The organism is Bradyrhizobium sp. UFLA06-24 (assembly GCF_054967145.1).
In genome coordinates, this window is record NZ_JADFUE010000021.1 from 1 (window position 1) to 113,385 (window position 113,385).

Consider the following 113,385-nt stretch of genomic DNA (forward strand, 5'->3'; position numbering starts at 1 on the left):
ATGTGTATAAGAGACAGCCTCAGCGGGGTCCGGGGGCCCAATCCGGGCAATGGGTTATCAGAGGTTATGGCGCGCTATATTGACGAAATCCTGCAGCCCGGCGAGCGGGTGCTGTATTCGACCAATGCGCACTGGATTTTCTATTTTCCGGCCATTCTGGCCTGGATCGTGGCCATCGTTCTGTTCGCCGTTTCCCGCCAGAGCGACACTTACAGCATCATGATCCTGTGCCTGTTCGGCTCCGGCCTTGTGGCGTTGGCTGCCCTGTACTGGACCCTGAAGGGCTGGTTCCATCGCTTCACCACCGAGACCGACGTCACCAATCTCAGGGTTGTGCATAAGACCGGCTTCATCAAGCGCCGCACCTTTGAAATGGCGCTGGACAAGGTCGAGAGTGTCGACGTCGATCAAACGATTCTTGGACGAATTCTCAACTACGGCGATGTGACCATTCGCGGCGTCGGCGAGGGGATCGAGACGATCAAAACCATCGCCTCGCCACTGGCCTTCCGTAGTTCGATCACCACGCGGTAGGACCGCGCGCAATCATGAGCATGCAGCAAGATACTTCCGCTACCGCCAGCCTCTCGCCGGGCTCGACCGTCGATGCCGCCGAGATCGCGAAATTCTCGAAACTCTCGGCCGAGTGGTGGGACCCCAAGGGCAAGATGGCGCCGCTGCACCGGATCAACCCGCTGCGGCTCGGCTATATCCGTGACGCCGCCTGCCGCAAGTTCGAGCGCAATGTGCGCAGCCTCAACTGCCTGGCCGGCTTGCGCGTGCTCGACATCGGCTGCGGCGCCGGCCTGCTGTGCGAGCCGCTGTCGCGGCTCGGCGCGCAGGTCATCGGCGTCGACCCGTCCGCCAGCAACATCGCGGCGGCGAAGCTGCATGCCGACAAGAGCCATCTTGCGATCGATTATCGCTGCACCACCGTGGAGGAGATCGACCCGCGCGAGCGTTTCGATATCGTGCTGGCGATGGAGGTGGTCGAGCACGTCGTCGATGTCGGCGTCTTCCTGAAGCGCTGTGCCTCGATGCTGAAGCCGAACGGCCTGATGGTGGTCTCGACGCTGAACCGCAACTGGAAGAGCTTCGCACTCGCCATCGTCGGCGCCGAATACGTCCTGCGCTGGCTGCCGCGCGGTACCCATGAATGGAACAAGTTTGTCACTCCGGACGAGCTGACCAAGCATCTCCTCGACAACCGTCTCGTCATCACCGAGCAAACCGGCGTCGTCTACTCGCCCTTCGCCGACAAATGGACGCTCTCGTCCGACATGGACGTGAACTACATGGTGGTGGCGGAGGGGATGGTGTGAGGCCCGAGTTTTAGCAAGAGCATCGCTCCTATGACGTGAGCGTGATTGACCTGCTGCCGTGGCGTCGGCAGGTTGCACCATCACTTCCGTTACAGCCCCATCCCCATGCTCACCGTCACCAGCCTCTGGATTCCCTTCACTATCATTGCCGCGCTCGGCCAGGTCGCGCGCAATGCGATGCAGCGGTCGCTCACGAAGCCGCTGGGGACCTGGGGTGCGACCAATATCCGCTTCCTGTTCGGCTTCCCGTTCTCACTGCTGTTCCTGGGTGCCGTGCTGGTCGCAACGGGCGACCATATCGGCATGCCGCCCTCGGTGTTCTGGCCGTGGCTGCTGCTGGGCGCGCTCAGCCAGATCGTCGGGACGGGCCTGATGCTGCTCGCGATGAACGACCACTCCTTCGTGGTGACGACGGCCTATCTCAAGACCGAGGCGATCCAGACCGCGATCTTCGGCTTTGTCTTCCTCGGCGATCACCTGACGTGGCTGAAGGTGCTGGCGATCGTGATCGCCACCGTCGGCGTCGTCATCACCGCGCTGCGGCCCGGCGGCGAGAAGAGCTTCGCGGAGCTGAAGCCGACCATCCTGGGGCTTGTTGCGGCCGCAGCGTTCGCGCTGTCCGCGGTCGGATTCCGCGGCGCCATCATCAACGTGCCGAACGTGTCCTTCGTAACGGCAGCCTCGTTCACACTGGTGCTGGGCCTGTTCGTGCAGACGGCTATCTTGTCGATCTATCTGCTCTGGCGGGCCCCGAAAGTGCTCCAGGCGATCCTTGGCCTGTGGAAGCCGTCGCTGTTCGCCGGCTTCATGGGCGCCTTCTCCTCACAGTTCTGGTTTCTGGCGTTTGCGCTGACCGCGGCGGCCAATGTTCGTACGCTCGCGCTGATCGAGGTGCTGTTCGCGCAAGGCGTGGCGTATTACTCGTTCAAGCAGCCGATCGCGCCGCGCGAGATATTTGGCATCGTGCTGATCGTGGTCGGCGTGGCGCTGCTGGTGGGTTTCTGACGCGCTCTACGCGTCAGTTCCTGTCTTCCGGCAACGTCGGAAGCGGCGAAACCTCGATACCCTCTTCGATCAGCGACTTGGCCTCGTCAGGCGAGGCCTCGCCGTAGATCGGGCGGTGCTCCTTGTCGCCGTAATGCATGGCACGGGCTTCGTTCGCGAAGCGTTCGCCGACATTGTCGGCGTTCTTGACGATATGGTCGCGCAGCTCTTTCAGCTTGGCGCGCAGCTCGCGCTCCTGCGCCATCATCAGCGACGTTGCTCCTGACGGTGCAGCCTCCGGCGCGGCGGTTGTCACCGGCTCCGGCGGCGGTGTTGCGCGACCGCGGCCCTTTTTGGCGACGATGCGCGGCGCCATGATCGCCTTCTCGACCTTGGCCGAGCCGCAGATCGGGCAGGTCACGAGCTTGCGCTTGACCTGCGACTCATAGGCCGACGAGCTCTGGAACCAGCTCTCGAACTGATGGTCGCGGTCGCAATGGAGCGCGTAGCGGATCATGCCGATCCCCGCACCAGGTGCAGATGATCCGGCCACGCCTTGGGATCGGAGACACCGAAGCGGCGGCCGTGCTGGAGCGAGGGGATTGCGCGGCGCGCGGTCTCGACCTTCGCCGGGTCGATCTTGGCCATGATGATACCGGGCTCGACATCGCCCTCGGCGAGAATCTCGCCCCAGGGATCGATGATCAGCGAGTGGCCATAGGTCTCGCGCTTGTTCTCGTGGGTGCCTGCCTGGGCAGCTGCGAAGATGAAGCATCCCGTTTCGATCGCACGCGCGCGCAGCAGGATATGCCAGTGCGCCTCGCCGGTCTTGCGGGTGAAGGCGGACGGCACAGTGATGAAGGATGCGCCGCTCTCGGCCAGCGCGCGGTAGAGCGCAGGGAAGCGCACGTCGTAGCAGATCGTCAGGCCAACGCGACCCCAGGGCAGGTCGGAGATCACTGCGGTCTCGCCCGGCTGGTAATTGGCGGATTCGCGATAGCTCTCGCCGTCCGGCAGCTCGATGTCGAACATGTGGATCTTGTCGTAGCTCGCGAGCACTTGGCCCTCGGGCCCGATCAGGAAGGAGCGGTTGACCGCCTTCTCCGGCGAGAAGCGCAGCGCCAGCGAGCCGACATGGATGTGGATCTTCAGCTCCGCTGCGAGCGCGCGATACGCTTTCAGGGACGCGTCGTCCTCTTCGCTCTGCAGATGCTCGAACAGCGCCTTGCGGTTCAGCTGCATCATGTTGCTGACCTCGGGGGTCTGCACGTAGTCGGCGCCCTTGGCTGCTGCCTCCCGGATCAGCCGGGTTGCCTGCGCGAGGCTCGGCTCGGGCAATAGGCCGGTGCGCATCTGCACCATGGCGGCGGTAAAGGTCCTGTCTTGAGCTTGATCCTGGCTCATGACACCGCCTTGACGCTTTCGAGCATGCCGTCGAGCTTGCCTTCGCGGTCGAGCGCATAGAGGTCGTCACAGCCGCCGATATGGGTTCCGCCGATCCAGATCTGCGGGAAGGTCGAGCCCTGGCCGGCGCGGTCGTACATCTCCTCGCGCCAGGACGGGTTCTTGGCGACGTCGAATTCCGTGAAGGTCGCCTTCTTGCGGGTCAGAAGCGACCTGGCAGCGGAACAATAGCCGCATCCGGGCCTGGTATAGATTTCGACAGCAGCGGTCATGGCGTCCAGCGCTCTCATGTATGAATTCGTTGAATTATATGGGAGTTTACCTGGTCTCGACAACCCGGGCAAAGACCAGCACGTCGACCTGGGCTGCCTTGGCGCGCAGCAGAGCGCGCGCGCAGGCGTCCAGGGTCGCACCTGATGTCAGGACGTCGTCGACCAGGATGATGCGCCGGCCCTGGACCTCGGCCTGACGGTCGGGGGATACCTGGAATGCGCCCTGTACGTTGGTGGCGCGCTGCGCCCGCGACAGGCCGATCTGCTGCTCCGTGGCGCGCACCCGGCGCAGCACCTCTGCTTGCACCTTGACCCCGCTCTGCCGCGCGATGATCTGCGCCAGCGCACCTGATTGGTTGTAACGGCGGCGCCAGGCCCGGCGCCAATGCAGGGGCACCGGTACCAGCATGTCGGCGTCCGCGAGCAGCTCGCCGCCCGCGCGCGCCATCCAGCGGCCCATGGGGGGCGCGAGATCGGTGCGGTCCTGGTATTTCAGCGCATGCACCAGCGTGCGCGCGACGTCGTCATAGCGCACCGCCGCGCGGGCCCGCTGGTAAGCCGGCGGGCTGGCGATCGCCTCCATCGACAGCATGTCGGGGCCGGGATCATAGACGAAGGGGATGCCGAGCCGCGGGCAATAGGGGCGCTCGATGAACGACAATTTTGCCCAGCACGCCGCGCACACGCCTTCGCCATCGACCGGCTCACGGCAGGACACGCACAAGGTGGGCAGGGCGATGTCGAGTGCAAGCCGCGCCGCACGCCCGAGCACGTAACGGCCAGCCATCCAGGCGGCACGCAACGGTGCCGCGATGGAACGGGTGGGAGTTGCTTCGACTTCCATGGGGAGAGGCTAGCGCCGCACACGGCGGATTGCCAGAACCGTCATGATCGGCGTAACCAGCGGCATGGCTCAGACCCCGAAGACCCCGCCCGCCTTGTTCGATCGTGCCTTGCTGCATGCACGGCAGCAGCGCGCGCGGGCACTGGGCGAGGTGACATTCCTGCTCGACCGGGTCGCCGAGGACATGTCCGACCGGTTGGCCGCGGTGATGCGGGAGTTTCACACGCCGGCCGATCTCTGGACGCCAGGCGAGGGGCTCGCAGCTCTGCGCACACGGCTGCCGTCCATTCAGCGGATCCCGCTCGACGCTGCAGGCTCGGAGAAATTGCCGTTCGCGCCTGAGAGCGTCGATCTCGTCGTCTCGGCGCTGGCGCTGCAATTCGTCAACGATCTCCCCGGTGTGCTCGCGCAGGTTCGCCGTGCGCTGAAACCGGACGGACTGCTGCTGGCCGCGATGATCGGCGGCGACAGCCTGACCGAGCTGCGCCAGGCTTTTGCGGCGGCGGAATCCGAATGCGAGGGTGGCGTGTCGCCTCGCGTCGCGCCGTTCGCCGATTTGCGCGACATCGGCGCCTTGTTGCAGCGGGCGGGCTTCGCGCTTCCGGTCACCGACGTCGATCGCGTCGTGGTGCGTTACGACAATGCGTTCGCCCTGATGCAGGATCTCCGCCGCATGGGCGCGGCCAATGTGCTGATCGAGCGTCGCCGCAGCCTAAGCCGTCGCGCGACGCTGCTGCGCATGGCCGAAATCTATGCCGAGCGTTTTGCCGATGCCGACGGCCGTATCCGCGCCACCTTCGACATCATCTGGCTGTCCGGCTGGGCGCCGCACGCAAGCCAGCAGCAGCCGCTGAAACCGGGTTCGGCGAAAGCGAGCCTTGCGGAGGCAGTGAAGAAGGTGGGGGAGAAGTAAGCCCGGCTCGTCAAATCAGCAAATCGATCAAGTGCGGGATCAGCGGAATGTCCGCGGGCGGCATCGGATAGTCGCGCAGCTTGTTGGCCCGGACCCAGGCGAGGCTCTGGCCTTCGCGGGCCGTGACCAGCCCTTCCCAGCGCCGGCAGATGTAAAGCGGCATCAGCAGATGAAAGGTTTCGTAGCCGTAGCTTGCGAAGGTCAGCGGCGCGAGGCAGGGCTCGGCGACGGTGATGCCGAGTTCTTCGTGCAGCTCGCGGATCAGGCTCTGCTCCGGCCGCTCGCCGGGCTCACACTTGCCGCCGGGAAACTCCCAGAGGCCGGCGAGCGTCTTGCCCTCCGGGCGCTGCGCGATCAGGACGCGCTTGTCGGCGTCGACGAGCGCACAGGCCACCACCAGTGTGAGCTTGAGATCCGCCATGATCCCTTAAGACCGGTAATCACCGTTGATCGCGACATATTCCTTGGTGAGGTCGCAGGTCAGCACGCGGTCGCGGCCCTTGCCGAGGCCGAGCGAGACCTTAATCGCGATCTCCGGCGCCTTCATCGCTTCCGACACCTGGGCTTCGTCATAGGATGGATCGCGCGCGCCGCTCTTGGCGACGCGGATGCCGTTGAAGGAGATCGACAGCTTGTCGCGATCGGCCGGCTCGCCGGCCTTGCCAACCGCCATCACCACGCGGCCCCAATTGGCGTCCTCGCCGGCGATTGCGGTCTTCACCAGCGGTGAGTTGGCGATCGACATGGCGATTTTGCGGGCGGAGGCCTTGGTCTTGGCGCCCTCGACGGTGATCTCGACCAGCTTGCGTGCGCCTTCGCCGTCGCGGGCGACCTGCTCGGAGAGATTGGCGAGGATCTGGTTGAAAGCTTTCACGAAGGCCTTCAGGCGCGGATCGCTGGCACGGCTGATCTTGGGCGCACCGTGCGCGGCGGCCGCACCCGTCGCGAAGGCCAGCAGCGTGTCCGAGGTCGAGGTGTCGCCGTCGATCGTGACCGCGTTGAAGGTGTCCTCGACGCCGGCCTTGAGCAACGCCTGGAGCGCAGCGGGCGCGATCGGCGCGTCCGTGAAGATGAAGGACAGCATCGTCGCCATGTCGGGCGCGATCATGCCGGCGCCCTTGGCCATGCCGTTGATGGTGACCTTGGCCTTGCCGAGCTTCACGGTCGCGGTCGCGACCTTCGGGAATGTGTCGGTGGTCATGATCGCCTTGGCGGCCGCAAGGTAATCGCCTGCTTCCGCTGATACGGCGAGTCTTTCCAGCACACCGTCGAACTTGGTCGCGTCCAGCGGCTCGCCGATCACCCCGGTCGAAGCCAAGAAAATCTCGCTTTCGCTGCAGCCGACCGCCTTGGCCGCGATCTTCGCGGTCAGCGCGGTCGAGGCACGGCCGGTCTTGCCTGTGAAGGCATTGGCATTGCCGGAATTGACGACCAGCGCGCGGGCCTTGCCGCCCTTCAGCTTGGCGCGGCACCATTCGACCGGCGCGGACGGACACTTCGACTTGGTGAAGACGCCGGCGACGGCGGTGCCCTTGTCCATGATCGCCAGCAGCACGTCGGTGCGGTTCTTGTAGCGGATGCCGGCTTCGGCCGTCGCGAGACGGACGCCCGCGATCACGGGCATATCAGGAACGTTCTTCGGAGCGAGCGGGGAGACGGCTGAGGACATCGCGGGGTGCCTTGGTGAGGTCTGGATATGCAGATGGCCGGGCGATGCCCGGCCATTGCGATGCTTAGATACTCTTGGCGTCAGCGAAGTGACAGCAAATTCTTACTTCTTGGCGGGAGGCGCCATCTTGCTGTCGGCCGGCTTGGCATCGGCAGGCTTGGTCGCGTCGGCCGGCTTGGCGTCCTTGGACGCGTCGGCCTGGTCCATCCGCTCGACCTTGGCATCCGCGCGGAGCTTGGCGACGTAGTCGGCCTGGGCCTTGCGGGTGACGTACTGCTCGATCTGGGGCTTGACCTGCTCGAAGTCGGGCGCCTTGCGATTGCGCTTTTCCTCGACCTTGATGACGTGCCAGCCGAACTGCGACTTCACGGGGTCGGAGATCTTGCCCGGCTCCAGCGCGAACGCGACCGCCGAGAATTCCGGCACCATCTGTTCCTTGGTGAAGAAGCCGAGGTCGCCGCCATCGGCGGAGCCCGGATCCTTGGACTTCTTCTTGGCGAGTTCGGCGAAATCGGCGCCCTTGTCGAGCTCGGCCTTCACCGCCTTGGCCTCGTCCTCGGTCTCGACCAGGATGTGGCGGGCGCGCACTTCCTGCTCGCCGGTGATCTGCTTGGAGGCCTCCTCATAGACCTTCTTCATCGCATCGGGGGTCGTGGCGGCCTTGCCCTCGTTGGCGAGCAGGCTGTCCATCAGCAGGCGGTTGCGGGCGAACGCCATCCGCTTCTTGAACTCGTCGCTGTCGGCGACCTTCTTGTCCTCGGCGGCCTTGGCCACGATCTTCATGTCGATCAGGAACGACAGGACGTTCTCGTCCTTGGTCGCCGGATCCATCTGGGCGAGGCTCGGTCCGAGCTCCTCCTCGGCCATGGTGACGTCGCTCTTCTTGATTTCAGCGCCATTGACCTTGGCCAGAACGGGATCGTCGGCCGCCCGGAGCGGGCCCGCGAACGCCAGGCACAGCGCCAGGGCCAGGGAGCCAGCCAGGGCGGACGCATGGCGAAAACGCTGGCCGGTGGTTACCGGGAACGAGGTGGTCATGGAAAATCCTTATGTTGAAGCGGGGGGCTGCTTGAGCGGGGCGGACACTCGCCCAATTCAGGGGGCCTTGGCAACGCGAAAAGTCTGTCAAAATGATGAATTAGCTGCAATATGCCCGCCGTTGACAAGGCCCTGACCGGGCCATATCTCTGCGCGGTCGCGACCATGGCGATGGCGTTTATTTTGCTGCGTTTTTGGCCGTTGAACCCAGACTAGCCCACTTCCCACCCATATGGCGGATGAGCCCCGAAAGTCCGGGCTCTGGCGCCGGAAGGCGTCACGGTGAGTTGATAGGCCCGAGGGTGACAACTTTCTTAGGCCAACGCGGTTAAATCGCGAACACAGGAACTAGGCATGATCGGCGCGCTCGCCCGCAAGTTTTTCGGCTCCGCCAACGACCGGCGGGTGAAGGGATACCAGTCCCGCATCAACGCGATCAACGCGCTGGAGCCCGAGCTCGCCAAACTCTCCGACGAGGCGCTCAAGGCCCGCACCGCCGAGTTCAAGAAGCAGCTTGCCGAAGGCAAGACGCTGGATGACCTGCTCGTGCCCGCCTTCGCCACCGTGCGCGAGGCGGCCAAGCGCACGCTCGGCCAGCGCCATTTCGACGTCCAGCTGATCGGCGGCATGGTGCTTCATGAGGGCGACATCGCCGAGATGAAGACCGGCGAGGGCAAGACGCTGGTCGCAACGCTCGCGGTCTACCTCAATGCGCTCGCCGGCAAGGGCGTCCACGTCGTCACGGTCAACGACTATCTCGCCCGCCGCGACTCCGGCTGGATGGGCCAGATCTACGGCTTCCTCGGCATGACCACGGGCGTGATCGTCCACGGCCTCGACGACGCCGAGCGCAAGGCGGCCTATGCCTGCGACATCACCTACGGCACCAACAACGAATACGGCTTCGATTATCTGCGCGACAACATGAAGTACCGGCTCGAGGACATGGTCCAGCGGCCGCACTTCTTCGCCATCGTCGACGAGGTCGACTCCATCCTGATCGACGAAGCGCGCACGCCGCTGATCATCTCCGGCCCGCTCGACGATCGCTCGGACTTCTACAACACCATCGACAGCTTCCTGCCCAAGCTCGACAAGACCGATTACGAGGTCGACGAGAAGCAGCGCACCGTGACGCTGACCGAAGGCGGCATGGAGAAGATCGAGACCTTGCTGCGCGACGCCGGCCAGCTCAAGGGAGAGTCGCTCTACGACGTCGAGAACGTCTCCGTCGTGCACCACATCAACCAGGCGCTGCGCGCCCACACGCTGTTCACCCGCGACAAGGACTACATCGTCCGCGACAACGAGGTCGTCATCATCGACGAGTTCACCGGACGCATGATGCCGGGCCGCCGCTATTCGGAAGGTCTGCATCAGGCACTGGAAGCCAAGGAGCACGTCCAGGTCCAGCCCGAGAACCAGACGCTGGCCTCGATCACCTTCCAGAACTATTTCCGCATGTACGAGAAGCTGGCGGGCATGACCGGCACGGCCGCGACCGAAGCGGACGAACTGTTCGATATCTACAAGCTCGAGGTCGTGGAGATCCCGACCAATCTGTCGATCGCGCGCCTCGACGAGGACGACGAGGTCTACCGGACGCAAAAGGAAAAATACCAGGCGATCCTCGCCGAGATCGAGCGCGCGAACGCGCGGCTCCAGCCGGTGCTGGTCGGTACCGCCTCGATCGAGAAGTCGGAAGTGCTGGCCGAATTCCTGAAGCAGAACGGCTACAAGCAGATCGATTTCGGCAAGGAGAACGCGCTCGACAAGCTCTATGCCGCGGCCCGCGCCGGCAAGCCGGCAAAGCTGTTCGCAGTGCTGAATGCGCGCTTCCACGAGCAGGAAGCCTATATCGTGGCGGAGGCCGGCGTGCCCGGCGCGATCACGATCGCGACCAACATGGCCGGCCGTGGTACCGACATCAAGCTCGGCGGCTCGCTGGAAATGCGCCTCCAGCAGGAGACCGCAGGCATCGAGGACGAGGCCGAGAAGGCGAAAAAGGTCGAGCAGATCAAGGCCGACATCGCGCACTTCCGCGATCTCGTGCTGAAGGCGGAAGAGACCGTCGAGGTCGAGCCGGCGAAGGGTTCGAAGCCGGCCAAGACCGTGAAGAAGCCCGGCGGCCTCTACATCATCGGCTCCGAGCGGCATGAATCCCGCCGCATCGACAACCAGCTGCGCGGCCGGTCCGGCCGTCAGGGCGACCCCGGCCGCTCGAAATTCTTCCTTTCGCTGGAAGACGATCTGATGCGCATCTTCGGCTCGGATCGCCTCGACAGCATGCTGCAGCGTCTCGGCCTGCAAGAGGGCGAGGCGATCATCCATCCCTGGATCAACAAGGCACTGGAGAAGGCGCAGCAGAAGGTCGAGGCCCGCAACTTCGACATCCGCAAGAACCTCTTGAAGTTCGACAACGTCCAGAACGACCAGCGCAAGGTGATCTTCGACCAGCGCGTCGACCTGATGAAGGACGACAGCGTGGCGGAGACCGTCACCGACATGCGCCACGCCTTCATCGACGATCTCGTCGCCAAGCACGTGCCCGAGCATGCCTATGCCGAGCAGTGGGACACAGCCGGCCTGAAGGACGAACTGAGGCGCGTGCTCGATCTGGACCTGCCGGTCGACGACTGGGCCAAGGAAGAGGGCATCGCCGACGAGGAGCTCCTCAAGCGCATCGAGACCAAGGCCGACGAGCACATGGCGGCCAAGGTCGCGCAATGGGGCCCCGACGTGATGCGCTACGTCGAGAAGACCATCCTGCTCCAGACGCTCGACCATCTCTGGCGCGAGCACCTGATCATGCTCGATCATCTGCGCCAGGTCATCGGCCTGCGCGGCTACGGCCAGCGCGATCCCTTGCAGGAGTACAAGACCGAGGCCTTCAACCTCTTCCAGGAGATGAGCGCGCACTTGCGCGAAGCGGTCACTGCGCAGCTGATGCGGGTCGAGATCGTCCCGCCGGAGCAGGAAGCTCCCGTCCTGCCGCAGATGGAAGCGCACAAGTTCGATCCGAACACCGGCGAAGACGAAATGGCCCTCGCCAGCGTCACGCTGGCTCCGCAGCACACCGACGCCGCGCTGCGCGACCCGAAGAACCCGGCAAGCTGGGGCAAGGTCGGCCGCAACGAGGACTGCCCGTGCGGCTCAGGCAAGAAGTTCAAGCACTGCCACGGGCGGTACGCTTAAGGCGTGAAAGGTGAGGCGTGACGTTGGCGCCTTCACTCTCCACCGTCGTCGCCCGACCAGTGCGCAATTGCGCCCCAGGACCGGGCGACCAAATACGCCGCGGCTTCTCGGCTCAATCACCTCAGCCTCTGGAATACTGGATCGCCCGATTAAATCGGGCGATGACAGCTGAGCGTGGGGTGCGCGATTTTCGCAACCGCTGCGCGCCCGCGCCTCAATTCGAGCTGTCGATCAAGCTCTCCAGCAGCCGCTTCAATTCGCTTGTCGACTTGTCGCCGTAGCTCTCCAGGATGTGCTCTTCCTGGTCCACTGCGAGCGAGTTGAGCTTCTTGGACAGCACCTTGCCGCGGTCGGAGATGAACATCAGCACCTTGCGGCGGTCGTTGGGGTCTTGCACGCGATAGACCAGCGCGTCGGAGACCATGCGATCGATCATCTTGGTCAGCGTCGGATGGTTGAGCAGCACTGCGTCCGCAAGCTCGCCCATCGAATGGCCGTCGCCGTCCGACAGCACTTTCAGGATGCGCCATTGCTCGACTGGAACGCCCTCCTTGCTCAGGCGCAGCTCCAACTGCCGGTTGATCTCCCGGTTGGCTTGCGCGAGCAGGTAGGCGAGGTGTTCGGTGATGGGAGCGTTCGATTTTGCCACGGCTAAGACTTCGTCTTGACCCGAATGAGTGAATGTCTTGCAATCAATGCTGCATCTATATGCACTTCAATTGTTGAATATTCAATATTTTCAAAATAGGATCATTGCCCAACAAAAGGGCGGATGCCGGGGCCGCCTGCTCAACGTGCTTTCAGGTCTGGTGCCAGACAGGAGTTGGCGTGCGCACGACGGTAAATTTCCCGGCTCACGGCGGTCCGGTGTTGCCGCCGTCCCTGCTGTTCAGGAATCTGTCGTCATTGGCGGCTGACGGCGCGCTATTGCCGAGCGATCATGCCCTGTTCAAACGGCGAGGCGCCAACAAGCTGCGCGTCGGCGGCTTCATCTGCTGCACCGGCTCGCCTGGCGTTTGGGGGCCCTGCGCTACCAACAGCGCGCAGCTCGCGGTCGCCGAGATCAACAAGCGCGGCGGCATTCTCGGCCGCGAGCTCGAACTGTCGATCTACGATGCCGGCGGGCCGCTCGACGAGGTGCTGAATCGCGCCGAGCAGGCCATCGCGTTCGACGAGGTCGATGTGATCCTGGGCCTGCACACCAGCGCGGTCCGTGTCGGCTTGCGCGACGTCACCACGCGGCATCGCATCCCCTATATCTACACGCCGGTCTATGAAGGCGGCGAGCGCACGCCGGGCGTGATGGCGATCGGCGAGACGCCGCGCTGGCAGAGCCGGCCGTCGATCCATTGGCTTGCCGACGTCAAGAAGGCGCAGCGCTGGTACCTGATCGGCAGCGACTACGTCTGGCCCTGGCAATCGCATCGCGCCGTGAAGGACTACATCAGGGAGACCGGCGGTTACGTCGTCGGCGAGGAGTTCGTTCCTCTCGGCGAGGACAATCACGAGCCGCATCTGGCGCGCATCCGCGCCGCGCGGCCCGACGTGGTGCTGATCTCGTTGATCGGCACCGACAGCAGCACCTTCAACCGCGCCTTCGGCGAATGCGGCCTCGGCGCCACCACGCTGCGGCTGGCGGGGGCCATGGACGACACCGTGCTGCTCGGCATCGGCGCCGACAACAGCGAGAACCTGTTCTGCGCCTCCGGCTATTTCACCGGCACAGGCGCGCGCGCCAATGACGACTTCCAGAGCCGCTACCGCGCGATGTTCGGCCCGAATGCGCCGCCGATCGGCTCGGTCGGCCAATCCGCATACGAAGGCCTGCGCTTTCTCGAAGCGGTGGCCAACAAGGCTCGCACATTGGCGATGGCGCCGATGCTCGCAGCCGGCCGCAATATCGTCTACAGCGGCGCGCGCGGACCGGTCACCGTCCGCAATGGGCACGCGCGGATGCCGATGCATCTCGCTGAAGCCGACGGTCTCGATTTCAAACTGATCAAGCCGATCTGATCCGCGAAGCCGCCTGCGGACGCGCCTTTGCAAAATAATACTTGAAAAGGAAAATATTTCCGTTTTGAATGTATGTGCGAGGCCGGTGGTGCGCGCGTCGTGCCGGGGCGGCCCCGCCCAAACTTTCCAAGGACTCGCTTCAAGAAACTTCAGGAGAGCGCCGTGACAGTTGCCCTTCCCACGCCAGCCCAGCTTCGCAGCGTCGCCGCGCAGTGCGGCCTTTCGCTGACCGACGACGATGTCGCCTCGTTCCGCGGCCTGATGCAGGGCTCGATCGAGGCCTACAATCTGGTGGCCGCGATGCCGGACGAGGTGCCGGAGGTGAAATATCCGCGCACGCCGGGCCATCGGCCGTCGCCGGAAGAGAATCCGCGCAACGCCTGGTACCGCAAATCCACGGTGAAGGGCGCGGCGAGCGGCAAGCTCAAGGGCAAGACCGTCGCGCTGAAGGACAACATCATGCTGGCCGGCGTGCCCATGACGAACGGTTCGTCGACGCTGGAAGGCTACGTGCCCGATTTCGACGCGACCATCGTCACGCGCATGCTGGATGCCGGCGCCGAGATCGTCGGCAAAACCCATTGCGAGCACTTCTGCCTCTCCGGAGGCAGCCACACCGGCTCCTATGGTCCGGTGCACAATCCACACAAGATGGGCTACTCGGCCGGCGGCTCGTCTTCGGGCTCCGGGGTCGTCGTCGCGCTCGGCGAGGTCGATATGGCGATCGGCGGCGACCAGGGCGGCTCGATTCGCATGCCGTCCTCGTTCTGCGGCATCTACGGCATGAAGCCGACCTGGGGCCTCGTGCCCTATACCGGGATCATGCCGATCGAGATCTATGTCGATCATACCGGCCCGATGACGGCGACGGTTGCCGACAACGCGCTGCTGCTCGAAGTGCTCGCGGGCGACGATGGCTACGATCCCCGCATCAAGGCACCCAAGGTCGAGGAATATACCAAGGCGCTCGGCCAGGGCGTCAAAGGCATGAAGATCGGCATCCTCAAGGAAGGTTTCGAGCAGCCGGGCGCAGAGGCTGCGGTGAACGAGAGCGTCCGCGAAGCGGCGAAGCGATTCAAGGATCTCGGCGCCAGCGTCGAGACGGTATCGGTCCCGATGCATCTGCTGGGCGGTGCGATCTGGACTCCGATCGGCACAGAAGGTCTGACCCAGACCATGATGTTCGGCGACGGCTACGGCCTTTCCCGCGGCGATCTCTATTCGACGTCGCTGATGGATTTCCATCGTGGCTGGCGCCGCCAGGCCGATTCGCTGTCCGAGACCACCAAATTGTTCATGATGCTCGGCACCTACATCAACAACAACTTTGGTCCGCGCTTCTACGGCAAGGCGTTGAACATCTCGCGGCGGCTCACGGCCGCCTACGACAAGGCGCTCGGCGATTACGACCTCCTCCTGCTGCCGACGACGCCCATGAAGGCGACGAGGCTGCCGGAGCCGACCGCCAGCCGCGAGGAGTATGTCGCACGCGCGCTGGAGATGATCTCCAACACGGCGCCGTTCGACATCACCCATCATCCCGCGATGTCGCTGCCCTGCGGCATGATCGACGGCCTGCCGGCCGGCTTGATGCTGGTCGGTCGCATGTTCGAGGAATCCACCATCTACCGCGCCGCGCATGCCTTCGAGCAGATCGGCGACTGGAAGAAGATGTGAGGGGGAGACGCAATGCAGGCGGACGGGACAGCATCGTATGGCTAACGCGTTCGTCGCGGCCTTCGAAATCCTGAGCTTCGGCGCGATCATCGTCCTGATCGTGCTGGGGCTCGGGATCATCGCCAGCATGATGGGCATCTTCAACTTCGCGCAGGGCGAGTTCGTCCTGCTCGGGGCCTACATCACCTATCTCGCCTACGCCAAGGGCCTGCCGATTTGGGCCGGCATGGTCGCCGCGCCCTTCCTGGTCGGCGGGCTCGGCTTCGTGCTGGAGGCGCTGATCATCCGCCGCTTCTACACCGCGCCGATCGTGGCCATGCTCGGCACTTACGCGCTCGGCCTGATCATCCGCGAATCCGTGCGCGGGCTGATCGGCGGCTTCTATCTCACCGTGCCCGAGCCGATCGGCGGCTCGATCGACATCGGCACCATGCACATCTCGGCGTGGCGCTTCACCATCATCGTCATCACGCTCCTGGTCATGGCGGGCTGCTATCTCTTGCTGTCGCGCACCAGCTTCGGCTTGCGGATGCGCGCCACGCTGGAAAATCCGTCGCTGGCGCGGGCCTCGGGCATTTCCACGCCTCTGATGTACGGCGCCACTTTCGCGTTCGGCTCGGCGCTCGCCGGCCTTGCCGGCGCGCTGATCGTGCCCGTGTTCAGCCTCTATGCCGATCTCGGCATCCGCTTCCTGATCCAGGGTTTCGTCGCCGTCATGGTCGGTGGCGTCGGCTCCTTCATCGGCCCTGTCGCCGGCGCCGGAGTGATCGGCACGCTCAGCGCCGCGCTGCCCTGGATCATGGCGCCTGTGGTCGCCGATGTCCTCGTCTTCGTCCTTGCCATTGCCTTCATCAAGTTCCGGCCGCAGGGCCTCATCGCTGGAAAAGGGGTTTAGTCATATGTTTGATGGTCAGCTCTCGCGCCGCCGCTTCCTGTCCAATTTCGCCTTCGCGTCCGGCGCGGTCGCAACCGGGGTAGGCAGCTGGGTGATTCCCGCGCCCTGGGCCAACGCTGCCGAAGCTCCGATCAAGGTCGGCGTCGCGACCGACCTCACCGGCCCGATCGCCTATGCAGGCAATGCCGACGCCAATGTCGCCAAGATGGTGATCAAGGAGGTCAATGCCTCGGGCGGCCTGCTCGGCCGTCCGCTTGAGCTCTACATCGAGGACACCGCGTCGAACGAATCGGTGGCGGTCGGCAACGTGCGCAAGCTGATCCAGCGCGACAAGGTCGACATGGTGCTGGGCGGCATCAACTCTTCGATGCGCAATGCGATCAAGGACCCGATCGTGGCGCGCGGCAAGACGCTCTACATCTATCCGCAGCTCTACGAAGGCAAGGAGTGCACGCCTTACCTGTTCTGCACCGGGCCGACGCCGGCGCAGCAATGCGACGAGTTCATCCCCTGGCTGATCAAGAACGGTGGCAAGAAGTTCGCGCTGCCGAGCGCGAATTATGTCTGGCCGCACACGCTCAACGTCTATGCCCGCAAGGTGATCGAGGCCAACGGCGGCGAGGTCGTGTTCGAAGAGTACTATCCGCTCGACCAGATCGACTTCTCCGCGACAGTCAACCGCATCATCTCCAACAAGGTCGACGTCGTCTTCAACACCGTCATCCCGCCCGGCGTCGGTCCGTTCTTCAAGCAGCTCTATGAAGCGGGCTTCCTCAAGAATGGCGGGCGGCTGGCCTGCGTCTACTATGACGAGAACACGCTCAACATCAATCAGGCGAATGAGATCGAAGGGCTCGCCAGTTGCCTCGATTATTTCAAGGTGCTGACCAAGGAGAACCCGTTCGACGCGAAGATCCAGGCGGCTTACGAGAAGGATTTTCCGGGCAACTTCCTGTTTGCCGCCGGTAGTGCCGCGACCGGCACTTATCGCGGCCTCAGGTTGTGGGAAGCCGCCGTCAAGGAAGCCGGCAAGATCGATCGTGAATCGGTCGCCGCTGCGCTCGATCATGCCAAGATCGCCGAAGGCCCGGGCGGGCCGGCCGAGATGGTGCCCGGCAAGCGCCACTGCAAGATGAAGATGTACACCGCGGTCGCCAAGGGCGGGAATTACGAGATCGTCGCCCGCAGCGAGGGTCTGGTCGACCCCAAGGAATGCTGAGGCGGAATGCCGAAGTCGATGAGTGTGCTAAGAGAGGCCATCGCTGGCGACGAAGCGGACGACGCGATGGCTGAACGCGTGGCAGCGGGACAGGCCAGACAACAGGTCAAGGCAAGACGAAAAGTCCTGCCCATCGTGGAGGGCGTGGTGCTCGTCGCGGCGCTGCTCGCCCCGCTGGTGCTGCAGGACTATCTCACGGTGTTCGCAACGCGCGTGATCATCCTTGCGCTGTTCGCGCTGTCGTTCGACCTGGTCTGGGGCTATGCCGGCATCATGAGCTTTGGCCAGGCGCTGTTTTTCGGCTCGGCCGGTTATGGCGTCGCGCTGCTCGCCCGCGACTTGGACATCACCAACATCTTCCTGGTACTGCCTGCGGGCACGCTGATCGGCCTGACCTTCGCACTGCTGCTCGGCGGCTTCCTGCTGCTGGGCCGGCATCCCTCCAGCGTGATCTTCGTCTCGCTGGGCACGCTCACCGGCTCCTACGCCGCCGACCGCCTGGCGCGCGGCTGGTATTATCTCGGCGGCCAGAACGGCATTCCCTCGATCGCGCCGATGACATCAGGTGGTTATGAATTCTCGGAGGGGCCGGCGTTCTATTATCTCGTGCTCGGCATCCTCGTCGTGGTCTATCTGCTCTGCCGTTTCCTGGTGCGCTCGCAGTTCGGCCTTGCGCTCGCAGGCCTGCGCGAGAACGAGCAGCGCATCGCCTTCTTCGGCTACAAGGCGCAGCATTTGAAGGCGATTATCTTCGCGATCGGCGGCGCCATCGCCGGCCTTGCCGGCAGCCTCTATGCCTTCCACGAAGGCTTTGTCTGGCCCAACATGGTCGGCGTCGTGGTCTCGACGCAGGTCGTGCTCTACGTGCTGTTCGGCGGCTCCGGCACGCTGATCGGCGCCGTCATCGGCACCGTCATCGTCGAGGGCGTCAGCTTCTGGCTGTCGGACAATTACCGCGACATCTGGCCAATTATTTTGGGCGTGTTGCTGCTGCTGGTGATCCTGTTCCGGCCGCTCGGTCTGATCAGCTTCGTGCTCGGCGAGCGCGAGCGGGTCGGCAGCTTCGGTGCCAAGATCAAGGGGAAGCAAAATGCCGCTCCTTGAGGCCGCGGGCGTCTCGAAGATTTTCGGCAAGCTCACCGCGCTCGATGGCGCAGCGCTCACCGTCGGGGAGAACGAGTTTCACGGACTGATCGGCCCGAACGGCTCGGGCAAGAGCACGCTGATGAAATGCATCGCCGGCGCCGAGGTGCCGACGCAGGGCAAGGTGAGCTTCGTCAACGCCGACATCACCGCGTTCACGCCGACCGAGCGGGCGCGAGCCGGCATGAGCCTGAAATTCCAGATCACATCGGTGCTGCCCTCGCTGACGCTCTACGACAACATCCTGCTGGCGCTGCAGGCGCAGTCCTCGCTGCTCGATCTCGTGTTCTCGCGCACGCGCGGCGCGCTGCACGACCAGGTCATGACCATGTTGACGCAATTCCGGCTCGCCGACCGCGCTTTCGAAGCGGCGGCCGCGCTCTCGCACGGCCAGCAGCAATGGCTGGAGATCGCGATGGCGCTCGCGGGCAAGCCGAAGCTCCTGCTGCTCGACGAGCCCACCGGCGGGATGAGCCTGGAGGAGCGCCGTGTCACCGGCGAACTGCTCCAGCCGATCAAGAAACATTGCTCGCTGGTCATCGTCGAGCACGACCTCGATTTCATCCGTGACATCTGCGACCGATTGACCGTGCTCGACCAGGGCAGGGTGCTGGCCTCAGGCACCGTGTCGGAGATCCAGGCCAACCCGTCCGTCCAGGAGATCTATCTGCGCCGTGCCTGAATTTTTGGACATCAAGCATCTCGACGCCGGCTATGGCCGCAGCCAGGTTCTGTTCGACGTCAGCCTCGGCATCCCCTGGCGCGGCGGCGTCGCCGTGCTCGGGCGCAACGGCGCCGGCAAGACCACCCTGATGAAGACCATCGTCGGCGAACTGCCGGCGTGGAAAGGCGAGGTCGGCTTCGACGGTCGCGACATCAGCCGCCGCCGGCCCGAGGAACGGGTGCGTGCCGGGATCGGCTATGTGCCGCAGGAGCATTCGGTGTTCGCGCGCCTGTCGGTGCGCGACAATCTCGCGGTCGGCTCGCTCTTCAACAAGGATGCGACCGCGGTCGACCGCGTGCTGGCGATCTTCCCAAAACTCGGCCAGCGCCTCGACCAGCCCGCCGGCACGCTGTCCGGCGGCGAGCGCAAGATGCTCGCCATCGGCCGCGCCATGCTCGGCGATCCGAAGCTGCTATTGCTCGACGAGCCGACCGAAGGCGTCTGGATCGGCGTGATCGAGGAGATCACCGAGCGCCTGATCGAGCTCGCCAGGAGCATCGCCGTCATCATCGTCGAGCAGCACCTCGACCTCGCACTCCGCGTTGCCGACTATGCCTATGTGCTGGACCGCGGCCGCGTCGCGCTGCAGGGCGAAGCGGGCGAGGTGAGGGGCAATCCGGAATTGATGCGGTACCTGGCGCCGTAGGATTTGGCGAAGCCGCCGCTCTTGCCCAGAACTCAACTGTCATGTCCCGGCTTCGCGGGCGGGGACCGCGGAGCGCCTTTCGAGGGCGAACCCGCGCCTACTTCACAGCGCTAAAGCGGTTGTCGAACGAGTTCGACGACACGACAGGTGCGGCGCCAGCGAGCTGGCCAACGCCGCTACCCGTTACATTACCCGCACTCTCGTTCACCGACGGCTTCAGCGCGGGCCGCGTTGCGGCGACCTTGGTCTCGGCGGGCTTGGCCGGCTCGGCGGATTTGGCGGCAACGGCCGGCTTGTCCTTGGCGGCCTCGTGGTGGCCCGGCACGAACCTCGTCACGGCGGCCTTCAGCCGCGATGCTGCGGTCGCCGGCGTCGTGGCCGGAGCAACCGAAGCGGTTGCTTGCGGCGGCGACGTGGTCGCCGTCGCGTCGGCGGTGCCAAAGCCCATCTTGTGGCCGAGGTTGGAAAAGAAGCCGCCGGACTTCTCGGCCGGCTGCGCCGAAGCGACGCGGGTGTTGCTCGGGGACGTGCTGACGGCGACGACCGGCTCTTCCTGCGGCGCGGCTGCGACCGCGTCGATATTCGGCTTCGGCGGATTGACGGTGCCGGGGATGGTGCCGGGTGCCTTCGACATTGCCAGCATCTGCAGCGTATTGCCTTCGGCGCCTTCCGACAGGCCGGTCGAGCCTTCCGGAATCTTGGAGGCGAAGATCTTGTTCATGCCGCCGTCGATGCCGGTGTTCAGGCGTGCCACCGGCGTGCCCTTGGCGACGAGCTTGTTGTACTCGGCCTCGTCGCGCTGCTCCTTCTCGCGCACGGCGCTGGCGATCTCCTCAGGGATCACATAGGCCGGGCACTTGGCGGAGGCGTCGAATACCGGATCGCGCTTCGCGTCGGGCGCCTTGGCCGCGTCGAACACGTACTTCTTCTCGCAGAAATCGACCTTCGGCTCCTGCCGCGTCACCTCGAAATGATCATAGCCTTCCTTGATCATCCGCCAGAACGGCATGTTCGGATTGTTGCGGTGCTTGGCCATGTTCACCGGCGTCATCCGGAACGGATAGGCCTGGAACTGGAACGCCTTCTGGCCGCCGAAGAAGGACTCGCGGCCGAGCGAATAGATCTCCGCGATCTGCTCGTCCGTCATCGCGTAGCAGCCGCGCGAGGAGCAATCGCCGTGCACCATCAGCTGCGAGCCGGTGCGGCCCAGCGCCTTGTCGAAGGCGTTCGGGAAGCCGGTGTTGAACGAGAGGTAATAGGCCGATTGCGGATTCATCTGGCTCGGATTGATCGAGTAGAATCCTTCCGGCGCCTGGCGGTCGCCTTCGCGCACCTTCGGGCCGAGGTCGCCCGACCAGCGGCAGATCGGATAGGTCTTGAGCAGCGCGAACTGGCCGTTGCGGGTCTGCTTCCAGACCTCGAGCTCGGCCTCCTGCTTGAACAGGCGGATCAGGATCGGCGATTGCAGGTCCATGTCCTTCTCGGCCATCGCGGCGACGAGCTTGGGCGAGACCGGCTGGTTGGCCTTGGCGTTGGTCGCCAGCGACACCTGATCGGTGTCGCAGCCGGCCAGCACAACGCTGGCGGCAAGCGCAACCGAAGCCAAGAGCGCGCGAGCAAGCGAACGAGAATTCAAGATGGACCCCACGACGTGCCGGGCGGAAGCGCGAACCCCGATTTCTTGGAGCATGGCCTGACCGGAAAGCCCGGCACTGTCAGTCCACGCCCCAGCGCTTATGCCCTGAAGCCATTGATTAAAATTCTAACCTCCGCACCTTGGGGTCGCAACCCGAGCTGACATCACGAGCCCGTTGGCCCAGAGGCGTGGTCAACAGAGACTTAAAACTGGCCGGAACTTGGACTTTGCAGCGAAACCGGTAATGAGATCGCCGATTTGGGCAAAAAAAGGGTTAACGGGGGGTTACCGGGCGCCTCGGCGAGGTGCCGCAGGGTGGGCAAAGGCGCGCTTGCGCCGTGCCCACCACTTGTCTCCGTACGCGAATTTGGTGGGCACGCTTCGCTTTGCCCACCCTACACACCGGAATCCGTTCGAATCAGCCCAGTTTCCGGCCGATCTCGAGGAATTTCTGCCGGCGCTGCTTGCGGATGGCATCGCCGTCCATGCCGCGGAGCTCGTCGAACGCCTTGGCGATGGCGTCCCCTGTCGTGGCGATCATGGCAGCGGGGTCGCGGTGGGCGCCGCCGACCGGCTCCTTCAGGATCGCGTCGATCACCCCGAACCGGAGCATGTCCTGGGCGGTGATCTTCATGTTATTGGCGGCTTCCTGCGCCTTGCTGCCGTCGCGCCAGAGGATGGAGGAGGCGGCTTCCGGCGAGATCACGCTGTAGATCGCGTGCTCCAGCATCAAGACCTTGTTGGCGGTGGTGATCGCGATCGCGCCGCCCGACATGCCCTCGCCGGTGATGATGGCGACGTTCGGCACGGTCAACGCCATGCAGGCATCGGTCGAGCGCGCGATGGCTTCGGCCTGTCCCCGCTCCTCGGCGCCGATGCCGGGATAGGCGCCGGCGGAATCGGCGAGCGACAGCACGGGCAGGCCGAACCGCTCGGCCATCTCCATCAGCCGCACGCATTTGCGATAGCCTTCCGGCCGCGCCATGCCGAAATTGTGCTTGATGCGGCTCTCGGTGGAATCACCCTTTTCCTGGCCCATCACGCAGATCGGCTCGCCCCGGAAACGGCCGAAGCCCGCGACCAGCGCCTCGTCCTCGCCGAACTTGCGGTCGCCGGCGAGCGGAGTGAATTCGGTGATCAGGCCCTTGATGAAGTCGTTGAAATGCGGTCGCTGCGGATGCCGCGCCACCAGCGTCTTCTGCCACGGCGTCAGGTTTTGATAGAGGTCGGCCAGCGCCTGCGCCGCCTTGTCCTCGATCCGGCCGATCTCCTCGGCGATGTCGGTGCCGGAGGCAGCCAACGTCCTGAGCTCGTCGACCTTGGAGTCGAGCTCGGCGACGGGCTTTTCGAAGTCGAGATAGCTGCGCATCTGGTCTGGCATCGTTTCAATATAGGGGGACGGGGCGAGAGAGCGAAGCGAGGTTGGGGTCGCGGAAAGAAGTGTAGCGTCTTCAATGAGTTGGCTTGTGTGCTGTGAACAGCATGCCAAATCAATCGTGAGGCCTCGGCTCTTTCTGCGGAGATGTGGCCGAAGTCAAGGCGGTTGGTTCACCTCTCCCGCTTGCGGGAGAGGTCGGCGCGAAGCGCCGGGTGAGGGTTCTTTCCTCTTGGGGAGTGTCCCGGTGCGGAAACACCCTCTCCCCAGCCCTCCCCAGCAAGCGGGCGAGGGAGCGCACCCGCGCGCAGGGCACGGACACCTACTTCTCCGCCAGCGGGTGCAGATCGCGCACCAGGCTCTTCAGCCGCTCCTCGACCACGTGGGTGTAGATCTGGGTGGTCGAGATGTCGGTATGGCCGAGCAGGGTCTGCACGATGCGCAAATCGGCGCCGTTGTGGAGCAAGTGGCTGGCAAAGGCGTGCCGCAGCACGTGCGGGGAAACCAGCCGGGCCTGCAGGCCCGAGGCGACCGCGAGCTCCTTCAAGTCGCGGGCGAAATGTTGCCGCGTCAGGTGACCGCTCTCGCCGAAGGAGGGAAACAGCCATTTCGAGGCGGCGAGGCTGCCCTGCTTCTCGCCCTTTGCGGCCTCCGTCGCGGCGAGATAATCCGCCATGGCCTGGCGCGCGGCCTCGTTCAGCGGCACCAGGCGCTCCTTGTCGCCCTTGCCGCGCACCACGATCATGCGCGCGTCGCGCTTGGCCGCCGAGCGCGGCAGCGATACCAGCTCGGAGACGCGCAGGCCCGTGGCGTAGAGCACCTCGAGCAGACAATAGAGCCGCAAGGCCCGCAACCGCTGCGACGGCGAGGCGTCCGCCGCCTCGCTCATTTCCTTGGCGCGCCGGAGCATGCGGTCGACATCTGATATCGACAGCACCTTCGGCAGGCCGCGGCCGCGCTTGGGGCCTGACAGGATTGCGGCGGGATCTTCGGTCCGGATGCGCTCGTTCAGCAGAAAGCGGAACAGATGCCGCATCGCCGACAGCCGCCGCGCGACGCTGGAGGATTTGAAGCCGCGCGCATCGAGATCGCCGAGATAGTCGCGCAGGATTTGCGTCTCCGCGTCCACAAAGCTGTGGCCGACGCGGCCGAGAAACTCGGAGAAATCGGTGAGGTCGCGCCTGTAGGCATCGAGCGTGTTGGGCCCGGCGCCCTGTTCCGCCGCGAGCATGTCGAGGAACAGGCCGGTGAGCTTGGCGTCCGAGGGCTTGCTGGCGGAGGATTTGCGCATGCCCTTCAGGCTAGGTCCTATTTCTTGAGAAATTTATCCGGCGGGATCGTCACCGTCATTTCCCGCGGCTTCGGATTGACGAAGTTGGCCAGCGCGAACACCACGCCATAGACGATGCCGGCGATCACGGCGACGACCGTCAGGAAGCGGAACAGGCTGGGCATCGGGCAAGGTCTCGAGGAGGGTCTTGAACGGGCAAATTAACCAATGAAATCATCCAACATGTTCGCCGGGTCATAGCAAGAGTCCTCTGGCGAGGGCCCCGAGGGGGTCGTATAGGTGGCCCGGATGCCGCCTTTGGCGGCAGATCGAGCGGGATCCAATCGAGCCAAATCATGTCCGACGCCGTGTTGCCAGCACAAGCGAGCCCCGAGGCCGACATCCTGTCGGCGCTCGGAACACGCTCGATCGTGCTGGTCGGCATGATGGGCGTCGGCAAATCGACCATCGGCCGCCGCATGGCGGCACGCCTCAAGCTGCCCTTCGTCGACGCCGACACCGAGATCGAGGCGGCGGCTGGCATGACCATACCGGAGATCTTCGAGCGCCATGGCGAGCCGCATTTCCGCGACGGTGAGGCGCGGGTGATCGCGCGCCTGCTCGATGGCGGACCGGTGGTGCTGGCGACCGGCGGTGGCGCCTTCATGCGCGAGGAGACGCGGGGGCGCATCGCGGCCAAGGCGATCTCGATCTGGCTCAAGGCCGACCATGACGTCATCATGCGCCGCGTGCGCCGCCGCGCCGACCGTCCGCTGCTGCAGACCGCCGACCCGGAGGGAACCGTGACGCGCCTGCTCACCGAGCGCGAGCCGGTCTACAGCCATGCCGACCTCACCATCGCCTCGCGCGATGTGCCGCATGACCGGATCGTCGATGAGACCATCGCAACGCTGCACGCTTATCTCTGCGGCGAGCCGGCCGCCCAACCTCCTGCCGACCTTGCGAGTGCCGTTCGATGACCGCGCCCCTGAAGCATTCCGACCCCATCAACGTCGATGTCGCGCTCGGTGATCGCGCCTATGACATCGTCATCGGCCGCGGCGTGCTGTCCTCGCTCGGCGAACGCGTTGCCGCATTGCGTCCCGGTGTGCGCACCGCCATCGTCACCGATCGCACCGTCGCAAAATACTGGTTGGAGCCGACCGAGGCTTCGCTTGCCGCGGCCGGCATTCCAACGTCACGTGTCGTGGTTGAGGAAGGCGAGATCTCCAAAACCTATGCGGGGCTGGAAAGAGTCAGCGAAGCCCTGATCGCTGCCAGGATCGAGCGCAACGATCTGGTCATCGCGGTCGGCGGCGGCGTCGTCGGCGATCTCGCCGGCTTTGCTGCGGCGATCCTGCGCCGCGGCGTCGATTTCGTGCAGGTGCCGACCTCGCTGCTGGCGCAGGTCGATTCCAGCGTCGGCGGCAAGACCGGCATCAACTCGCCGCAGGGCAAGAATCTGCTAGGGGCCTTCCACCAGCCGGTGCTGGTGATTGCCGATACCGCCGTGCTCGACACGCTGTCACCGCGGCAATTCCGCGCCGGCTATGCCGAGGTCGCCAAATACGGCGTGCTCGGCGACGAGGCCTTCTTCACCTGGTTGGAGAAGAACCATGCCGACATCTTCAAGGGCGGCTCGGCGCGCGAGCACGCGATCGCGACCTCCTGCCGCGCCAAAGCAGGCGTCGTCTCGCGCGACGAGCGCGAGACCGGGGAGCGCGCGCTGCTCAATCTGGGCCACACGTTCGGCCACGCGTTGGAAGCCGCGACCGGTTTCTCCGATCGCCTGTTCCACGGCGAGGGCGTTGCGATCGGCATGACGCTGGCCGCACAGTTCTCGGCGAGGCTCGGCATGATCGGCGAGGCTGACGCCATCCGTGTCGAGCGTCACCTCATCGAGGCCGGCCTTCCGACACGCCTGCAGGACATCGCCGGCTTCGCGCAGGAGGGCCTTGCCGATGCCGACGCGCTGATGGCACTGATGGCGCAGGACAAGAAGGTCAAGCGCGGCAAGCTCACTTTCATCCTGCTGGAGGCGGTGGGGCGTGCCGTCATCGCCAGGGACGTCGAGCCGGCGCCGGTGCGTGACTTCCTGAAGGACAAGCTCGCTATCAAGGCGTGATTGCGTGGCTGCATGGCTGTTGAGTGATTCATGGACTGGCTCGGCTTCACTATCGTCATCATCTGCCTGCTGGTGTCCGGCTTCTTCGCCGCGAGCGAGACCGCGCTGACCGGCGCTTCGCGCGCCAGCATGCTGCGGCTGTCCAAGCAGGGCAATCGCGATGCCGACGTCGTCTCGCAGCTGCTCGACATGCGCGAGCGCCTGATCGGCGCGCTGCTGCTGGGCAACAACATCGCCAATATCACGGCCTCCGCGCTCGCGACCTCGATCTTCACCGCCTGGTTCGGCGATGTCGGCGTGCTCTACGCCACCGGCGTGATGACGGCGCTGGTCGTGATCTTCGCGGAAGTGCTGCCCAAGACCATCGCCATCAACGCGCCTGACCGCATGGCGCTCGCCGTTGCGCGTCCGATGCGGCTGACGATGTACGTGCTGGGGCCGCTGCTGCGGGTGGTGGAAGTCATCGTGCGCCTGTTGATGCGCGGTTTCGGCCTCGCCGGCGAGCACCAGGCGATCCTGTCGCCGACCGAACGCCTGCGCGGCGCCGTCGACCTCTTGCATCACGAGGGCAAGGTCGAGAAGCAGGACCGCGACATGCTCGGCGGCCTGCTCGACCTGCGCGAACTCCAGGTTTCCGACGTCATGATCCATCGCACCGAGATGATGATGATCAACGCCGATCTGCCTCCGGAGGAGCTGGTGCGCGAAGTGCTGGCGACCGAATACACCCGCATTCCGCTCTGGCGCGAGAAGCCGGAAAACATCATCGGCGTGCTCCACGCCAAGGACCTCCTGCGCGCGATACGCGCGTCCGACGGCGACACCTCGCGCATCGACGTCTCCACCATCGCGCTGCCGCCGTGGTTCGTGCCGGAGATGCGCCCGGTGTCGGAGCAGCTCAAGGCATTCCGCCGGCGAAAAACCCATTTCGCACTGGTTGTCGACGAGTACGGCGAGGTCGAAGGTCTGGTGACGCTGGAAGACATTCTGGAAGAGATCGTCGGCGACATCTCCGATGAGCACGACGTCGTCGTCGCTGGCGTGCGCGCCCAGCCTGATGGTTCCGTCGTGGTCGACGGCTCGGTGCCGATCCGCGACCTCAACCGCGCCATGGACTGGCGCCTGCCCGATGAGGAAGCAACCACGGTTGCCGGTCTCGTGATTCACGAGGCGCGCTCGATTCCCGACCGCGGCCAGAGCTTCACCTTCCACGGCTTCCGCTTCCGCGTCCTCCGCCGCGAACGCAACCGCATCACCGCGCTCCGTATTTCACCGGTCCCGCGCGAAGCCGAGATGGAAGAGGCGAAGCCAAGACGGGCGGGGACGTCGTTCTGACGCAGCAGCTTTGGGCCGCTCAATATCGACGTCGTCGTGGCCGGGCTTGACCCGGCCATCCACATCTTACTTGCCGCATAAAGAACGTGGATGCCCGGGACAAGCCCGGGCATGACGGCTGTTTTTGACGAGCCGCGAAGCTCCTCAGGCGAGCGCGAAGGCCTCAGCCTTCCCCCGGCGCCTGCGCCTGGATCGCCAGCGCATGCACGCTGCCGGAGAGTTCCGCAGCCAGCGCCGAATTAATCATGCGATGGCGATCGACGCGGCTCTTCCCTTTGAAGGCTTCAGATACAATATAGACGCGGAAGTGCGTCTCGCCGCCCGGCCGATGACCGGCATGGCCCTCATGCAAATGTGACTCGTCGACGACTTGCAGGCTTTCCGGCGTGAAAGCTTCCTGCAACTTGTTGCTGATAGTGTCTCGCATAGCCATGTTGTGCCATTCGGGTGCAGAATTCGTTCTCCCGTTATTTGCCGGGTTTGCCGCTAATTGCAATGTCAAGACTTGAAGGTTTTTGCATTGCGTAGTCAAAGTCAGCCATGCCGATCGATTCATCAAAGTTCTTCGACTCCATCCGCGTGAAGCCGCGGGGCAAGCAGCCCGAAGCGAAGCCGCGCGAGACCGTGGTCGCCTGCGAGTGGGCCGGGTGTCAGAACAAGGGCGCGCACCGTGCGCCGAAGGGACGCGAGAACCAGCGCGAGTACTGGCACTTCTGCCTGGATCACGTGCGCGAATACAACCAGAACTACAATTTTTTCTCCGGCATGAATGCCGACGCCGTCGCGCGCTACCAGAAGGATGCGCTGACCGGCCATCGTCCGACCTGGAAGATGGGCGCCAATGGCGGCAAGAAGGGTGCGGAAGCCGAGATCGACATGGCGTCCGATCCGTTCAGCATGTTCAGCGAGATCAACGGGCGCGCGAGCTGGCGCAAGGGCCCCGAAGCGGAGCCCAAGCCGGAAACGCGCAAGGTGATGAATGCCGAGCGCAAGGCGCTTCAGGTCATGGGCCTGGGCCCCAGTGCCACGCTCGCCGACGTCAAGACCAAGTACAAGGCGCTGGTCAAGCAGCACCATCCCGACGCCAATGGCGGCGACCGCTCCACTGAGGATCGCCTGATCGAGATCATCAAGGCGTATAATTATCTGAAGACGGTGGTGCGGGAGGCCTAGGGCATGATCCGGAAAAGCATGAAACGGCTTTCCGGAAAGATCATGCTCACACAATGAGCGAAAGCTCGACCGCGGTTCGCCTCGGTCTCATCCCGGCTTGGTCTACGTTTGCGGCAAGGACAGTTCGCATAGCAGTCCTTCCGGGCGCCACTGCCGCGTCACCTTTCCCCGTAATGTCCGGACGATGCCGTCGACGGCGCCGATTCCAAAGCCCTTGCGCTTCGGCGGCTCGTTGACCCGGGGACCGCGGCTTTCCGACCAGCGCAGCACGAGAGGCTCCGCGCCATCGGTCTCCCAGCGAATCTCCAGCCGGCCCGAAGGCATCGACAGCGCACCATATTTGGCGGCGTTGGTCGCCAGTTCGTGCAGCGCGACCGCGATCGACTGCGCCAGAGTAGGCGGCAGATGCACGTCCTCTCCCGCCATTTTGATCCGCTCGCCGTCCGGGCTCGCGTACGGCCGCAGTTCTTCTTCCACGATGGTCTTCAGGTTCGCACCTGTCCAGCGCGAGGCAGAGAACAGTCGCTGCACGTTGGCAAGTGCGCTGAGCCGGCCCGCAAATGCGGCCTGAAACTCTTCAGCGGTATCCGCCTTCGTCAACCGCAGCATGGCCTGAGACACTGCAAGCAGATTGTTCGCGCGGTGGTCGACCTCGGATGTGAGCAGCATCATCCGCTGCTCGGCCTGCTTGCGAGAGGTGATGTCGACCAGCATGTTCACTGCGCCAACCAGTCGGCCACGCTCGTCCCGCAGCGGTGTCGGATATGGCACGAACCAGATCCGGGAGCCGTCCGGCCGTTCCGCCACAGCCTCGACGTCGCGCACCGGCCGGTTCTCCTTGAGCGCGACGGCCATCGGGCATTCGTCGTGGGGAAGTGGCGTGCCGTCAGGAAGATAGAGCTTCCATGTCACGCACCACATCGCGCCGATTTCCGGCGTACGTCCGGCAAAGTGGATGCAGGCTTGATTGAAGAACGTGATGCGGCCGGTTGCATCGGTCGTGTAGATCGCGGCGGGCAGCGCCTGGAGCAGGTCCCGGAACCGCTTCTCGGACTCGGATCCAACCTCGAGCCGGCTCGCCGTATAGCCGGCGGCGATCTCGCCGATTCTGGCCTCGTCCGCATGTCCAAACAAGTCCAGCATTGCGTTCCTCTGCGGGGCCAGATCTGGCAATGCGCCGGACGCGCGTATGTTCCAGGGTGCTCGTTGACGATGTACCGGCTCCTTCAGCGATCCGATCAGGACGTCGCGTCCGACGGCGGAGCGCAGCTCCGCCGTCGCCCTTACTCATGTTCGCCAAATCGTCTCACGCCTCCGGCATCGCCCCGACATAGGACGAGCTTGGCCGGATCAGCCGCCCGGTGCGCTGCTGCTCGCGCGCATGCGCGGTCCAACCTGCGGCGCGCGCCACCGCGAAGATCGGCGTGAAGGCCTGGCGCGGGATCGCAAGCGCATCGAGCAGAATCGCGGTGAAGAACTCGACATTGGTCTCCAGCGGCCGCTCCGGATTCTTCTTGCGCAAGGCTGCGCGGATATAGGCCTCGACCTCGCCGGCAAACGGCAAATCGGTGCCGTTCGACGCAAGCGCCTCCACCGCGGTCTTGAGCACGTCGGCGCGTGGATCGCGGACGCGATAGACCCGGTGACCAAAGCCCATCATCCGCTCGCCGCGCGCCAGTGCTGCATCGACCCAGGGCTGGATGCGTTCGCGCGTGCCGATGGCGTCCAGCATTTCCAGCACCGGCTCCGGTGCGCCGCCATGCAGCGGACCGGTCAGCGCGCAATAGCCGGCGGTGACGGCGGCGAACAGATCGGCCTGCGTCGAGGCCACCACGCGCGCGGTAAAGGTCGAAGCGTTCATGCCATGGTCGCTCGCGGTGACGAGATAGGCATCGAGCGCGGTGACTTCGCGCGCGGCCGGTGCGCGCCCGTGCAGCATGCGCAGCGTATCTGCGGCATGGCTCACGGTCGGATCGGGGGCGACCGGGTCGAGCCCTTTCGCGCGCCGGACCAGCGCGCCCGCAATGACCGGGAACGCGCCGACGATGGTCGCCTCGTGCTCGAGCCCGGGCTCGGCGCGAAGTCCCGCGACGGCGGCACGAAAGCCGTCGATGATGCCCATGCCTTGCGTCGCTGCCAGCAACTGCGGCAGGCGGGCAAAGGCGCGTTCGCGCGCCGCGCCCAGGCTCGCCCGTACATTGGCTTCGGTGAGGGCAGTCTTCCTGGCGCCGTTCCAGAGCCGGGCGGTGACGCCCTCGAAACTGGAGGCGGCCGCGAGGCGGCCGACATGCTCGCCGGCGATGATCAGTTCGCCGCGTTCGCCGTCGACATGGCTCAGCACCGTCTCGGCCGCGGGAACGCCGTCCAGCCCGATCTGGCTTTTGGTGAGGTGGATGTTCATGGCCCAATCTCCCTTTTTGCACTGCACGAAGAGAAATTCGGGCCTCTCGACAGATTGATCAATCTTGATTACATCAATCAATATGAAAAATTCGGAAGGCCTCTACCTGTCCGCCCGTGAAGCGGCGGCCGAGCTCGCGATCTCGCCGGCCACGCTCTACGCCTATGTCAGCCGCGGACTGATCCGCTCCGAGCCGACCCCGGACTCGCGCAAGAACCGCTACCGCGCCGAGGACGTGCGCGCGCTGAAAGAGCGGCGCGTGCCGTCGCCGGAGCCGCGCGGCCTGCGCAGCTTCGACGCCGATTTGCCCGTCATGGACACGGAGATCTCGACCATCACTGAGGAGGGCGCGATCTATCGCGGCGTCAACTGCGTCGATCTTTCGGAACGTGACACGCTGGAGCACACCGCGACGCTGCTCTGGGACGTCGCCGACGTCGATCCCTTCGCGCCCGACAACCAGCCGAAGTTCTCCGACGAGATGCGCGCGATTGCGGACGCTGCGCGCCGCGCCGCGCCGATCGACCGCGCCATCGCCGTGCTCGCGCTGGCGACCAGCGCCGATTCCCGCGCGTTCACCCGCGCACCCGATGGCCGCGCCATGGTCGGCGCACGCATCGTCCGGCTGCTTGTTGCCACGATGCTGAATGCCGAACCGTCATCCGAGCCGCTGCATCAGCAGATCGCGCGCGCCTGGGCTCCTGACAACAAGCACGCGCCCGACCTGATCCGCCGCGCGCTGGTACTGCTGGCCGATCACGAGCTGAACGCCTCGACATTCACGGCGCGCTGCGCGGCCTCGACCGGGCTCAGTCTCTACGATGCCGTCATCGCCGGTCTTGCCGCGCTGAAAGGTCCGAAGCACGGCGGCGCCGGCGTGCTGGCCTCGCAGCTCGTCAAGACGCTGATCGATCGCGACGTCGAGCCGATGGTGCGCGAGCGCGTGGCGCTCGGCGAGCGCTTTCCCGGCTTTGGCCATGGGGTCTACAAGCGCGGCGATCCCCGCGCGCAATCGCTCTTGAATGCCCTGGCGCGCGCCGGCGCGCCGCGCAAATTCACCAAGGAAGTGCCGGAGCGGATCGCGGAAGCGACCGGCGAGTTCGTCAATATCGATTACGTGCTCGCCGTGCTCGTGCACGCGCTGCGCCTGCCCGTCGGCAGCGAGCTCGCGCTGTTCGCGATGGCCCGCAGCGTCGGCTGGATCGCGCATGCGAGCGAGCAATTACAGTTCGGCAAGCTGATCCGGCCAAGGGCAAGGTATGTGGGACCGGCGCCGGGACGGCGGGCGGGGGCTGCGGGTTAGAAAAACCGGGAACGCGCCATGCCTGCCGCTGTCGTCAACTAAGCCCGCGGCTTGGCCGTCGCGGCGATGCCATTTTGTCGGCGGTGGTACAGCCAAACGCCGAAGCCGCCGACCACCGCCGTCGCCACCACGGTCAAGATCCAGATATGCTTGCCGACGTGATCATGGTGGTGGAGCCCGGCATATTCGTGCAGCGCAGAGACCGCGAGCACGCCCGGCAGCACATGGGCCGGCGCCCAGACCAGGATTGCGGGAATGTTGACCGCGTAGAATTTCGCCGGCGCCATATCGAGCGCACCGGCGGTCACGGGCACGAAGGCGCGGATCGGCGGCACGAAGCGGGCGAAGAACACGGCCCAGGTGCCGAAGCGGTGGAAGAAGCTCTCGCTCTCCTGCACCACGCGCGGATAGTTGCTCAGCGGCCAGGTGTTGAGAATCTCGCGCTGCTGCCGGTGTCCCAGCCAGTAGGCCGAGCCATCGCCGAGCACGGCGCCGATGGCGGCCGCCAGCAGCACCCATTGCAGCTTCAGCTCGCCGCCGGGAACCAGGGCGCTCAGCGCCAGGATGATGGTCGAGCCGGGGATCACTGATCCCACCACCGGCACCGCCTCGAGCAGCGCCGCCAGGAACAGGGTCAGGTAGGCCAGCCACGCGTGGACTGAAACGAAGGAGATCAGGGGATCAAGAAAGGACGTCACGAGGTCTCTGTAGCGGGCTGGGGCATTCGGGTTCAGACCCTACATAAGTAAGGTTGAGCGATGAAAGTGCCATCCGCTTGGGCAGGGCGTCACTCCGGGGCGAAATTTGGGCGAGATTTGCAGGGCAGCCTTCCCAAAATCGCGTTCCTTGCCTATCTAAATGAAAAGACAACGGAACTTTGATTGGGGCGCAGGCTTCTGCCGGCACGTTGTCTCTGATAGGTTCGCAGCCGCACCCAGCCGCAGCCAACGTGCAAATAACTGGTCTCGGGATCGCCCGGGACCTCGGAGGATTGATGACGACCGCCGCCATGTCCAAAGTTGAGGAAGTTTCCGGTTTGCCCGACATGAAGGTGTCGGTGCGCCAGGTGTTCGGGATCGACAGCGATCTCGAAGTGCCGGCCTATTCCGAAGTCGATCCTCACGTCCCTGAAGTCGATTCCGACTACCGCTTCGACCGCGCCACCACGCTTGCCATTCTCGCCGGCTTTGCCCGCAACCGCCGCGTGATGGTCACCGGCTATCACGGCACCGGCAAATCCACCCATATCGAGCAGGTCGCCGCCCGCCTGAACTGGCCCTGCGTGCGCGTCAACCTCGACAGCCACATCAGCCGTATCGACCTCGTCGGCAAGGATTCCATCGTGGTCCGCGACGGCAAGCAGGTCACCGAATTCCGTGACGGCATCCTGCCCTGGGCGCTGCAGCACAACGTCGCGCTGGTGTTCGACGAATACGACGCCGGCCGCCCGGACGTGATGTTCGTGATCCAGCGCGTGCTGGAAGTCTCGGGCCGCCTGACGCTGCTCGACCAGAACAAGGTGATCAAGCCGCACCCGGCGTTCCGCCTGTTCGCGACCGCCAACACGGTCGGCCTCGGCGATACCTCGGGCCTCTATCACGGCACCCAGCAGATCAACCAGGGCCAGATGGACCGCTGGTCGATCGTCACCACGCTGAACTATCTCAGCCACGACGAGGAAGTGGAGATCGTGCTGGCCAAGGCCAAGCACTATCGCACCCAGGAAGGCCGCGACATCGTCAACAAGATGGTGCGCCTTGCCGATCTCACCCGCAACGCTTTCGCCAATGGCGATCTGTCGACGGTGATGAGCCCGCGCACGGTGATCACCTGGGCGGAGAACTCCGACATCTTCGGCGATATCGGCTTCGCCTTCCGCGTCACCTTCCTCAACAAGTGCGACGAGCTCGAGCGTCCCCTGGTCGCCGAGTTCTACCAGCGCTGCTTCAACGCGGAGCTGCCGGAATCGGCAGTCAACGTGGCGCTCAGCTAAAGTTCGAGATCGTCCCGGCCCGTGCGCAATCGCGCACCGGCTGGGACGACGGTGAGATCAGATGAGCACCACCTCCAACTCCAAATTCCGCAACACCAAGGAAGCGCCGACCGAGCCGTTCAAGCGCTCGGTGGCCTCCTGCCTGAAGGCGATCGCGAAGACGCCCGAGCTCGACGTGTCGTTCGCGGCGGAGCGCCCGGGCCTCGCGCCGGGCAAGGCTCGCCTGCCCGAGCCCGCGCGCAAGATGACCAAGCGCGATGCCGCGATCGTGCGTGGCCACGCGGACTCGATCGCGCTCAAGATCGCCTGTCACGATCCCAAGGTGCATCGCAAGCTGATGCCCGGCAATCCGCAGGCGCGCGGCGTGTTCGAGGCGGTGGAGCAGGCGAGGGTCGAGGCGATCGGCGCGCGCCGCATGGCGGGCGTTGCGAAGAACCTCACCGCGATGCTCGACGACCATTTTCATCGCGGCAAGTTCGACGAGATCACCGACCGCGCCGATGCGCCGCTCGCTGATGCGCTGGCCATGCTGGTGCGCGAGCGCCTGACGGGTCTGGCGCCGCCGGCGGCTGCAAGGAAGATGGTCGATCTCTGGCGCCCGATCCTCGAAGACAAGATCGGCAAGCGGCTCGACCGGCTCGACGGCGTGGTCGAGGACCAGACCAAGTTCGGCGATGCCGTGCACGACCTCCTCACCGCGCTGGAGCTCGGCGACGAGCGCAATGCCGACAGCGAGGACAACGACGACAACGACGAGAACCAGGACGGCGACAACGATCAGTCCGGCGCGGAGGGCTCGCCCGATTCCGACGCCGCGCAGGAGATGAGCGCCGATCAGGCGCAGGCCTCCAGCGAGGAGATGAGCGAGAGCGCGATGGAAAGCGCGCAGGCCTCGACCTCGGACACCTTCGACGACGGCGAGCTCGGCGACGACGAGACGCCGGGCGAGGCGACGCGTCCGAACCAGCACGGCAAGAACGAGCCGCGCGGGCCGGAATATCACGCCTTCGCGCCCAAGTTCGACGAGATCATCGCCGCCGAGGATCTCTGCGACCATGACGAGCTGGAGCGGCTGCGCGCCTATCTCGACAAGCAGCTGGCGCATCTGCAAGGCATCGTCGCCCGCCTCGCCAACCGCCTGCAGCGCAAGCTGATGGCCCAGCAGAACCGCGCCTGGGAGTTCGACCTCGAAGAGGGCATCCTCGACCCCGCGCGCCTGTCGCGCGTCGTCACCGATCCCTATCATCCGCTGTCCTTCATGCACGAGAAGGAGGCGACCTTCCGCGATACCGTGGTGACGCTGCTGCTCGACAATTCCGGCTCGATGCGCGGACGGCCCATTACGGTCGCCGCCACCTGCGCCGACATCCTCGCCCGCACGCTGGAGCGTTGCGGCGTCAAGGTCGAGATCCTGGGCTTCACCACGCGCGCCTGGAAGGGCGGGCAATCGCGCGAGGCGTGGCTGGCCGCCGGCAAGCCGGCCAATCCCGGCCGCCTCAACGATCTCCGCCACATCATCTACAAGTCGGCGGATGCTCCGTGGCGCCGTGCGCGGAAAAATCTCGGGCTGATGATGCGCGAGGGGCTGCTGAAGGAGAACATCGACGGCGAGGCGCTCGACTGGGCGCACAAGCGCCTGCTCGGCCGGCCCGAGCAGCGCAAGATCCTGATGATGATCTCGGACGGCGCGCCGGTCGACGATTCCACCCTGTCGGTCAATCCCGGCAATTATCTCGAGCGGCACCTGCGCCACATCATCGAGGAGATCGAGACCCGCTCGCCGGTCGAGCTGATCGCGATCGGCATCGGCCATGACGTGACGCGCTACTACCGCCGCGCGGTGACGATCGTGGACGCCGAAGAGCTCGGCGGCGCCATCACCGAAAAGCTCGCCGAACTCTTCAGCGAGACCAACACGGCGCCCACGCAAGCCCCCAGTCGCCCGCGACGCAAATTGCATTCGTGAGCACACATCAATCCCGCCGCTTCTTTCTTGGCCACGCGGCGGCGGGATTTTCCACTCTCGCTCTGTCTCGTTCCGCGCTGGCGCAGGCCGCGCCGAAACCGGCGCAGGCCGAGCACACCGTCACCGCGCCTGTCGGCATCGAGGTCAACGCCCGGCCGATTCCCAATTTCGAGCCGCGCGACCGCGCGCGCGTGCGCTTCGGCGCCCTGCAATATCGCAGCGGCCTCGTCCTGACCTCGCCGCATCGCGGCTTCGGCGGCCTCTCGGGTTTCCGCTTTCTCGATGATAAGGGCGAGCGCTTCCTTGCGCTGTCCGACCAGGGCACCTGGTTCACCGGCGCGATCCGCTACGCCAACGGCAAGATGGTCGGGCTCGACGACGTCGAGGCCGCGCCGATCCTCAACAGCGAGGGACGGCCGATCACCGAGAAGCGGCTCTGGTACGACACCGAGTCGCTCGCGCGCGACGGCTCGGCGGTTTATGTCGGGCTCGAGCGCGTCAACCAGATCATGCGCTTCGATTTCGCGCGCGGCGGCACCAGCGCCCGCGGCGAGGTGGTGCCGACGCCTTCAGCCATCCGCAAGCTGCCCTACAACAAGGGGCTGGAGGCACTGGTGTTCGTGCCCCGGGACATGAAAAGCCAGCCGCTCGCGGGCACGCTGATCGCGCTATCGGAAGGCGGCTTCGACGCCGACGGCAATCTGATCGGCTTCCTCATCGGCGGCGCCTCGCCGGGCCAGTTCAGCGTCAAGCGTACAGACAAGCAGTTCATCAGCGACGCCGTGCTGCTGCCCTCGGGCGAGCTCCTGATCCTCGAACGCAAATTCTCCTGGTTCACCGGCATCAACATCCGCATCCGCTCGATCCCCCTGAGATCGATCGCGCCGGGCGCGGTGGTCGACGGCCCCGTCTTGTTCGAGGCCGATCTCGGCCACGAGGTCGACAACATGGAAGGCATCGACGCCCACGTCACCGCCGAGGGCGAGACCGTGCTGACGCTCGTGTCGGACGATAATTTCTCGATGCTCCAGCGCACGCTGCTGCTGCAGTTCACGCTGGTGGATTAGGGCGGTCTCTCCCTCCCGTCATTGCGAGGAGCGCAGCGACGAAGCAATCCAGAATCTTTCCGCGGAGGCAGCCTGGATTGCTTCGCTGCGCTCGCAATGACGAGTGGAGACGGCCAAAACCCTCACCCGCAATGCATGGCCCCGCCATCCGCCATGCTGCGCGCGCATCTCGCAATTCGCGGCTCGCCTACTAAACTTCATGCAATCGCTTCCATCCCTCCCAGCCGGATTTCCCCGCATGAGCGCCCTGTTTTCCCCGATCAAGCTGCGCGGCCTCACCCTGAAGAACCGAATCGTGGTGTCGCCGATGTGCCAATATTCGGCCGAAGACGGCGTGCCCACCGACTGGCATTTCACCCACATCAACAATCTGGCGCTGTCGGGCGCGGCGATGTTCTGCATCGAGGCGACCCATGTCGAGGCGATCGGCCGCATCACGCCGGGCTGCCTCGGGCTCTACAGCGATGCCTCGGAAGCCGCGCTGAAGCAGATCCTCACCTCGGTGCGCAAGCATTCCTCCACCGCCATCGCGATGCAGCTCGCCCATGCCGGCCGCAAGGCCTCCAGCGCGCGGCCCTGGGACGGCGGCCAGCTCATTCCAACAAGCGAAGGCGGCTGGCAGACCGTGGCGCCGTCCGCGATCCCGCACAAGGACGGCGAGGCCGCGCCGGTCGCGCTCGATGCGAGCGGCCTGAAGCGCATCCGCGAGGCCTTCGTCGACGCGGCGCAGCGCGCGGAGCGCATCGGCATCGATGCGATCGAGCTGCACGGCGCGCACGGTTATCTCCTGCATCAATTCCTCTCGCCGCTCTCCAACAAGCGCACTGACGAGTATGGCGGCTCGCTTGAAAATCGCATGCGCTTCCCGCTCGAGATCTACGACGCGGTCCGCGCCGTCTTCCCGCACCACAAGCCCGTCGGCATGCGCGTGTCGTCGACCGATTGGGTCGAGGGCGGCTGGGACCTCGCGCAGACCATCGAATTCGCGAAAGCGCTGAAGGCGCGCGGCGTCGACTGGATCGATGCCTCCTCCGGCGGCGTCTCGCCGCTGCAGAAGATCGCGCTCGGCCCCGGCTACCAGGTGCAGTTTGCGGAGGCCATCAAGCGCGAGACCGGCTTGCCTGTCATGGCGGTTGGCCTGATCACGGAGCCCAGGCAGGCGGAGGAGATCGTGGCCTCAGGCAAGGCCGACATGGTCGCGCTCGCCCGCGGCATGCTCTACGACCCCCGCTGGGCTTGGCACGCCGCCGCCGAGCTCGGCGGCGAAGTCGAGGCGCCCCCGCAATACTGGCGCTCGCAGCCGTCCACGCAGAAGGCGCTGTTCGGCAAGACCACGTTCGGCGCGCGATGATGTCTTCTTCACCTCTCCCCGCAAGCGGGGAGAGGGGGACATAGCCGCCTCACGCATCCGTAACATCCCTCAGCTTCCGCTCCGGCCGAAACCGGCCTAACCTCATGGCAAGCTCAACGCCAGCCGAGGTGCGTCATGCGTTATCCTGTCCGCAAAGCTGCCCACATCTTCGAGCGTGTCGGCCTCGCGGTGGCGGGCGCGGCGTGCGGATTGTTCGTCGGCGCCGACGTCGGCTCGGCGATTCCCCAGCTCACCACGCAGGGCTTCCTGCTGCTGATGATGCTGCTCGGCGGCATCGGCTTCTATCTCGGCATCGACACGCCGCAGATGCCGTTCGACGATGCGCACAGCCATATCGACGCCGCGGAATTCCTCAGCGCCGCCGGCACCCTGTTCGCCACCGTCACCGCGTTCGTCTCCGTCGCCGTGATCGTGCTGCGGCTCGAGCCGCATATGAGCTTGAGCTGGCTAACCCTGTTCGCATGGATCGCCGGCGTCGCCATGCAGATCATCGCCGGCGCCAAGGCCAGGATGCGGAAGGTGTAACTTCGGTTGTTGTTGAGGACGGTCGTGCCGCATGCACACTGCGTTCCCTCCCCCCTTGTGGGGGAGGGCTAGGGAGAGGGGTACCCCACGACGTGCTCTATCGAGTTAAGCCTCGACCCGTTATCGCCTCTCGCTCGCAACCAGCACCATTTGCTGAGCCACCCCTCTCCCCAACCCTCCCCCACAAGGGGGGAGGGAGCCGAGCGGAGTGCTGGGCTACGTCCCTCGGTTCACGATGGTGAAAGTCAGTCCCGCCGCTGCCCCCCTAAAACACCACGCCCACCCGCGTGCCGCGCTTCCACGCGATGCGGCAGCGCTTCTTGGTGTTGACGTGCAAGAGCTCGAAGCGGTCGGGGATCTTCACCTGTCCGCCGAGATCGACGCAGGCCCCGCCGGGCGAATAGTCGATCAGCGTGCAGGGGATCACCGGCGCGCGCGGGTCGGTGATGATCTTGGCCTGGCGGGACACCAGGCCTGCGGGTTTCACGCGGGCAAATCTGCGGGGAAATTGCGGCACGTCTCCTCCACTCCGCTGCTCTTTCTCGCGGTCGGATTCCCAGCATGCACGAAAGGTGATGCGATCACGCTAAAGCGGGCCGGAGAATTTTAATGAAAAGTAGCGGCGGGTAGAGAAAGCGGCGGTAGCGGGGTGGGGGGAAGCGCGCAATTGCATACCGGCCAGGACGACGCTGGTGGTGTGGCGCGAGCCTGCCGCCTCACTCCGCACATCCTCCCGTCACACCCCCTCCATCACCCCGTCCCGCTCCCCGCCGGCCGCCAGGTCCACCCCCGGCGGCACCGGCATCGGCACGGTCACGTACTCCTTCGGCATGTTCACCGGCCGATAGGCCGCATCCACCGCCATCCGCTTCAGCACGCTCTCGTGCACATGCGCGCCTTCGGGAATGACGCGCGGCTCGCAGTCGGGGATGTAGAAACCCGCCACCACCTTCCGCTCAGGCCATTCCTTGTAGGTCGCGCTCTTCGGCAGAAATTCCAGCACGCGCCAGGCCGCGCTCATGGAATCGTGCAGGCGCGCCGCTTCGCCGGTGTAGGCGGGCCCGACGTATTTGAACGGCGAGTTCTTGCGCTGGATGCCCCAGGCGAGCTGGTTCACGGTCGCCGGGTTGAAGTTCAGCCCCGCCTTCGTCGCCTCCTCGATCATCCAGATCAGCGGCCATTTCGACTCTGCGCTCTCGACCTCCGGATAGCCGCCGCCGACGTCGCAATGCACGCCGGCGAACCACACCTGCATGATGTCCTGCGCCACCTTCTTCTCGTCAGGCACGTAGCGGTGGCTCCAGTATTCCTGCGGCTCCTCATACGCCTTCAGGCGGAACATGCGGCGCCGCTCGTCGATCGCGATCGCCTGGCGGAAGATGGCGACGCTCGGGTTGCGCAGCGTGAAGGCGAGCTCCTCCAGGCTGAACACCAGGAAGAAAACGTCGCGCCGCGGCACGATCACGCTCGCCACCGTGTCCCAGACGCCGATGAAGTGGATGGTCGGCCAGCGCGTCGAGGTGATGCGCGCGAACTGCGCGGCGAGGTCGAAGGCGTCCTTCGGCAGCGGCCCCTGCTCGTCGACGGTGATGTCCTTGAGATCCTCGATGTCGTTGCCGTGCCCGGTGCCGGAATATTGCTTGTAGGCGACGAGGCCCGAGCCTGCGAGGTTCGCCTGCTCCGGCGAGATCAGCCCGACCTTGTGGATCAGCCCCGCCAGCACGCGCACCGTGTAGGCCCCGCGCGAGAAGCCGAACAGATAGATCCTGTCGCCGGGCGCATAATGCTCGACGAGGAAGCAATAGGCCGAGAGCACGTTGTCATCGAGCCCGTAGCCGGTGGCGAGCCCCAGCACCAGCTTGATGTTGGCCTTCCACCTGTTCCAGGTCGACGGCTCCGTCACCGTGCCGACCCCGGGATCGTAAAACACCATCTGCCGCGGCGATGTCTTCTCCGTCTTGCGCAGGCAGCGATAGAGCTTCAGGACGTTGGAGATGTTCTCCGAAATCTCGTTGCCGGTGCCGTCACAGCAAATGACGAGGTTCTTGGGCGAGGGGTTGGCCGAGTGCTCCATGGGCTGCGCCTCCGGGTGATGCTACCGGGGCGAGTATAGCGGAAATAAAATACGGGGACTATCGACGCGAAATTCCGTGGTCCAATAAATTCCTAGAATTCGAGCCGATTAGCGAGACGTCAAATTGGGATAGCGGACTACTCCCGTCCTTCGATAACTCGCCAAGCCTTTCTGTATGTTTTTCCCTTGGGGCCCAATGCCGCTTCCCATCCCTCGGGAGTGAGTGCGTTGAGTCGTACCCGAATATTTGCGATCCCGTTCGCGGCCTGCCCCCCGGCCATCGCATCTGCCAAAGGCTGTGCTGCCTTTCGCGGAACGCCAAGGAGGCGCAGGTCGATCGCGGCGTCAGAGTTTACGCCATAATAGATTCTTGAAGGCAAATTGCGAACCGTACGTTGCTGTTCGGCGCTGAGTTCCTCAAGCGTCGATCCAATTGTCAAACTCTGGAGTGCGGACAACCCCCAAGAGGCTGTTTGAATCAGGTTACCGTAAACACTCCTGCAGGCATTGGTGATCGACTCGGTCTTGTCCTCTTCGCTTGGGAAATAGCTATTCGCTATCTCGGGTATGGAAGCCCCTTGAACCCAATCTTTTACAATTCTAGCCAGAAGATCACTATCGGCTCCTTTGCCGGAGATTGCTTCGCTGAGTTCAGATCGAATCTCCGGTACCTTGAACAAGACACCAAAAGCCCGTGCTAGATCTGAGTTTCCATCACGAAAGAGTTGATCATTGGTCCACATCTCGGGGCGAAAGTTCTGCTCGCGTACACCGGCTAAGGCCCGGCTAACACTCTCCCACGAAAATCCGGTGCTATCCACTAGCGAGAGCGGTTTCCCGCGCAGGATAACTGCGTATCTCTGCACCGCGTTGACGAGCGCATTTGCGGTGGCGGTACTCTGTTGACGGATTTTCTGGAAGCCAAAACTGCCCCTCAATATCTGTTCGATTTGAGAAGCAAACGTGCTGTGGTCTCCAATTTGGCGATACGAATGCGCAAGGTATTGAAGGAATGCCGACCACTCCTTCATGTGGAACAAGGTCCGTAACTCCAAATTCCCGTTTGACCTCGTGAGAGCGTTGGTCACCATTGTTACGAGAAGAGAGTTTAGGTTTGAGACGTTTCTCCCGACGTAACCTCTTAGGTTCTCTGCTCTCTCTTCGTCAGTAGCAGCAAGGGCCACCACGCCAAGACCAGCTTGATCGGCTCGTCCTGCTCGACCTGCCAAGTTCCAGAAATCTTCCGGCGGCATATCCACGCCATAGGGATACTGATGCCCAGCGAGCACCACGCCAGAAACCGGAAAATTGACGCCCTGTGCAATTGTGGTTGTGGCAACGAGAGAAGATAATTGGCCGCGTTCAACGAGCCATTCCATCAGTACGCGGATCTCGTCCGACAACCCGGAATGATGCAGCCCGATTCCGTTTTTTAAGAAGTCGAGCAATTCAAAGTCGGAGCCAAACTCGTCGCCGACGAAGTTTCGAACAAATTCGATGTCTTCAGAGGTTGCCTTGATTGTCCCGGTCGATTCTTTAGCTAAGCCTTTAGATAGGGTTCGCGCTATCGTCCAGGTGTGGGGAATCTTGCTGGCGACAACTATCGTTGTGCCCCTTCGATTCAAGCAATGAGCCGTAACGGCAGATGTCTTCAGTAGGGAGCTTCGAACTTCTGACCATGTCAGTCCCAATGGGCGACCTGCGCACAGTTCTAACTCATCCGCTATGTCGATAGTTTCCTTGCTCGTATGGACGGTTGACAGACCTAGGGTAAAGTCGCCGGCCTTGTCACCTTTCCTTGGCTGAGCAATTGCAATTGCGCGATCGTTTGGCTTCCACTCGAACTGCACGCCAATGTCGGCGTTGCTATCGGGAGAAAGCCATCTGGCAACTTCCGCGCTGTTGCTGATAAAGGGCGTAAGCAGCAAGAACTGAGAGTATCTACACTCGCGGTTTATTGTTGCCAAAAGGAGTTCAAGGCGAATTCCTCGCTGGCCTTGCGATAGGTTGTGCGCTTCATCGACAACCACCAAAGTGAGTGGGCGCCCGATCTTTGCTTCCCATCCCCCGCGCAAGAGGAGATCGATTTTCTCTGGCGTCCCTACAAGAATGCGAAATTCTTGTTCCACACTACGAGTTGCCAAGATTTCTGCTTCGACGCCGTCAATTTCTAGCGCTGGGCTAACTCGCTCGACTACGACCCCTAGCGGCTCGAAGTCTCTTCGCAGTCGGGCGCAGATTTGATTGACGAGGGCTCGGGTCGGAGCCAAATACACAACCCATCCCCTTTCGCCATCAAATTGGTTCAGGGCCTGCAAGATCCTGAATTGAGCGATGAGCGTCTTGCCGCTCGAAGTTGGAAGGCTAACAACGACAGCCCGATGACCAGAGCCCAGAAGTCCTTGCTCGCGAAGCGTTATGCGTTGAGGTGGAAGCATCTCGAAGAGAGGCTTCTGGTTCGCCCGGTCAACAAGACGAGCAACGAAACGCGAAACTCGACTATTCACAGCCCGAGTAACCGTCCAAATGCTGTTAGCGACCATCTGCTCTGCAGTTCGAGCTAAGAGCTTTGTTAGTCCAAAAAGCTCAAAGAGCTCCGCGCGTTCACAGGCAACAGTGCTCCTATCGAATTGGCCCTCGAGTTGTTCGCGGATGTTATACACGCCCGCAACTGAACCTTGCGTCGAATACGTCGCCAATATCTCTGCTGCTTTTGCAAGATGATATATTGCGATCAGCTCCCACGCGGCGCTTCTGGACTGACTGCCTCTCGCCTCGAGGTAGCTACTTTCGTGATCCGTCTGCGCTTGGCGGAGCGATACCACTGCTTCCAACACAGAGTCCAAGTCTTCCCAGCCCTTCTTACGAAGGAGCTTTAGCCAGATGACCGCAACATTGTTTCTGACTGCCTCTCCCCAATTGGAGAAATCGGTTGCCAACTCGGGAAGCGATGTATCCTTCAGAAATCGAGAAACATCAGGAGTTCGATCCGCAAGAACTCCATAGCAGGCTGTGCGCAGGAGAAGGGTGGCCTTCTCGGACAAGCTTGCACTATCGGACCGAATGGTTCGCAGAATTTCGAACGTTCTTTCTGCCGTTGAACGCAACTCAGATCGTTTGTCGGGTTCGTCGAGGAGCCCAAATACTGCGAGTTCTAGACTTTCGGCCACAAAGCCAGCTGAGTCGTCCAATGTGGGGCGGGCGACGCCAGCTACATCTGCAAGCAAAGCTCTGCTCACGAGAGTGGTAGCATTGGCTAGTGACGCGTCACCCAATGCGTCTGTTATCCACTGGGTCATTGCGCATCACCTGTAACGATCGCAACCCATTCGGCAATCGGCCGAGGCGTATACCAAGCGTCTAGTCTTACGCTTGGGGGCTGCTCCAGGGACGATAGAGCTCGACCTCGGCTTCGCAGATCGTTTTCGTGAGGGCTGGTGTCTCGAAGGAGGATACCCACCAGCGCTATTTCCTTTCCACCCGACTGTAGGTAACGCGTACACGCGTCTTGAAATCGGGGCCAATGGGCTGTCCCCTTACAGCGTGAATGAAGCCATCTTATTAAGGACGCCTGCGTACCGATCGACTTTGCGAGCGTATCAATTTGATGAGCCAAACCCGATCGACCTGACACAACGCCGGGAGGCTGGTTCTGATCAGAGGACGTCTTCACCTCACCAAACAGTAGGCTAGCACCAACCGCGTTCCCGACCAACCCAACAAGGTCTGCTCCTGGCAACGAGGCCTTTGGCGTCTTTCGGTCTCGGTTTTCGTTCCAAGGCCAACTTACGTTGAACTCCTCCTCCAAGAGACATTCGGCTATAGCTTCGCCAATTTCCCAATCCAAGGGGGCCGCAGCAGTCGAGAGCACTTTTGACAATGTGTCGGACGCCATTTGCGTGCTCGCTAAGGCCGCCAAATCACCTGCCAGCTCTTGTTCAAATGCTGCGTCGGTAACACGGGCTCTGACCGGGCCCCTGAGAAATACGTCAAACTCACCCACTTCCAGCAGTTGTAGACCGCGCCAAGTCGGTTCGTCGGGGGTGGGGTAGCATTTCGCAAACTTCATAGAAATCGGCATATCGATACCCGGCCGGAGCGGCGCGAGCCTTCTCACATTATTCATAGTTGAAATGTTTCGCGCAAAGGGAGACTGTATTGGATATTTCTCTAATAAGCTGTGTAGACATTTGGACGAGAGGATACTGTGTCGAAAGGCCAGCCAATTAAGCTTGGGACTAGACAGTTTTCGAAGAAGGGCGATGCGGTAGCTTTTTTTAGAGCGATGTTGAACCGCTACAAGCCGGGTGAGAGAGTGAGCGATGAGGACGGCAAGGACTTAGCCGCCTTGCTCAGGCGGCACCCAGACTCAGAGGATAAGATCGGTCCGGGTATCGATCACTTCGAAGTCATGTCAGCTGACTACAACACCCAATGCTTTTGGGTAGTTAGATCAGACGAAACAATCGAACGCTTTTCATTTGTGGCCTGTATCGGCGCGGAAAGTAGGGACGGCTGAAACAAAAACGGCCGGATCTTCCGATCCGGCCGCAACGCAAAAACTCTACTCGGCTAAGCCTACACCACGCGACGCAACCTAGCCCTCGCCCAACTTACGAAATCTCAGCTTGCCTTCTTGACCGGCGCGTCGCCGACCTTCTTCTCGATGGCGCGCTTCAGCTCGACGGCGCGCGGCGACAAATTGTCGGTCTTGGCCTTGAGCAGGTAGGCATCGAGGCCGCCATTATGGTCTACGCTCTTTACCGCGTTGGTGGAGACCCGCAGGCGCACGTTGCGGCCGAGCGCTTCCGAGATGAAGGTCACGTTGACCAGGTTCGGCAGGAAGCGGCGCTTGGTCTTGATGTTGGAGTGGCTGACCTTGTGGCCGACGAGGGGGCCCTTGGCCGTCAGTTCGCAGCGGCGAGACATGGTAGAAATCCTTATCCTGTCCCCCAACTATTGCGGCCGCCATTCGGGGCGCCACGGGGGCTAATTCTTTCGTCCTTGCAGGGAGCGGGCGGACGTATAGGGGGTGAGGGGCGGGTAGTCAAGGATTTGGGGCGAGATCCCGCCCAGCAATAGGTGTCATCGCCCGGCTTGACCGGGCGATCCAGTACTCTGAGCCAGCGCGGCTAGAGTCGTGAAGCTGCGGCGTACCGGATGCCCCGGTCAAGCCGGGGCATGACAGTGGAGTTGGTGGGGTATGACAGCGGAGTGGGTGGGGAGAGGTGTTCGAGCCCGCCGCCCGGACACCGCCCGATCACCAAAACGGCAATGTTTGAAACGCCTTACCATCACATAAAGGGCGCAATCGCCGCCGAAGAGTCCGGTGGAGTTCCCGCGGTTCGCGCCCCTTTTGCATTGCCTGGCGCCGGAACAGGCTTAAGTAACACCCACTCCTTTTCCTGATGGATCGTCTCGTGCCCACCTCCCCCCTCATTCCGCTCCGGCTGCGGTCGGCCGGCAGGCTGGCGCTGGCCGCGTTTGGCGGGCTGGTGCTGGTGTGGGGGGCTGATCCGGCCGCGGCGCAGGGCAAGCTCGAGGCGCAATATGAGGCGACGCTGTCAGGGATTCCGGTCGGCCGCGGCGCCTGGAACATCGATATCCAGGACGAGGTGTTCTCGGCGGCGGCCTCGGGCGGCACCACCGGCATTTTAAAGTCCTTCGCGGGCGGGTCCGGCACCGGCGCCTCGCAGGGCCGCATCGTCAACGGCGCGCTGGTTGCGACCGCCTACCAGGCCTCCACCACCACCTCGAAGAAGACCGAAGAGATCCACATCACCCTCGACAAGGGCAATGTGAAGGAGTTCGGCATCATCCCGGAGCCGCCGGTCGATCCTGACCGCATCGTCGTCACCGACGCGCATCGCCGCGGCGTGTTCGATCCGATGACGGCCTCGCTGGTGCGCGTGCCCGGCAACGGCGATCCGCTGTCGCCGGAGGCCTGCCATGGCGGCGCGCCGATCTTCGACGGCCGCATGCGCTACGAGCTCAAGCTCGATTTCAAGCGCATGGAGACGGTGAAGGCCGAGAAGGGCTATCACGGCCCGGTCGTGGTCTGCGCGCTCTATTTCGTGCCCATCGCCGGCTACATCCCCGACCGCCCCGTGATCAAATACCTCGCCGCCCAGCGCAACATCGAGATCGCGCTCGCCCCGGTCGCCGGCACGCGCATCCTGGTTCCATTCTGGCTGAAAGTGCCGACGCCCCTGGGGCCGGCGATGCTGGAAGCCACCAGCTTCATCACCACAGCCCAGCCACCGCGCGTGGCGAAGACGCAGTAGGGTTTGGCCCGCGCCCGTCCCACCCAGACCGTCATTCCGGGCTCGTCGCTTGCGCGCCGCCCCGGAATGACGAGGGGAGATGGCGTCGCAAGCAATATCAACGACTTACCTACTGTGCATGGGGTTGTTTCGCGAAATCGAGTCGGGCTGCCCGCTTTCCCGGGAATCCATTTGACTCCTCCCCGATTCTGATTCGACTCCGCGCCATCCCCAACTTAACGAAATCCGCCCAGGAAACGCCGCTTGTGCGACGGCCCAAAACTCCATCTAGTGCACACGCAAAACGAGTCCCGCGACATGTTGCGTGAACGGAACGGGACTTCGAGGCGAGTCAGCGATTCGGCCGCGATTCGTTCTAGAGTCGTTCCGAAGCTTAAGGGGATGAGGAAAAGCGTCGCAAAGTGAGACAGTTGCGCGGGTGTCGAGCGGCTCGGCACCCCATCGCCCCAGATAGCACTGACATTCGCCCCATTAGCCATTACCTAATCACCAGACATGGCCTTTCCTCCCTCCCCCTTCGCTTCCGAGCGGGTGCCCGGCGCCGGCGTCACCGCGGTGCTCGGGCCGACCAACACCGGCAAGACCCATCTCGCCATCGAACGGATGCTCGCGCATTCCTCGGGCATGATCGGCCTGCCGCTCCGCCTGCTCGCGCGCGAGGTCTACAACAAGATCGTCGCCCGCGTCGGACCAGAGGCCGTTGCGCTGGTGACGGGCGAGGAGAAGATCAAGCCGAAGCACCCGCGCTATTGGGTCTCGACCGTCGAGGCGATGCCGCGCGACCTCGATGTCTCCTTCCTCGCCGTCGACGAGATCCAGATCGCTTCCGACCTCGAACGCGGCCACGTCTTCACCGACCGCATCCTCAACCGCCGCGGCCGCGACGAGACGCTGCTCTTGGGCGCCGCCACCATGCGCCCGATCATCGAGCGGCTGCTGCCGGGCGTGTCGATGATCACGCGTCCCCGGCTGTCGCAGCTCGAATTCGCCGGCGACCGCAAGATCACGCGCCAGCCGCGACGGACCGCGATCGTCGCGTTCTCGGCCGACGAGGTCTACGCCATCGCCGAGCTGATCAAGCGCCAGCATGGCGGCGCCGCCGTGGTGCTGGGCTCGCTTAGCCCGCGCACGCGCAATGCGCAGGTCGAGATGTTCCAGAGCGGCGACGTCGATTATCTCGTCGCCACCGATGCCGTCGGCATGGGCCTCAATCTCGACGTCGACCACGTCGCCTTCGCCTCCGACCGCAAGTTCGACGGCTATCAGTTCCGCAGGCTCACGCCGGCCGAGTTCGCGCAAGTCGCCGGCCGCGCCGGCCGCGCCACGCGCAACGGCACCTTCGGCACCACGGGCCGCTGCGCCCCGTTCGAGCCCGAGTTGGTGAATGCGCTCCAGAACCACATCTTCGATCCCGTGAAGATGCTGCAATGGCGCAACTCGAAGCTGGATTTCTCCTCGCTTGGCGCGCTGCAGGTCTCGCTCAACCTCGCCCCCGGCCACGAGACGCTGACGCGGGCGCCGATCGCCGAAGACATGCGCGTGCTCGACCACGCCGCCCGCGACGCCGAGGTGCGCGATATCGCGCACGGCAAGGCCGCCGTGGAGCGGCTCTGGGAGGCCTGCCAGGTCCCCGATTACCGGAAGCTGTCGCCGGCCGCCCATGCCGAGCTGGTGACGACGCTCTACGGCTTTCTGATGCAGAAGGGCTGCGTCCCCGATTCCTGGTTCGCCGCCCAGGTCGACCAGGCCGACCGCATCGACGGCGATATCGACACGCTGTCGGCCCGGATCGCGCAGATCCGCACCTGGACCTTCGTCGCCAACCGCCCGGACTGGCTGAGAGACCCCGATCGCTGGCAGGGGATCACGCGGGAGGTCGAAAATAAATTATCGGATGCGCTCCATGAACGCTTGACTGAGCGTTTCGTTGATCGCCGGACCAGTGTATTGATGCGCCGCCTGCGGGAGAACACGAGCTTGAATACGGAAATCGGCAAGACCGGCGAAGTTATCGTCGAAGGCCATGTCATCGGCCGCCTCGATGGCTTCACCTTTGCACCGGATGCGGCGGAAGCCGGCTCGGATGCGAAAGCCTTGCAGGCTGCCGCGCAAGCGGTGCTCGCCGGCGAGATCAATGCGCGCGCCGAAAAACTGGGCAACGCGCCGGACGATCAGTTCGTGTTGACCTCGGAAGGCATCATCCGCTGGACCGGCGATGCCGTGGCGCGGCTGTCGGCGGCGGAGGACGCGCTGCATCCGCGCATCCGCATCATCTCGGACGAGCGCTTGACGGGCGCGCCGCGCGAAAAAGTGCAGGCGCGGCTCGAGCTCTGGCTCAAGACCCATATCGAGAAGCTGCTCGGGCCGATGTTCGAGCTCAGCAAGGCCGAGGACGTCACCGGCATTGCCCGCGGCATCGCCTATCAGCTGGTCGAGGCGCTCGGCGTGCTCGAGCGGCCCAGAATCGCGAACGAGCTGAAGGATCTCGATCAGCCCTCGCGCGCGACGCTGCGTAAGTACGGCGTTCGCTTTGGTGCCTATCACATCTATTTCCCCGGCATCCTGAAGCCCGCCGCGCGTGCGCTCGCCGCGCTGCTGTGGGCGCTGAAGCAGGACAATGTCGATCTGTCGGCGCTGTCAGGCGCGCAGCATCTGGCTTCATCCGGCCGCACGTCCTTCCCGGTCGACAAGAGCCTGCCGCGCGATGCCTATCGCGTGCTCGGCTATAAGCAGGCCGGCGAGCGCGCCGTTCGCGTCGACATCCTGGAGCGCCTTGCCGATCTGATCCGTCCCGCTTTGGCCTGGCGCGAGAATTCGCCCGGCGAAAAGCCCGCCGGCGCGTTCGACGGCCGCAGTTTTGTCGTGACCCAGGCGATGACCTCGCTCACGGGCTCCGCCGGCGAGGATTTCGCCTCGGTGCTGCGCGCGCTCGGCTATCGCATGGAGAAGCGCCCGCCGCTGCCGCCCAAGCCCGCCGCGCCTGCTGCTGCGGAGGCGCCGGCGGTTGAAGCGTCCTCCGAGACGCCTGCGACCGACGAAGTCGCAGCGCCCGCGGATGCCGCGATCGAAGCCGTCACCGTCGAAGACGCGCCCGGAATGGAGCCGCACGACGAGCCCGCTCACGAAGAGCCGGCGCTCGAAGCTGCGCCAGACGCGCCCGTCACGCCCGAAGATGCCCCCGGCATCGCGCCGCCGTCGGAAGAATCTGCTGCACCCGCCGAGGCTGCTGCCGAGGCTGCCGCTGAAGCCGCTCCGGCCGAGATCGCTGCAACGGAAGCTGCTGCCTCTGCCGATGCCTCCGCTCCGGTCGAAGCCGCTGCGACGCCCGCAGAGCCCGAGCTCGTCGAGGTCTGGCGTCCCGGGGGCCGTCACGACGACCGCAAGCCGCGCCACGATCGCAACCGCCATCAGCGTCACCATCAACCGCGCCGGCAGGGCGGAGCCGAAGCTGGCGCTGCTTCGGCCGAGGCGAGCGCTGCGTCCGGCGAAGCGGCTGAAGGTGCCACGCCGGGCCATCGTCACGGCGGTCATCGCCGCGACGGCGGCCGAGACTTCCGCAAGGGCCGTGAAGGCGGCGAGGGCGGAGAGCGCCGCGACGACCGCAATCGCAGCTTCCAGGGCAAGGACCGCGACAAGGATCGCGATCGCAACCGCGACAACAAGAAGTTCGGCGGCGATCGTGACAAGGGTCGCGACAACAGGGGCCGCGATCGCGACAACGGGCGCGACCGCCAGGGTGGTCCGTCGCTGCGTCCCTACGCCTCGAGCGCCAATCCGCGTGAGCGCGATCGTCCGGCAGATCCGAACTCGCCGTTCGCAAAGCTCGCCGCGCTGAAAGAACAGCTCGCCGGTCGGAAGGAGTAATCCCACGACCACGGAGCGGCAGCGCCTCGACAAATGGCTGTGGCACGCGCGGGTGGTGAAGGCGCGCACCTCCGCCGCTGAGCTCGTCGAGTCCGGTCACGTCCGCATCAACGGCACGCGCGAGAGATCGCCGGGCCATGCGATCAAGATCGGCGATGTCATCACTATCGCGCTCGACCGCACCGTGCGCGTGCTGAAGGTGATCGATTTCAACGAGCGGCGTGGCGATGCCGCCTCGGCGCGCGTGCTCTATGAGGAGCTCGGCGACGTAAAGCGCAATTAATTGCGTTTGATATTCATTTCTTGGTCGATCAAACACATAAAGCCGTCATGATCGGAGCTTCCCGACCTTGCAGCGCGTGGCCATCCGCGCTAGGCAAGCCGCGACATTTAAAAGAGCTTTTCGGAGCGTTGGATGACTTACGTCGTCACTGAAAACTGCATCAAGTGCAAGTACACCGACTGCGTCGAGGTCTGCCCGGTCGATTGCTTCTACGAAGGTGACAACATGCTTGTCATCCATCCGGACGAGTGCATCGACTGCGGCGTGTGCGAGCCGGAATGTCCCGCAGATGCCATCAAGCCGGACACCGAACCGGGGCTTGAAAAGTGGCTCGAGGTCAATGCGGAATACGCCAAGAGCTGGCCGAACATCACCCAGAAGAAAGAATCACCCGAAGACGCGAAGGAATTCGACGGGATGGAAGGGAAGTTCGAGAAATATTTTTCTCCGAAACCCGGCTCCGGAGACTAATTAGGGCCCAAACTTAACCCTAATAGCGGCGCTGCCGCCGAAAACCAGCCCTTGAGACCCCTAAATCATTGATTTTTGCGGGAAATGTGCTATATTGGGCACATTAAGCCGAACCCCGTCAGCCCGTTGGCCCCTCTGGGTTCCCGTGAAACCAAATGTCGAACAGGGGCGTGGCAGTTTCCGCGCGCAGGCTGTGTCACAGAAAACGCGTAAAAAGAGTACTTCAGCGAGGGCTTCCCATAAGGAGGCCAAAAAAGTCGCCGCGGCCAGCCGTAGCGCATCCAAGGGTCGGGCCGCTGCCAAGGCGCCGCCGGCTGCAAAGTCCTCGAAGAACAAAAGAAGCGCAATGCCTAACAAGACTGCCAAACCGGCCGCGAAAGCGACCGTTGCCAAGCCTGCTGCTGCCAAGCCCGCTGCTGTTAAGGCTCACGCTGCCAAGCCCGTTGCTCCGAAGGCTCCCGTTGCCGCCGCCCCCGCCAAGGCTCCCGTTGCTGCTGCCAAGCCGGCCGTGAAGCCCGCCGCCAGCGCGCCGAAGGTCGAGGAAAAGAAGGTCGTGACCCAGCGTCAGGGCTTCAAGGCCAATGAATTCGTCGTCTATCCCGCTCACGGCGTCGGCCAGATCCTGGCCATTGAGGAGCAGGAGATCGCCGGTGCGAAGCTCGAGCTGTTCGTCATCAACTTCATCAAGGACAAGATGACGCTGCGCGTTCCGACCGCCAAGGTTGCCAATGTCGGCATGCGCAAGCTGTCCGAGCCCGCCCTGGTGAAGAAGGCGCTCGAGACGCTGAAGGGCCGCGCCCGCGTCAAGCGCACCATGTGGTCGCGCCGCGCCCAGGAATACGAAGCGAAGATCAATTCGGGCGACATCGTCGCGATCGCGGAAGTCGTGCGCGACCTCTATCGCTCGGAGTCGCAGCCGGAGCAGTCGTACTCCGAACGCCAGCTCTATGAAGCGGCGCTGGATCGTCTCTCCCGCGAGATCGCGGTGGTGCAGCACTCGACCGAGACCGAAGCGGTCAAGGAGATCGAGGCCCAGCTCGCCAAGAGCCCGCGCCGCGCCAACGCCAAGGCGGAAGCCGCCGACGGCGAGGGCGAGACGGACGCCGAGGGCGATACCGACGATACCGATGGCGACGACACCACCGTCGCCGACGAGGCCGCGTAAGTTCTGCTTCGCGCGTCGATTGCAACAGATCCAAAGCCCGGCCGCTGAGCCGGGCTTTTTGTTTCGGCGGTCTGCAGGGGGGAGTGGCCGGGTGCCACAGCTGTCATTCCGGGGCTCGCGAGGCGAGAACCCGGAATCCATTCGTCCACCGTCTCTGTCGCCCGATGGATTCCGGGCTCGTGCCTCGCACGCCCCGGAATGACGATGGCGAGAGTTGCGGCGGCCTATTTGAGCGGCCGCTTCTCGAGCTTCCGCGCCAGCGTGCGCCGGTGCATCCCGAGGCGCCTCGCCGCTTCCGAGATGTTGAAATCCGTCTCGATCAGGGTCTGGTGGATGCGCTCCCATTCCAGCGTCTTGATCGAGGTCGGCCGCACGTCGAGCGCGACCTCGGCATTGCCCTCGGCCTTGGTGAAGGCGGCCTCGATGTCGTCGGTATTGGAGGGCTTGGCGAGGTAATGGCAGGCGCCTAACTTGATGGCCTCGACGGCGGTCGAGATGCTGGCAAAGCCCGTCAGCACCACGATCAGCATGTCTTCGTCGTGGGTATGCAGCAGCTCGACGCAGGCGAGCCCCGAGGCGCCGCCGAGCTTGAGGTCGACGACAGCGTAGCCGAAGGATCTCCCCTCCAGGACTTTCCGGACCTCCTCGATCGAGGCGGCCAGCACGACCTCGTAGCCGCGGCGCTCGAACGAGCGCTTCAGCGTGCGCGCAAAGCCTTCGTCGTCCTCGACGACGATGAGCGAACGATCAGGCGTCAAAGCTGCCTCCGATCGCGAGCGTCGCGAGTGGCAGCGTCAGGCGGACGGTCGCGCCGCGTTTCCTGTGGTTCTCGGCGGTCACGCTGCCGCCCAGCTTGCGTACCACGTTCACCACCAGGAACAGGCCGAGCCCCCCGCCGGCGCGGCCCTTGCTGGACTGATAAGGCTTTCCGAGCTGTGCCAGCATTTCCTGCGCAAAGCCCGGGCCGCGATCGCTGATCGAGAGCACGAGGTTGTCGCCTTCGCGCTCGGCCATCAGCTCGACCCATTCGCGTGAGACCTCGTAGGCATTGTCGAGCACGTTGAAGATCACCTGCTTCAGTGCGATGTCGGAGACGATCGCGACGTCCTCGCCAAACGTGTTGACGAAATACAGCGTGCGGGCGGAGCGGGCGTCGCGCCATTCCTCGACCAGTGCGGTGACGAAGGCCGTCACCGTCGTCGGCGACGATCCTTCGCCGCGCGCTTCCCCCGCCGAAACCAGGATCCCGGTCACGATGGACTTGCAGCGCTGCAGCGAGGTTTCCATCTCCGTCAGGTCCTCGGCAAGCTCCTGATCGGCGACCAGATCGGGCATGCGTCGCCAGTCGCTGAGGATGACGGAGAGCGAGGCGAGCGGCGTGCCGAGCTCATGGGCGGCGCCAGAGGCGAGCAGGCCCATGCGGACGATGTGATCCTGCTCGGCGGCATGCTGGCGCAGTGCTGCCAGATGCGCGTCGCGCTCGCGCAAATTTCTATTGATGCGGGTGACGAACACGACGAGCAAAACGGCATTGAGGACGAAGCCCAGCAGCATGCCGGTGACGGTCAGCGTGTAGATCTCACTCAGCGGATTCGGTGGCAGGTCGAGCGGCCGATAGGCTATGGTCAGCCACACGAAGCTCGCGCAGCTCAGCGCCACCAGCGACCAGGTGGAACGGGCATCGAGCAGCACCGCGCCGAGCGTGACCTGGAGCAGGAACAGCGAGGTGAAGGGATTGGTGGCGCCGCCGCTCAGGTAAAGCTGCGCGGTCAGCGCGGCGACATCGAGCATCAGCGCGACCAGCAGCTCGTTGCTGGTGATCGTGGCGCGATGCCGCACCCAGATCAGGCTCGAGACATTCAGCAGCACCAGCGCGCCAATCACCGCGCCCATGCGGGTCAGGGGCAAGGGAATACCGAGCCAGAAATGCGCGCCGCCGATGGTCACGATCTGGCCGACCACCGCCGTCCAGCGCAGCTGGATCAGCAGCGCCATGTTCTTGCGGTTGGTCTCGTCGTCGGTCGGCGCAGCGCCGATCAGCTCGCTGCGAGCGTCCGCCTGCGATTGCAGCGTGACGGCCGGGCCGCCGTAATTTTTCCCGTCGTCAGGTCGATTCGACGATCGTTCCAGCATCTGATCCCGTCCTGCGGGCGGGGCCATCGAGGCCGCCGGCCGGTTCGTGGACGAAGCCGTTCAAGGCTATCTTGCGGCGGAACAGCCCGCCGCGGAAGGTGACGAAGAGTCTACCGGCCAGCAATAAAGCCAAGGCAAACCAGGTCAAAGCGTAGATCAGGTGGTTATTGGGAAAGCGGATCACGGTCAATCCGCCGATCGGACCGCCAGCGGATTGTGATCCGGCGTCCGCATCGACGAAGAAGGGCGCGACGTTCCGAAGGTCGCGCGCGGCCGCGATCGCGGTGACATCCCGCGAGTACCAGCGGTTGTGCTGAGGCACGTTGTCCCTGAGGAATCCGCCTTTTGGCTCGGTGATGCGCAGCAGACCCGTGATCTCGACGGTGCCATCCGGATTGCCGGCCTGCCGCGTCGACGGCTCGCGCCGCTCCGAAGGTACGAAGCCACGGTTGATCAGGATGGTTATGCCGTCGCTGCGCTTCAGCGGTGTCAGCACCCAATAGCCGGGGCCTTCCTCGGTGACGGCCTGCACCAGGGTCTCGCGGTCGTGCAGGAAACGGCCGGAGACGCTGACATGGCGGTATTCGTCGTTTGCGGCGGAGACGGCGGGCCACGTCGCCGGCGAGGGGATCGGTTGGGCCGGTGCATGGACGCGCTGCTCGACCCGGTCGATCAGCGCCAGCTTCCAGGCGCGGCGCTCGACCTGCCAGACGCCGAGGCCTATCAGAACAACAAAAGCGGTGAGGGAGAGAGCCGTGAGCCACAGGGACGGGCGCGCAGCCTTTGCCGGGCTGCGCGTATCGTTATCCTCTGGTCCGACCGGATCGCTCACTTCATGCCTGTCATCTCGTGGATCGGCATCATGTTGCTGTTGAGGTGGTTCATCACCCACAGCGACCCGGACAGCGCGATCACCACCATTACGATGGTGAAGATCAGCGCCATCATGCTCCAGCCGTTCTCGGACTTGGTGTTCATGTGCAGGAAATAGATCATGTGCACGACGATCTGCACGACCGCGAACGCCATGATGACCAGCGCGGTGATCTGCTTGCTCGGCAGCGTGCCGCTCATCACCAGCCAGAACGGGATCGCGGTGAGCACCACCGAGAGCACGAAGCCGAGCATGTAGCCCGAGAACGTGCTGTGGGCGTGGCCGTCGTCGTGATGATGGTCGTGCGCGCCGGCTGCGTGGGTATCGGTGCTCATCGCAGAACTCCCAAGAGGTAGACGAAGGTGAAGACGCCGATCCAGACCACGTCGAGGAAGTGCCAGAACATCGACAGGCACATCAGGCGACGGCGGTTGGCCTCGATCAGGCCGAAACGCCAAACCTGCACCATCAGCGTCACCAGCCAGATCAGGCCGCAGGAGACGTGCAGGCCGTGGGTGCCGACCAGGGTGAAGAAGGCGGACAGGAAGGCGCTGCGCTGAGGCGTGGCCCCCTCATGGATCATGTGGGCGAACTCGGTGAGCTCGATGCCGATGAAGGCGGCGCCGAACAGGCCGGTGATCAGGAGCCACATCTGGGTCTGGGCGATCTTGTTCTGCTGCATCGTCAGCATGGCAAAGCCATAGGTGATCGATGACAGCAGCAGCATCGAGGTGTTGACCGCGACGAGATCGAGGTCGAACAGATCCTTCGGCGCGGGCCCGGCGGCGTAGTTGGCGCCAAGCACCCCGAAGGCGGCGAACAGCATCGCGAAGATGAGGCAGTCGCTCATCAGGTAGATCCAGAAGCCAAGCGAGGTGCTGTAGCCTTCCGGATGCGGGTGCTCGTCGGCGAGGTAGAAGACCGGCTCGCCGGTCTGCGAGGGATTGACAGCGACAGTCATTTACTTGGCTCCGGCGAGCAGTTTGGTGCGCGCGTCCTCGGTCCGGATGACGTCGTCAGCCGGAATGTCGAAGTCGCGGTGATAGTTGAAGGTGTGACCGATGCCGACGGCGAGCATCGCAATGAAGCTCGCAGCCGCCAGCCACCACATGTACCAGATCAGACCGAAGCCCATCGCGGTGGCGAAGCCGGCGAGAATGATGCCGGTACCCGTGCTGCGCGGCATGTGGATCGGCTTGAACCCGGTGAGCGGACGCTGGTAGCCACGCTTCTTCATGTCCCACCAGGCGTCGTTGTCATGAACGACAGGGGTGAAGGCGAAGTTGTAGTCCGGCGGCGGCGAGGAGGTCGCCCATTCCAGCGTGCGGGCGTCCCAGGGATCGCCGGTGACGTCCTTGAGCTGCTCGCGCTTGAGGAAGCTGACCGCGAACTGCATCAGCATCGAGAGGATGCCGAGGAAGATGAGGCTGGCGCCGATCGCGGCGATGACGAACCAGATCTGAAGGGACGGATCATCGAACACCCGCAGACGGCGGGTCACGCCCATCAGGCCGAGCACGTAGAGCGGCATGAAGGCCATGTAGAAGCCGGTGACCCAGAACCAAAACGAGCACTTGCCCCAGAACGGATCGAGTCTGAAGCCGAACGCTTTCGGGAACCAGTAGTTGATGCCGGCGAACGCGCCGAACACCACGCCGCCGATGATCACGTTGTGGAAGTGCGCGATCAGGAACAGGCTGTTGTGCAGGACGAAGTCGGCCGGCGGCACCGCGAGCAGCACGCCGGTCATGCCGCCGATCACGAAGGTCAGCATGAAGGCAATCGTCCACATCATCGGCAGCTCGTAACGGATGCGGCCGCGATACATCGTGAACAGCCAGTTGAACATCTTCGCGCCCGTCGGGATCGAGATGATCATCGTGGTGATGCCGAAGAACGAGTTGACGCTGGCGCCCGAGCCCATCGTGAAGAAGTGGTGCAGCCACACCAGGTACGACAGGATGGTGATGACGACCGTGGCGTAGACCATCGAGGTGTAGCCGAACAGGCGTTTGCCGGAGAAGGTCGAGGTGACTTCCGAGAAGATGCCGAAGGCGGGAAGAACCAGGATGTAGACCTCGGGATGGCCCCAGATCCAGATCAGGTTCACGTACATCATCGGGCTGCCGCCGAAATCGTTCGTGAAGAAGTTGGTGCCGACATAGCGGTCGAGCGAGAGCAGCGCGAGCACGACGGTCAGGACCGGGAAGGAGGCGACGATCAGGATGTTGGTGCAGAGCGAAGTCCAGGTGAACACCGGCATCCGCATCATGGTCATGCCGGGGCAGCGCAGCTTGACGATGGTGCAGATCAGGTTGATGCCGGACAGCGTCGTTCCGACGCCCGCGACCTGCAATCCCCATATGTAATAGTCGACGCCGACATCAGGACTGTAGCCGATGTTGGACAGCGGTGGATAAGCCAGCCAGCCGGTGCGGGCGAATTCGCCGATGAACAGCGAGAGCATCACGAGCACCGCGCCGCCGACCGTCATCCAGAAGCTGAAATTGTTCAGGAACGGGAATGACACGTCGCGCGCGCCGATCTGCAATGGAACGACGAAGTTCATCAGGCCGGTCACCAGCGGCATCGCCACGAAGAAGATCATGATCACGCCGTGGGCGGTGAAGACCTGGTCGTAGTGATGGGCCGGGAGGAAGCCCTCGGAGCCGCCGAACGCCATCGCCTGCTGCGCTCGCATCATGAGCGCGTCGGCGAAGCCGCGCAGCAGCATCACGATGCCGAGGACCATGTACATGACGCCGATCCGCTTGTGATCCACGCTGGTGAACCATTCGCGCCAGAGATAACCCCAGAGGCGGAAGTAGGTCAGGCCGGCGAGCAGCGTGATGCCGCCGAGCGCGACCACAGCGAAGGTGCCGACCAGAATCGGCTCGTGCAGCGGCAGCGAATCGATGCCGAGACGACCGAAGATGAGCTTGAGAAGATCAGGAGACATGCTGGATCTCTTTAGGATTCTGACTTCGGACGCTGTCCGAGGAAGAAGGACGAGGACTTCAGCGGCGCGAAGGTCGGCCGCTTCAGGCCGGCGCCCAGGAGCGGCGCGGTGTCGAGCGGCGCGCTGATCGCGGCCGTCGTGTGGCCTTGCGGCGCATCCGGCGTGCAGGTGCCGGCGACGAAGCTCGGCTCGGGTCCGAACGCGGTGCCGCGGCGGGCGTATTTGTCGTAGGAGAGCGGAAGGGTGTTGTTCAGGCCCTCGTGGCCGTTGCCGCCCTTGGCGTCGATCGCCATCATCTCGCTCTGGCACATCTTGCCGGTCTCGACGCACATGTTGAGGATCAGGCGGTAGAGATCGGAATCGACCGTGCCCCAGCGGCGCACGGGCTCGTTCTCGCTGGGCTTTTCGAGCTGGAGATACTCGGTGCGGCCAAGCGAGCCGCCGGCCGATTTGGCCTGCGCGACCCAGGCATCAAAGCCCTTGTCGTCGAGGCCCTGGAAGTTGAAGTGCATGCCGGAGAAGCCGGCGCCGCTGTAGTTCGCCGAAAAGCCCCTGTAGGTGCCGGCGTGGTTCACCACGGCATGGAGCTTGGTCTCCATGCCCGGCATCGCATAGATCTGGCCGGCGAGCGCGGGGATGTAGAACGAGTTCATCACCGAAGAGGCGGTGATGCGGAAGTTGATCGGGCGATCGACGGGCGCGGCCAGATCGTTGACGGTGGCGATTCCGTAATCCGGATAGATGAAGAGCCACTTCCAGTCGAGCGCGACGACGTCGACCTCGAGCGGCGCCTTGGACTGGTCGATGGCGCGGTCGGCATGGATGCGGCCGAGCGTCCGATAGGGGTCGAGCAGATGCGTGCCCATCCAGGTCAGCGCGCCCAGGCAGACGATGATCAACAGCGGTGCGGACCAGATCACCAGCTCGAGCTTGGTCGAGTGATCCCAATCCGGCTCGTAGCGGGCCGAGCTGTTGGACTGGCGGTAGCGCCAGGCAAACAGCACCGTCAGCGCCATCACGGGGACGACGATGAGGAGCATCAGGACGGTGGAGATGATGACGAGGTCGCGCTGTTGCGCCGCGATATCGCCGGCTGGCGCCAGCACGACGTAGTTGCAGCCGCTGAGCGCAACTGCCAGGGGTAGCAGCGCCAGGATCTTGAGACGGGACACGGGCCGAGCCTTATGAGAATGAGTTTCCTTTGCGGGGCCAAGGGGTAGCTGCGGCGCAACAATCCGGACATTGGACAATTTGTCCAATGTTGCATTGCGGGATGATCGGTCAGACAGGGTCGGATTGCCTGGCGCCCGCCGGGCGGTCGGCTTTGGTTTTCAGGACGTTAAGGGCGCACGAATGGCGACGGCACAGACCCCCGCAATGGCAGACCTCCACTCGGGCGAGCACGGCCACGACCAGGCCAGTCCCGGCGAAATCGCCATCGGCGTCATCATCGGCCGCACCTCGGAATTCTTTGATTTCTTCGTATTCGCGATCGCCTCGGTGATCGTGTTCCCGCGCCTTGTCTTTCCGTTCACCAGCGAACTGACCGGCACCCTCTATTCCTTCATGATCTTCGCGCTGGCCTTCATGGCGCGGCCGATCGGCACCGTCATCTTCATGACGGTCGACCGCAGCTACGGCAAGACGGCCAAGCTCATCTCGGCGCTGTTCCTGCTTGGCACCGCCACCGTGGCGCTCGCATTCCTGCCGGGCTATCACGAGATCGGCGTCGCCGCGATCTGGCTGCTGGCGCTGGCGCGCATCGCGCAGGGTCTGGCCTGGGGCGGCGCCTGGGACGGCATGGCCTCGCTGCTAGCGCTGAACGCGCCGGCTTCCAAGCGCGGCTGGTACGCGATGGTGCCGCAGCTTGGCGCGCCGCTCGGACTGATCGTCGCGAGCGCGCTGTTCGCCTATTTCGCCGGCAATCTCTCGGCCGACGATTTCTTTGATTGGGGCTGGCGCTATCCGTTCTTCGTCGCTTTCGCCATCAACGTCGTGGCGCTGTTCGCGCGCCTGCGCATGGTGACGACAGAGGAATATGCCTCGCTGTTCGAGACCCGCGAGCTCCAGCCCGCGCGCATCTCCGACACCGTCGCGCGTGAAGGCCACAACATCATGCTGGGCGCATTCGCGCCGCTGGCGAGCTTCGCGCTGTTCCACATGGTCACGGTGTTTCCGCTGTCCTGGGTGTTCCTGTTCACCCGCGAGAGCCCGGTGCGCTTTTTGATCATCGAGATCGTCGCCGCCGTGTTCGGCGTCGCCGCGATCGTGGTCTCCGGCATCATCGCCGACCGCGTCGGGCGCAAGTCGCTGCTGATGGGTTCGGCGATCGCGATCGCGATCTACAGCGGTTTCGCCCCGCAGCTGCTCGATGCTGGTGCGTTCGGCGAGACCATCTACATGGTGATCGGCTTCATCCTGCTCGGCCTGTCCTTCGGACAGTCCTCGGGCGCGATCGCCTCGAATTTCAAGCAGATGTACCGCTACACGGCTTCCGCGCTGACCTCGGACATGGCCTGGCTGTTCGGTGCCGGGTTCGCTCCGCTCGTCGCGCTGCTGCTGGCCACCAATCTCGGCGTCATCGCCTCGGGCGCGTACCTGCTGTCGGGCGCGTTCTGGACCCTGCTCGCGCTCTGGCTCAGCGGCCAGCGCGAGGCCGGCGACATGGACGCGGGCCAATCCTCCAACTGACGGGAATAAAATTCGGCCCGGACGATCCTGTTTGCGGACCGCAAACAGGAGATCACATGAACGTCTGGCGGCCGTATTCCGTCCTCCGGCGAAGCACCGCAAGCCTGGCTCCCGCCGCGGTCGCGATTGCGCTGCTGTGTGCAGCCGGTCCCGCGGGGGCCACCGGCGATGCCGCGCGCGGCCAGACGCTCTACAAGGGCTGCGCAGACTGTCACTCCATCAACGAGAATGGCGTCGGCCCGATGCACAAGGGCGTGGTCGGGCGCAAGGCGGGCAGCGTTCCCGGTTACGACTATTCGCCCGATCTGAAGAATTCGGGAATCGTCTGGACCGAGGAGAACCTCGACAAATGGCTGACCGGACCGCAAGCGATGGTGCCCGAGACCAAGATGTTCTTCGATGTGCCGGATGCGCAGGATCGCGCCGACATCATCGCGTATTTGAAGGAGAAGGCGCGGTAGGCGGTGCAGGTCTCGTAGCGTGAGCAAAGGCGCTTAAGCGCCGTGCCCACGATCGTTCTCGATCAATCAGATTGGGTGGGCACGCTTCGCTTTGCCCACCCTATGGCAGCTACGGCAGCTGCCCCAGCTTCAATCGGTCACGATCTTCACGCGGTCGCGCACCTTCACCTGCGCGTTGCGATCGAGGCCGTTGAGTACACGAAAACGTTCGGCGGGGTGATCGACGCCGGCCATGCGGTGCGACAGCGATTCCGCGGTGTCGCCGGGCTGCACGGTGATCACCTTGATGCGCAGCGGTCGCGCGGCTTGGATCTCTTCGAGCGTCAGGCGGCGGAATGAGTTGACGGTCTCGCGCGCATTGCGCTCGCTCTCGGTCGATTTCTGCCGCGTGGCGAAGATAAAGCGATAGACGTCGCTGCCGAAGCGCAGCGCATAGACCTTGAACTGCCACTGGTCGCCCTTGGCGGTGGCAGATGCGGCCGGGAAGCCGTTAATGGTCAGGTCCTCGGTGGATGCCTTCTCGACGCCCTCCATCCAGCCGGAATTGAGATAGTCGCCGAGCGACTGTTCGGCCGGCACGCGCACGACGTCGAAGCGCATCGCCTGCGAGCCGCCCTCGCGCACGCCGATCACCGCCTGCGCAGTGTTATCGAGCGTGAAATTATCAGGCGCCTGGAAGGTAAAGCCGAGCTTCGGATGCAGGAAGCGCCGGCCGCGGACAAAACCTTCGCTGGGGTCCTCGCCATAGACGAGATTGTCGATCGCGGAGAGATAGCTCTCCCGGTCGCGTTCGGCGCCCTCGGGCGCCGCATATTGCCGCGCGATGGTCTGTGCATTTTGCACCCGTTCGGGCGTTGCCGGATGCGACGAGGTGAAATCCTGCGCGCGCGGGTCGAGCGAAGTCTTGCCGGCCTTCAGCTCGGCATTGCGCTCCATCGCCGAGAGGAAGCGGGCGGCACCATAGGGATCGAAATGCGCCTTGGCGGAGATGCCGACGCCAATGCCGTCAGCCTCGAACTCCTGGTTGCGCGAAAAGCTCGCCATGGTGAGCTTGGTTTTGGCGAGCGCGAGCGCGGTGAGATCGGGGTCCGTGCTCATGTCGGTGACGACACGCGTGACGATCGCAGCCTGGCGCGCCTGGTCCTCGCGCATTGCGGCGTGCCTGGACAGCACATGCGCCATCTCGTGGCTGAGCACGGAGGACAATTCCGAGGTATCGCTGGCAAGCGCCAGAAGCCCGCGCGTGACGTAGAGCTGGCCGTTCGGCAGCGCGAAGGCGTTCACCGCGCCGGAGTTGAGAATGGTGACCTTGTAGCCCTGATCGGGACGGTCTGACGCGGCGACGAGCCGGTCGACGGTCTTGCTGACGAGGGATTCGAGCTTGGGGTCGTCATAGGTGCCGCCATAGCTCGCCAGGATGCGTTCGTGTTCTTTCTCCGTCGCCGGGGTCTGGGCGACCGCCGGCTTCGGCTTGGGCATCGCGACGGTCGGCGGGGCTGCCGCGGTCTGGAACCGGCCCATATCGCCGCAACCGGCGAGTGCCGTGCCCAGCGCAAGGCAAAGCGCGGCCGGCGCAGCCCGTAGGCGGCGGCCATCACCTCGTCCGTGCCGTTCTAGCACCCCATTCACGTCGCTTAACCCGTGCCCGGCCCGATTTAAGGCCTTACCCCTGTCGGTTCGTTTGCGCCCAGCAACTCGACCTGTCCCACGAGACGCACATCGATACGCGGCCCCGTATTCCCCTCAACCCAGCCCCGAACGCGAACACGCTTATTTTCCAGGGACTTAAGGGTAATTCCGGCGCTTTCGAACGCCGGTAGATTGCGCTTTGAGATAGTCGCCGTAAAGCCGCGTGTCCAGCTTCGTCCGAAGTTGAGGTAGGTCATTGCCCCAGCTTGCCGGACGGACAGGACTTTGCCCTCGACGACCATAAAGCGCCCGATCCCGGCCAAAATATCGTCCGGACTTTCCGCGTTTTTTATGGCCGACGGGTCAGCCCAACTGCCCTTTTTTTGGCGCCGCGCCTCGGCTTCCGACGCCATCAGAGCCGCCGCGCAGTCCTTGTCCGCGATCTCGGCGGAGACGAGCGCGTCGCCCTGGGCGAGCAGGGCGGCCTGGATAGAGCTATCGCTTTCGCCGATGAAGACCAGCGCGCCCTGGCGACCGTAACGGTCGGGCGTGTCGTCAGTGCTGCGCAGGATGACGTCGCGGCCGACGAGCAGGGAAGTCAATGCTTGCTTCGTCGCCGCCGTCGCTTCGATCCCGGTGAGGCGGACCTCGCGGCCGTCGTCGAGACGGACGCTGCGTGCATCGACGACCGCCGCGACGCGTCCTTCGCCCTGTGCCTCGAATTGGCACGGTGTCGCGCACGCAGGGTGACCTGCGATGAAGAGAAGCGCGACGGTGAGGTGAAGAAGGGGTTGCGTCACATGACCCGGAGAGGTTGCGTTAGGCGCGAATGCTAACTCAGAAGCGGTGAGGCGCGAAGAGGCTTCCACGCACTCCGTCATTGCGAGCGCAGCGAAGCAAACCAGAGTGTTTCCGCAGTGAGGTTCTGGATTGCTTGTTGCGCTCGCAATGACGCGGAGACATTCGTTCGCGTCTCACCATTCCGTTTTGCGGAAAACATGCGCGGCAATCAGGCCCTCGCAACGCACCGGCGCTTGCTGCGCTCTTGCGCATGCGGCATGATTGCGACAACAACGATAATCAAGCCGCCATCAGAGCCAGGCGATCAAGGGAGGTTGTTTTTCCATGAAGCATATTTTGTCGGGCATTTTTGCCGCCGCGTTTGCCCTCAGCGCGAGTGCCGCCGCGCAGGCCCAGGACAAGCCGCCGCTGAAGATCGGCGGCATCCTCGACATGTCGAGCCTCTACGCCGACATCACCGGCCCCGGCAGCGAGACCGCAGCCAAAATGGCTGTCGAGGATTTCGGCGGCGAGGTACTGGGACGCAAGATCGAGGTACTGGCGGCCGATCATCAGAACAAGGCCGATCTCGCCGCCAACATCGCGCGCGACATGCTCGACAATCAGGGCGTCGAGATGATCTACGACGTCGCGGCGTCCGCCACAGCGCTGGCCGCGGGCGAGATCGCGAAGGCGCGGGGCAAGATCATCATCTTCAACGGGCCCGGCTCGATCCGCCTCTCCAACGAGGCCTGCGGTCCCACTACCGTGCACTATGTGTTCGACACTTACGGCCAGGCCAATGTCACCGGCCTCGCCGCCGTGAAATCGGGCCTTGACACCTGGTTCTTCCTCACCGCCGACTATGCCTTCGGCCAGGATCTGGAGAAGGACACCAGCGCCGTCGTCACCAAGACCGGCGGCAAGGTGCTGGGCAGTGTGCGTCATCCGCTCAACACCTCGGACTTCTCGTCGTTCCTGCTGCAGGCGCAGGCGTCGAAAGCCAAGGTGATCGGACTCGCGAATGCCGGCGGCGACACCGTCAACGCGATCAAGCAGGCGGCCGAGTTCGGCATCATGAAAGGCGGCCAGAAGGTCTCGCCATTGCTGGCCTTCGTCACCGATATCGACTCGATCGGGCTCGAGACCGCGCAGGGCCTGCTGCTGGCCGAAGCCTTCTACTGGGACATGAACGACGAGACCCGCGCATTTTCGAAACGCTTCATGGAGCGCGTCAAGCGGCCGCCGACCTCGGCGCAGGCCGGCGTCTATTCCTCGGTCACGCACTATCTGAAGGCGGTGAAGGCGGCTGGCACCACCGACGCTGCTGCGGTCATGAAGGTGATGAAGGAGACGCCGATCAACGACTTCTTCGCTCATGACGGCAAGATCCGCGAGGACGGCCGCATGGTCCACGACATGTACCTGTTCGAAGTGAAGAAGCCGTCGGAGTCCAAGGGCCGTTGGGACGATTACAAGCTGCTCGCCACCGTGCCGGCCAATGAGGCGTTCCAGTCGCTGGAGCAGTCGCGCTGCCCGCTGGTGAAAAAGTGACGGCGTGACGTAAGTCACGACGTCATTGCGAGGAGCCCGCGACAAAATTGCGAAGCAATTTTGCGCTGGTGCGACGAAGCAATCCAGGTTGCATCTGCGGAGACATCTCTGGATTGATTCGCTTCGCTCGCAATGACGACGTGGTGAGAGCTCGGTCAACAAACAGAGGAAACCTCGCATGAACGACATGGTCCTGCAAAAGCTCGAAGGCGGGCTGCTCACCATCACCATGAATCGCCCCGAGCGGAAGAATGCGCTCAATCCCGAGATGGTCTCAGGCCTCGTCGAAGCGGCGCGGCGAGCGGCTGACGATCCCGAGGTGCGGGCGGTGCTGTTCAAGGGAGCCGGCGGCTCGTTCTGTGTCGGCGGCGACGTCAAGTCGATGGCCGCAGGCCGCGCGCCGCTGCCTTTCGAGCAAAAGCTTGCGAACCTCCGCCGCGGCATGGAGGTCTCGCGCATCCTGCATCAGATGCCAAAGCCCGTGGTGGCGCAGCTCGATGGTGCCGCGGCCGGCGCCGGCTTGTCGATGGCGCTGTCCTGCGATCTGCGCATCGCCTCCGAATCCTGCAAGATCACCACCGCCTTTGCCAAGGTCGGCTTCTCCGGCGACTACGGCGGCACCTATTTCCTGACCCAGCTGCTCGGCAGTGCGCGGGCGCGCGAGCTGTACCTGATGTCGCCGGTGCTCACGGCCAGGGAAGCGCACGCGATCGGCATGGTGACGAAGGTCGTGCCCGACGCCGAGATCGATGCGGCCGCGCATGAGCTCGCATTGTCGTTGGCGCAGGGGCCCTCGATCGCGCTCGGCTACATCAAGCGCAACATCAACAATGCCGAGCATCTGCCGCTGGAGGATTGCTTCGACGGCGAGGCAATCCATCACACCCGCTGCGGCGATACCGAGGATCACAAGGAGGCCGCGAAGGCCTTCGTCGAGAAGCGCAAGCCGTCCTTCAAGGGCGCATGACGATGGCGCCCTATATGCGGCTGCGGCAGATCTGTCTGGTCGCGCCGCATCTCGAGCCTGTCATCTCCGAGATCGCGGAGATCATGGGCCTTTCCGTCTGCTACCGCGACGGCAATGTCGCCAAATACGGCCTGGAGAACGCGCTGCTCCCGGTCGATACGATTCTGCTGGAGGTGGTGGCGCCATTCAAGGACGGCACCACCGCCGGCCGCTTCATCGAGAAGACCGGCGGCCGCGGCGGCTACATGGCGATCTTCTGCTGCAATGATCCCGACGAGCGCGGCCGTCATGCGAACGCGATGGGCGTGCGTACCGCCAACGTGATCGACCACGCGCCCTATCATGGCGTACAGCTCCACCCCCGCGATTGCCGCGCCGCCTTCATCGAGTTCAACCACACCGAAGGCAGCGACGACATCCTGGGCCCATATCCGCCGGCCGGACCGGAGTGGCAAAAGTTCATCCGCAAGGACGTGACGCAGGCGCTGACGGCGGTGGAGATGCAAGGCCCGGATCCCCAAGGGCTGGCGGCGCATTGGGGCCGGATCATCGGCGTTGCGCCTGGCGATGCCGAGTTGAAGCTGGCCAATGCCACGTTCCGCTTCGTCAAGGGCGCGAGCGAAATCATGAGCGCGCTGGAGTTTCGGGTGACCGACCCCGCGAGCGTGCTGCACGCCGCCAAGGCGAAGGGGCTTGCGGTGGCGGGGAATGAGTTCCTGCTGGGCGGGGTGACGTTCCGCGTCAGTTGATTCCCTTGATGCGTGTGTGCGGCGGATGCACGAAGAACAAGAAGAGGATCATGTCATGACCCATCCGCTCGACACCTTCTTCGCGCCCGCAAGCATCGCGCTGATCGGCGCCTCGCGCGATCACGAGAAGATCCCGGGCCGGCTGCTCGCGATGCTGCGCAAGAACGATTATCCCGGCAAGATCTATCCGGTGAACCCGAACTACGCGGATATCGATGGGCTCACCTGCTACAAATCGATCGCGGAGATCGGCGTCCCAATCGATCTAGCCGTCATCATGATCCCGGCGCGCGCGGTGCTCCCCGCGCTCGAGCAATGCGCCGCCGCAGGCGTCAGGAACGCCGTCATCATCTCCTCCGGCTTTGCCGAGGAAGGCGGCGACAGCGCAGCGATGCAGAGCGCGATCGCCGCGCTGGCAAGGCGCACCGGCATGCGGATTTCCGGCCCGAATGCCGAGGGCTTCTTCAGTCAGATGCAACGCGTCGCGGCAACGTTCAGTCCGGCCGTCGACGTCAAGCCCGGAGTGGTGCCGCTGGTCGCCACCACGAAGCGGATCGGCATCGTCGCGCAGAGCGGCGGCATCGGCTTCGCCTATTACCACCGCGCCAAGGCGCTCGGCATCGCCGTGAGCTACGTGGTCAGCTCCGGCAATGAATCCGACCTCGGCGCCGGCGAATTCCTGGACTACATGGTGCGGGATGGCTCGACCGACGTGATCCTGCTGTTCATCGAAGGCATCCGCGACGTCGACAAGTTCCTGGTCGCGGCGCGGCGGGCCGCTGAGATCAGGAAGCCGGTCATCGTGACGAAGGTCGGCCGCTCCGGCGCCGGCCAGCGTGCCGCTGCCTCGCACACGGCGAGCATGGCCGGCTGGTCGGCAGCTTATGATGCCGTGTTTGCCACATATGGTTTCATCGTTTCCAACGACCTCGACGAGGCGCTGACGATCGCCGCCGTGCTCACGAGCAACCCTCTGCCGAAAGGTGATCGCGTTGCCGTTGTCACCGTGTCCGGGGGCGCCGGCATCTGGGGCACCGATGCCGTGGCGCTGCAAGGCCTGCAGGTGCCGGAACTCTCGGAGCCGATCCAGGCGGAGATCAAGGCGCTGATGCCGTCCTACGGCACGGCGCGCAATCCCATCGACGTCACGGCGCAGGGGGTCACATCAGGCGGTCTTCAGAAGAGCGTCGATCTGCTGACGGTCTCGGACGAGATCGACGCGATCCTGGTCGTGCTGTCGCTGTCGAGCGAGGTGCGCAAGCCGTTCAAGGAGCCGGAGTTGACGCCGGTGCTGGCGGCGCAGCACAAGCCGGTGGTGTTCTATTCCTACACGGTGCCGTCGGAGTTCGCGCGGCGCGAGCTTGCCAAGTCCGGCGTCGTGGTGCTCTCGGGCCTCACCCATGTCGGTGTCGCGATGCGACGGCTCGTGGACTACGCGAAATTCACCCTGTCAACCCCAGCGGGTGACACGCGGCTGCCGGCGCGCGATCTCTCCGCGCACCTGCTCTCGCCGGTTTTGTCCGAGGCCGACAGCAAGGCCTTGCTCCGTGCCGCCGGCATCGCGCTGCCGGACGAAGTGCTGGTTCAGGACAAGAGCGAGCTGGACGCTGCCACCGCGCGTGTCGGCTTCCCCCTGGTGATGAAGATCCAGTCACCCGACATCGCGCACAAGAGCGAGATCGGCGGCGTTCGCGTCAACATCACCACCAAGGGCGAAGTATTCCTGGCGTTCGAGGCGCTGCTGAACAATGCGCGCAAGCACCGGCCGGAGGCGAAGATCCAGGGCGTGCTGGTCGGACCGATGGCCGGGAAGGGCATCGAGATCATCGTCGGCACCATGACGGATCAGACGTTCGGGCCGATGGTGATGGTGGGCCTTGGCGGCATCACCACGGAGCTGTTCCGCGATGCCGTCTACCGTCCCGCCCCAGTCAGCGCGGAAGAGGCCGGCGCGATGCTGGCGGGATTGAAGGCTGCGCCGCTGCTGAACGGCTTTCGAGGGGCGGCGAAGGCGGATGTCTTGGCCCTTGCGCAGTTGATCGCCGACATTTCCGTACTCGCCGCGCGGCATGCAGGCGAGATCGCGGAGATCGAGCTTAACCCCGTACTGGTGCATCCGGAGGGGCAGGGTGTGACGATCGTGGATGCGCTGGTGGTGAAGCTCATCTCCCCCTGAAATTCGCCACGCGCCGTTCTTCCGTGGCCTTCACGCCTTCCTTGAAATCTTCCGTTGCGCGCAGGCGCGTCTGTTCGGCGAGCTCGTGGTTGGTTGCAGCCATCACGCGGTCGGCGAGGCCGGCACGCATCGTGGCCCGGGTGGAGAGCAGGCCGAGCGGCGAGCATTCGGCGATTTCGGCGGCGAGCTTCATTGCTTCCGCCTTCACCTGGTCCTGCGGCACGAGCACATTGGCGAGGCCCCACTTATACGCCTCTTCGCCGGTGACGCGGCGGCTGGTGTAGAACATCAGCTCGGCGTTGTTCTTGCCGATCAGCTCGGGCAGCGTCGTCGTCAGGCCGAAGCCGGGATGAAAGCCGAGTTTGGTGAAATTCGCGGAGAAGCGCGCCTCGGGACAGGTGACGCGGAAATCGGCCGACACGGCAAGGCCGAGACCGCCGCCGATGGCAGCGCCCTGCACGGCAGCGACGATCGGCTTCTTGGCACGGAAGATGCGCACGGCCTGGATGTAGAGATGATTGATCGGGCCGAGGCTGTCGGCCGGATCGCCCTTGGCTTTGTTCTCGGCCTCCTTGGCTTCCTGCGCCTGCCGCGCCGGATCCTGGAAATTGGCGCCGGCGCAGAACGCCTTGCCCTGCGCCGAGAGAACGGAGGCGCGGATCTCGATGTCGCGGTCGAACTCGTCGAGCGCATCCGCGATCTGGTTGATCAGCGAGATGTCGAAGAAGTTGAGCGGCGGCCTGCGAATCTCGATGGTGCCGACGTGTCCGACCTTCTCGACGCCGATATCCTTGTAAGTGGTCATTGCTAGTCTCCAATATCTCAGTAGCGAAGAACCACCTCTCCCAAGGGAGAGGTGATCGGAGCGAGCCGCGACAGCGGCGTCCATCCGCGTCAGCGCAAGCCCAGCCCGCGCGCGATGATGCCGCGCAAGACTTCGGTGGTGCCGCCCTGAATGGTGAGTTTCGGCGCGGTCTTGATGGCGAAATCGAGTTGCCGCTGCAGCGTCTCGCGGTTGGTCGCGGTCTCCTCGACGAAGGCGGCGAGATCGCGCACGCGATGCGGAAGCTGCTGCTCCCAGACCGTGCCGATATCCTTGACGATGGAGGCCTCCACGACGGGCTCCTTGCCCGCCTGCAGCATGCCGGCGACCGACACCGACATGCGCCGCATGGTGTGAAGCTGTGCGACCAGGCGACCAATGCCTTCGGCGCTGCGCGTGTCCGGGTTGGGGCCGACGGCGCGGACCAGTTCAGTCAGCACGTAATAGGTTTCGAGGAAGCGCTCGGGGCCCGAGCGTTCATAGGCAAGCTCTGAAGTCGCCTGCTTCCATGCGCCATCGACTTCGCCGAGCACGTGATCGTCGGGGATGAAGTGATCGGTGAACACGACCTCGTTGAACTCATACTGGCCGGTGATCTGGCCGATCGGGTTCACCTTGATGCCCGGCTGCTTCATTTTCACGAGGAACTGGGTGAGCCCGTGGCGGCGGTTCTCCTTGGTCGGCGGCGATGTCCGGAAGATCGCGATCATGTAGTCGGCGATATGCGCCGACGAGGTCCAGATCTTGGTGCCGTTGATGAGATAGCCGCCGTCGGTCTTGGTCGCGCGTGTCTTCGCCGCGAACAGGTCCGAGCCGGAGTTCGGCTCGCTCATGCCGATGGCAAAGCACACTTCGCCTTTGCAGATGCGCGGCAGGATGTCCATTTTGATGTGCTCGGGTGCATATTTCAGCAGCACCGGGCCGCTCTGACGGTCGGCGACGAAGAAGCGCCGCGTCGGGGCGTTGGCGACGCGCATCTCCTCGGTCACAACATAGCGCTCGAGGAAGGAACGCTCCTGGCCACCATACTTCTTCGGCCAGGTCATGCCGATCCAGCCGCGTTCGCCGACGCGGCGGCAGAATTCCGGCACGTCGGTGTCCTCGCGGTTGGGTTTGCTCGTATCGAAGGTACCGCGGGCGGCTTCCTCGGCGAGGAAGGCGCGCACTTCCTTGCGGAGTTGCTCGCACTTCTCGGGCAGGCGGATCGGATCGAAACGGAGGGCAGCGGTCATGTGTTTCTCTCCCGATCAGCGCGATGCCACGAGCGGCCACAATTCGTCGGCGCCTCTGGAGGCGATCAGCTTGCCGAGTTCGACGGCCCAGTAGCTCTCCGAGCCGAAATCGTCGCGCCAGGCCAGCGCGCGCAGCGAATAGCGGTGCAGGATGTGCTCCATCGTGAAGCCGATCGCACCATGGACCTGATGCGCGATGCCGCCGCCTTTCTCCGCGGCTTCCGCGCAGCGGATCTTGGCCGAGGCGGCTTCGAGATAGATCTCGTCGTCGAAGGACTTTGCGTTTGCGATGGCATCGGCGGCAGATGTCGCGGCCGCAAGCGCTGCGGCGGATTCGCCGGCGAGGCGGGCGAGATTGTGCTGCACCGCCTGGAATTTCGAGATCTTCTTCTCGAAGGCGACGCGCTCGTTGGAATAGCGCACGGAGATGTCGAGCATCGATTCCAGCGCGCCGGCGATCTGAAGGCTGCGGGCGACGCCGCCCATCAGCATCAAGGTGGCCTGGGAAACGCCATCAGGCGCGGGCTTGATGGTGACGGGCTGCACCTTGTCGAGCGTCACGGTATCGCTGTGGTCGTAGCCGACATTGAGCCCGGCTTCGATCCGGGCCTTGCCCGCATCGACCAGCGCGATCGAGACGCCGTCATTGCCATGCGCCAGAACCGCAAAATGCTTCGCCGCCTTGGCAAAGGGCACGCCGCGGCAACTGCCGGAGAGCGCGCCGTCGGCATCGCGCGTGATGCGATCCCGCGGGTTCGCCGGCAGCACCGTCATCTCGCCTTGGGGCGAGGCGATCTTCCCCTGCGCCAGCAGCCAGCCGGCCAACATGGTTTCGGCGAGGGGAACCGCGACGGCGAAGCGGCCGGCGGCGTTCAGCAGAGCAAAGCCGTCGGCAAGGCTCGCACCCGAGCCGCCAAGATCGTCGGCCACCCAGGACAAGGGGAGGCCGGCTTCGCTCAGCGCCTGCCATAGCGGCGCCTGCCACGCACCTTTCTTGTCGTTGTTGATGGTCTGCGGATCGGCGAGATCGGCGAAGATTTTTTCCGCGGTCTCGACGACGATGTTGTCACTCTCCGCCACAGCGCTCCCCGTATTTTGCCATTGGCGCGTCCTGCTGTCGGGCCGGCGCGCGGGTTTCTTCTTGCGCCCGATGATCCGAAAAAGCCATGGCTCTGACAAGCGTTGATCGCAGGCCCATCTGCACCTTCGGCATGGGGCAAGAACCGGCCTGGACTAATTCCGCTTAGCGGAGTTTGCTTGATTTGCAGGGCGCGTCAAACTCGCTAAACAAGGTGCCGATATTCAATCAAGGGGAAGGAAATCCGGATGGCCAAGGACAATTTGTGCGCAATCGTGACGGGGTCCGCATCCGGGCTTGGCGCAGCAACCGCGGAAATTCTCGCAGCAAGCGGGGCGCGGCTCGTCATCAACTACTCCTCGAGCCAGAAGGAAGCCGAGGCCACGGCAGAGCTCTGCCGCAGGGCGGGTGCGGCGGAAGTGCTGGTCGCGCAGGGCGATGTCTCGAAGGACGAGGATTGCCGCAAGATCGTCGCGGCCGCGAGCGGCTGGGGCAAGCTCGACATCCTCGTCAACAATGCCGGCACCACCAAGCACGTCGCCCATGCCGATCTCGACGGATTGTCGGCGGAGGACTTCCAGCGTCTCTATGGCGTCAACACCATCGGCCCGTTCCAGATGGTGCGCGCGGCGCGGAGCCTGCTCGAGGCTGGCTCCAAGGCGTCGGGACGCCCGTCCGCCGTGGTCAACGTCTCCTCCGTCGCCGGCCTCAGCGGCGTCGGCTCCTCGATCGCCTATGCCGCGAGCAAGGGCGCGCTCAATACGATGACGCTGTCGCTGTCGCGCGCGCTGGCGCCGCTGATCCGCGTCAACACGGTCTGCCCCGGCTATATCGACACGCCCTGGTTCACCAAGGGCCGCGGCGAAGCCGGCGCCAAGCAGGTGCGCGACAGCGTGATTGCCAAGGTGCCGCTGAAGGTCGCTTCATCCGCCGAGGACATCGCGCAGCTCGTCTGCTTCCTGGCGATGCCGGCCTCCAGCAACATGACCGGTGAAGTCGTGCGCATGGATGCAGGGATGCATTTGATCACGTGAGGTCGTCATTGCGAGCGTAGCGAAGCAATCCAGACTGCCTCCAAGGCAACATTCTGGATTGCTTCGCCGTAAGAACTCCTCGCATTGGCGACGAGGAGGCAGATGGCGTCCTCGCGCGACGGCTAGCGCCTACCCCTTGATCACCCCGCTCGCGACCAGCCGGTGCCAGATGAACAGCACCACCACGGCGCCGATCGTGGCCATGATGAATCCTGCGCCCTGATCCGGACCGTAGTGGCCGATCGCCTGGCCGATGAAGGTCGCCAGGAATGCACCGGCGATGCCGAGGATGGTGGTGAGGATGAAGCCGCTCGGATTGTTCGGTCCCGGCGCCAGGAAGCGTGCGATCAGTCCTGCGACGAAGCCGACCACGATGATCCACAACAGGCCGCCCATGCTCATGTCAGTGCTCCCCTTGTCGAACGCGAAGACCTCGATTGATCAAATCCGTCCCGCGATCTCGTTCTCGGTCGGCAGCCGGCCGTCCGGCGTCAAATGATCGACCACCCGCGGCAGGTACTGGCTGAGGCCGGAGAGCAGCTCGTCGCGCGACAGCCCGCTCTGGGCTGACAGGCTGTCGATCTGGTCGGCGCCGAGCGCGTTGGCGAGATCGCCGGGTGCGATCGGCTTGTTCTCGCCCTTGCTGACCCAGGAGTTCGCAGTGTCCCCGTGGCCGCTCTGCTGCAACTGGTTGAGCAGATCACCGAGTCCGCCGCTCAGCACGCTGCCGGCGGCGCCGCCCGCGAGCAGGCCGCCGAGGCCGCCCTTGAGCACGTCACTCAGACCGCCGCCCGTGCCTGCATTCACGGGCGGAGGTGCCGGCGCCGGCGATGGCTGCGGCGCGGAGCCGGATTGGGGCGCGGTGAAATGCTTGAACGCCTTCCAGGCGAGCAGGCCGAGGATCGCCATGGTCATCGGCGACATGCCGCCGGAGGATTGTTGTGAGCTCGGGGTGCTCGGGCCGCGGGGACCGTTCTGCATGCCGTTGAGGACGTCGAGTAGACCCATGGTGCTCTCCTTTGGCGTTCTCGTCGGCGAGCTCTCGCCGGTGACAAGCCCCCGGACAAAAACATATGGGGCTCTCATGACGGTTACAAGGCAGATGCGCCTTGGCCGCGGTGAGCAGACGGCCTCGCCTCTGCGTCCCGGCTCTGCTATCGGAAGCCGGGCATTCAGGGAGCAAGTCAGGTGGTGACGGATCGACCGATCGTGGTGGCCGGCGCAGGCGCCATCGGCTGTTTTGTCGGAGGCCAGCTGGCGGCCGCCGGTCGTCGCGTCGCCCTTCTGGTGCGGCCGCGGGTGAAGACCGAGATCGAGCGCTTCGGCCTGCGGCTCACGGATTTCGACGGTTCCGAGCAGAAACTGGATGCGGGCCGGCTGGCACTGTCCGAGGATCCTGCGATCTTTCACAGCGCCGGCATCGTGCTGGTCACGGTGAAGAGCGCCGACACGGCCGACATCGCGGATCAGATCGTCCGGCATGCGCCGCAGGATGCGGTCATCGTGTCGCTGCAGAACGGCGTCGGCAATGTTGCTGTGCTGAATGAGCGGCTTGGCGGCCGGCGCGTGCTCGCCGGCATGGTGCCGTTCAACGTGGTGGCGATGGGGGAAGGGCGTTTTCACCGCTCGAGCTCCGGCGACATCCAGATCGGTGAGGATGCGAGCAACACTGCTGCTGCGTTGTCGGTGCCCGGTCTCACCATGCGCGCGAGCCGCGACATCACCGGCGTGCAATGGGGCAAGCTGATCATCAACCTCAATAATGCGCTCAGCGCGCTCTCCGACATGCCGCTCGTCGCGCAATTGGCGGACCGCGACTGGCGGCGGTTGTTCGCGGACCAGATGGCGGAGGGGCTTGCCGCGCTGAAGGCTGCCGGCATCACGCCGGTGTCGGCAACGCCGATCCCGATGAGCTGGACGCCGAGCTTGCTGAGATTGCCCGACGTGATCTTCAACGCGATCCTGGGGCGTACAATGAAGATCGACCCCGAGGCACGCTCTTCGATGTGGCAGGACCTGAAGCAGGGCCGCACGACCGAGATCGACTATCTGCAAGGAGCCGTCATTGCGCTCGCCGAGCAGAACAGGGTCGCAGTGCCGCTGATGCGCCGCATTGTTGCGCTGGTGAAGGAGGCGGAGACATCAGGCAAGGGGGCGCCGGCGCTTTCGCCACAGCAGATCCGCGGCGGGGCTTGAGAACAAAGGAGAGGCGCAATGAAGCGTTGTTTGATGATCGGGCTCGCGCTGGCCGCACTCTGCGGCGCATCGAGGCTCGCCTACGCCCGGCCGCCGACGGTCATGAACTCTCCCGGCTATGATGCGCGCCTACAGGAGAGCAGGAAGGCGCTAGGCAACCCGCCGGCGGCGCCTGAACTCGCAACTCCGCCGGTGTCCGGACATAAGCACTCGAAGAAGAAGCGAACGCACTGACGGACGTGAAGACAGCTCAGCTCTTCTTCGCCGGCTTGCTCGGCGTCGGGCTGAACAGTTTCTTGATCTCGTTCAGGCCTTCCGACAGCCGCGGCCATTCGCAGGAGAACGAGCCCTTGGTGCAGGCGCCTTTTGGTCGCGCACCGACGGTCTGCTGCACCTTGGGCCGCTCGACCGGAACGGGGACGCGCTCCACCTCGCTTCGCAGCACGACCTGCTGAAGCTGCTGTGCTTGCTGCTCCTGCTGCTCGCGTTGCTGGCGTGCCATCGCCTGCGCCGCCTCATTGCTGCGGCGCTGATCGGCGAGATAGGCGGTGTACGATTCGTCGATCTTCTTCTGCTCCTCCGGCGTCGGATTGGGACCTGCGATGTCGAAGGTGCGATCCTGGAGGAAGTCGTAATAGGTGTAGCCGCCGCCCGGCTTGCGGCGGCCGGCGAATTTTGCGTTGCAGTCCGCGAGTGCGGCGGTCTTCTCGGCCTTGGTTGTGGATTTCTCGGCAGCGTCGGCGCATTCCTCGAAATCAACGGGCGCGCGCTTCCACCATTGCGCGTGGGCATGCGAAGAGATCAGCAGAATGAATCCTGCTGCCGCGATGAGAAGCGGCGCTGCACGGCGCGATGCAACCAAGTCGGACATTCTACGGGAGCATTCCTTGCAAAACTCAACCCGAACTGAGTCGAGGCCGATTTTTGCCCCTTTATCGCCAACTTGTCACCCATGGAACCCATCAATTTCATGACTGCGCTGCTGACATTTTTTGCTTGACGTGGCTCGGACGTCACAGCCGCGCGCTGCACTCTATCGGTTTGATGCCATGAGGAAATATTCGTCGTAGGAGCGCTGAGCTCCCCGGCCGCAATTCGATTGAAGGACCAGTTCCGCCTGTTACACTTCGTCTCGCGAGGCGCCTCATCCTGAGGCGACGCCAAGAAGACGAAGTGGAAACCCCTGATGCTGCTGCCCCTGTCTGACGTGCCGCGCTGGTACGCTGAGCGCAAACCCGAAGGCATGATCGCCGTCCAACATGGGCAGAACAGACTGACTTGGGACCAGCTCGAGCGCGGCGCCAACCGGCGCGCGCGGGCATTCGCGGCGAAGGGTGTCAAGCCCGGCGATTTCGTCGCGATCGGATTGCCGAACGGCAATGCCTTCTTCGAGACCACGTTTGCGGTGTGGAAATGCGGCGCGACGCCGACTTCGCTGTCGTGGCGGCTGCCGCGCGGCGAAGCGGCCGCCGTGCTCGACATTCTCAAGCCTGCGCTGGTGGTCGGCGGCGAGGCCGACTGGAATGCGCCGAACCGCCTGGCGGCGGATTTCGCGCCGGACGGATTCTCCGACGAGCCGCTCGATCCACCGGTGGCGCGCTACTGGAAGGCCATGACGTCGGGCGGTTCGACCGGCCGGCCGAAGGTGATCCTCGATCATCATCCGGCCGTGACCGACACGGCGGCCGCGCTGCCGCTCAACATGCCCTTCGGGGCATCGCTGCTCAATCCCGGTCCGCTGTATCACAATGCGCCGTTCATCGTGTCGCATTACGCGCTGTTCGGCGGCGGCAAGCTCACGGGTCTCGTCAAGTTCGACGCCGAGGAGACGCTACGGCAGATCGAGCGCGAGCGCGTGCAATGGATCAATTTCGTGCCGACCATGATGCACCGGATCTGGGCGCTGCCGGACAGCGTCCGCAATGCCTACGACGTGTCGAGCCTGGAGACCGTGTTCCACATGGCCGCTCCCATGCCGCCCTGGCTGAAGGAGAACTGGATCGCCTGGCTCGGGCCCGAGCGGGTGTGGGAGCTCTATGGCGGCACCGAGCGGCAGGGCGCCTGCATCATCTCCGGCACCGAGTGGCTGACGCACAAAGGTTCGGTCGGCAAGATCGGCGAGATGGCGCGCTTGCGCATCATCGGCGAGGACGGCAAGGACGTCGCGCCCGGCGAGACCGGCGAAATCTATTTCCTCAACAACGACGGCAAGGACGCCACCTATCATTATCTCGGCGCCGAGCCGAAGCGGCGCGCCGACGGCTGGGAATCGCTCGGCGATATCGGCAGGCTGGACGCCGAAGGCTATCTCTATCTCGGCGATCGACTCGCCGACATGGTGCTGCGCGGCGGCGCCAACATCTATCCTGCCGAGGTCGAAGCTGCCGTCTCCGAATGTCCCGGCGTGCGCTCCTGCGTGGTGGTGGGCTTGCCGGATCCGGAGCTCGGCCAGCGCGTCCATGCGATCATCGAGCCGGAGGCGAACGCGAACGGCCAAGCCATCGCGGACAGCATGGCGGACTTCCTGAAAGACAGGCTCAGCCGCTACAAGCATCCGGAGAGCTTCGAGTTCGTCAGCGCGCCCCCGCGCGACGATTCCGGAAAGGTTCGTCGTACCCTGTTGCGTGACGAGCGCGCGGCGTGGATGAAGGAAGGACGCGCGTTTCGCATCATGCCCGCGAAGGCGCGGGTGCACGCCGAATAGCAGAAGGACTGAAATTGATGACCATCACCATCGCAGCGAACAGCGTGCCGAAGCCGTCCGCCGAACTCATCGAAGGCTTCAGGAATGCGCCGACCTCGGTCATTTCAGACAATCTCAGCCGCCTGCCGGGCGCGGTCGGGCTGAAACCCCATCACCGCAGCGGCAAGCTGGTGGGCGCGGCCTTCACGGTGCGCACCCGGCCCGGCGACAATCTCGCCATCCATCGCGCGCTCGAGATGGTCGGTCCCGGCGACGTCATCGTGGTCGACGGCGGCGGCGACGAGACCCGGGCGCTGGTCGGCGAGATCATGAAGAACATCGCGCAATGGCGCAAAGCGGAAGGCTATGTGATCGACGGCGCGATCCGCGATGTCGCGGCGTTCGCCGCCGACGATTTTCCCTGCTTCGCCCGCGCCGTGATCCATCGCGGTCCCTACAAGAACGGTCCCGGCGAGATCAACGTGCCCGTGACGATCGGCGGCACCGTGATCTCGCCCGGCGACATCGTGGTCGGCGACGAAGACGGCGTGGTGTCGTTCCCCGCCGCCGGCGCCGCAGCGCTGCTGGAGGCGGTCCGCGTCCAGGTCAGGCGGGAAGACGAGACCCTGAAAGCGATCCGCGAGGGCCGCTATCAGGGGGCTTACGGCAAGTCGTGATCCGCCCTGCTTGTTGCTGAGCGAAGGGCTTCCGATTTGGCCCTCGCTTTGATATGTACAGCTCCAGGCAACCCGCCTAATTGGCGGGTTCCGCGGTCCCGTAGCTCAGCCGGATAGAGCGGCGGTTTCCTAAACCGTAGGTCGCATGTTCGAGTCATGCCGGGATCGCCATTACGGCTGCAGCACGCTTGAGAGAAAGTGTGAGGTCGCCTCGCGCACGTCCGGCCGGTTGAGGATGGTGTGTACGTCCGCTTCCACGACCAGGACGACCGCCTGGGGATTCCCCTTCAGCGCGCCAGCGCAATTGCCGGTTACGGCGTAGTCGCTGTTCCAGGGATTGCTCGGCGAGAAATAGGGGTCGCGTGCCGAGATGGCGTTGAAGACCGGCTCCTCGGGGCCGAAGCCCAGGCGCGGGCGTTCGACGAAGTAATTGGCTTCGCAAGACCACGAGTAGATGAGGCGCGCGGCGCTCTCCGGACCCGCATAGCGGCTTGCCGCAACCGATCCCTCGCTGGTGCCGGCGATCACGATGCGGCTGCGGTCAACCCAGGCCCATGCCTTCGAGGCTTCCAGCGCATGCGTGAGTTCGGCAAGGCGCAGCGCGTGGACGCGTTCGTAGATCTCGACCGAGACCGGCGAAACATAGGTCAAGCGGTCCTGGATCGCGAGGCTGTCGGGAGCAACTGAAGCGAGCCCCATCGTGTCGGCCAGCCAAACCTGAAAGTCCTTCACGGCCGGCGAGACGCCGCTCGATCCATGCAGCAGCACGACAAGCGGCGCCTTGCCGGTCACCTCGGGCGCAGCAGATGGAATCCCTTGCCAGCGCTCGCGGCCGGTCAGCGAAGCCGGCAGCACGAGATTGGCCTTGCGCCAAGTCGCAGCGAGGTTGTCCGCCGTGGGATCGAGCGTGGTGCCCCTGATGTCGCCGGGCTTGTCTTCGGCCGCGACGGCGGTTGTGATCGCCGCAAGCACGCAGGCCAGGCCCGCGAAGCATGCGAACCGCACAGATCGCTGCCAAATCGTGGTCATGATGAAGCCCCCCTATCCGCGGCAGCGTCGCCGCTTTGCGGCGCTGTCGACGGCAATTTGCCTGCTCCGCGTAAAAATTGCTACACGCGGTGAGCAGCCATTCTGGCAGACCTTTGCAAGCCCTATCCGCGAATCCGGAGACGATGATGCCTTTCGATTTGATCCTGCGCGGCGGGCGGGTGATCGACCCCTCGCAAAAGCTCGATGCGGTGACCGATGTCGCATTTTCGGGTGGCAAGGTTGCCGCAGTGGGCAGTGGGCTCAAGGCGGATCCGGCGACCGAGGTTCGCGACGTCTCGCAGTTCATCGTGACGCCGGGGCTGATCGATCTCCACACCCATGTCTATTGGGGCGGCACCTCGCTCGGCATCGATGCCGAGGAATTCTGCCGCGCCTCCGGCGTCACCACCTCGGTCGACACCGGCAGCGCCGGCCCCGGCAATTTCGCGGGCTTCCGCAAGCATGTCATCGAGCCGAGCCAGGTCCGCATTCTGGCCTATCTGCACGTTTCCCATGCCGGCATCTTCGGCTTCTCGCACCGGATCATGGTCGGCGAGAGCGAAGAGCTGCGGCTGATGAACCCGATCGAGGCGGCCAAGGTTGCCGATGCCAACCGCGATGTGATTGTCGGCATCAAGGTGCGCGTCGGGCTGCATTCTTCGGGCACGTCGGGCGCCGTGCCGCTCGATATCGCGCTTCAGGTTGCTGACGAGGTCGGCATGCCCTTGATGGCGCATATCGACCATCCGCCGCCGACCTATGAAGAGGTGCTGGCCCGCCTTCGGCCCGGCGACGTGCTCACCCATGCTTTCCGCCCGTTCCCGAATTCACCGGCGACGGCGCAGGGCACGGTGAAGAAGGCGGTGCTGGATGCGCGCGAGCGCGGCGTGCTGTTCGATATCGGCCACGGCAAGGGCTCGTTCGCGTTCAAGACCGCGCGTGCCATGCTCGCCAACGGCTTCTATCCGGATACGATCTCATCGGATATCCATCAGCTCTGCATCAATGGCCCGGCCTTCGACCAGGTGACGACGATGTCGAAATTCCTCTGCATGGGCATGTCGCTGCCGGACGTGATCGCCGCCTCGACCGAGAATGCCGCGATGGCGCTGCGGCGGCCCGAGCTCGGCAGCCTCAAGCCGGGCAGCATCGGCGATGCCACCCTGATTTCGGTCAGGCAAGGCCAGTTCGACTATGAGGACGTCGTCGGCGAGCACCTGATCGGCGATCGCAAGATCGTCTCGGAAGGCGTCGTCATCGGTGGCCGCTGGTGGCATCCGAACTAGCTTTGCTCGCGATAGAATTGCAGCAGCCGCGCGCCTTCCGGTGAGAGCCAGTCGGGTGCGCCCGCGATGTAGCCTTCGACGCGACCGCTCGTCCCAATAAGGTAAGTGATGGGCATGCCGATGATAGGGAACATCTCGGTCGATGCTTGCGCCGCCGCACCATAGGTGTCGACGTAGCAGGCGAGGTCTTTTACGGCGAGGTTGCCTAAGAACGCGCGGACCTTGCTCAGATCCTTCGTGTCCGTGCAGATCGCGACGATGTCGAGCCGGTCGGGCCGTGATCCCGCAAGCCGCGCCAGCGTCGGCAGGTCGAGCCGGCAGGCCGCGCACCATGTGGCCCAGAAGTTCACCAGGGTGATGCGGCCCGCCCTCGGCGATACGATGGTATCCCGGCCGTTCGGCTCCTGAAGCCGCATCGGCGGCATCACGGCGCGAGGCCGCACGACCGTGAACTGGCTGCGCCCGGCTTCGAACACCGGCGGCCAGCTATCCTGGGCGCGGCTTGCGCGCAGAGAGGTGAGAAGCATCGGCGCAGCCATCAGGAGCGATCGCCGCGACAATGCCGGAGACGTCTCACGCATGGATGTAGGCCCAGCCCTTGAGTTGCAGGTCGACCACGCGTCCGATGCCGAACGGGACCAGGTTCGCGCCCGGGATCAATGGGATCGACACCTGCTCCTTGGCTTCCGCGATCGCTCTCGACGACGCGCACATGCTGTAGGCGAGATCAGGAAGCGATTGCCGCAACGTCGCGAGTGGCCCGGCCAGCGGAGTCTTGTCCGCGCGGAAGACGTCGATACCCTTGCCGTTGGCGACGACCTCGATCAGCAACCGCGCGCCCTTGTCGGCGAAGTGTTTTGCCAGATTGGCTGAATAGCTGATGGCGTGTCCCATCACATAAGGCTCGTTGCTGTCGATCAGGATCACGACGCCGTCGGTGAGACGATCCTCCTTGGCCGCGGCCGGGGCGCCGGCCGCGAGGATCGCGGTGCTTGCGAGCAGACCCCTGCGGGACCATCCGTTGAAAGAGACCATAGCCGCCGCACCTCACCGGTCAAAGCTGACGCGGCCTGATCGGCGCCTTGCTGTTGCGACCCCACAGCACGAACAGGCTGAGCGCCAGCAGGACCAGGTTGAGCGGCGTCACCTCGGCCTCACCGCGCGAGAGATGGAAAACGAGCGCAAACACCTGCAGCACCGAGCAGCCAAGCGCGGCGAGCACGGTCAGCCGCGGCAGGATTCGTGTCAGGGCCGGCAGCAGGATGCCAATTCCGCCGGCGAGATCGACCAGTGCGATGGAGCGGACGAAGGTTTCGGAATGCTGGCCGGTCCAGGGCATCGCCGCGGCGAGATGGGGAATGGGGGTCAACAGCTTGTACAACCCCGCCGAAATGAAGACGAAGGCGAGAAGGATCTGCGCGGCCCAGAGGCCGATGCGAATGGCGCGGCCGAGAGTGGCGGTCTCAAGGATGGTGGTCGACATGGCGTTATCCGAAGTGTGAGGGTTCTCACCATTTGATAGTTTCACCATTTTTGATCATTATGCATTTCAGGATTAGTTCATTTCCTCTGCGTTGATGATCTCATGGATTCCCTGGTCAGCATGAGGGTGTTTTGCCTGGTAGCCGAGCTGAGGAGCTTCGCGACCGCGGCGCAGCGCCTGCGCATGTCCCCCGCAATGGCGAGCAAGCACGTGGCGCAGCTCGAGAAGCGGCTCGGCACGCGGCTGCTCAACCGGACCAGCCGGCGCGTCAGCCTGAGCGAGAGCGGTGCGCTCTATTTCGAGCAGGCGCGGCAAATGCTGGACTCGCTCGACGAGGTCGAGGCCGCCGTCAGCAACGCCACGGTCGTTCCGCATGGCACGCTGCGACTCACCGCGCCGGTATGGATGGCGAATTCGATCTTCGCGGGCGTGCTGGCGGACTACCAGGCCCGTTATCCGGAGGTGCGGCTCGACATCGATCTCAGCGGACGGCTGGTCAATCTCGTCGAGGAGGGATTCGATCTCGCCTTGCGCGCGACCGGCACGCCGGACGAGGCGCTGATCGCGCGCCCGATCACCAGCGTTCCATTCTACGTGGTGGCCGCCCCCGCCTTTCTGAAACGCGCCGGACGTCCGGAGACCCTCGCCGATCTCTCCGGCATTCCCCTGTTGCATTATGCGCTATATCCCGGCGAGAGCTTCTCCTTCGCCGGCGAGCACGGTCCGCAGACTGTCAAGCTCAACCCGGTGCTGCGCAGCGGCAATGAAACGCTGCTGCATCTGGCCGCGCTCGAAGGCATGGGCCTCGCTTTCCTGCCGAAATGGCTGGTCGCGGATGACATCGCCAGCGGCCGCCTCGAGCATCTCATGCCCGAGCACATCGTCTTTGCGGGCAAGCTGTTTGCGGTCTATCCCAGCCGCAAATATCTCTCGGCGAAGGTGAGGACCTTCATCGACTTCATCGCCGCCGACAAGCGGATGAAATAGCTGACTACAGCGACCTCGCGATCAATAGCTTCATGATCTCGTTGGTGCCGCCATAGATCTTCTGGATCCGGGAATCGATGAAGATGCGCGAGATCGGGTATTCCTGCATGTAGCCGTAGCCGCCGAACAGCTGGAGGCATTCATCGGCGGTCTGGACCTGCTTGTCCGAGCACCAGTATTTCGCCATCGACGCCGTGACAGTGTCGAGGTCTTTGGCCACAAGGCGTTCGATGCACCAGTCGACGAAGACGCGCGCGATCATCGCCTCGGTCTTGCGCTCGGCGAGCGTGAAGGCGGTGTTCTGGAAGTCCAGCAGCGGCTTGCCGAACGCCTTCCGCTCCTTGGTGTACTCCGTGGTCAGCTTGACAGCGCGCTCCATGGCGGCGACGGCACCGACCGCGAGCGCAAGGCGCTCCTGCGGCAATTGCTGCATCAGCTGCACGAACCCCTGGCCCTCCTCCTTCCCGAGCAGGTTTTCCGGCGGGACCGTGACATTGTCGAAGAACAGCTCCGACGTGTCGGAGGCGTGCAGGCCGATCTTGTCGAGATTGCGCCCGCGCTTGTAACCGTCAGCGCCCGCGGTCTCGACCACGATCAGCGAGATGCCTTTCGCACCTTGCTCGCCGGTCCGTGCGACCACGATGACGAGATCGGCGGCCTGGCCATTGGTGATGAACGTCTTCTGGCCGTTGATGACGTAGGAATTGCCCTGCTTCTTCGCCGTCGTCTTCACAGCCTGCAAGTCAGAGCCGGTGCCGGGCTCGGTCATCGCGATGGCACCGACCATCTCGCCCGAGGCCATCTTCGGCAGCCAGCGCTTCTTCTGCTCCTCCGAGCCGTAATTGAGGATGTAATGGGCGACGATGGCGCTGTGCACGGAGACGCCGGTCGTCAGCTCCGGCACCGTGCTTTCGAGGTCGTCCAGCACCGCGGCGTCATAGGCGAAGGTGGCACCCAAGCCGCCATATTCTTCCGGCACGCTCGCCAAGAGCGCCCCCATCTCGCCGAGCCCGCGCCAGGCGAAGCGGTCGACCATCTTCTGCTCGCGCCATTTTTCGGCATGCGGCGCCAGATCCTTGGCGAGATATTTCCGGAACTGGTCACGGAAGACGTCGAGCTCTTCGGTCATCCAGGAGGAGCGGTAGGACATGATTACCTCGATTGATGCGGCTTGCCGGCTTGGTAAGCTAGTGACCCCAGGCAATTATTGTGTTTTCAGGCTGCGTGGGTGAGGCTACCAAGGCCCCGGGAAACGCATCTGTTGGATGTTTGATTGTGGCCGTCAAAACCAGAGAGCTCAAGCTCGACATCGCGCGCATCGGCACGGTCTCGGCACTCCTGACGCAGCCGGATCATGCGCGGGCCTGTTACGTGCTCGCGCATGGCGCGGGCGCCGACATGCGGCATTCCTTCATGGCCAAGGTTGCGGAAGGTCTCGCCGGGCGCGGCATCGCCACGCTTCGCTTCAATTTTCCTTACATGGAAAACAAGTAAGGACGTCCCGACCAGCCGGCGGTCGCGCATGCGGCCATCCGCGCGGCGGTCGAGGAGGCGGCGCGATTGTGCCTCGGCATGACGCTCGTCGCCGGCGGAAAATCCTTTGGCGGGCGTATGACGTCGCAGGCGCAGTCGAAGGCCCCCCTACCCGGCGTCAAAGGACTCGCCTTTCTCGGCTTTCCGCTGCATGCCGCCAAGAAGCCGTCGAGCGAGCGCGCTGAACACCTTTCCGGCATCGCGATCCCCATGCTGTTCCTGCAGGGCACGCGCGATGCGCTTGCCGATCTCGGTCACCTCAAGCCCATCATCAAGGCGCTTGGGGCGAAGGCGACGCTGCATGAGGTCGAAGGCGGCGATCACTCCTTCGCGGTGTTGAAGAAATCAGGCCGCACGAATGACGACGCGTTGGCCGAGGTGGTCGACACGCTTGCAGCCTGGATCGACGGGATCTGAAAGTTCAGGCCGAATAGAGCCCCTTGTCTCGCGCCTTCTGGATCGCGAGCGCCGCAATGAGGTCGAGCGTCGGCGTTGACAGGTCGGCGGTGCGCGCGAAGGCCTGGGGCGCCCTCACCAGCACGTCGATCTCCATGGCGCGGCCGAGCTCGTAATCCTGCAGCAGCGACGGCTTGTGGTTGGGGGCAGGGCCGCTCCGCGTGACGCGCTTGACCTCCGGGATGAAGTGCTGCGCGATCTCGTTGGCCTCGTTCAGCATGCGCGGGATGACGTCCGAGAACGCCGGATCGTCGCGCACGCCGCGCGCGGTCTGGCCGGTGAGCAGGCACAGCACTGAGAGCGACATGTTGGTCAGCAGCTTCGACCAGATCGCCTCGCGGATATCGGCCACCGCCGGCGATTCCAGCCGCGCATCGTTGAAGGCGCCGCGGAGTTTCGTGATGCGCTCGCTATTGCGGTCGTCGCATTCGCCGATCAGGAGACGATTGCGGTCCGGCGTCAGGTTCTGCACCACGCCGGGCGCGATCACCTCATTGGAGGAGAAGACGACACCGCCGATGATCCGCTCCTTCGGGATGCAGGCGCGCAGGCGCCCGCCGGGATCGAGGAAGGAAATGTCCGGCGGCGTCGGGTGTCGCGGCGGCAGGCCGATACCGTACCACCAGGGAATGCCGTTCTGGGCGAACACGATCGCGGTATCGTCCTGCAGCAGCGGCTTGATGCTGGAAACCAGCCCCGTCAGCGCAGTGGCCTTCAGCGTCGAGATCACGACGTCCTGCGGGCCGAGCTGGGCCGGATCTCCCGAGGCATTCACCTTGGCGGAAACCTCGGAATCGCCGACGCGCAGCTTGAGGCCATTGGCACGCGCCGCCTCCAGATGTGCGCCGCGCATCACGCACGAAACTTCATGACTGGCGCGTGCCAGCCGTACCGCAAGATGGCTGCCGACGGCGCCCGCGCCGAAAATGCAGATGCGCATAATGATTCCGTCCCTGACCTCGAAGTGCCGCCCGGCGCCACCATGACACAAGCCGCCATGCGATGGACGCGGCCGCCCCACGCCGGAAAGATATGGATCAAGGCGTGCGGGCTCGGCCATAGTGCACGGCCAACAAACGACCGGAGGGATCGCCGATGACTGCCAACCCTGTGCTGTGGAGCCTCGATGAGCGTGGGGTTGCGACCGTCACGTTGAACCGGCCGGAGGTCAACAATGCCTATGACGGTGCCCTGATCGCGGGCGTGCTCGCGGCCATGGACGAGCTTGGGAAGAAGCCGAATCTTCGCGTCGTCGTGCTCAGGGGCAACGGCAGGCATTTTCAGGCCGGCGCCGATCTCAAATGGATCAACGGTGTGCGGCCGCAATCGCCCGAGGCCAACGAGGCGGCCTCGCGCGCGACGTTCGAGGCCGTGCAGCGGCTCAACACGCTGCCGATCCCGACCGTGGCCCTGGTGCAGGGCGGCTGCTTCGGCGGCGGCACCGGCGTGATCGCCGCCTGCGATGTCGTGATCGCCGCCGACAACGCGCTGTTCTCCATTACCGAGGTGCGTTGGGGCCTGACCGCGGCGATCATCATTCCGCAGCTCTGCGATGCCATTAGTGCTCGGCAAGTCCGCCGTTATGCGCTGACAGGCGAGCGTTTCGGCGCCGAGGACGCCCGCCGCATCGGCCTCGTCCACGACGTCGTGCCGCTGGCTGATCTCGATGCCGCGGGCGCCAAGCTGGTCGAGCAACTGCTCTCCAACGGCCCGGAGGCGATGGCCGAGACCAAGCGTCTGGCGCTGGAGAGCTCGTTCGGCGGAATGGCGGTGGATGATGCCGCCTACGCGCGGCTCATTCAGCTGCATTCGCTCAAGCGCCAGAGCGCCGAGGCGGCGGAGGGATTGGCGTCGTTTGCCGAGAAGCGCGCGGCCAAGTGGGGCGCCGGAAAGGACTGAGCGCTCGCCGCTCAGTAGCCGCGTAGCCCGGATGGAGCGAAAGCGCAGTCCGGGGGCGGCGTCCCCGCATTCCGCTGCGCTTCATGCGGGCTACGGCATCCCAATTCACAGCGACGGCGCGAGCGACGTCTTCAGCAAAGTCAGCAGCGCCTGCACCGCGGCGGCATTGCGCCGCCGCTCGGGGATGGCGGCCTTGACCCACAACTCCGGAATTGGAAAGTCGCGCAGCACCTGTTTCAGCGTGCCGTCGCGCAGCGCGGCCGCAACGAGATAATGCGAGATCAGCGTGATGCCGTTGCCGACGATCGCGCTGCGCGCCAGCACATGTCCTTCGTTCGACGACAGCAGCGGACTGACCTGGATGCTGATGCGGCCGCGCGGTCCGTCAAACACCCATTCGGGGCCAGTCGGCATGAAGCTGAGACAGCGATGCTCGACGAGGTCGCGCGGATGTTTTGGCGTGCCGTGCTTCTTCAAATAGGCCGGCGAGGCGCAAAGCAGCCGCTTCAACGGGACCAGCGGCTCGTCGACCACGCCGCCGAAGGCATGCGGGAAGGCGCCGATCGCGATGTCGAAGCCTTCAGTGACGGGGTCGACCGGGCGGTCGATCAGCACGATCTCGAGCTTCAGCCGCGGGTTCTGCGTCTGGAACGCACTGAAGGCATCCGCGAGCCGCGCCACCGTCAAGGAGGTTGGCGCCTTGATGCGGAGATGATCGACGAGATCGTGGCCCTTCTCGCCCATGCGCGACAAGAGATCGGTCGCGTCAGCGACGACGCCGCGGGCGCGATGGACGTAACGCTGCCCGGCCTCGGTCAGCCGCAATTGCCGGGTTGAGCGGTGGAACAGCGGCGTGCCGATCCGCGCCTCCAGCTGCGTGACGCGTTTCGCCACCACCGAGGTCGAGACATTGAGTTTTCGTGCGGCCGCGGAGAAGCCAGCCGCGTCCGCTGTGGCGAGGAAGGCCTGAAGGTTCACCAGGACGTCCATGTCGACCCTTCTCGATTCGTGAAAGCTGATCGCATATTTTGATGGATTGTAGGCCCTCTCGCGTTAATTCATAGTCGTTCTCAAGCAAAGGATTTTGGGAAGGACGCGCGATGCGGGTCACGGTGATCGAAGAACCGGCACGTCAGGTGCCGCTCTATGGCGAATACGAAGTCGTGGTCCTCGGCGGCGGCCCGGCAGGCATTGTCGCTGCAGCTTCAGCCGCGCGCGCCGGTCGCAAGACGCTGCTGATCGAGCGCTACGGTTTTCTCGGTGGCATGGGCACCGCGGCCGGCGTCACCAATTTCTGTGGCCTGCATGGCAATGTCTACGGCGAGGCCGTCAGGCTGGTGCAGGGCATGGCCTCCGACCTGCTGGCGCGGATCGATCATCTGAACGGCCTCAACGCGCCGCATCTGATCCTCGGCAAGGTCTTTGCCCAGGCCTACGACACCGCCGCCTACAAGATCGCGGCCGACGAATTGCTCGCCAGCCACAAGGTCAACATCCTCTTCCACACCCTCGGCGCCGGCGTCGTGATGGGCGCAGACCGCCGCATCGACGCGCTGCTGGTCGAGACCAAGGCGGGCCGGCAGGCGGTGCGCTCGGAGATCTTCATCGACTGCTCCGGTGACGGCGATCTCGCGGTCTGGGCCGGCGCGCCGTTCGAGATCGGTGACGCGCACGGTCATCCGCTGTATCCGTCGATGATGCTGCGCCTCAATGGCATCGATCCTGAGAAGGCGGGCGAGGCTTGGCGGACCATCCCGCAGCTGATGGAAAAGGCGACTGCGGCCGGCACGCACAATTTCCCGCGCAAGAGCGCGATCGTGCGGCCGCAAAAATCCGGCATCGAATGGCGGGTGAACTTCACGCAGGTGGCGCGAGAGGATGGCCACGCCATCAATGGCGTCGAGCCTGACGATCTCACCCGCGGTGAGATCGAGGGCCGCAAGCAGGCGCTCGCCGCGTTCGAATTCCTGCGCACCGTGCCGGGCTTCGAAAAGTCCTACATCGTCGACCTGCCGCCGCAGCTCGGCATCCGCGAGACCCGCCGCATCAAGGGCGGCTACCAGCTCAGCGGCGAGGACGTGCTCGGCTGCGCTTCGTTCGAGGATTCGATCGGCGTCAATGGCTGGCCGATCGAAGCCCATGTGCCCGGCGACGTCGTCTTCACCTTTCCGCCGATCCCGGAATCGCGCGGCTATAACGAGCTGCCGTACCGGATGCTGGTGCCCGAAGGCGTCGACAATCTCCTCGTCGCCGGCCGCTGCGCCTCGATGACCCATGAGGGCCAGTCCGCGGCGCGGGTGTCCGGTGCCTGTTTCGTGATGGGCGAGGCCGCCGGTTCCGCCGCCGCGCTGGCGCTCGCCGGAAACCGGATTCCACGCGAAATCCCCATTGAAAAATTGCAGGAAACGTTGAAACAACAGGGCGCCTTCATCGGGCGGGATCAGCCCGTGCCAAAGGGCTTGTAAGCGGACTGCAAGAAGAACCATTGGAGGGAGCGGGATGATCGGGATTGCGCGGCTCGCGGTTGCCGGCCTTTTGGCAATGATGGCGATGGGCACGGCGAGGGCCGAAGACGCACTGAAGGCCAAGGTCGGCGTGCTCCGCCTGTCGTCGTCCGCGCCTGTCTTCATCGCGCAGGACAAGGGCTATTTTCGCGAGGCCGGTCTCGACATCGAGCTGAAATTCTTCGACGCGGCGCAGCCGATCGCAGTCGCCACCACGTCGGGCGATGTCGATTTCGGCGTCACGGCCTTCACTGCCGGCCTCTACAATCTCGCCGGCAAGGGCGTGCTGAAGGTGATCGGCGGCATGAGCCGCGAGAAGCCTGGCTATCCCCTGATCGGCTATTTCGCCAGCAACAACGCCTACGCCACCGGCCTGAAGACGCCGAAGGATCTCGCCGGCAAGCGCATTGCGATGACCCAGGTCGGCTCGTCCTTCCATTATTCGCTCGGCCTGCTCGCCGACAAATACGGCTTCAAGCTTTCGGACGTGAAGATCGTTCCGCTGCAATCATTGTCGAACGCAGCCGCTGCGCTGAAGGGCGAGACCGTCGATGCGGCGCTACTGCCGATCTCGACGGCGCGAAAGCTGATGGATGATGGCGGCGCGAAATTCCTGGGCTGGGTCGGCGACGAGACGCCCTGGCAGCTGGGCGCGGTGTTCGCCTCGCCGAAGACGCTGACCAACAAGGCGCTGGTGACGAAATTCCTCGGCGTCCTCGCGAAAGCCGACCGCGAATATCACGACGTGATCCTGGCGTCGATGAAGGATGGCATCGCCCCGATCAACGACAAGACAAAACCGCTGCTCGAGATCATCGCGAAGTACACCAACCTGCCGGTGGAGCAGGTGGTCGGCAATTGCGCCTATATCGATCCGGACGGCAAGCTCGACGTCAAGAACGTCGACAATCAGATCAAATGGCTCCAGGAGCAGGGTTTTGCCGACAAGGGCTTTGACGCTGATACGATCATCGCCAAGGACTATGTGAAGGCGGATTGATGCACCAGGCCGGGACGACACTGAGGCCGCATTCATGGACCTGATCGCCAACCACATCTCGCACCATTTCGGCGATCTTGCCGTGCTCGACGACGTCTCCTTCACGGTGAACGCCGGCGAGGTGGTGGCGATCGTCGGGCCCTCCGGCTGCGGCAAGAGCACGCTGCTGTCGATCCTCGGCGGGTTGTTGCAACCGACGTCGGGCGCGCCCGAGCTGCGCGGCGCGCCGCCGGCGGACAGTCTCAATCCGCTGACCTTCGTGTTCCAGGATTTTGCGCTGCTGCCCTGGGCCACCGTCGAGGAGAACGTCGAATTCCCGCTACTGCACACCCGGCTTTCGACCGCGCAGCGCCGCGCGCTGGTCGAGGATGCCCTGCGCCGCACGGGACTGACCGATTTTCGCGCGACCTATCCAAAACAGCTCTCCGGCGGCATGCGCCAGCGCGTCGGGATCTCGCGCGCGCTTGCGGTCAAGCCTGCGATCCTGCTGATGGACGAGCCGCTGTCGGCGCTGGATTCGCAGACCCGCGAGTTGTTGATGGAGGATTTCGTCGGCCTGCTCGCTGACGGCGGCATGGGCGCGGTCTATGTCACCCACAATCTCGAAGAGGCGGCGCGCCTCGCCGATCGCATCGTGGTGCTGTCGCGCCGGCCCGGGCGCATCCGCGAGGTCGTCAGCGTGCCGATGACGCGTGCCGAGCGCGGCGAGGCGGCGGCGCGCGAAAAGCTGCTGGCGCTGCAAAATCAGATCTGGTCCCTGATCCGCAACGAGGCGATCGATGCCGAACGCGAGGTTCAGCATGCTTGATCGCGCGGGTCTGTCGGCAAAGGACGAGACGACGCGGCGCGTCCGCTTCCGCGGCGCCGGCTTCGTGCCCGCATCGAGCCGGTTCGGCGGCTGGATCGCGCTCGCGCTGGTGATCGCGATCTGGCAGGCGGCGGGCAGCGCCAGGCTGGTCAATCCGTTGTTCCTGCCACCGCCCTCGGCGATCGTCCGGGCGATCTACGAGCTCGCGATGTCGGGCGCGCTCTGGCAGCATCTGTCGGCCTCGCTGCTGCGCATCGGCGTCGGCTGGGTGCTGGGAACGGCCGCTGGCGTCGTGGTCGGCTTTGCCATCGGTCTGTCGCGGCTGGCGCGCAGCGTCGGCATCACCTTCATCTCGGCGTTGTTCCCGATCCCGAAGATCGCGCTGCTGCCGCTTTTGATCCTCTGGCTCGGCATCGGTGAAGAGCCGAAGATCGCGACCATTGCGCTGGGCGTATTCTTCTCGACCGCGATCTCGGTCTATAGCGGCGTCGATGCGGTGCCGCGCAACCTGATCCGCATGGCGCAGAGCTTCAACGTTCCGTTCGCCACCATCGTGCGCAAGGTGATCTGGCCGGGCGCGCTGCCTGCGATCCTCGCCGGCTTCCGCATCACGGCGTCGGTCGCGCTGCTCCTCGTCGTCAGCGCCGAGATGATCGGCGCGCAATACGGCATCGGTGCCTTCGTGCTGCAGGCCGGCAATCTGATGCAGACCGATCAGCTGCTCGCCGGCGTGGTGATCCTGTCGGTGTTTGGCCTCGCGGTGGGAAAGGTGATCGGCTGGCTCGAGGTGCGGTTGTTGCACTGGCGGTAGCCACAATCCGCGCTGCCGTAGGGTGGGCAAAGCGCAAACGTGCCCACCATTCGTTGATGACTCGCGACGACGTGGGCACGGCGCAAGTGCGCCTTTGCCCACCCTGCGAGACCTGCGCCTCTCACGCGTTGCCGCGGTCCTCGCGGAACAGATCCAGTTTCTGCTGCACCGGCCGGTCCGAGAAACTGAACAGCACGGCATCGTCGTCCGCCTCGTGCGTCACCCGATGCCAGCTCGGCACGACGAACAGGTCGCGCGGGCCCCATTCGAAAACCGCGTCGCCGATGCGGCTGCGGCCGCGGCCCTCGATCGGGCAGAACACGGTCGCATCGGTCGAACGATAGCGCGCGGTCTTGAACCCCTTCGGCAGCAGCTGGATGAAGGTGCCGATGGTCGGCATCGCGAAATCGCCGGTCTCGGGGTTGCTGAACTTCAGCTTCAGCCCGTGGCAGGCGTCCCACTCCTGGCTCATCCTTGCTTTCTCCAGCGCCTCGCGGGTGTAGCTGTAGGGGTAGCTGAAGATCGGCGAGGTCTTGGACGTCCGCTTCACGTCGACCGGCAGCAAATTGTGGCCGTAGCGCGCAAAGCTGTCGCCGGCGGGCTTCGTGATCTTCTGCTGGTCTTCCTTGGAGCCTTCCGCGAAGGAACAGTCGAAGAACTGCACCAGCGGAATGTCGAGCCCGTCGAGCCAGAACATCGGCTCGTTCGTCTCGTTGGAATGATCGTGCCAGGTCATCGACGGCGTGATGATGAAGTCGCCAGGCTCCATCGCGGTGCGTTCGCCGTCAACCGCGGTGTACGCGCCCTTGCCTTCGAGCACGAAGCGGAGCGCCGACTGGCTGTGCCGGTGCGCGGGCGCGACGTCGCCGGGCACCACCATCTGCACACCGGCATAGAGCGAGGTCGTGATCTTGGATTGTCCGCGCAGGCCGGGGTTCTCCAGCACCAGCACGCGGCGCTCGGCTTCCTTGGCAGTGATCAGCTTGCCGGCTTCCGTCATGTAGTCGCGGATGATTTCGAACTTCCAGAGGTGCGGCCGGCAGCCGCTCTTCGGCTCCGGGGTGATCAGATCGCTCATCACCGTCCACAGCGCGGTGAGATTCTCGCCGTCGATCTTCCGGTAGAACGCCTCGCGTTCCGGCGTCTTGGTCACCGCTTCCATGGCGCGTCTCCTGCTCGTTTCTATTTGACAGTATACTTACGATCTGACTAGCGTCAACGTGACGAACGACGTACAAGCAACGGGAAAACGGGAGGGTTCCGATGAAGCTGCATGGCTATTTCCGCTCCAGCGCCGCCTATCGCGTGCGGATCGCGTTGAACCTGAAGGGCCTCGGTGCCGAGCACCTGCCGCACCACCTTCGCAAGGGCGAGCAATGCACGCCAGCTTATCTCGCCATCAACCCGCAGGGCCTGGTGCCGGCACTGGAAAACGATGCGGGTGCGGTGCTGACCCAATCGGTCGCGATCATCGAATGGCTCGACGAAACCCACCCCAGCCCGCCGCTGCTGCCGAAGGATCCGCTGCGGCGCGCCAAGGTGCGGGCGTTTGCGCTGGCGATCGCCTGCGACACCCACCCGGTACAGAATCTGAAGGTGCTGGCACGGCTCCGCGAGCTCGGTCTGCCCGAGGAGAAGGTTCAGGACTGGGCGGCGTGGGTCAACCGCGAGGGGCTGTCGGCCTGCGAGACACTCATCAAGGACGAGCCCGGGCCGTTCTGCTTCGGCGATGCACCGACGCTGGCCGATCTTTGCCTGGTGCCGCAGCTCGCCAACGCCCGGCGATTCGGGGTCGATGTCTCGGCCTATCCGCGCCTGCTCAAGGCAGAAGCGGCAGCCAAGGCGCTGCCGGCCTTCGCCAACGCCGCACCGGAGAAGCAGCCCGATGCCGAGTAAGCTTTCTCCCCCGATCACGATGGACGCGGTCTATGCCGCGCCGGGCTATCTGTTCCGGCGCATGCAGCAGATCGCGGTCTCGATCTTCATGGAGGAGTGCAAGGCGTTCGACCTCACGCCGGTGCAATATGCGGCGCTGATCGCGATCCACACCCATCCCGGCATCGATGCGACGCGGCTCTCGGCCGTGATCGCCTTCGATCGCTCCACGCTCGGCAGTGTGATCGAGCGTCTCGAGGCCAAAAACTATATCGAACGCAAGCCGGCGGCCGAGGACAAGCGGATCAAGCTGCTCTATTTGACCAAATCGGGGGCTGCGATCCTGCGCGAGATCATTCCAGCGGTCGAACGCGCCCAGGCGCGCATGCTGGAGCCGCTCAGGCCTGCGGATCGCAAGGCGCTGATGGGGCTGATGGCGCAGCTCGTCGACCTCAACAACGAGGCCTCGCGCGTGCCGCTGCGGGCCGAGGATGCGCTGGAGCATCTGGGCAAGGCGGGGTGAAGGGAGAAGTGGGGCGGTGCTGTCGCCTTTATCTCCGCTGTCGTTCCCCGCGAAAGGGGGGAATCCAGTACGCGGCGGCTTCTCGGCTCAATCACAGCCGCCTCTGGAATACTGGATCGCCCGGTTGAAGCCGGGCAATGACAGCGGTGGTCACATCCGCAGCAGCGCCTGCCGGTCGATCTTCCCTGTGCCGGTCTTCGGCAACTCGTCGATGAAGATCACTTCGCGCGGATATTTGTAGGGCAGCAGCTTGCCCTTCACGTAGTCCTGTAACCGTCGCGTCGCCTCGCTCTGATCCGTGGCACGGTTGTTCATCACCACCACCGCCTTCAGCGTCATGCGACGATCCGGCAGCTCGGCGGCAAATACCGCGCATTCGCGGATGTCGGGGTGATCGGCGAGGCACAGCTCGACCTCGAGCGGGTAGACCCACTGGCCTGAAATCTTGATGAGATCATCGGCGCGGCCGCGGAAGAAGTGAAAGCCGTCGCTGTCGCGCACGAAGCGGTCGCCGGTGTAGATCCAGCCCTCCTCGCGGATCGTCTCGGCGGATTTGTCCGGCCGGTTCCAATACAGCGGCGTGTTGGAATCGCCGCGCACCCACAAGATACCCTCTTCGTTGTCGCCGACCTCGCGGCCGTCCTTGTCGCGCAGCGCGACCTCGTAGCCGGGCACACGCAGGCCCGCGGCGCCGAGCTTCTTCTGCTCGGGGCTATTGCTGAGATAGATGTGCAGCACTTCGGTCGAGCCGAGGCCTTCGACGATCTCAAGCCCGGTCAGCGCCTTCCAGCCGTTGAAGACTTCCGCCGACAGCACTTCGGCGGCAGAGAGCGCCATGCGCAGCGACGAGAAGTCAGTCCTGGCTGCGCCATCGGCCTTGGTCAGCGAGGTGTAGAGCGTCGGCAGGCCGAAGAAGACGGTCGGCCTGTACTGCTCGACCGCCGCAAAGATCACTGCCGGCTTCGGCTGACCCGGCAGCAGCAACGTCGCGGCACCTGCCGAGAACGGGAAGGTGACGGAATTGCCGAAGCCATAGGCGAAGAAGATCTTCGGCACCGAGAAGCAGATATCATCCGGCGTCAGCTTCAGCACATTCTGCGCAAAGGCGGCCTCGCTATAGGCCATGTCGTGCTGGAGATGCACGATGCCCTTGGGCCGGCCGGTCGAGCCGGACGAGTACATCCAGAACGCCATCTCGTTGCGATGCGTCGCCGCTTCCGCCAGCTCGGCGGGGAATTGCGAAAGCCACTCCGCGGCAGCGATCGCGTTCGGTACGGCGTGATCGGCGACCGTGCCATTCGCGACGATCAGCGTGCGCAGCTCCGTGTCCTTGCAGGCCTCGGCATTGAACCGCATGCAGAACTCGGCATCCGCGACCGCTACCGCCGCACCGGAATCGGCAAGATAAAACTGCAGGAGATCCGGCGGCGTCAGCGTATTGATCAGCAGCGGCACGAAGCCGGCGCGCACCGCGCCGAAGAAGGCGGCGGGATAGGCCGGCGTGTCGTCCAGGAACAGCAGCACACGGTCGCCGCGCTTCAGGCCGAGCGATGCAAAGCCGTTGCCCCAGCGGCAAGCCTCCGCGCAGAGCTCGGCATAGGTCCGCGTGCCCACCGGGCCAATCAACGCGAGCTTGTCGCCGCGCCCCTTGGTGAGGTTGTCGAACAGCACGCGGCTGGCGTTATAAGTTTCCGCAACGGCAAAGCCGATCTCGCGGGCGCCCGCGCTGTTGGCGGGCACCATGTCGCGTATTTCGTTGCTCATGCCGCGTCTCCGGCGTTCTTCTCGGCCTCGTAGCGGGCCATGAAGGCCGGCGACATCGCGCGCAGCCGCGAATCGTCGATCCGACCGGAGCGCGTGATGTAGCTGTAGGCAAAATCCATCAGGCCGAGCTGCATGTGCTGGGCAAAGTGCTCGTACCAGAACGCGCTGGTGCGGGCCGCATTGACGAGCTTCTGTACCACCGGCTTGCGCGCGGCTTGATAGCGGTGCAGCGCAGTCGCCAGATGCGCATCGGATTCGAGCGCCTTGACCAGCGCGATCGCGTCCTCGATCGCGAGCCGCGTGCCCGAGCCGATCGAGAAATGCGCCGAGTGCAGCGCATCGCCGATCAACACCATGTTCTTGAACGACCAGTGCTCATTCCACACCCAGGGGAAATTGCGCCAGACCGATTTGTTCGAGACCAGGCAATGGCCACCGAGCGTGTCGGCGAACACCTCCTCGCACACGCCTTTGGACTGCTCGACGTCCTTGTAGGCGAAACCATAGGCCTGCCAGGTCGCATGGTCGCATTCGACCAGGAAGGTGCTCATGGTCGGCGAGTAGCGATAGTGATGGGCGTTGAAGGCGCCCCGGTCAGTCTTCACAAAAGTCTGCGACAGCGTGTCGAAGCGTTTCGAGGTGCCGTACCAGACGAACTTGTTGGAGGAGTAGGACAGCGAGGTGCCGAAGTCGCCTTCGAAGGTACGACGGACCAGCGAGTTGAGCCCATCGGCGGCGACGATCAAATCGTGACCATTGAGCTGGTCGATGGCCTGGATCTGGGTGTCGAACCGCGGGATGACGCCGACCGCGAGCGCGCGCTGCTGCAGGAACTGCAACAATTCGAGCCGGCCGATCGAGGAGAAACCCACGCCGTCGATGGCGACGCTGTCGCCGCCGAGGTTCAACGTGATGTTCTGCCAGCTCTCCATATGCGGCGCGATCGCGTCGACCGTCTCGGGGTCGTCGGCGCGCAGGAATTCCAGGGCCTGGTCGGAGAATACGACGCCAAAGCCCCAGGTCGCGTCGGCCGGGTTCTGTTCGAACAGGTCGACCTGATCCTCGGGGTGACGCTTCTTCCAGAGATAGGCGAAGTAGAGCCCGCCGGGCCCCCCACCAATCACGGCGATCCGCAACGTCTGCCTCCCTAATTGACAGTATACTTACTATCTCAGGGTAGACTAATGGGCTCCGGCTTCCCACGCCAGCGGAATTATCGTCAAGGCGAGGTGCACCGCAGCACAGCCGCGGACACCGGCTTTCCACGTGTCCGAAACCGTCAGGTGGGAATCATAGCCAAACCACGCCGGCTTGACCACTCGCGCGTCAGACGCAGCGCTTCACGTAGACGCCGTTCACCAGCACCCGCGTGCAGCGGACGACCGGCACGGGGTGGCGGACCACGACGGCGCCGTTCGGCCCGGCGCAACCGGCGCGATAGACGCCGCGGGCACACACCACCGCATGGGCATCGGAGGACTCGAACGTCAGGGATACCCCGAACGCGATAAGCGCAGAAGCAACCAGCAGCAATGAACGCATAGTGTCCTCCCGGTCTTGACGTGATTGAAATCGGACGTCGCAAAAGGTTGGTCGCGGCAGGCGCGCGAAAATTCATTTGCGCGCGCCGTTCACACTTGCGTTGGACGCGTCATCGCGCAGCAAACGGCGCCAGCACATCCTTGCAAGCGGGCGACAGCGCCGCTGCGTTGCTGGCGATGCACTGCACGATGCGGCCACCGCCTGGAGCGACTCCGGCGCAGAGCGAGCGGATATCGGCGCTGCAGGCGGAGCGCACGATGAACAGCTCTTCGCGCGGCCGCAGCGGGCGGAGAACGATCACGGCAGGCGCGGCCGCCGGAGCCGCTCCTGCGGCCGGTGCAGCCGCCGCTGCTGGTGCTGCGGCCGCCGCCCCGCCACCCGCCGCAGCCGTCAGGGCCTTCTCGCAAGCCGGCGAGACCTTGGCTTTGTTCTTCTCCAGGCACTCGAGCGCGGGCGCGCCGCCCGGCGGCACGCTGGCGCACACCTTGGGATAATCTGCGCGGCAGGCGCTCTTGACCGCGGCAACCTCTGCGCTGCTCGGCTTGGCTGCGGCGGCTTTCGGAGCGGCGCTGGCGGCCGGCTTCGCCGCGGGAGCGGCCGCGGGCGCCGCTTCAGTTTTTGCGGGTTCTGATTTGGGAGGTTCAGGCTTCGGCGGTTCAGACTTGACCGGTTCAGATTTGGCAGGTTCGGGTTTGGCCGGCGCCGCTTCGGTCTTCGGTGCTGCGGCCGGCTCGACGGCGCGGACCGCACTCTGGCACCCCGCTGACAGGCTCGACATATGGCTCTGCAAGCACTGATACGCTTCGACCCCGCCGGGCGTCACGCTGGCGCAATGCGCCATGAAGTCCGAGCGGCATGCGGAGCGGATGGCGCTCTTCTGAGCCTCGGTCGGCGCTTGCGCGACTGCGCTTGTTGCAGTTGCGAAGAGTGCTGCGGCGAGCAACGCGTGACGCCTTGATGCACGTTTCAACATGTTGAACATTTGAATGAATCCTGCCCTGTCGGGAACGCCGACGCATTATTAAAAGGGATGCAAGCAATCTCGCGGGCGATGCCGCACACGACATCCTTGGTCGCTTTCGCCACCACCGCAAATAGATCATACGCGCAGAATTACGACGTAACCAGATCGTCAGAGCCTGACCATGCGCTTGCCGCGGTTCTCGCCGGCGAGCAATCCGATCAGTGCCTTCGGCGTGTTCTGAAGGCCATCGATAATGTCTTCCTGCACCTTCAGCTTGCCGGACTTCACCCAGGCCTGGAGATCGGCGAGTGCGCGCTGACTGTCCTTCATGTAGTCCATCACGATGAAGCCCTGCATCACGAGCCGCTTCACCACGATCAGGCCGGGCACGCCGCGCGGACCGTGCGCCGACGGCGTGCCGTCATATTGCGAGATCGCGCCGCAACAGGCGATGCGGCCGTAATTATTCATCTGCGGAAGACAGGCTTCGAGGATGTCGCCGCCGACATTGTCGAAATAGACGTCGATGCCTTTCGGAGCCGCGGCGCGCAACGCCTTGAACACCGCGCCGTCCTTGTAGTCGACGGCCGCATCGAAGCCGAGTTCGGAGGTCAGCCAGTTGCATTTGTCCGCGCCGCCGGCGATGCCGATGACGCGACATCCCTTGATCTTGGCGATCTGCCCAACGATCGAGCCGACCGAGCCCGCGGCCGCCGAGACCACGACCGTCTCGCCCTCCTTCGGCTTGCCAATCTCGAGCAGGCCGAAATAGGCCGTGAGGCCGGCGATGCCGAACACGCTGAGCAGATGCGTCATCGGCTCGAGCTTCGGCATCTTCGTCAAATGTTTTGCCGGCACCGCGGCATATTCCTGCCAGCCGGTGTCACCGAACACGAGGTCGCCGGGCACAAGCCCCTCGGCCTTGGAGCTGATCACCTCGGCGATGGCACCGCCAGCCATCACGCTGTTGGCCTCGACGGCCGAGCGATAGGTTGCCCCGTGCATCCAGGCGCGGTTGGCGGCATCGAGCGAGATGTAGCATACGCGTAGCAGGGCTTCGCCGTCCTTCGGCTCCGGCACTGCGCTCTCCACCATCTTGAAATGCTCGGGCCCGAGCTTGCCGCTGGGTTTTTCCACCAGAAGAATTTGACGATTGACGTTCGCGGTCATGGCGTTTTCCCTCATCGCTTGGCGATTATTGATGCAGGCGCCGCAAAGAAAGCGTGCAGACTGCATCGTTGTGCGTTGCACGAAGGCTAGATCGCCGCGTTTCCCGGCACAACGGGAACATCCGGCCAACGCCGCCACACGCAAAGCGTGTTGCGTCGCTCTGACAACTGCGACATCATGAAGCGCCGGTGTACGTGGGGGTAAGCGATGTCGAACAGGTTTACGCAATACATTCTAGGCGCGATGGTGCTCGGCATCATCATGGGCTCGGCGATCTACAATTTCCTGCCCGATACCCGCGCCGAGTGGGCCTCCGCCATCAACCTGATCGCCATGATGTTCCTCCGCCTGATCAAGATGATCATCGCGCCGCTGGTGTTCGCCACCCTGGTCGGCGGCATCGCGCATATGGGCTCGGGTGCCAAGCTCGGCCGCATCTTCGCCAAGACCATGGGCTGGTTCATCACCGCCTCCTTCGTGTCGCTGATGCTGGGCCTGATCATGGTCAATCTGCTGCAGCCCGGCGCGAACTTCCCGGGCACGCTGCCTGCGGCGGGGCAATCGACCGGGCTGCCGGTTTCCGCCTTCTCGATCGAGAAATTCCTGACCCATCTGATCCCGACCTCGATTGCGGACGCGATGGCGCAGAACGAGATCCTGCAGATCGTGATCTTCGCCGTGTTCTTCTCGGTGGCGATGGGCGCATTGCCCGAGCGCTCCAAGCCGATCCTGGCCCTGATCGACGATATCAGCCACATCATGCTGAAGGTGACCAGCTATGTGATGCTGTTCGCGCCGCTCGCGGTGTGGGCCGCCATCACCGCGACCGTTGCCAAGAACGGCCTGCTGGTGCTCTGGAAGCTCGTCGTGTTCATGGGCGGCTTCTATCTCTCGCTGTTCCTCCTCTGGGGCATCCTGGTGATCGTCGGCTTCATCGTGATCGGGCCGCGTTACAGCCATCTGCTGCGGTTGATCCGTGAGCCGCTGATGATCGCATTCTCCACCGCGAGCTCGGAAGCGGCTTACCCGAAGACGCTGGAAGGGCTCAACCGCTTCGGAGCCTCGTCGCGGATCTCGAGCTTCGTGCTGCCGCTCGGCTATTCCTTCAATCTCGACGGCACGATGATGTACTGCACGTTCGCCAGTATCTTCATCGCGCAGAGCTACCACATCGACATGCCGCTCGGCACGCAGCTGGCGCTGCTCGCGACCTTGATGATCACCTCGAAGGGCGTCGCCGGCGTGCCGCGCGCCTCCCTCGTCGTGATCGCCTCGACGCTGGCGCAGTTCAACATCCCCGAGGCGGGCCTGCTCATGATCATGGGCATCGATACGTTCCTCGACATGGGCCGCAGCGCCACCAATGTGATCGGCAACACGCTGGCGACCTCGGTGGTAGCGAAGTGGGAGGGCGAGCTCGGGCCCGAGCATGCGATGGGACCGGCCGACGTCGTGCCCGGCGACATGGTGCCGGGCGAAGTGCCCGCGATGGCCGGCCATTGACGGGAGTGCGTCATGCGCCCTTTGACGGCGATTTCGAGCGGCCTGTTGCTGGCAGCGTGCCTGCTGGTGACGGACGCTTTGGCCCAGACCGGCGGCAGCGAAGGGCTTAGCCCGACGCTGTCAGCCATCAAGAACGCGCACACCGTGCGGCTCGGCTACCGCGAGAGCTCGCCGCCGTTCTCTTTCCTCGATCAGGCGAACAGGCCGATCGGTTACAGCCTCGAACTCTGCGAGGCGATCGTCGAGGAGATCGGCGCCGAGGTCGATGATCCCAATCTCAGAATCGATTATGTCAAGGTCACCTCGGACGACCGTATCGACGCGCTGCTCCAGAACAAGATCGATCTGGAGTGCGGCTCGACCACGGCCAACTCCGAGCGTGGCAAGCGCGTCGCCTTCTCGCCGCTGATGTTCGTCGCCGGCACCAAGCTGATGGTGCCGAAGGCCTCCAGCGTCCAGCAGCTGAGCGATCTGAAGGGCAAGACCATCGTGGTGACGAAGGGCACCACCAACGAGCAGGCGATCCGGGCCGCCGACCAGAAGTTCTCGCTCGGACTGACCATCGTCGTCGGCGCGGATCACGAGCAGTCGTACCAGATGCTGGTCGACGGCAAGGCCGATGCGTTCGCGACCGATGACATCCTGCTCTCGGGCCTGATCGTCCGCCACAAGGCGCAGGACAAGTTTCGCGTCACCGGCGATTATCTGTCCTACGACCCCTACGGCATCATGTTCCGCAAGGGCGAGCCGCAACTCTCCGCCGTGGTCGAACGCGCCTTCCGCAAGCTCGGCTCCAACCACGATCTCGTGCCGCTCTACAACAAATGGTTCATGGCGCGGATGCCGACCGGCGAGCGGATGAACGTGCCGATCTCGCTGCAACTGGAAGAGGCCTTCAAGGCGATGGACGATTCCGCGAGCGCGAACAATTAGCTCTTACTTCCTTCTCCCCTTGTGGGAGAAGGTGGCGCGAAGCGCCGGATGAGGGGTTCTATCTCCGAGCAAATCTCTTGCGGTTGAGTTCGCTGAGAGAATCCCTCACCCGAGTGAGCCTGTGTCGACCAACTGAGCTGCCCTCTCCCAAAGGGGCGAGGGCACAGCAATGCAGACCGCTCTTCGCTAGGCCGGTTTGCCGAACACCCGGTCCAGAGCGGCATCATACGTCGCCTGCACCAGCTCCGGATGCAGCTTGCCCAGCGTCTCCATCATCACGCCGGAATTGATTTCCAGCACTTTCCAAACACCCTCGACGCGGACCACGTCGATCGACGCGAAGGTGATGCCGATGGCGCTCGCGGCGTCGACCGCGAGCTTCACGCAGGCTGCGCGATCCTCGCCATCCTCCAGCAGCAGCGGCTTTGCGCCAGTCTCGAGATTGTGCCGCCAATCCGAGCCGCGCTGCTTGCTGTAGACGATGCGAGGGACGTCATCGAGCAGGATCACCCGGATCTCGTCCTGGATCGCGACATACGGCGAGATCACGAGCCCGGTGCTCATCGAGAAGACCTCCCCGGTCGCGCGATCGAGCTCCGACCCGGTCGTCACCTTGAACACGGAGCGGCCCGACGTTCCCTCATTGGGCTTCACCACCACGCCTTGCGGATTGTCACCAAGCAGGGCGAGCATCGCCTCTCGCCCAGCGGGCCCGGCGACGTGTGCGCCAAGTTTCGGATTGAGGAAGAGATGGTGGGGAATGCAGGGCACGCCCGCCATCTCCAGCACCTCCGCGGTTGCCGACTTGTCGTTGGCGAGCCGGTGCGCGATCGCACTGTTCAGCCCGATGTCGTAGCCGAAGGCGAAGCGGCTGATCTCCCTCCTGCGCATCCTTATCAGCCAGCCGCCGGCGCGCACGTCCACCGAGATGTCATGACGTGCACAATAGTGCCGTATCGCCGTTACGAAGATCCGTTCACGCGGGGGCATTGTCGAACCATTTTGCCGGATCGCCGACGAACGTGTCGCGGCCTTGCGACATCCTTAATGACTTTTTCGCGAGGGCCGACGGAAATTAAGTGCTGTTCCATCAGCGATTTGAGCAAAGAAATTGCCGCAATGCGGCATGGAAGAGAAAAACGTTAATTCTTTAGTGATTTCAAGCCGAAATGCGCCTTTGATCGGCGTCAATTGCATGCCGTTTCAGGTTGATTATTGGTCTCAATGGCGTAGATCACACACGCGAAATCCTCCGCCACGGCAATGGTGTCCGCCCCCGTTTTCTGGGCCGGGCAAGTTTTTTGCCTGAAAACCGCAGACATTCGGAATATCGAAAATCATGAGCGCGTTTTACCGAGAGAAGGTCCTTTCCGTCCAGCATTGGACGGACACGTTGTTCAGCTTCCGCGCCACGCGCGATACCGGCTTCCGCTTCCAGAACGGCCAGTTCGCCATGATCGGCCTCGAGGTCGACGGCCGTCCGTTGCTGCGTGCCTACAGCATGGCGAGCGCCAACCACGAGGAAGAGCTCGAGTTCTTCTCGATCAAGGTTCAGGACGGCCCGCTCACCTCGCGTTTGCAGAAGATCAAGGAAGGCGACACCATTCTGGTCGGCCGCAAGGCGACCGGTACGCTGATCACCGACAATCTGCTCCCCGGCAAGCGGCTGATGCTGCTGTCCACCGGCACCGGCCTTGCGCCCTTTGCGAGCCTGATCAAGGACCCCGAGGTTTACGACCAGTTCGAGAGCATCGTTCTGGTGCACGGCTGCCGCCAGGTCTCCGAGCTCGCCTATGGCGAGAAGCTGGTCGCGAATCTGCGCGAGGACGAGCTGTTCGGCGAGCTGCTTGCTGACAAGCTGGTGTACTATCCGACCGTGACCCGCGAGCCGTTCAAGAACCGCGGCCGCATCACCGACCTCATCAACTCCGAGCAGATCTTCAACGACATCGGCCAAGGCCCGCTCGACATCGCGACCGACCGCATCATGATGTGCGGCAGCCCGGCGATGCTCGAAGAGCTCAAGGTGATGTTCGAGAGCCGTGACTTCGTCGAGGGCTCGGGCAACAAGCCCGGCCATTTCGTGATCGAGAAGGCCTTCGTCGAGCGGTAAGCGCCACGCGCTCGTGCCCCGGACGCAGCGCTGCGCCTTTTCGGCGGTGCGCTGCAGAGCCGGGGCCCATCTCACTGTGCCGTACGGTGTTGCATTCTGAGTCCCCGGGTCTGCGCCGACGCTTGCCCGGGACACGGCTGCCCAGCTTGCCCGCCGCTTGCAAGCTAACCTCCTACCGCCCCTGCTGCACTGCAGCAGCCCTATCCTCTCGGCGGATTGATCTGCGGCCGCCGAATTCGCTAGCCTGAAACAAGGACCGCGTCATATCCGTATGACAGGCGCAGGCGTATCGTAGCGCCTATGCTGGCGAGAGGATGGCAATCGTGGCCGACGACAACAAGACGCAGCAATCTCCAAAACGGCTGCCGCTCGCGGAAGAGGGGATTGCCGAAATCCTGCTGCTTCCCTTCTCGCCGCGCTTCATCGTCCTGACGATCTGCGCGGTCGTCACTGCGCTGCTGGTCGGCATCGGCATCGCCGACCGCAAGATCTTCGACATCCTGCTGGTCCCGATCCTGATCTTCGGCGCCCTGACGCTGCTCGGCGTCCGCGATCTCATGCAGAAGAGCCATGCGGTGCTGCGCAACTACCCGATATCGGCGCATATCCGCTTCCTGCTCGAAGAGATCCGTCCGGAGATGCGGCAGTATTTCTTCGAGAGCGAGAAGGACGGCATGCCGTTCTCGCGCGACACCCGCGCGGTGGTCTATCAGCGCGCCAAGATGCAGCTCGACAAGCGTCCGTTCGGCACCCAGGAGGACGTCTATCGCGAGGGCTACGAGTGGATGCATCACTCGGTGTCGCCGAAGGCGCATGCCGAGGAGAAGTTTCGCGTCACCATCGGCGGGCCGGACTGCGAAAAGCCCTATTCGGCCTCGGTGTTCAATATCTCGGCGATGAGTTTTGGCGCGCTCAGCCCGAACGCGGTGCGCGCGCTCAATGCCGGTGCGAAAAAGGGCGGCTTCGCCCATGACACGGGCGAGGGCGGCTTCAGCCCCTATCACGCCGAGATGGGCGGCGACATCATCTGGGAGATCGGCTCCGGCTATTTCGGCTGCCGCCATCTCGATGGCACGTTCGATCCTGAGGCATTCGCGCGCGTTGCGAGCCAGGACCAGATCAAGATGGTCGAGCTCAAGATCAGCCAGGGCGCGAAGCCCGGCCATGGCGGCGTGCTGCCGGCGGCGAAAGTTTCCGAGGAGATCTCCAAGATCCGGGGCGTCTCGATGGGCGAGGATTGCATCTCGCCGGCCTCGCACCGCGCCTTCTCCACGCCTGTTGGCATGATGCAGTTCATCGCGGAGATGCGAAAGCTCTCCGGCGGCAAGCCGGCCGGCTTCAAGCTCTGCATCGGCCATCCGTGGGAGTTCCTGGCGATCTGCAAGGCGATGCTTCAGACCGGCATCTATCCCGACTTCATCGTCGTCGACGGCAACGAGGGGGGGACCGGTGCCGCACCGCTGGAGTTCATGGATCATCTGGGCATGCCGATGCGCGAGGGCGTCAATTTCGTCCACAACGCGCTGGTCGGCATCAACGCGCGTGGCCGCATCAAGATCGGTGCCTCCGGCAAGATCGCGACCGCCTTCGACATGGCCCGTGCAATGGCGATCGGCGCCGACTATTGCAATTCAGCGCGCGGATTCATGTTCTCGCTCGGTTGCATCCAGTCGCTGAGCTGCCATACCGACCGCTGTCCGACCGGGGTCGCGACGCAGGACCCGACCCGGGCACGCGCGCTCTACGTGCCGCTCAAGATCGACAGGGTGCACAACTATCACCACGCTACGCTGCACTCGCTGACCGAGTTGATTGCCGCGGCGGGCCTGGAGCATCCTCAGGAGCTGCGCCCGATCCACTTCACCCAGCGCACCTCGACGACCGACGTGAAATCCTTCGCCCAGCTCTATCCGGCGCTGCGCCCGGGCGAGCTGCTTGAAGGCACCGAGGACCCGCGGTTTCGCGACGCCTGGCGGATGGCGCGGGCGGAGACGTTCCAGCCGGCGCTATGAATGCCCGTGTTGCATAAATTCATCGCGAGCGGGTTGGCGCTTAAGGTTTGGTTCAACTTTGGGTGTAGATTACGCCTATGGACGAGCGGCGCAACAAACCCAGGCATCGCGTACTGAAAGCCGGAACCATCGAGTTCGGCGGCGGCGCGATCGATTGCACGGTCCGCAATTTCTCCGACACCGGCGCGGCGCTCGACGTCACCAGTCCGGTCGGGATTCCAGAGCACTTCACCCTCGCCATCAAAGCCGACGGGGCGCATCTCGCCTGCACGGTGGTGTGGCGCAAAGAGAAGCGGATCGGGGTCCGGTTCGGCTAAACGGGCTGGGCTCGCTCACCCCGTCTCGACCTCCCCCAGCCGGGTCGCCAAAATCTTGTCGATCCTGCGGCCGTCGAGATCGACCACCTCGATATGCCAGCCGCCGAAGTCGAAGGCGTCGCCGACATCGGGCAGCGCGTTGAACTGCTGCAGCACGAGGCCCGCCACCGTGTTGTAGCGGTGATGCGGCGGCAGCTCGATGCCGAGCAATTCGCCGAACTCGTCGACCGGCATCCAGCCGGAGACGAGCAGAGAGTCGTCCGCGCGCTTCACATAGGCCGGCTCCGGCGGGCCTTCCTCGGAATGGAAGGCGCCGACGATCGACTCCAGGATATCGGCGGCCGTCACCACGCCCTCGAAGCCGCCATATTCGTCATGGACGAGGCCGATATGCACCGGCGCTGCCTTCAGGATCGCGAGCACGTCGCGCGCATCCGCGGAGGCGGGGATGATCGGCGCCTCGCGCACCAGCGCGCGCAAATCGGGCGTGCGCTCGCGCATATAGGCGACGAGTAGATCCTTGGCCTGCAGTACGCCGATCGGCTTGTCGCGATCGCCGTCGCAAACCGGAAAGCGCGAATGCGGGCTCTTCGCGATCAGCGCCTGGATCGCTTCCCGGTCGTCGTTCAAATCGACCTCGTCGACATCGGTGCGCGGCGTCATCACGGCGCCGACCGGGCGGTCACCGAGCCGCATCACGCCGGCGATCATCTCCTTCTCACCGGGCTCGAGGACGCCGGCGCTCTCGGCCTCGTTGACCAGATGATGGATCTCGTCCTCCGACACTTTGTCCTCGGCTCTGCCGCCACGACCGAGCAACGTGAGGATCAGCTTGCCGGAGACGTCGAGCAGAAACACCAGCGGTAACGAAACCCGCGCCAGCACATGCATCGCGGGCGCGACCTTGACCGCAATGCTCTCAGGGTCGCGCAGCGCCACCTGTTTCGGCACCAGCTCGCCGACGATCAGGGTCGCATAGGTGATGATGGTGACGACGATGCCGACGCCGACGATGTCGGCAATGCCGGCGGACAGGCCGAGCTCGGCCAGCCATTGCGTCAGCCGCTGCCCCAGTGTGGCGCCGGAGAATGCGCCCGAGAGCACGCCGACCAGCGTGATGCCGATCTGCACCGTCGAGAGGAATTTGCCGGGATCCGCGGCCAATGTCAGCGCGCGCTCGGCGCCGCGCACGCCCTTGGCGGCAAGCAGCGACAGCCGCGCCGGACGCGACGAGACCACGGCCAGCTCGGACATGGACAACAGGCCGTTGATGACGATCAGGACGACGACGATGATCAGTTCGACGGAGAGCATGGATTTCCAAGGTAAGCGAGTGTGGCTGCGGATCGCAGCACACGCATTGATATAGGTATTCTGCGAGGAAATGCCGGGAATCCTGTCGCATTCGCCACCGCGACGGAACCTCAACGATGCCAGCGTCCGGCCGGCCCCGCGACGACCTGACACTCCGCGGAACTACGGATTGTTGCTTAACGGGCTCTTAGTGGCCGCCAGTTAGGTTTTCCCACAATTTGTACAAGTCTATTCGGGGACCTGAGGATGCGGATCGGGAAGCTCTTTGCACTGTCGATGCTGACGGTGACGGTTTTTGCAGTCGTCCTCGGCGCCGAGGCGCTGATACCGCAGGCGCGTATCTTCACCGGCCGCTCCGACGCGATCAAGCGGGTCGATGCGTTCGGCGCCATCCTGATGGTCAGCCAGCAGGTCGCCGGCCTTCGCGCGCCCTACATCTCTCCGATCTTTCAGGAGGGAGTTGCGACGCAGGCTCAGACCGATGCTGCGACGAAGGCCGCGAAAGCGGCGGAAGCCTCGTTCGAGAGCGCAAGGCGCGTCCTCATGGTGCTGGATGACGGCGCAGCGATGGCCGAAAATCTCGACCGTGCCGCGCGGCGGCTGAAGGATATCACCACGGCTGCGGATCGCGCGATGAGCGTTCCTCTGGCGACGCGCGATACCGCTGTGATCAAGGGCTTCCTGCCCGGCGTGGCCGAGGTCATCGCCGACATCGAGCCGATCATGAATCGGCTGGAGGGAAGGGTCGTCAATGCCCATTCCTCGCTGGCGGCGCTGTTGAGCCTGGCGCGAACGGCGCAGGATCTCCGCGTCTCTGCCGGTAGCCGCGCGGCGACGTTGTCACCGGCGCTGAGCGCACGTCGTCCGCTCATGCCGGCCGAATTCTCGCTGATGGACCGCATGCAAGGCCGTGTGGAGGCTGATCGCGAACGCATCGAGGCCGGCATCGATCAGCTCGGCAATCCGTCCCGCATTGCCACGACGTTCAAGGCGGCGACGGAGTCCTATTTTGGAAAAGCCGCGCCCGTGGTCGACAAGGAGATGCCCGCTGCGCGCGCCGACGGCAAGTACGACGTCACCGCCGATGAGCTGGCGATCGTGATCGTGCCCGCCATCCAGATGTTCTACGGCGTGCGCGACGCCGCGCTGGCGGAAGCGGCCGAGCGCGCCTCGGCCGCGCGCGATGGCGCGCTGGCGATGCTCGCCCTCGCGGGTGTTGCCGTGCTGGCCCTGCTCGGCACGCTCGGCGGCGTGACCATGATGCTGCGCCGCCGGGTGGTGACGCCGCTGGCAAGGCTTGCGGATGTGATCGGTGCGCTTGCCGCCGGACAGCATGACGTCGAGATTCCGGCGACGGGCCGTGACGACGAGATCGGGCAGGTCGCGGGTTCGTTGCAGCATTTCAAGGATTCGCTCCTTGCCCAGAAGTCCGCCGATGCGGCGGCTGCGATCGAAGCCGAGGCGAAGCTCAAGCGCAGCCAGCGCATGGACCAGATCGCCCGGGATTTCGAGGCCATGATCGGCGACGTCATCAACACCGTTTCGGCGGCCTCCTCGGAGCTGGAGGTCTCGGCGGGAACGCTGACGAGCGCCGCCGATCAATCGGAGAAGGTCACTGCGACCGTCGCGGCCGCCTCCGAACAGGCGTCCACCAACGTGCAGACCGTCGCCGCGGCGGCGGAGGAGATGGCGTCCTCGGTCGACGAGATCAGCCGGCAGGTGCAGGATTCCGCGCGCATCGCCGGCGAAGCGGTGCAGCAGGCCGGACGGACCAACGATCATGTCGGCGAGCTCGCCAAGGCGGCGGGGCGGATCGGGGACGTCGTCGAGCTCATCAGCCAGATCGCGGGCCAGACCAATCTTCTGGCCCTCAACGCCACGATCGAGGCGGCGCGCGCCGGCGAGGCCGGCCGCGGCTTTGCCGTCGTCGCCTCCGAGGTCAAGGCGCTGGCCGAGCAGACCGCCAAGGCGACCGGCGAGATCAGCCAGCAGATCACGGGAATCCAGAGCGCGACGGAGGATTCCGTCGGCGCCATCAAGGCGATCGGCGATACCATCACGCGCATGTCGGAGATCGCCGCCGCAATCGCCTCGGCGGTCGAGGAGCAGGGCGCGGCCACGCGGGAGATTTCCCGCAACGTGCAGCAGGCCGCGCGCGGCACCCAGCAGGTTTCCGCCAGCATCGTCGACGTGCAGCGCGGCGCGAGCCAGACCGGATCGGCTTCCGCCAACGTGCTGGCCTCGGCCAAATCGCTGTCGGGCGAGAGCACCCGTCTCAAGGCCGAAGTCGGCAAATTCCTGGACGCGATCCGCGCGGCGTAAGTCGCACAGTAAGCTGGCTCGATGCGAGCCAAGGAGAAGAACACCTCTCCCCGATGGGGAGAGGTGAAGCAAGCCGACCACGATTCAGATTCGCCGCGCCCGAACGTCGCTCAGAACTCGCCGTGCAGGCGCCCTGAGAACACCGACACCGGCCCGCGGTCGGCGTTGTAGGCGGGATTGACGATGAACTGATAGTCGGCGGTGAAGGTCAGCGCCTTGTTCAGCGCGTAAGCGTAATAAGTCTCCAGTACGCGTTCCCGCCGGTAGTTGAGCGCACCGTCGCCGATCAGCGGGCCGAGCCCGCCGGCCGCGATGAAGTCGCGATGGTCCTGCGACAAGGCGTTGACGGCGCCCGCAACACCGACGACGTCGTCGGGACGGCCCCATTTGGTGCCCTTGACCGAGACACCGCCGGACAGGCTGCGATCGATGTCGGTGAACGCCATGATCTCGTTGTGGCCGTCGTTCCAGCTCCAGCGGCCGAACAGGCCGATGTCGTCGGTGACGGCCTGTTCGAGGTTGAAGGCATAACCGTATTTGAGCCGGCCGCGGCGGGTTTGGGTGATGTCGACGCCGAAGGCTGGGTTGTCCAGTGTCTCGCGATAGCTGCCGGCATAGGCGCTGTTGACGAAGCCGAGCGTGCGCAGCTTGCCGGGCTGTCCGAACAGCGAGTAACGCATCTCGAGCTCTGCGACATACTCGCCACGGCGACCGATATTCATGTCAAAATTGTTCGAGTTGGACGTGGCATCCATCAGGAAATAGCCGGCGCGCAGCGCCCATTGCTTCTGGTTCAGTTCGGCGGTCGCGCCATAGCCGAGGCCGAGCTTGTCGGCGGCATAGTCGAAGGCGCCGGAGGCCCAGACCGACCAGTTCATGAAATCCTTGCGCGGGTCGTGCG

104 protein-coding genes, 1 tRNA gene and 2 pseudogenes (1 of these 107 only partly in view) are annotated in these 113,385 nt (G+C 64.3%); 56 read left to right on the top strand and 51 right to left on the bottom strand.

What is annotated here, in order from left to right; translation table 11 throughout:
- The first annotated feature begins 66 nt into the window (after positions 1-66).
- The 3 genes from IF809_RS18390 to IF809_RS18400 all read left to right on the top strand — a co-directional run bounded on the left by IF809_RS18390 (position 67) and on the right by IF809_RS18400 (position 2,327).
- A complete protein-coding gene (locus tag IF809_RS18390) occupies positions 67-534 on the top strand; it encodes a PH domain-containing protein (protein WP_462838192.1) in 468 nt (155 codons plus the stop codon).
- A gap of 14 nt (positions 535-548) precedes the next feature.
- A complete protein-coding gene (gene ubiG / locus IF809_RS18395) occupies positions 549-1,322 on the top strand; it encodes a bifunctional 2-polyprenyl-6-hydroxyphenol methylase/3-demethylubiquinol 3-O-methyltransferase UbiG (protein WP_462838133.1) in 774 nt (257 codons plus the stop codon).
- Between the two features lie 105 nt (positions 1,323-1,427).
- Entirely contained in the window at positions 1,428-2,327 is a 900-nt protein-coding gene (locus IF809_RS18400; RefSeq protein ID WP_128963557.1) for an EamA family transporter, read from the top strand.
- A 13-nt stretch (positions 2,328-2,340) separates the two neighbouring features.
- On the opposite strand, the gene IF809_RS18405 is transcribed toward IF809_RS18400, so the two are convergent.
- Genes IF809_RS18405 through IF809_RS18420 form a run of 4 tightly spaced genes read right to left on the bottom strand, consistent with a single transcriptional unit; the run spans position 2,341 to position 4,826 of the window.
- The gene (locus IF809_RS18405; protein WP_128963558.1) at positions 2,341-2,823 is read right to left on the bottom strand and encodes a DUF1178 family protein; all 483 of its coding nucleotides are present in this window, start codon (positions 2,821-2,823) and stop codon (positions 2,341-2,343) included.
- Entirely contained in the window at positions 2,820-3,710 is an 891-nt protein-coding gene (locus IF809_RS18410) for a carbon-nitrogen hydrolase family protein (protein WP_462838134.1), read from the bottom strand. Before IF809_RS18410 ends, IF809_RS18405 begins: the two co-directional genes overlap by 4 nt.
- Complete coding sequence (gene grxC / locus IF809_RS18415) at positions 3,707-3,982, bottom strand: glutaredoxin 3 (protein WP_092293492.1); 276 nt, start codon at positions 3,980-3,982, stop codon at positions 3,707-3,709. Before grxC ends, IF809_RS18410 begins: the two co-directional genes overlap by 4 nt.
- A gap of 46 nt (positions 3,983-4,028) precedes the next feature.
- Positions 4,029-4,826, bottom strand: coding sequence for a ComF family protein (locus IF809_RS18420; protein ID WP_128963560.1), 798 nt, complete (start codon positions 4,824-4,826; stop codon positions 4,029-4,031).
- A gap of 43 nt (positions 4,827-4,869) precedes the next feature.
- Between IF809_RS18420 and IF809_RS18425 the strand changes: the two genes are divergently transcribed.
- Positions 4,870-5,739, top strand: coding sequence for a methyltransferase domain-containing protein (locus IF809_RS18425; protein ID WP_462838135.1), 870 nt, complete (start codon positions 4,870-4,872; stop codon positions 5,737-5,739).
- A gap of 10 nt (positions 5,740-5,749) precedes the next feature.
- On the opposite strand, the gene IF809_RS18430 is transcribed toward IF809_RS18425, so the two are convergent.
- The 3 genes from IF809_RS18430 to IF809_RS18440 form a co-directional block, all read right to left on the bottom strand.
- On the bottom strand, positions 5,750-6,160 hold the full coding sequence (locus IF809_RS18430) for a (deoxy)nucleoside triphosphate pyrophosphohydrolase (RefSeq protein ID WP_453981490.1): 411 nt from the start codon (positions 6,158-6,160) through the stop codon (positions 5,750-5,752).
- 6 nt (positions 6,161-6,166) lie between these two features.
- A complete protein-coding gene (gene argJ / locus IF809_RS18435) occupies positions 6,167-7,408 on the bottom strand; it encodes a bifunctional glutamate N-acetyltransferase/amino-acid acetyltransferase ArgJ (RefSeq protein ID WP_462838136.1) in 1,242 nt (413 codons plus the stop codon).
- Positions 7,409-7,510: 102 nt separating this feature from the next.
- Entirely contained in the window at positions 7,511-8,446 is a 936-nt protein-coding gene (locus IF809_RS18440) for a peptidylprolyl isomerase (RefSeq protein WP_453981492.1), read from the bottom strand.
- 354 nt (positions 8,447-8,800) lie between these two features.
- Here IF809_RS18440 and secA point away from each other — a divergent pair, with 354 nt between their 5' ends.
- Positions 8,801-11,641 (top strand): preprotein translocase subunit SecA, encoded by a 2,841-nt coding sequence (gene secA, locus IF809_RS18445; RefSeq protein WP_462838137.1) that lies wholly within the window; start codon positions 8,801-8,803, stop codon positions 11,639-11,641.
- 214 nt (positions 11,642-11,855) lie between these two features.
- Here the strand turns inward: secA and IF809_RS18450 are convergent, their stop codons facing one another.
- Positions 11,856-12,290 carry a MarR family winged helix-turn-helix transcriptional regulator gene (locus tag IF809_RS18450; protein ID WP_092293089.1) on the bottom strand — a complete coding sequence of 145 codons (435 nt, stop codon included), beginning with the start codon at positions 12,288-12,290 and terminating at the stop codon, positions 11,856-11,858.
- 179 nt (positions 12,291-12,469) lie between these two features.
- Between IF809_RS18450 and IF809_RS18455 the strand changes: the two genes are divergently transcribed.
- The 7 genes from IF809_RS18455 (at position 12,470) to IF809_RS18485 (ending at position 19,958) form a co-directional block, all read left to right on the top strand.
- The gene (locus tag IF809_RS18455) at positions 12,470-13,654 is read left to right on the top strand and encodes a substrate-binding domain-containing protein (RefSeq protein WP_462838138.1); all 1,185 of its coding nucleotides are present in this window, start codon (positions 12,470-12,472) and stop codon (positions 13,652-13,654) included.
- Positions 13,655-13,816: 162 nt separating this feature from the next.
- Positions 13,817-15,331, top strand: a complete 1,515-nt coding sequence (locus IF809_RS18460) for an amidase (RefSeq protein WP_453981494.1) — start codon at positions 13,817-13,819, stop codon at positions 15,329-15,331.
- A gap of 37 nt (positions 15,332-15,368) precedes the next feature.
- On the top strand, positions 15,369-16,226 hold the full coding sequence (locus IF809_RS18465; RefSeq protein ID WP_462838139.1) for a branched-chain amino acid ABC transporter permease: 858 nt from the start codon (positions 15,369-15,371) through the stop codon (positions 16,224-16,226).
- Between the two features lie 4 nt (positions 16,227-16,230).
- Positions 16,231-17,445, top strand: a complete 1,215-nt coding sequence (locus IF809_RS18470; RefSeq protein WP_462838140.1) for a substrate-binding protein — start codon at positions 16,231-16,233, stop codon at positions 17,443-17,445.
- A gap of 6 nt (positions 17,446-17,451) precedes the next feature.
- Entirely contained in the window at positions 17,452-18,549 is a 1,098-nt protein-coding gene (locus IF809_RS18475) for a branched-chain amino acid ABC transporter permease (protein WP_462838141.1), read from the top strand.
- Complete coding sequence (locus tag IF809_RS18480; RefSeq protein ID WP_462838142.1) at positions 18,536-19,270, top strand: ABC transporter ATP-binding protein; 735 nt, start codon at positions 18,536-18,538, stop codon at positions 19,268-19,270. The genes IF809_RS18475 and IF809_RS18480 overlap by 14 nt, the downstream gene beginning before the upstream one ends.
- Positions 19,263-19,958: an ABC transporter ATP-binding protein gene (locus tag IF809_RS18485; RefSeq protein WP_453981497.1), complete on the top strand. Its 696-nt coding sequence runs from the start codon at positions 19,263-19,265 to the stop codon at positions 19,956-19,958. The genes IF809_RS18480 and IF809_RS18485 overlap by 8 nt, the downstream gene beginning before the upstream one ends.
- Before the next feature lie 97 nt (positions 19,959-20,055).
- On the opposite strand, the gene IF809_RS18490 is transcribed toward IF809_RS18485, so the two are convergent.
- From IF809_RS18490 to IF809_RS18505, 4 genes are all read right to left on the bottom strand, one after another.
- On the bottom strand, positions 20,056-21,594 hold the full coding sequence (locus tag IF809_RS18490) for a L,D-transpeptidase family protein (protein ID WP_462838143.1): 1,539 nt from the start codon (positions 21,592-21,594) through the stop codon (positions 20,056-20,058).
- A 418-nt stretch (positions 21,595-22,012) separates the two neighbouring features.
- On the bottom strand, positions 22,013-22,975 hold the full coding sequence (locus IF809_RS18495) for an acetyl-CoA carboxylase carboxyltransferase subunit alpha (protein ID WP_128963574.1): 963 nt from the start codon (positions 22,973-22,975) through the stop codon (positions 22,013-22,015).
- A 316-nt stretch (positions 22,976-23,291) separates the two neighbouring features.
- A complete protein-coding gene (gene xerD / locus IF809_RS18500) occupies positions 23,292-24,260 on the bottom strand; it encodes a site-specific tyrosine recombinase XerD (protein ID WP_462838144.1) in 969 nt (322 codons plus the stop codon).
- A gap of 17 nt (positions 24,261-24,277) precedes the next feature.
- On the bottom strand, positions 24,278-24,424 hold the full coding sequence (locus tag IF809_RS18505) for a hypothetical protein (RefSeq protein ID WP_035669499.1): 147 nt from the start codon (positions 24,422-24,424) through the stop codon (positions 24,278-24,280).
- Between the two features lie 171 nt (positions 24,425-24,595).
- Here IF809_RS18505 and IF809_RS18510 point away from each other — a divergent pair, with 171 nt between their 5' ends.
- The 3 genes from IF809_RS18510 to IF809_RS18520 are packed head-to-tail and all read left to right on the top strand — an operon-like array spanning position 24,596 to position 27,699.
- On the top strand, positions 24,596-25,219 hold the full coding sequence (locus IF809_RS18510) for a shikimate kinase (protein ID WP_462838145.1): 624 nt from the start codon (positions 24,596-24,598) through the stop codon (positions 25,217-25,219).
- Positions 25,216-26,364, top strand: a complete 1,149-nt coding sequence (gene aroB / locus IF809_RS18515) for a 3-dehydroquinate synthase (RefSeq protein WP_462838146.1) — start codon at positions 25,216-25,218, stop codon at positions 26,362-26,364. The genes IF809_RS18510 and aroB overlap by 4 nt, the downstream gene beginning before the upstream one ends.
- 30 nt (positions 26,365-26,394) lie before the next feature.
- On the top strand, positions 26,395-27,699 hold the full coding sequence (locus IF809_RS18520; protein ID WP_128963578.1) for an HlyC/CorC family transporter: 1,305 nt from the start codon (positions 26,395-26,397) through the stop codon (positions 27,697-27,699).
- A 163-nt stretch (positions 27,700-27,862) separates the two neighbouring features.
- Here IF809_RS18520 and IF809_RS18525 read toward each other — a convergent pair whose 3' ends face one another.
- Positions 27,863-28,132 (bottom strand): BolA family protein, encoded by a 270-nt coding sequence (locus IF809_RS18525; protein WP_128969116.1) that lies wholly within the window; start codon positions 28,130-28,132, stop codon positions 27,863-27,865.
- 107 nt (positions 28,133-28,239) lie between these two features.
- On the opposite strand from IF809_RS18525, the gene IF809_RS18530 reads away from it, so the two are divergent.
- On the top strand, positions 28,240-28,872 hold the full coding sequence (locus IF809_RS18530) for a J domain-containing protein (RefSeq protein WP_128963579.1): 633 nt from the start codon (positions 28,240-28,242) through the stop codon (positions 28,870-28,872).
- A 102-nt stretch (positions 28,873-28,974) separates the two neighbouring features.
- On the opposite strand, the gene IF809_RS18535 is transcribed toward IF809_RS18530, so the two are convergent.
- Entirely contained in the window at positions 28,975-30,015 is a 1,041-nt protein-coding gene (locus IF809_RS18535; RefSeq protein WP_462838147.1) for an HWE histidine kinase domain-containing protein, read from the bottom strand.
- A gap of 163 nt (positions 30,016-30,178) precedes the next feature.
- Positions 30,179-31,273 (bottom strand): citrate synthase/methylcitrate synthase, encoded by a 1,095-nt coding sequence (locus IF809_RS18540; protein WP_462838148.1) that lies wholly within the window; start codon positions 31,271-31,273, stop codon positions 30,179-30,181.
- 82 nt (positions 31,274-31,355) lie between these two features.
- Here IF809_RS18540 and IF809_RS18545 point away from each other — a divergent pair, with 82 nt between their 5' ends.
- A complete protein-coding gene (locus IF809_RS18545; RefSeq protein WP_462838149.1) occupies positions 31,356-32,576 on the top strand; it encodes a citrate synthase in 1,221 nt (406 codons plus the stop codon).
- Between the two features lie 38 nt (positions 32,577-32,614).
- On the opposite strand, the gene IF809_RS18550 is transcribed toward IF809_RS18545, so the two are convergent.
- On the bottom strand, positions 32,615-33,274 hold the full coding sequence (locus IF809_RS18550; RefSeq protein ID WP_128963583.1) for a DedA family protein: 660 nt from the start codon (positions 33,272-33,274) through the stop codon (positions 32,615-32,617).
- Between the two features lie 296 nt (positions 33,275-33,570).
- On the opposite strand from IF809_RS18550, the gene cobS reads away from it, so the two are divergent.
- The 5 genes from cobS to IF809_RS18575 all read left to right on the top strand — a co-directional run bounded on the left by cobS (position 33,571) and on the right by IF809_RS18575 (position 39,499).
- Positions 33,571-34,569: a cobaltochelatase subunit CobS gene (gene cobS / locus IF809_RS18555; protein ID WP_092293052.1), complete on the top strand. Its 999-nt coding sequence runs from the start codon at positions 33,571-33,573 to the stop codon at positions 34,567-34,569.
- A 61-nt stretch (positions 34,570-34,630) separates the two neighbouring features.
- On the top strand, positions 34,631-36,535 hold the full coding sequence (cobT, locus tag IF809_RS18560) for a cobaltochelatase subunit CobT (protein WP_453994433.1): 1,905 nt from the start codon (positions 34,631-34,633) through the stop codon (positions 36,533-36,535).
- Positions 36,532-37,602, top strand: coding sequence for an esterase-like activity of phytase family protein (locus IF809_RS18565; RefSeq protein ID WP_462838150.1), 1,071 nt, complete (start codon positions 36,532-36,534; stop codon positions 37,600-37,602). Before cobT ends, IF809_RS18565 begins: the two co-directional genes overlap by 4 nt.
- A gap of 238 nt (positions 37,603-37,840) precedes the next feature.
- A complete protein-coding gene (locus tag IF809_RS18570) occupies positions 37,841-38,953 on the top strand; it encodes an NADH:flavin oxidoreductase/NADH oxidase (RefSeq protein WP_462838151.1) in 1,113 nt (370 codons plus the stop codon).
- A gap of 135 nt (positions 38,954-39,088) precedes the next feature.
- Positions 39,089-39,499 (top strand): hypothetical protein, encoded by a 411-nt coding sequence (locus IF809_RS18575; RefSeq protein WP_128963587.1) that lies wholly within the window; start codon positions 39,089-39,091, stop codon positions 39,497-39,499.
- Between the two features lie 265 nt (positions 39,500-39,764).
- Here IF809_RS18575 and IF809_RS18580 read toward each other — a convergent pair whose 3' ends face one another.
- The 3 genes from IF809_RS18580 to IF809_RS18590 all read right to left on the bottom strand — a co-directional run bounded on the left by IF809_RS18580 (position 39,765) and on the right by IF809_RS18590 (position 44,872).
- Entirely contained in the window at positions 39,765-40,016 is a 252-nt protein-coding gene (locus IF809_RS18580) for a PilZ domain-containing protein (protein ID WP_128963588.1), read from the bottom strand.
- Positions 40,017-40,235: 219 nt separating this feature from the next.
- Positions 40,236-41,573 (bottom strand): DUF2235 domain-containing protein, encoded by a 1,338-nt coding sequence (locus IF809_RS18585; protein WP_462838152.1) that lies wholly within the window; start codon positions 41,571-41,573, stop codon positions 40,236-40,238.
- A 137-nt stretch (positions 41,574-41,710) separates the two neighbouring features.
- Entirely contained in the window at positions 41,711-44,872 is a 3,162-nt protein-coding gene (locus tag IF809_RS18590) for a DEAD/DEAH box helicase (RefSeq protein ID WP_462838153.1), read from the bottom strand.
- 908 nt (positions 44,873-45,780) lie between these two features.
- On the opposite strand from IF809_RS18590, the gene IF809_RS18595 reads away from it, so the two are divergent.
- Positions 45,781-46,092 (top strand): DCL family protein, encoded by a 312-nt coding sequence (locus IF809_RS18595; protein WP_462838154.1) that lies wholly within the window; start codon positions 45,781-45,783, stop codon positions 46,090-46,092.
- A 104-nt stretch (positions 46,093-46,196) separates the two neighbouring features.
- On the opposite strand, the gene rpmB is transcribed toward IF809_RS18595, so the two are convergent.
- Positions 46,197-46,502 carry a 50S ribosomal protein L28 gene (gene rpmB, locus IF809_RS18600; RefSeq protein WP_453981515.1) on the bottom strand — a complete coding sequence of 102 codons (306 nt, stop codon included), beginning with the start codon at positions 46,500-46,502 and terminating at the stop codon, positions 46,197-46,199.
- Between the two features lie 545 nt (positions 46,503-47,047).
- Between rpmB and IF809_RS18605 the strand changes: the two genes are divergently transcribed.
- From IF809_RS18605 to IF809_RS18625, 5 genes and pseudogenes are all read left to right on the top strand, one after another.
- Positions 47,048-47,857, top strand: coding sequence for a DUF3108 domain-containing protein (locus IF809_RS18605; protein ID WP_462838193.1), 810 nt, complete (start codon positions 47,048-47,050; stop codon positions 47,855-47,857).
- Positions 47,858-48,352: 495 nt separating this feature from the next.
- On the top strand, positions 48,353-51,721 hold the full coding sequence (locus tag IF809_RS18610) for a helicase-related protein (protein WP_462838155.1): 3,369 nt from the start codon (positions 48,353-48,355) through the stop codon (positions 51,719-51,721).
- 13 nt (positions 51,722-51,734) lie between these two features.
- Positions 51,735-52,004: pseudogene (locus tag IF809_RS18615) on the top strand (RNA-binding S4 domain-containing protein); the annotation flags it as partial.
- A gap of 132 nt (positions 52,005-52,136) precedes the next feature.
- Positions 52,137-52,475 carry a ferredoxin FdxA gene (gene fdxA / locus IF809_RS18620; protein ID WP_128963597.1) on the top strand — a complete coding sequence of 113 codons (339 nt, stop codon included), beginning with the start codon at positions 52,137-52,139 and terminating at the stop codon, positions 52,473-52,475.
- A gap of 346 nt (positions 52,476-52,821) precedes the next feature.
- Entirely contained in the window at positions 52,822-53,640 is an 819-nt protein-coding gene (locus tag IF809_RS18625) for a CarD family transcriptional regulator (protein ID WP_453981517.1), read from the top strand.
- A gap of 224 nt (positions 53,641-53,864) precedes the next feature.
- Here IF809_RS18625 and IF809_RS18630 read toward each other — a convergent pair whose 3' ends face one another.
- Genes IF809_RS18630 through cyoA form a run of 7 tightly spaced genes read right to left on the bottom strand, consistent with a single transcriptional unit; the run spans position 53,865 to position 60,778 of the window.
- Positions 53,865-54,398, bottom strand: a complete 534-nt coding sequence (locus IF809_RS18630; RefSeq protein WP_128963599.1) for a response regulator transcription factor — start codon at positions 54,396-54,398, stop codon at positions 53,865-53,867.
- Complete coding sequence (locus IF809_RS18635; RefSeq protein ID WP_164938406.1) at positions 54,388-55,773, bottom strand: ATP-binding protein; 1,386 nt, start codon at positions 55,771-55,773, stop codon at positions 54,388-54,390. Before IF809_RS18635 ends, IF809_RS18630 begins: the two co-directional genes overlap by 11 nt.
- Positions 55,745-56,605 (bottom strand): SURF1 family protein, encoded by an 861-nt coding sequence (locus tag IF809_RS18640; RefSeq protein WP_462838156.1) that lies wholly within the window; start codon positions 56,603-56,605, stop codon positions 55,745-55,747. Before IF809_RS18640 ends, IF809_RS18635 begins: the two co-directional genes overlap by 29 nt.
- Positions 56,602-56,982, bottom strand: a complete 381-nt coding sequence (cyoD, locus tag IF809_RS18645; protein ID WP_128963602.1) for a cytochrome o ubiquinol oxidase subunit IV — start codon at positions 56,980-56,982, stop codon at positions 56,602-56,604. Before cyoD ends, IF809_RS18640 begins: the two co-directional genes overlap by 4 nt.
- Entirely contained in the window at positions 56,979-57,608 is a 630-nt protein-coding gene (gene cyoC, locus IF809_RS18650; RefSeq protein ID WP_128963603.1) for a cytochrome o ubiquinol oxidase subunit III, read from the bottom strand. The genes cyoD and cyoC overlap by 4 nt, the downstream gene beginning before the upstream one ends.
- Entirely contained in the window at positions 57,609-59,606 is a 1,998-nt protein-coding gene (cyoB, locus tag IF809_RS18655) for a cytochrome o ubiquinol oxidase subunit I (RefSeq protein WP_453981521.1), read from the bottom strand.
- Between the two features lie 11 nt (positions 59,607-59,617).
- Positions 59,618-60,778, bottom strand: a complete 1,161-nt coding sequence (cyoA, locus tag IF809_RS18660) for a ubiquinol oxidase subunit II (protein ID WP_453981522.1) — start codon at positions 60,776-60,778, stop codon at positions 59,618-59,620.
- A gap of 181 nt (positions 60,779-60,959) precedes the next feature.
- Between cyoA and IF809_RS18665 the strand changes: the two genes are divergently transcribed.
- Positions 60,960-62,297 (top strand): MFS transporter, encoded by a 1,338-nt coding sequence (locus IF809_RS18665; protein WP_453994455.1) that lies wholly within the window; start codon positions 60,960-60,962, stop codon positions 62,295-62,297.
- A gap of 56 nt (positions 62,298-62,353) precedes the next feature.
- Positions 62,354-62,758 (top strand): c-type cytochrome, encoded by a 405-nt coding sequence (locus IF809_RS18670; RefSeq protein WP_462838157.1) that lies wholly within the window; start codon positions 62,354-62,356, stop codon positions 62,756-62,758.
- A 129-nt stretch (positions 62,759-62,887) separates the two neighbouring features.
- On the opposite strand, the gene IF809_RS18675 is transcribed toward IF809_RS18670, so the two are convergent.
- Complete coding sequence (locus IF809_RS18675) at positions 62,888-64,279, bottom strand: M48 family metalloprotease (protein ID WP_244659379.1); 1,392 nt, start codon at positions 64,277-64,279, stop codon at positions 62,888-62,890.
- 134 nt (positions 64,280-64,413) lie between these two features.
- On the bottom strand, positions 64,414-65,268 hold the full coding sequence (locus IF809_RS18680) for a thermonuclease family protein (protein ID WP_462838158.1): 855 nt from the start codon (positions 65,266-65,268) through the stop codon (positions 64,414-64,416).
- A gap of 244 nt (positions 65,269-65,512) precedes the next feature.
- Between IF809_RS18680 and IF809_RS18685 the strand changes: the two genes are divergently transcribed.
- From IF809_RS18685 to IF809_RS18700, 4 genes are all read left to right on the top strand, one after another.
- The gene (locus IF809_RS18685) at positions 65,513-66,721 is read left to right on the top strand and encodes an ABC transporter substrate-binding protein (protein ID WP_462838159.1); all 1,209 of its coding nucleotides are present in this window, start codon (positions 65,513-65,515) and stop codon (positions 66,719-66,721) included.
- 178 nt (positions 66,722-66,899) lie between these two features.
- On the top strand, positions 66,900-67,688 hold the full coding sequence (locus IF809_RS18690) for an enoyl-CoA hydratase (protein WP_462838160.1): 789 nt from the start codon (positions 66,900-66,902) through the stop codon (positions 67,686-67,688).
- A gap of 2 nt (positions 67,689-67,690) precedes the next feature.
- Entirely contained in the window at positions 67,691-68,437 is a 747-nt protein-coding gene (locus IF809_RS18695) for a VOC family protein (RefSeq protein ID WP_462838161.1), read from the top strand.
- A gap of 55 nt (positions 68,438-68,492) precedes the next feature.
- On the top strand, positions 68,493-70,613 hold the full coding sequence (locus IF809_RS18700; protein ID WP_462838162.1) for an acetate--CoA ligase family protein: 2,121 nt from the start codon (positions 68,493-68,495) through the stop codon (positions 70,611-70,613).
- Here the strand turns inward: IF809_RS18700 and IF809_RS18705 are convergent.
- The 3 genes from IF809_RS18705 to IF809_RS18715 form a co-directional block, all read right to left on the bottom strand.
- The gene (locus tag IF809_RS18705) at positions 70,600-71,418 is read right to left on the bottom strand and encodes an enoyl-CoA hydratase/isomerase family protein (protein ID WP_462838163.1); all 819 of its coding nucleotides are present in this window, start codon (positions 71,416-71,418) and stop codon (positions 70,600-70,602) included. The two genes, IF809_RS18700 and IF809_RS18705, sit on opposite strands and share 14 nt — an antisense overlap.
- A gap of 89 nt (positions 71,419-71,507) precedes the next feature.
- Positions 71,508-72,668 (bottom strand): acyl-CoA dehydrogenase family protein, encoded by a 1,161-nt coding sequence (locus tag IF809_RS18710; RefSeq protein WP_453994465.1) that lies wholly within the window; start codon positions 72,666-72,668, stop codon positions 71,508-71,510.
- A 15-nt stretch (positions 72,669-72,683) separates the two neighbouring features.
- Positions 72,684-73,748 (bottom strand): acyl-CoA dehydrogenase family protein, encoded by a 1,065-nt coding sequence (locus IF809_RS18715; protein ID WP_462838164.1) that lies wholly within the window; start codon positions 73,746-73,748, stop codon positions 72,684-72,686.
- A gap of 246 nt (positions 73,749-73,994) precedes the next feature.
- Here IF809_RS18715 and IF809_RS18720 point away from each other — a divergent pair, with 246 nt between their 5' ends.
- Positions 73,995-74,780, top strand: a complete 786-nt coding sequence (locus IF809_RS18720) for an SDR family NAD(P)-dependent oxidoreductase (RefSeq protein WP_462838165.1) — start codon at positions 73,995-73,997, stop codon at positions 74,778-74,780.
- 129 nt (positions 74,781-74,909) lie between these two features.
- On the opposite strand, the gene IF809_RS18725 is transcribed toward IF809_RS18720, so the two are convergent.
- The gene (locus tag IF809_RS18725; RefSeq protein ID WP_188637410.1) at positions 74,910-75,182 is read right to left on the bottom strand and encodes a GlsB/YeaQ/YmgE family stress response membrane protein; all 273 of its coding nucleotides are present in this window, start codon (positions 75,180-75,182) and stop codon (positions 74,910-74,912) included.
- A 39-nt stretch (positions 75,183-75,221) separates the two neighbouring features.
- Complete coding sequence (locus tag IF809_RS18730) at positions 75,222-75,788, bottom strand: YidB family protein (protein ID WP_128963618.1); 567 nt, start codon at positions 75,786-75,788, stop codon at positions 75,222-75,224.
- A gap of 180 nt (positions 75,789-75,968) precedes the next feature.
- On the opposite strand from IF809_RS18730, the gene IF809_RS18735 reads away from it, so the two are divergent.
- Positions 75,969-76,976: a 2-dehydropantoate 2-reductase gene (locus tag IF809_RS18735; RefSeq protein ID WP_462838166.1), complete on the top strand. Its 1,008-nt coding sequence runs from the start codon at positions 75,969-75,971 to the stop codon at positions 76,974-76,976.
- A gap of 18 nt (positions 76,977-76,994) precedes the next feature.
- Complete coding sequence (locus IF809_RS18740; RefSeq protein WP_453994473.1) at positions 76,995-77,210, top strand: hypothetical protein; 216 nt, start codon at positions 76,995-76,997, stop codon at positions 77,208-77,210.
- Positions 77,211-77,226: 16 nt separating this feature from the next.
- On the opposite strand, the gene IF809_RS18745 is transcribed toward IF809_RS18740, so the two are convergent.
- Complete coding sequence (locus IF809_RS18745) at positions 77,227-77,847, bottom strand: hypothetical protein (protein ID WP_128963621.1); 621 nt, start codon at positions 77,845-77,847, stop codon at positions 77,227-77,229.
- 315 nt (positions 77,848-78,162) lie between these two features.
- Here IF809_RS18745 and IF809_RS18750 point away from each other — a divergent pair, with 315 nt between their 5' ends.
- The 3 genes from IF809_RS18750 to IF809_RS18760 all read left to right on the top strand — a co-directional run bounded on the left by IF809_RS18750 (position 78,163) and on the right by IF809_RS18760 (position 80,507).
- Positions 78,163-79,680, top strand: coding sequence for an AMP-binding protein (locus IF809_RS18750; RefSeq protein ID WP_462838167.1), 1,518 nt, complete (start codon positions 78,163-78,165; stop codon positions 79,678-79,680).
- 17 nt (positions 79,681-79,697) lie between these two features.
- A complete protein-coding gene (locus tag IF809_RS18755) occupies positions 79,698-80,336 on the top strand; it encodes an RraA family protein (RefSeq protein WP_462838168.1) in 639 nt (212 codons plus the stop codon).
- A gap of 94 nt (positions 80,337-80,430) precedes the next feature.
- Positions 80,431-80,507, top strand: a tRNA-Arg gene (locus tag IF809_RS18760).
- On the opposite strand, the gene IF809_RS18765 is transcribed toward IF809_RS18760, so the two are convergent.
- Positions 80,508-81,365 (bottom strand): dienelactone hydrolase family protein, encoded by an 858-nt coding sequence (locus IF809_RS18765; protein WP_462838169.1) that lies wholly within the window; start codon positions 81,363-81,365, stop codon positions 80,508-80,510.
- A gap of 146 nt (positions 81,366-81,511) precedes the next feature.
- Here IF809_RS18765 and IF809_RS18770 point away from each other — a divergent pair, with 146 nt between their 5' ends.
- Entirely contained in the window at positions 81,512-82,651 is a 1,140-nt protein-coding gene (locus IF809_RS18770; protein WP_462838170.1) for an amidohydrolase/deacetylase family metallohydrolase, read from the top strand.
- On the opposite strand, the gene IF809_RS18775 is transcribed toward IF809_RS18770, so the two are convergent.
- The 3 genes from IF809_RS18775 to IF809_RS18785 are packed head-to-tail and all read right to left on the bottom strand — an operon-like array spanning position 82,648 to position 84,134.
- Positions 82,648-83,178, bottom strand: a complete 531-nt coding sequence (locus IF809_RS18775) for a TlpA family protein disulfide reductase (RefSeq protein WP_462838171.1) — start codon at positions 83,176-83,178, stop codon at positions 82,648-82,650. The two genes, IF809_RS18770 and IF809_RS18775, sit on opposite strands and share 4 nt — an antisense overlap.
- 46 nt (positions 83,179-83,224) lie before the next feature.
- Positions 83,225-83,686 carry a DsrE family protein gene (locus tag IF809_RS18780; protein ID WP_453994484.1) on the bottom strand — a complete coding sequence of 154 codons (462 nt, stop codon included), beginning with the start codon at positions 83,684-83,686 and terminating at the stop codon, positions 83,225-83,227.
- 19 nt (positions 83,687-83,705) lie between these two features.
- Positions 83,706-84,134: a DoxX family protein gene (locus IF809_RS18785; protein WP_462838172.1), complete on the bottom strand. Its 429-nt coding sequence runs from the start codon at positions 84,132-84,134 to the stop codon at positions 83,706-83,708.
- Between the two features lie 102 nt (positions 84,135-84,236).
- On the opposite strand from IF809_RS18785, the gene IF809_RS18790 reads away from it, so the two are divergent.
- Positions 84,237-85,121 (top strand): LysR family transcriptional regulator, encoded by an 885-nt coding sequence (locus tag IF809_RS18790; RefSeq protein WP_462838173.1) that lies wholly within the window; start codon positions 84,237-84,239, stop codon positions 85,119-85,121.
- 4 nt (positions 85,122-85,125) lie between these two features.
- Here the strand turns inward: IF809_RS18790 and IF809_RS18795 are convergent, their stop codons facing one another.
- On the bottom strand, positions 85,126-86,271 hold the full coding sequence (locus tag IF809_RS18795) for an acyl-CoA dehydrogenase family protein (RefSeq protein WP_453994490.1): 1,146 nt from the start codon (positions 86,269-86,271) through the stop codon (positions 85,126-85,128).
- Between the two features lie 125 nt (positions 86,272-86,396).
- Between IF809_RS18795 and IF809_RS18800 the strand changes: the two are divergent.
- Positions 86,397-87,071, top strand: a pseudogene (locus IF809_RS18800) (alpha/beta hydrolase family protein).
- A gap of 4 nt (positions 87,072-87,075) precedes the next feature.
- On the opposite strand, the gene IF809_RS18805 reads toward IF809_RS18800, so the two are convergent.
- Positions 87,076-88,050 (bottom strand): ketopantoate reductase family protein, encoded by a 975-nt coding sequence (locus IF809_RS18805; RefSeq protein WP_462838174.1) that lies wholly within the window; start codon positions 88,048-88,050, stop codon positions 87,076-87,078.
- A gap of 155 nt (positions 88,051-88,205) precedes the next feature.
- Here IF809_RS18805 and IF809_RS18810 point away from each other — a divergent pair, with 155 nt between their 5' ends.
- Entirely contained in the window at positions 88,206-89,009 is an 804-nt protein-coding gene (locus IF809_RS18810) for an enoyl-CoA hydratase-related protein (RefSeq protein WP_462838175.1), read from the top strand.
- Between the two features lie 105 nt (positions 89,010-89,114).
- Here IF809_RS18810 and IF809_RS18815 read toward each other — a convergent pair whose 3' ends face one another.
- The gene (locus IF809_RS18815) at positions 89,115-89,999 is read right to left on the bottom strand and encodes a LysR family transcriptional regulator (protein WP_462838176.1); all 885 of its coding nucleotides are present in this window, start codon (positions 89,997-89,999) and stop codon (positions 89,115-89,117) included.
- A 110-nt stretch (positions 90,000-90,109) separates the two neighbouring features.
- Between IF809_RS18815 and IF809_RS18820 the strand changes: the two genes are divergently transcribed.
- The 4 genes from IF809_RS18820 to IF809_RS18835 are packed head-to-tail and all read left to right on the top strand — an operon-like array spanning position 90,110 to position 94,132.
- The gene (locus IF809_RS18820) at positions 90,110-91,474 is read left to right on the top strand and encodes an FAD-dependent oxidoreductase (RefSeq protein ID WP_128963696.1); all 1,365 of its coding nucleotides are present in this window, start codon (positions 90,110-90,112) and stop codon (positions 91,472-91,474) included.
- 34 nt (positions 91,475-91,508) lie between these two features.
- Complete coding sequence (locus IF809_RS18825; RefSeq protein ID WP_128963697.1) at positions 91,509-92,513, top strand: ABC transporter substrate-binding protein; 1,005 nt, start codon at positions 91,509-91,511, stop codon at positions 92,511-92,513.
- 34 nt (positions 92,514-92,547) lie between these two features.
- The gene (locus IF809_RS18830) at positions 92,548-93,321 is read left to right on the top strand and encodes an ABC transporter ATP-binding protein (RefSeq protein WP_128963698.1); all 774 of its coding nucleotides are present in this window, start codon (positions 92,548-92,550) and stop codon (positions 93,319-93,321) included.
- Positions 93,314-94,132 (top strand): ABC transporter permease, encoded by an 819-nt coding sequence (locus IF809_RS18835; protein WP_164938412.1) that lies wholly within the window; start codon positions 93,314-93,316, stop codon positions 94,130-94,132. Before IF809_RS18830 ends, IF809_RS18835 begins: the two co-directional genes overlap by 8 nt.
- A gap of 121 nt (positions 94,133-94,253) precedes the next feature.
- Here IF809_RS18835 and gtdA read toward each other — a convergent pair whose 3' ends face one another.
- Positions 94,254-95,294 (bottom strand): gentisate 1,2-dioxygenase, encoded by a 1,041-nt coding sequence (gtdA, locus tag IF809_RS18840; RefSeq protein ID WP_462838177.1) that lies wholly within the window; start codon positions 95,292-95,294, stop codon positions 94,254-94,256.
- Positions 95,295-95,395: 101 nt separating this feature from the next.
- Between gtdA and maiA the strand changes: the two genes are divergently transcribed.
- Together maiA and IF809_RS18850 are read left to right on the top strand one after the other, a co-directional pair.
- Positions 95,396-96,028, top strand: a complete 633-nt coding sequence (maiA, locus tag IF809_RS18845) for a maleylacetoacetate isomerase (protein WP_462838178.1) — start codon at positions 95,396-95,398, stop codon at positions 96,026-96,028.
- Positions 96,018-96,530, top strand: a complete 513-nt coding sequence (locus tag IF809_RS18850) for a MarR family winged helix-turn-helix transcriptional regulator (RefSeq protein ID WP_462838179.1) — start codon at positions 96,018-96,020, stop codon at positions 96,528-96,530. Before maiA ends, IF809_RS18850 begins: the two co-directional genes overlap by 11 nt.
- Before the next feature lie 150 nt (positions 96,531-96,680).
- On the opposite strand, the gene IF809_RS18855 is transcribed toward IF809_RS18850, so the two are convergent.
- From IF809_RS18855 to IF809_RS18875, 5 genes are all read right to left on the bottom strand, one after another.
- Positions 96,681-98,294: a benzoate-CoA ligase family protein gene (locus tag IF809_RS18855; protein WP_462838180.1), complete on the bottom strand. Its 1,614-nt coding sequence runs from the start codon at positions 98,292-98,294 to the stop codon at positions 96,681-96,683.
- The gene (locus IF809_RS18860; RefSeq protein WP_453981558.1) at positions 98,291-99,430 is read right to left on the bottom strand and encodes an FAD-dependent monooxygenase; all 1,140 of its coding nucleotides are present in this window, start codon (positions 99,428-99,430) and stop codon (positions 98,291-98,293) included. Before IF809_RS18860 ends, IF809_RS18855 begins: the two co-directional genes overlap by 4 nt.
- Before the next feature lie 190 nt (positions 99,431-99,620).
- Positions 99,621-99,836: a hypothetical protein gene (locus IF809_RS18865; RefSeq protein WP_462838181.1), complete on the bottom strand. Its 216-nt coding sequence runs from the start codon at positions 99,834-99,836 to the stop codon at positions 99,621-99,623.
- Positions 99,837-99,945: 109 nt separating this feature from the next.
- On the bottom strand, positions 99,946-100,818 hold the full coding sequence (locus tag IF809_RS18870; protein WP_453981560.1) for a cysteine rich repeat-containing protein: 873 nt from the start codon (positions 100,816-100,818) through the stop codon (positions 99,946-99,948).
- A gap of 150 nt (positions 100,819-100,968) precedes the next feature.
- On the bottom strand, positions 100,969-101,970 hold the full coding sequence (locus IF809_RS18875) for an NADP-dependent oxidoreductase (RefSeq protein ID WP_453981561.1): 1,002 nt from the start codon (positions 101,968-101,970) through the stop codon (positions 100,969-100,971).
- 207 nt (positions 101,971-102,177) lie between these two features.
- Here IF809_RS18875 and IF809_RS18880 point away from each other — a divergent pair, with 207 nt between their 5' ends.
- Positions 102,178-103,473 carry a dicarboxylate/amino acid:cation symporter gene (locus IF809_RS18880; RefSeq protein ID WP_453994523.1) on the top strand — a complete coding sequence of 432 codons (1,296 nt, stop codon included), beginning with the start codon at positions 102,178-102,180 and terminating at the stop codon, positions 103,471-103,473.
- A 12-nt stretch (positions 103,474-103,485) separates the two neighbouring features.
- Positions 103,486-104,406 (top strand): amino acid ABC transporter substrate-binding protein, encoded by a 921-nt coding sequence (locus IF809_RS18885; RefSeq protein ID WP_462838182.1) that lies wholly within the window; start codon positions 103,486-103,488, stop codon positions 104,404-104,406.
- Between the two features lie 186 nt (positions 104,407-104,592).
- On the opposite strand, the gene IF809_RS18890 is transcribed toward IF809_RS18885, so the two are convergent.
- Positions 104,593-105,396 (bottom strand): ATP-grasp domain-containing protein, encoded by an 804-nt coding sequence (locus IF809_RS18890; RefSeq protein ID WP_462838183.1) that lies wholly within the window; start codon positions 105,394-105,396, stop codon positions 104,593-104,595.
- Positions 105,397-105,745: 349 nt separating this feature from the next.
- Between IF809_RS18890 and IF809_RS18895 the strand changes: the two genes are divergently transcribed.
- The 3 genes from IF809_RS18895 (at position 105,746) to IF809_RS18905 (ending at position 108,848) form a co-directional block, all read left to right on the top strand.
- The gene (locus IF809_RS18895) at positions 105,746-106,519 is read left to right on the top strand and encodes a ferredoxin--NADP reductase (RefSeq protein WP_128963710.1); all 774 of its coding nucleotides are present in this window, start codon (positions 105,746-105,748) and stop codon (positions 106,517-106,519) included.
- Positions 106,520-106,833: 314 nt separating this feature from the next.
- A complete protein-coding gene (locus IF809_RS18900) occupies positions 106,834-108,531 on the top strand; it encodes an FMN-binding glutamate synthase family protein (protein ID WP_462838184.1) in 1,698 nt (565 codons plus the stop codon).
- 77 nt (positions 108,532-108,608) lie between these two features.
- Positions 108,609-108,848: a PilZ domain-containing protein gene (locus tag IF809_RS18905; protein WP_462838185.1), complete on the top strand. Its 240-nt coding sequence runs from the start codon at positions 108,609-108,611 to the stop codon at positions 108,846-108,848.
- Between the two features lie 15 nt (positions 108,849-108,863).
- On the opposite strand, the gene IF809_RS18910 is transcribed toward IF809_RS18905, so the two are convergent.
- Positions 108,864-110,162: a hemolysin family protein gene (locus IF809_RS18910; protein ID WP_462838186.1), complete on the bottom strand. Its 1,299-nt coding sequence runs from the start codon at positions 110,160-110,162 to the stop codon at positions 108,864-108,866.
- Between the two features lie 246 nt (positions 110,163-110,408).
- Between IF809_RS18910 and IF809_RS18915 the strand changes: the two genes are divergently transcribed.
- On the top strand, positions 110,409-112,484 hold the full coding sequence (locus IF809_RS18915; RefSeq protein WP_462838187.1) for a methyl-accepting chemotaxis protein: 2,076 nt from the start codon (positions 110,409-110,411) through the stop codon (positions 112,482-112,484).
- A gap of 110 nt (positions 112,485-112,594) precedes the next feature.
- Here IF809_RS18915 and IF809_RS18920 read toward each other — a convergent pair whose 3' ends face one another.
- Positions 112,595-113,385, bottom strand: the final stretch of a protein-coding gene (locus tag IF809_RS18920; RefSeq protein WP_453983778.1) for a carbohydrate porin. It continues 1,138 nt past the right edge of the window; only the last 791 of its 1,929 coding nucleotides appear in the window; its start codon lies beyond the right edge, outside the window; the stop codon is at positions 112,595-112,597.

What these genes read in the sequence shown, in the direction of transcription:
- IF809_RS18390 (WP_462838192.1), top strand. Translation starts at nt 67, where the DNA reads ATGGCGCGCTATATTGACGAAATCCTGCAGCCCGGCGAGCGGGTGCTG.
- ubiG (WP_462838133.1), top strand. Translation starts at nt 549, where the DNA reads ATGAGCATGCAGCAAGATACTTCCGCTACCGCCAGCCTCTCGCCGGGC.
- IF809_RS18400 (WP_128963557.1), top strand. Translation starts at nt 1,428, where the DNA reads ATGCTCACCGTCACCAGCCTCTGGATTCCCTTCACTATCATTGCCGCG.
- IF809_RS18405 (WP_128963558.1), bottom strand. Translation starts at nt 2,823, where the DNA reads ATGATCCGCTACGCGCTCCATTGCGACCGCGACCATCAGTTCGAGAGC.
- IF809_RS18410 (WP_462838134.1), bottom strand. Translation starts at nt 3,710, where the DNA reads ATGAGCCAGGATCAAGCTCAAGACAGGACCTTTACCGCCGCCATGGTG.
- grxC (WP_092293492.1), bottom strand. Translation starts at nt 3,982, where the DNA reads ATGACCGCTGCTGTCGAAATCTATACCAGGCCCGGATGCGGCTATTGT.
- IF809_RS18420 (WP_128963560.1), bottom strand. Translation starts at nt 4,826, where the DNA reads ATGGAAGTCGAAGCAACTCCCACCCGTTCCATCGCGGCACCGTTGCGT.
- IF809_RS18425 (WP_462838135.1), top strand. Translation starts at nt 4,870, where the DNA reads ATGATCGGCGTAACCAGCGGCATGGCTCAGACCCCGAAGACCCCGCCC.
- IF809_RS18430 (WP_453981490.1), bottom strand. Translation starts at nt 6,160, where the DNA reads ATGGCGGATCTCAAGCTCACACTGGTGGTGGCCTGTGCGCTCGTCGAC.
- argJ (WP_462838136.1), bottom strand. Translation starts at nt 7,408, where the DNA reads ATGTCCTCAGCCGTCTCCCCGCTCGCTCCGAAGAACGTTCCTGATATG.
- IF809_RS18440 (WP_453981492.1), bottom strand. Translation starts at nt 8,446, where the DNA reads ATGACCACCTCGTTCCCGGTAACCACCGGCCAGCGTTTTCGCCATGCG.
- secA (WP_462838137.1), top strand. Translation starts at nt 8,801, where the DNA reads ATGATCGGCGCGCTCGCCCGCAAGTTTTTCGGCTCCGCCAACGACCGG.
- IF809_RS18465 (WP_462838139.1), top strand. Translation starts at nt 15,369, where the DNA reads ATGGCTAACGCGTTCGTCGCGGCCTTCGAAATCCTGAGCTTCGGCGCG.
- IF809_RS18470 (WP_462838140.1), top strand. Translation starts at nt 16,231, where the DNA reads ATGTTTGATGGTCAGCTCTCGCGCCGCCGCTTCCTGTCCAATTTCGCC.
- IF809_RS18475 (WP_462838141.1), top strand. Translation starts at nt 17,452, where the DNA reads ATGCCGAAGTCGATGAGTGTGCTAAGAGAGGCCATCGCTGGCGACGAA.
- IF809_RS18480 (WP_462838142.1), top strand. Translation starts at nt 18,536, where the DNA reads ATGCCGCTCCTTGAGGCCGCGGGCGTCTCGAAGATTTTCGGCAAGCTC.
- IF809_RS18495 (WP_128963574.1), bottom strand. Translation starts at nt 22,975, where the DNA reads ATGCCAGACCAGATGCGCAGCTATCTCGACTTCGAAAAGCCCGTCGCC.
- xerD (WP_462838144.1), bottom strand. Translation starts at nt 24,260, where the DNA reads ATGCGCAAATCCTCCGCCAGCAAGCCCTCGGACGCCAAGCTCACCGGC.
- IF809_RS18505 (WP_035669499.1), bottom strand. Translation starts at nt 24,424, where the DNA reads ATGCCCAGCCTGTTCCGCTTCCTGACGGTCGTCGCCGTGATCGCCGGC.
- IF809_RS18510 (WP_462838145.1), top strand. Translation starts at nt 24,596, where the DNA reads ATGTCCGACGCCGTGTTGCCAGCACAAGCGAGCCCCGAGGCCGACATC.
- aroB (WP_462838146.1), top strand. Translation starts at nt 25,216, where the DNA reads ATGACCGCGCCCCTGAAGCATTCCGACCCCATCAACGTCGATGTCGCG.
- IF809_RS18520 (WP_128963578.1), top strand. Translation starts at nt 26,395, where the DNA reads ATGGACTGGCTCGGCTTCACTATCGTCATCATCTGCCTGCTGGTGTCC.
- IF809_RS18525 (WP_128969116.1), bottom strand. Translation starts at nt 28,132, where the DNA reads ATGGCTATGCGAGACACTATCAGCAACAAGTTGCAGGAAGCTTTCACG.
- IF809_RS18530 (WP_128963579.1), top strand. Translation starts at nt 28,240, where the DNA reads ATGCCGATCGATTCATCAAAGTTCTTCGACTCCATCCGCGTGAAGCCG.
- IF809_RS18535 (WP_462838147.1), bottom strand. Translation starts at nt 30,015, where the DNA reads ATGCTGGACTTGTTTGGACATGCGGACGAGGCCAGAATCGGCGAGATC.
- IF809_RS18540 (WP_462838148.1), bottom strand. Translation starts at nt 31,273, where the DNA reads ATGAACATCCACCTCACCAAAAGCCAGATCGGGCTGGACGGCGTTCCC.
- IF809_RS18545 (WP_462838149.1), top strand. Translation starts at nt 31,356, where the DNA reads ATGAAAAATTCGGAAGGCCTCTACCTGTCCGCCCGTGAAGCGGCGGCC.
- cobS (WP_092293052.1), top strand. Translation starts at nt 33,571, where the DNA reads ATGACGACCGCCGCCATGTCCAAAGTTGAGGAAGTTTCCGGTTTGCCC.
- cobT (WP_453994433.1), top strand. Translation starts at nt 34,631, where the DNA reads ATGAGCACCACCTCCAACTCCAAATTCCGCAACACCAAGGAAGCGCCG.
- IF809_RS18570 (WP_462838151.1), top strand. Translation starts at nt 37,841, where the DNA reads ATGAGCGCCCTGTTTTCCCCGATCAAGCTGCGCGGCCTCACCCTGAAG.
- IF809_RS18575 (WP_128963587.1), top strand. Translation starts at nt 39,089, where the DNA reads ATGCGTTATCCTGTCCGCAAAGCTGCCCACATCTTCGAGCGTGTCGGC.
- IF809_RS18585 (WP_462838152.1), bottom strand. Translation starts at nt 41,573, where the DNA reads ATGGAGCACTCGGCCAACCCCTCGCCCAAGAACCTCGTCATTTGCTGT.
- IF809_RS18590 (WP_462838153.1), bottom strand. Translation starts at nt 44,872, where the DNA reads ATGACCCAGTGGATAACAGACGCATTGGGTGACGCGTCACTAGCCAAT.
- rpmB (WP_453981515.1), bottom strand. Translation starts at nt 46,502, where the DNA reads ATGTCTCGCCGCTGCGAACTGACGGCCAAGGGCCCCCTCGTCGGCCAC.
- IF809_RS18610 (WP_462838155.1), top strand. Translation starts at nt 48,353, where the DNA reads ATGGCCTTTCCTCCCTCCCCCTTCGCTTCCGAGCGGGTGCCCGGCGCC.
- fdxA (WP_128963597.1), top strand. Translation starts at nt 52,137, where the DNA reads ATGACTTACGTCGTCACTGAAAACTGCATCAAGTGCAAGTACACCGAC.
- IF809_RS18625 (WP_453981517.1), top strand. Translation starts at nt 52,822, where the DNA reads ATGCCTAACAAGACTGCCAAACCGGCCGCGAAAGCGACCGTTGCCAAG.
- IF809_RS18635 (WP_164938406.1), bottom strand. Translation starts at nt 55,773, where the DNA reads ATGCTGGAACGATCGTCGAATCGACCTGACGACGGGAAAAATTACGGC.
- cyoD (WP_128963602.1), bottom strand. Translation starts at nt 56,982, where the DNA reads ATGAGCACCGATACCCACGCAGCCGGCGCGCACGACCATCATCACGAC.
- cyoC (WP_128963603.1), bottom strand. Translation starts at nt 57,608, where the DNA reads ATGACTGTCGCTGTCAATCCCTCGCAGACCGGCGAGCCGGTCTTCTAC.
- cyoB (WP_453981521.1), bottom strand. Translation starts at nt 59,606, where the DNA reads ATGTCTCCTGATCTTCTCAAGCTCATCTTCGGTCGTCTCGGCATCGAT.
- IF809_RS18665 (WP_453994455.1), top strand. Translation starts at nt 60,960, where the DNA reads ATGGCGACGGCACAGACCCCCGCAATGGCAGACCTCCACTCGGGCGAG.
- IF809_RS18670 (WP_462838157.1), top strand. Translation starts at nt 62,354, where the DNA reads ATGAACGTCTGGCGGCCGTATTCCGTCCTCCGGCGAAGCACCGCAAGC.
- IF809_RS18675 (WP_244659379.1), bottom strand. Translation starts at nt 64,279, where the DNA reads ATGGGCCGGTTCCAGACCGCGGCAGCCCCGCCGACCGTCGCGATGCCC.
- IF809_RS18680 (WP_462838158.1), bottom strand. Translation starts at nt 65,268, where the DNA reads ATGACGGAGTGCGTGGAAGCCTCTTCGCGCCTCACCGCTTCTGAGTTA.
- IF809_RS18685 (WP_462838159.1), top strand. Translation starts at nt 65,513, where the DNA reads ATGAAGCATATTTTGTCGGGCATTTTTGCCGCCGCGTTTGCCCTCAGC.
- IF809_RS18690 (WP_462838160.1), top strand. Translation starts at nt 66,900, where the DNA reads ATGAACGACATGGTCCTGCAAAAGCTCGAAGGCGGGCTGCTCACCATC.
- IF809_RS18695 (WP_462838161.1), top strand. Translation starts at nt 67,691, where the DNA reads ATGGCGCCCTATATGCGGCTGCGGCAGATCTGTCTGGTCGCGCCGCAT.
- IF809_RS18700 (WP_462838162.1), top strand. Translation starts at nt 68,493, where the DNA reads ATGACCCATCCGCTCGACACCTTCTTCGCGCCCGCAAGCATCGCGCTG.
- IF809_RS18705 (WP_462838163.1), bottom strand. Translation starts at nt 71,418, where the DNA reads ATGACCACTTACAAGGATATCGGCGTCGAGAAGGTCGGACACGTCGGC.
- IF809_RS18710 (WP_453994465.1), bottom strand. Translation starts at nt 72,668, where the DNA reads ATGACCGCTGCCCTCCGTTTCGATCCGATCCGCCTGCCCGAGAAGTGC.
- IF809_RS18720 (WP_462838165.1), top strand. Translation starts at nt 73,995, where the DNA reads ATGGCCAAGGACAATTTGTGCGCAATCGTGACGGGGTCCGCATCCGGG.
- IF809_RS18725 (WP_188637410.1), bottom strand. Translation starts at nt 75,182, where the DNA reads ATGAGCATGGGCGGCCTGTTGTGGATCATCGTGGTCGGCTTCGTCGCA.
- IF809_RS18730 (WP_128963618.1), bottom strand. Translation starts at nt 75,788, where the DNA reads ATGGGTCTACTCGACGTCCTCAACGGCATGCAGAACGGTCCCCGCGGC.
- IF809_RS18740 (WP_453994473.1), top strand. Translation starts at nt 76,995, where the DNA reads ATGAAGCGTTGTTTGATGATCGGGCTCGCGCTGGCCGCACTCTGCGGC.
- IF809_RS18745 (WP_128963621.1), bottom strand. Translation starts at nt 77,847, where the DNA reads ATGTCCGACTTGGTTGCATCGCGCCGTGCAGCGCCGCTTCTCATCGCG.
- IF809_RS18750 (WP_462838167.1), top strand. Translation starts at nt 78,163, where the DNA reads ATGCTGCTGCCCCTGTCTGACGTGCCGCGCTGGTACGCTGAGCGCAAA.
- IF809_RS18755 (WP_462838168.1), top strand. Translation starts at nt 79,698, where the DNA reads ATGACCATCACCATCGCAGCGAACAGCGTGCCGAAGCCGTCCGCCGAA.
- IF809_RS18765 (WP_462838169.1), bottom strand. Translation starts at nt 81,365, where the DNA reads ATGACCACGATTTGGCAGCGATCTGTGCGGTTCGCATGCTTCGCGGGC.
- IF809_RS18770 (WP_462838170.1), top strand. Translation starts at nt 81,512, where the DNA reads ATGCCTTTCGATTTGATCCTGCGCGGCGGGCGGGTGATCGACCCCTCG.
- IF809_RS18775 (WP_462838171.1), bottom strand. Translation starts at nt 83,178, where the DNA reads ATGCTTCTCACCTCTCTGCGCGCAAGCCGCGCCCAGGATAGCTGGCCG.
- IF809_RS18780 (WP_453994484.1), bottom strand. Translation starts at nt 83,686, where the DNA reads ATGGTCTCTTTCAACGGATGGTCCCGCAGGGGTCTGCTCGCAAGCACC.
- IF809_RS18785 (WP_462838172.1), bottom strand. Translation starts at nt 84,134, where the DNA reads ATGTCGACCACCATCCTTGAGACCGCCACTCTCGGCCGCGCCATTCGC.
- IF809_RS18790 (WP_462838173.1), top strand. Translation starts at nt 84,237, where the DNA reads ATGGATTCCCTGGTCAGCATGAGGGTGTTTTGCCTGGTAGCCGAGCTG.
- IF809_RS18795 (WP_453994490.1), bottom strand. Translation starts at nt 86,271, where the DNA reads ATGTCCTACCGCTCCTCCTGGATGACCGAAGAGCTCGACGTCTTCCGT.
- IF809_RS18805 (WP_462838174.1), bottom strand. Translation starts at nt 88,050, where the DNA reads ATGCGCATCTGCATTTTCGGCGCGGGCGCCGTCGGCAGCCATCTTGCG.
- IF809_RS18810 (WP_462838175.1), top strand. Translation starts at nt 88,206, where the DNA reads ATGACTGCCAACCCTGTGCTGTGGAGCCTCGATGAGCGTGGGGTTGCG.
- IF809_RS18815 (WP_462838176.1), bottom strand. Translation starts at nt 89,999, where the DNA reads ATGGACGTCCTGGTGAACCTTCAGGCCTTCCTCGCCACAGCGGACGCG.
- IF809_RS18820 (WP_128963696.1), top strand. Translation starts at nt 90,110, where the DNA reads ATGCGGGTCACGGTGATCGAAGAACCGGCACGTCAGGTGCCGCTCTAT.
- IF809_RS18825 (WP_128963697.1), top strand. Translation starts at nt 91,509, where the DNA reads ATGATCGGGATTGCGCGGCTCGCGGTTGCCGGCCTTTTGGCAATGATG.
- IF809_RS18830 (WP_128963698.1), top strand. Translation starts at nt 92,548, where the DNA reads ATGGACCTGATCGCCAACCACATCTCGCACCATTTCGGCGATCTTGCC.
- IF809_RS18835 (WP_164938412.1), top strand. Translation starts at nt 93,314, where the DNA reads ATGCTTGATCGCGCGGGTCTGTCGGCAAAGGACGAGACGACGCGGCGC.
- gtdA (WP_462838177.1), bottom strand. Translation starts at nt 95,294, where the DNA reads ATGGAAGCGGTGACCAAGACGCCGGAACGCGAGGCGTTCTACCGGAAG.
- maiA (WP_462838178.1), top strand. Translation starts at nt 95,396, where the DNA reads ATGAAGCTGCATGGCTATTTCCGCTCCAGCGCCGCCTATCGCGTGCGG.
- IF809_RS18850 (WP_462838179.1), top strand. Translation starts at nt 96,018, where the DNA reads ATGCCGAGTAAGCTTTCTCCCCCGATCACGATGGACGCGGTCTATGCC.
- IF809_RS18855 (WP_462838180.1), bottom strand. Translation starts at nt 98,294, where the DNA reads ATGAGCAACGAAATACGCGACATGGTGCCCGCCAACAGCGCGGGCGCC.
- IF809_RS18865 (WP_462838181.1), bottom strand. Translation starts at nt 99,836, where the DNA reads ATGCGTTCATTGCTGCTGGTTGCTTCTGCGCTTATCGCGTTCGGGGTA.
- IF809_RS18870 (WP_453981560.1), bottom strand. Translation starts at nt 100,818, where the DNA reads ATGTTCAACATGTTGAAACGTGCATCAAGGCGTCACGCGTTGCTCGCC.
- IF809_RS18875 (WP_453981561.1), bottom strand. Translation starts at nt 101,970, where the DNA reads ATGACCGCGAACGTCAATCGTCAAATTCTTCTGGTGGAAAAACCCAGC.
- IF809_RS18880 (WP_453994523.1), top strand. Translation starts at nt 102,178, where the DNA reads ATGTCGAACAGGTTTACGCAATACATTCTAGGCGCGATGGTGCTCGGC.
- IF809_RS18885 (WP_462838182.1), top strand. Translation starts at nt 103,486, where the DNA reads ATGCGCCCTTTGACGGCGATTTCGAGCGGCCTGTTGCTGGCAGCGTGC.
- IF809_RS18890 (WP_462838183.1), bottom strand. Translation starts at nt 105,396, where the DNA reads ATGCCCCCGCGTGAACGGATCTTCGTAACGGCGATACGGCACTATTGT.
- IF809_RS18895 (WP_128963710.1), top strand. Translation starts at nt 105,746, where the DNA reads ATGAGCGCGTTTTACCGAGAGAAGGTCCTTTCCGTCCAGCATTGGACG.
- IF809_RS18900 (WP_462838184.1), top strand. Translation starts at nt 106,834, where the DNA reads ATGGCAATCGTGGCCGACGACAACAAGACGCAGCAATCTCCAAAACGG.
- IF809_RS18905 (WP_462838185.1), top strand. Translation starts at nt 108,609, where the DNA reads ATGGACGAGCGGCGCAACAAACCCAGGCATCGCGTACTGAAAGCCGGA.
- IF809_RS18910 (WP_462838186.1), bottom strand. Translation starts at nt 110,162, where the DNA reads ATGCTCTCCGTCGAACTGATCATCGTCGTCGTCCTGATCGTCATCAAC.
- IF809_RS18915 (WP_462838187.1), top strand. Translation starts at nt 110,409, where the DNA reads ATGCGGATCGGGAAGCTCTTTGCACTGTCGATGCTGACGGTGACGGTT.